The 111,323-nt window shown below is 70.9% G+C and carries 104 protein-coding genes (1 of these 104 cut by a window edge); 59 read left to right on the top strand and 45 right to left on the bottom strand.

Translation table 11 applies throughout. The features are described 5' to 3' along the window. Positions 1–314, top strand: partial view of an MFS transporter gene (locus GON04_RS19215; RefSeq protein ID WP_157399622.1) — the end only. Its footprint begins 907 nt before the window's first position; only the last 314 of its 1,221 coding nucleotides appear in the window; the start codon falls outside the window, past its left edge; its stop codon occupies positions 312–314. Between the two features lie 424 nt (positions 315–738). On the opposite strand, the gene GON04_RS19210 is transcribed toward GON04_RS19215, so the two are convergent. After that, a complete protein-coding gene (locus GON04_RS19210) occupies positions 739–1,767 on the bottom strand; it encodes an NUDIX domain-containing protein (RefSeq protein WP_157399621.1) in 1,029 nt (342 codons plus the stop codon). 127 nt (positions 1,768–1,894) lie between these two features. On the opposite strand from GON04_RS19210, the gene GON04_RS19205 reads away from it, so the two are divergent. Further along, positions 1,895–3,334 (top strand): NAD-dependent succinate-semialdehyde dehydrogenase, encoded by a 1,440-nt coding sequence (locus tag GON04_RS19205; RefSeq protein ID WP_157399620.1) that lies wholly within the window; start codon positions 1,895–1,897, stop codon positions 3,332–3,334. Positions 3,335–3,415: 81 nt separating this feature from the next. Here the strand turns inward: GON04_RS19205 and GON04_RS19200 are convergent, their stop codons facing one another. Beyond that, positions 3,416–4,333 (bottom strand): WD40/YVTN/BNR-like repeat-containing protein, encoded by a 918-nt coding sequence (locus GON04_RS19200; protein ID WP_157399619.1) that lies wholly within the window; start codon positions 4,331–4,333, stop codon positions 3,416–3,418. A gap of 691 nt (positions 4,334–5,024) precedes the next feature. Between GON04_RS19200 and GON04_RS19195 the strand changes: the two genes are divergently transcribed. After that, on the top strand, positions 5,025–5,948 hold the full coding sequence (locus tag GON04_RS19195; protein ID WP_157399618.1) for a hypothetical protein: 924 nt from the start codon (positions 5,025–5,027) through the stop codon (positions 5,946–5,948). A gap of 40 nt (positions 5,949–5,988) precedes the next feature. On the opposite strand, the gene GON04_RS19190 is transcribed toward GON04_RS19195, so the two are convergent. The 9 genes from GON04_RS19190 to GON04_RS19150 all read right to left on the bottom strand — a co-directional run bounded on the left by GON04_RS19190 (position 5,989) and on the right by GON04_RS19150 (position 15,426). Continuing rightward, positions 5,989–6,768 (bottom strand): SDR family NAD(P)-dependent oxidoreductase, encoded by a 780-nt coding sequence (locus tag GON04_RS19190; RefSeq protein ID WP_157399617.1) that lies wholly within the window; start codon positions 6,766–6,768, stop codon positions 5,989–5,991. Further along, the gene (locus tag GON04_RS19185; protein ID WP_157399616.1) at positions 6,765–7,406 is read right to left on the bottom strand and encodes a 2-dehydro-3-deoxy-6-phosphogalactonate aldolase; all 642 of its coding nucleotides are present in this window, start codon (positions 7,404–7,406) and stop codon (positions 6,765–6,767) included. Before GON04_RS19185 ends, GON04_RS19190 begins: the two co-directional genes overlap by 4 nt. Then, positions 7,403–8,311 (bottom strand): 2-dehydro-3-deoxygalactonokinase, encoded by a 909-nt coding sequence (locus GON04_RS19180; protein WP_181653664.1) that lies wholly within the window; start codon positions 8,309–8,311, stop codon positions 7,403–7,405. Before GON04_RS19180 ends, GON04_RS19185 begins: the two co-directional genes overlap by 4 nt. Then, positions 8,308–9,228 (bottom strand): sugar kinase, encoded by a 921-nt coding sequence (locus GON04_RS19175; RefSeq protein WP_157399615.1) that lies wholly within the window; start codon positions 9,226–9,228, stop codon positions 8,308–8,310. The genes GON04_RS19180 and GON04_RS19175 overlap by 4 nt, the downstream gene beginning before the upstream one ends. A 132-nt stretch (positions 9,229–9,360) precedes the next feature. Continuing rightward, complete coding sequence (locus GON04_RS19170; RefSeq protein WP_157399614.1) at positions 9,361–11,103, bottom strand: IlvD/Edd family dehydratase; 1,743 nt, start codon at positions 11,101–11,103, stop codon at positions 9,361–9,363. Positions 11,104–11,170: 67 nt separating this feature from the next. After that, positions 11,171–12,049: a carbohydrate ABC transporter permease gene (locus GON04_RS19165; RefSeq protein WP_157399613.1), complete on the bottom strand. Its 879-nt coding sequence runs from the start codon at positions 12,047–12,049 to the stop codon at positions 11,171–11,173. Further along, complete coding sequence (locus tag GON04_RS19160) at positions 12,046–12,900, bottom strand: carbohydrate ABC transporter permease (protein WP_157400774.1); 855 nt, start codon at positions 12,898–12,900, stop codon at positions 12,046–12,048. Before GON04_RS19160 ends, GON04_RS19165 begins: the two co-directional genes overlap by 4 nt. Before the next feature lie 82 nt (positions 12,901–12,982). Further along, complete coding sequence (locus tag GON04_RS19155; protein ID WP_157399612.1) at positions 12,983–14,299, bottom strand: ABC transporter substrate-binding protein; 1,317 nt, start codon at positions 14,297–14,299, stop codon at positions 12,983–12,985. A 47-nt stretch (positions 14,300–14,346) separates the two neighbouring features. Further along, a complete protein-coding gene (locus tag GON04_RS19150) occupies positions 14,347–15,426 on the bottom strand; it encodes an ABC transporter ATP-binding protein (RefSeq protein ID WP_157399611.1) in 1,080 nt (359 codons plus the stop codon). Positions 15,427–15,699: 273 nt separating this feature from the next. Between GON04_RS19150 and GON04_RS19145 the strand changes: the two genes are divergently transcribed. The 3 genes from GON04_RS19145 (at position 15,700) to GON04_RS19135 (ending at position 17,772) form a co-directional block, all read left to right on the top strand. Beyond that, complete coding sequence (locus GON04_RS19145; RefSeq protein ID WP_157399610.1) at positions 15,700–16,083, top strand: cupin domain-containing protein; 384 nt, start codon at positions 15,700–15,702, stop codon at positions 16,081–16,083. A 9-nt stretch (positions 16,084–16,092) separates the two neighbouring features. Further along, positions 16,093–16,836 (top strand): FCD domain-containing protein, encoded by a 744-nt coding sequence (locus tag GON04_RS19140; RefSeq protein ID WP_181653663.1) that lies wholly within the window; start codon positions 16,093–16,095, stop codon positions 16,834–16,836. Positions 16,837–16,971: 135 nt separating this feature from the next. Further along, complete coding sequence (locus tag GON04_RS19135) at positions 16,972–17,772, top strand: transglutaminase-like domain-containing protein (RefSeq protein ID WP_157399609.1); 801 nt, start codon at positions 16,972–16,974, stop codon at positions 17,770–17,772. Here the strand turns inward: GON04_RS19135 and GON04_RS19130 are convergent. Next, positions 17,755–18,660 carry a nucleotidyltransferase gene (locus GON04_RS19130; RefSeq protein ID WP_157399608.1) on the bottom strand — a complete coding sequence of 302 codons (906 nt, stop codon included), beginning with the start codon at positions 18,658–18,660 and terminating at the stop codon, positions 17,755–17,757. The two genes, GON04_RS19135 and GON04_RS19130, sit on opposite strands and share 18 nt — an antisense overlap. A 150-nt stretch (positions 18,661–18,810) precedes the next feature. On the opposite strand from GON04_RS19130, the gene GON04_RS19125 reads away from it, so the two are divergent. Further along, positions 18,811–19,563 (top strand): metallophosphoesterase family protein, encoded by a 753-nt coding sequence (locus tag GON04_RS19125; RefSeq protein ID WP_157399607.1) that lies wholly within the window; start codon positions 18,811–18,813, stop codon positions 19,561–19,563. Positions 19,564–19,573: 10 nt separating this feature from the next. Here GON04_RS19125 and GON04_RS19120 read toward each other — a convergent pair whose 3' ends face one another. Together GON04_RS19120 and GON04_RS19115 are read right to left on the bottom strand one after the other, a co-directional pair. Beyond that, positions 19,574–20,242 carry a Rossmann-fold NAD(P)-binding domain-containing protein gene (locus GON04_RS19120; RefSeq protein WP_181653662.1) on the bottom strand — a complete coding sequence of 223 codons (669 nt, stop codon included), beginning with the start codon at positions 20,240–20,242 and terminating at the stop codon, positions 19,574–19,576. Between the two features lie 62 nt (positions 20,243–20,304). Further along, positions 20,305–22,104 (bottom strand): DEAD/DEAH box helicase, encoded by a 1,800-nt coding sequence (locus tag GON04_RS19115; RefSeq protein WP_157399606.1) that lies wholly within the window; start codon positions 22,102–22,104, stop codon positions 20,305–20,307. Between the two features lie 223 nt (positions 22,105–22,327). Here GON04_RS19115 and GON04_RS19110 point away from each other — a divergent pair, with 223 nt between their 5' ends. The 3 genes from GON04_RS19110 to GON04_RS19100 all read left to right on the top strand — a co-directional run bounded on the left by GON04_RS19110 (position 22,328) and on the right by GON04_RS19100 (position 28,714). Further along, a complete protein-coding gene (locus tag GON04_RS19110) occupies positions 22,328–24,523 on the top strand; it encodes a DUF1631 family protein (protein WP_157399605.1) in 2,196 nt (731 codons plus the stop codon). Between the two features lie 101 nt (positions 24,524–24,624). Beyond that, positions 24,625–26,292 (top strand): energy-dependent translational throttle protein EttA, encoded by a 1,668-nt coding sequence (ettA, locus tag GON04_RS19105; protein WP_157399604.1) that lies wholly within the window; start codon positions 24,625–24,627, stop codon positions 26,290–26,292. A gap of 184 nt (positions 26,293–26,476) precedes the next feature. Next, positions 26,477–28,714, top strand: a complete 2,238-nt coding sequence (locus tag GON04_RS19100) for a DUF1631 family protein (RefSeq protein ID WP_157399603.1) — start codon at positions 26,477–26,479, stop codon at positions 28,712–28,714. Positions 28,715–28,720: 6 nt separating this feature from the next. Here the strand turns inward: GON04_RS19100 and GON04_RS19095 are convergent, their stop codons facing one another. Next, complete coding sequence (locus tag GON04_RS19095) at positions 28,721–30,061, bottom strand: TAXI family TRAP transporter solute-binding subunit (protein ID WP_157399602.1); 1,341 nt, start codon at positions 30,059–30,061, stop codon at positions 28,721–28,723. A 5-nt stretch (positions 30,062–30,066) separates the two neighbouring features. Beyond that, positions 30,067–31,062: a P1 family peptidase gene (locus GON04_RS19090; protein ID WP_157399601.1), complete on the bottom strand. Its 996-nt coding sequence runs from the start codon at positions 31,060–31,062 to the stop codon at positions 30,067–30,069. Between the two features lie 169 nt (positions 31,063–31,231). Here GON04_RS19090 and GON04_RS19085 point away from each other — a divergent pair, with 169 nt between their 5' ends. Further along, a complete protein-coding gene (locus tag GON04_RS19085) occupies positions 31,232–31,510 on the top strand; it encodes a hypothetical protein (protein WP_157399600.1) in 279 nt (92 codons plus the stop codon). A gap of 94 nt (positions 31,511–31,604) precedes the next feature. On the opposite strand, the gene GON04_RS19080 is transcribed toward GON04_RS19085, so the two are convergent. The 5 genes from GON04_RS19080 to GON04_RS19060 all read right to left on the bottom strand — a co-directional run bounded on the left by GON04_RS19080 (position 31,605) and on the right by GON04_RS19060 (position 34,872). Further along, positions 31,605–31,817 (bottom strand): hypothetical protein, encoded by a 213-nt coding sequence (locus GON04_RS19080; protein ID WP_157399599.1) that lies wholly within the window; start codon positions 31,815–31,817, stop codon positions 31,605–31,607. A 199-nt stretch (positions 31,818–32,016) separates the two neighbouring features. Further along, positions 32,017–32,793 (bottom strand): FecR family protein, encoded by a 777-nt coding sequence (locus GON04_RS19075; protein WP_157399598.1) that lies wholly within the window; start codon positions 32,791–32,793, stop codon positions 32,017–32,019. Beyond that, on the bottom strand, positions 32,790–33,578 hold the full coding sequence (locus GON04_RS19070) for a BPSS1780 family membrane protein (RefSeq protein ID WP_157399597.1): 789 nt from the start codon (positions 33,576–33,578) through the stop codon (positions 32,790–32,792). The genes GON04_RS19075 and GON04_RS19070 overlap by 4 nt, the downstream gene beginning before the upstream one ends. A gap of 10 nt (positions 33,579–33,588) precedes the next feature. Beyond that, a complete protein-coding gene (locus GON04_RS19065; protein WP_157399596.1) occupies positions 33,589–34,551 on the bottom strand; it encodes a homoserine kinase in 963 nt (320 codons plus the stop codon). 9 nt (positions 34,552–34,560) lie between these two features. Continuing rightward, entirely contained in the window at positions 34,561–34,872 is a 312-nt protein-coding gene (locus GON04_RS19060; protein ID WP_157399595.1) for a hypothetical protein, read from the bottom strand. A gap of 170 nt (positions 34,873–35,042) precedes the next feature. Between GON04_RS19060 and polA the strand changes: the two genes are divergently transcribed. Both polA and GON04_RS19050 read left to right on the top strand, forming a co-directional pair. Next, complete coding sequence (gene polA, locus GON04_RS19055; RefSeq protein WP_157399594.1) at positions 35,043–37,853, top strand: DNA polymerase I; 2,811 nt, start codon at positions 35,043–35,045, stop codon at positions 37,851–37,853. 97 nt (positions 37,854–37,950) lie between these two features. Continuing rightward, a complete protein-coding gene (locus GON04_RS19050) occupies positions 37,951–38,505 on the top strand; it encodes a hypothetical protein (RefSeq protein ID WP_157399593.1) in 555 nt (184 codons plus the stop codon). A 431-nt stretch (positions 38,506–38,936) separates the two neighbouring features. On the opposite strand, the gene GON04_RS27205 is transcribed toward GON04_RS19050, so the two are convergent. Beyond that, positions 38,937–39,572 (bottom strand): HAD-IA family hydrolase, encoded by a 636-nt coding sequence (locus tag GON04_RS27205; RefSeq protein WP_157399592.1) that lies wholly within the window; start codon positions 39,570–39,572, stop codon positions 38,937–38,939. Further along, positions 39,554–39,742 (bottom strand): 4-oxalocrotonate tautomerase, encoded by a 189-nt coding sequence (locus tag GON04_RS19040; RefSeq protein ID WP_157399591.1) that lies wholly within the window; start codon positions 39,740–39,742, stop codon positions 39,554–39,556. Before GON04_RS19040 ends, GON04_RS27205 begins: the two co-directional genes overlap by 19 nt. Before the next feature lie 162 nt (positions 39,743–39,904). On the opposite strand from GON04_RS19040, the gene GON04_RS19035 reads away from it, so the two are divergent. The 4 genes from GON04_RS19035 to GON04_RS27105 all read left to right on the top strand — a co-directional run bounded on the left by GON04_RS19035 (position 39,905) and on the right by GON04_RS27105 (position 43,885). After that, positions 39,905–40,792: a ZIP family metal transporter gene (locus GON04_RS19035; protein WP_157399590.1), complete on the top strand. Its 888-nt coding sequence runs from the start codon at positions 39,905–39,907 to the stop codon at positions 40,790–40,792. Positions 40,793–40,957: 165 nt separating this feature from the next. Continuing rightward, positions 40,958–42,169 (top strand): hypothetical protein, encoded by a 1,212-nt coding sequence (locus tag GON04_RS19030; protein ID WP_157399589.1) that lies wholly within the window; start codon positions 40,958–40,960, stop codon positions 42,167–42,169. 52 nt (positions 42,170–42,221) lie between these two features. Further along, positions 42,222–42,989 carry a DUF4142 domain-containing protein gene (locus GON04_RS19025; protein WP_157399588.1) on the top strand — a complete coding sequence of 256 codons (768 nt, stop codon included), beginning with the start codon at positions 42,222–42,224 and terminating at the stop codon, positions 42,987–42,989. A 110-nt stretch (positions 42,990–43,099) separates the two neighbouring features. After that, a complete protein-coding gene (locus tag GON04_RS27105) occupies positions 43,100–43,885 on the top strand; it encodes a DUF4142 domain-containing protein (protein WP_157399587.1) in 786 nt (261 codons plus the stop codon). Here GON04_RS27105 and GON04_RS19015 read toward each other — a convergent pair whose 3' ends face one another. The 3 genes from GON04_RS19015 to GON04_RS27320 all read right to left on the bottom strand — a co-directional run bounded on the left by GON04_RS19015 (position 43,886) and on the right by GON04_RS27320 (position 48,493). Next, positions 43,886–47,527 (bottom strand): hydantoinase B/oxoprolinase family protein, encoded by a 3,642-nt coding sequence (locus GON04_RS19015; protein WP_157399586.1) that lies wholly within the window; start codon positions 47,525–47,527, stop codon positions 43,886–43,888. A 120-nt stretch (positions 47,528–47,647) separates the two neighbouring features. After that, complete coding sequence (locus GON04_RS27325) at positions 47,648–47,950, bottom strand: alpha/beta fold hydrolase (RefSeq protein ID WP_198349345.1); 303 nt, start codon at positions 47,948–47,950, stop codon at positions 47,648–47,650. Between the two features lie 102 nt (positions 47,951–48,052). Then, entirely contained in the window at positions 48,053–48,493 is a 441-nt protein-coding gene (locus tag GON04_RS27320) for an alpha/beta fold hydrolase (protein WP_198349343.1), read from the bottom strand. Positions 48,494–48,592: 99 nt separating this feature from the next. Here GON04_RS27320 and GON04_RS19005 point away from each other — a divergent pair, with 99 nt between their 5' ends. Next, complete coding sequence (locus GON04_RS19005; RefSeq protein WP_157399585.1) at positions 48,593–49,468, top strand: N-formylglutamate amidohydrolase; 876 nt, start codon at positions 48,593–48,595, stop codon at positions 49,466–49,468. 29 nt (positions 49,469–49,497) lie between these two features. Here the strand turns inward: GON04_RS19005 and GON04_RS19000 are convergent, their stop codons facing one another. Then, the gene (locus tag GON04_RS19000) at positions 49,498–50,070 is read right to left on the bottom strand and encodes a peroxidase-related enzyme (RefSeq protein ID WP_181653661.1); all 573 of its coding nucleotides are present in this window, start codon (positions 50,068–50,070) and stop codon (positions 49,498–49,500) included. Between the two features lie 228 nt (positions 50,071–50,298). On the opposite strand from GON04_RS19000, the gene GON04_RS18995 reads away from it, so the two are divergent. Continuing rightward, positions 50,299–51,789 carry a catalase gene (locus GON04_RS18995; RefSeq protein WP_157399584.1) on the top strand — a complete coding sequence of 497 codons (1,491 nt, stop codon included), beginning with the start codon at positions 50,299–50,301 and terminating at the stop codon, positions 51,787–51,789. A gap of 20 nt (positions 51,790–51,809) precedes the next feature. Here the strand turns inward: GON04_RS18995 and GON04_RS18990 are convergent, their stop codons facing one another. The 4 genes from GON04_RS18990 to GON04_RS18975 form a co-directional block, all read right to left on the bottom strand. Next, on the bottom strand, positions 51,810–53,954 hold the full coding sequence (locus GON04_RS18990) for a glycoside hydrolase family 3 N-terminal domain-containing protein (protein WP_157399583.1): 2,145 nt from the start codon (positions 53,952–53,954) through the stop codon (positions 51,810–51,812). Positions 53,955–54,183: 229 nt separating this feature from the next. Continuing rightward, positions 54,184–54,726 (bottom strand): MarR family winged helix-turn-helix transcriptional regulator, encoded by a 543-nt coding sequence (locus GON04_RS18985; protein ID WP_370530012.1) that lies wholly within the window; start codon positions 54,724–54,726, stop codon positions 54,184–54,186. Position 54,727: 1 nt separating this feature from the next. Beyond that, complete coding sequence (locus tag GON04_RS18980; RefSeq protein WP_157399582.1) at positions 54,728–56,644, bottom strand: feruloyl-CoA synthase; 1,917 nt, start codon at positions 56,642–56,644, stop codon at positions 54,728–54,730. A 6-nt stretch (positions 56,645–56,650) separates the two neighbouring features. Further along, positions 56,651–57,427, bottom strand: a complete 777-nt coding sequence (locus GON04_RS18975; protein ID WP_157399581.1) for a crotonase/enoyl-CoA hydratase family protein — start codon at positions 57,425–57,427, stop codon at positions 56,651–56,653. Positions 57,428–57,522: 95 nt separating this feature from the next. Between GON04_RS18975 and GON04_RS18970 the strand changes: the two genes are divergently transcribed. The 4 genes from GON04_RS18970 (at position 57,523) to GON04_RS18955 (ending at position 63,540) form a co-directional block, all read left to right on the top strand. Then, positions 57,523–58,386 (top strand): amidohydrolase family protein, encoded by an 864-nt coding sequence (locus GON04_RS18970; RefSeq protein WP_157399580.1) that lies wholly within the window; start codon positions 57,523–57,525, stop codon positions 58,384–58,386. A 338-nt stretch (positions 58,387–58,724) separates the two neighbouring features. Further along, entirely contained in the window at positions 58,725–60,647 is a 1,923-nt protein-coding gene (locus GON04_RS18965; RefSeq protein ID WP_157399579.1) for a PrkA family serine protein kinase, read from the top strand. A gap of 36 nt (positions 60,648–60,683) precedes the next feature. Continuing rightward, the gene (locus GON04_RS18960; RefSeq protein WP_181653660.1) at positions 60,684–61,994 is read left to right on the top strand and encodes a DUF444 family protein; all 1,311 of its coding nucleotides are present in this window, start codon (positions 60,684–60,686) and stop codon (positions 61,992–61,994) included. 10 nt (positions 61,995–62,004) lie between these two features. After that, entirely contained in the window at positions 62,005–63,540 is a 1,536-nt protein-coding gene (locus GON04_RS18955; RefSeq protein WP_157399578.1) for a SpoVR family protein, read from the top strand. 87 nt (positions 63,541–63,627) lie between these two features. Here the strand turns inward: GON04_RS18955 and GON04_RS18950 are convergent, their stop codons facing one another. From GON04_RS18950 to GON04_RS18940, 3 genes are all read right to left on the bottom strand, one after another. Next, positions 63,628–63,921, bottom strand: coding sequence for a GYD domain-containing protein (locus GON04_RS18950; protein WP_157399577.1), 294 nt, complete (start codon positions 63,919–63,921; stop codon positions 63,628–63,630). Between the two features lie 131 nt (positions 63,922–64,052). Then, positions 64,053–66,029: an aconitase family protein gene (locus GON04_RS18945; RefSeq protein WP_157399576.1), complete on the bottom strand. Its 1,977-nt coding sequence runs from the start codon at positions 66,027–66,029 to the stop codon at positions 64,053–64,055. Then, entirely contained in the window at positions 66,026–66,931 is a 906-nt protein-coding gene (locus GON04_RS18940; RefSeq protein ID WP_181653659.1) for a LysR substrate-binding domain-containing protein, read from the bottom strand. Before GON04_RS18940 ends, GON04_RS18945 begins: the two co-directional genes overlap by 4 nt. 84 nt (positions 66,932–67,015) lie before the next feature. Between GON04_RS18940 and GON04_RS18935 the strand changes: the two genes are divergently transcribed. The 3 genes from GON04_RS18935 to GON04_RS18925 are packed head-to-tail and all read left to right on the top strand — an operon-like array spanning position 67,016 to position 70,216. After that, the gene (locus GON04_RS18935; protein WP_157399574.1) at positions 67,016–67,978 is read left to right on the top strand and encodes a hydroxymethylglutaryl-CoA lyase; all 963 of its coding nucleotides are present in this window, start codon (positions 67,016–67,018) and stop codon (positions 67,976–67,978) included. Beyond that, a complete protein-coding gene (locus tag GON04_RS18930; RefSeq protein ID WP_157399573.1) occupies positions 67,975–69,186 on the top strand; it encodes a CaiB/BaiF CoA transferase family protein in 1,212 nt (403 codons plus the stop codon). The genes GON04_RS18935 and GON04_RS18930 overlap by 4 nt, the downstream gene beginning before the upstream one ends. 43 nt (positions 69,187–69,229) lie before the next feature. Continuing rightward, on the top strand, positions 69,230–70,216 hold the full coding sequence (locus GON04_RS18925; protein WP_157399572.1) for a Bug family tripartite tricarboxylate transporter substrate binding protein: 987 nt from the start codon (positions 69,230–69,232) through the stop codon (positions 70,214–70,216). A 679-nt stretch (positions 70,217–70,895) separates the two neighbouring features. On the opposite strand, the gene GON04_RS18920 is transcribed toward GON04_RS18925, so the two are convergent. Then, on the bottom strand, positions 70,896–71,876 hold the full coding sequence (locus GON04_RS18920) for a Vgb family protein (RefSeq protein WP_157399571.1): 981 nt from the start codon (positions 71,874–71,876) through the stop codon (positions 70,896–70,898). Between the two features lie 96 nt (positions 71,877–71,972). On the opposite strand from GON04_RS18920, the gene GON04_RS18915 reads away from it, so the two are divergent. Genes GON04_RS18915 through GON04_RS18905 form a run of 3 tightly spaced genes read left to right on the top strand, consistent with a single transcriptional unit; the run spans position 71,973 to position 74,846 of the window. After that, on the top strand, positions 71,973–72,959 hold the full coding sequence (locus tag GON04_RS18915; protein ID WP_157399570.1) for a Bug family tripartite tricarboxylate transporter substrate binding protein: 987 nt from the start codon (positions 71,973–71,975) through the stop codon (positions 72,957–72,959). A gap of 5 nt (positions 72,960–72,964) precedes the next feature. After that, positions 72,965–73,873 (top strand): NAD(P)-dependent oxidoreductase, encoded by a 909-nt coding sequence (locus GON04_RS18910; RefSeq protein ID WP_157399569.1) that lies wholly within the window; start codon positions 72,965–72,967, stop codon positions 73,871–73,873. A gap of 4 nt (positions 73,874–73,877) precedes the next feature. After that, on the top strand, positions 73,878–74,846 hold the full coding sequence (locus tag GON04_RS18905; protein ID WP_157399568.1) for an AEC family transporter: 969 nt from the start codon (positions 73,878–73,880) through the stop codon (positions 74,844–74,846). On the opposite strand, the gene GON04_RS18900 is transcribed toward GON04_RS18905, so the two are convergent. The 4 genes from GON04_RS18900 to GON04_RS18885 all read right to left on the bottom strand — a co-directional run bounded on the left by GON04_RS18900 (position 74,837) and on the right by GON04_RS18885 (position 78,694). Continuing rightward, positions 74,837–75,424 (bottom strand): DUF6064 family protein, encoded by a 588-nt coding sequence (locus GON04_RS18900; RefSeq protein ID WP_157399567.1) that lies wholly within the window; start codon positions 75,422–75,424, stop codon positions 74,837–74,839. The two genes, GON04_RS18905 and GON04_RS18900, sit on opposite strands and share 10 nt — an antisense overlap. Beyond that, positions 75,421–76,320 (bottom strand): aldo/keto reductase, encoded by a 900-nt coding sequence (locus GON04_RS18895; RefSeq protein WP_157399566.1) that lies wholly within the window; start codon positions 76,318–76,320, stop codon positions 75,421–75,423. The genes GON04_RS18900 and GON04_RS18895 overlap by 4 nt, the downstream gene beginning before the upstream one ends. Before the next feature lie 512 nt (positions 76,321–76,832). Further along, positions 76,833–77,657 (bottom strand): metal-dependent hydrolase, encoded by an 825-nt coding sequence (locus tag GON04_RS18890; RefSeq protein ID WP_157399565.1) that lies wholly within the window; start codon positions 77,655–77,657, stop codon positions 76,833–76,835. 32 nt (positions 77,658–77,689) lie between these two features. Continuing rightward, entirely contained in the window at positions 77,690–78,694 is a 1,005-nt protein-coding gene (locus GON04_RS18885; protein WP_157399564.1) for a Bug family tripartite tricarboxylate transporter substrate binding protein, read from the bottom strand. A 189-nt stretch (positions 78,695–78,883) separates the two neighbouring features. On the opposite strand from GON04_RS18885, the gene GON04_RS18880 reads away from it, so the two are divergent. Both GON04_RS18880 and GON04_RS18875 read left to right on the top strand, forming a co-directional pair. Then, on the top strand, positions 78,884–79,483 hold the full coding sequence (locus GON04_RS18880; RefSeq protein ID WP_157399563.1) for a hypothetical protein: 600 nt from the start codon (positions 78,884–78,886) through the stop codon (positions 79,481–79,483). Then, entirely contained in the window at positions 79,480–80,025 is a 546-nt protein-coding gene (locus GON04_RS18875) for a hypothetical protein (RefSeq protein WP_157399562.1), read from the top strand. The genes GON04_RS18880 and GON04_RS18875 overlap by 4 nt, the downstream gene beginning before the upstream one ends. An 11-nt stretch (positions 80,026–80,036) precedes the next feature. Here the strand turns inward: GON04_RS18875 and GON04_RS18870 are convergent, their stop codons facing one another. After that, a complete protein-coding gene (locus tag GON04_RS18870) occupies positions 80,037–80,948 on the bottom strand; it encodes a LysR substrate-binding domain-containing protein (RefSeq protein ID WP_157399561.1) in 912 nt (303 codons plus the stop codon). 102 nt (positions 80,949–81,050) lie between these two features. Between GON04_RS18870 and GON04_RS18865 the strand changes: the two genes are divergently transcribed. From GON04_RS18865 to GON04_RS18825, 9 genes are all read left to right on the top strand, one after another. Further along, positions 81,051–81,740: a substrate-binding domain-containing protein gene (locus GON04_RS18865; RefSeq protein WP_181653658.1), complete on the top strand. Its 690-nt coding sequence runs from the start codon at positions 81,051–81,053 to the stop codon at positions 81,738–81,740. A gap of 50 nt (positions 81,741–81,790) precedes the next feature. Then, the gene (locus GON04_RS18860; protein ID WP_157399560.1) at positions 81,791–82,819 is read left to right on the top strand and encodes an amidohydrolase family protein; all 1,029 of its coding nucleotides are present in this window, start codon (positions 81,791–81,793) and stop codon (positions 82,817–82,819) included. A gap of 2 nt (positions 82,820–82,821) precedes the next feature. Then, the gene (ligK, locus tag GON04_RS18855; RefSeq protein WP_157399559.1) at positions 82,822–83,505 is read left to right on the top strand and encodes a 4-carboxy-4-hydroxy-2-oxoadipate aldolase/oxaloacetate decarboxylase; all 684 of its coding nucleotides are present in this window, start codon (positions 82,822–82,824) and stop codon (positions 83,503–83,505) included. 44 nt (positions 83,506–83,549) lie between these two features. Beyond that, positions 83,550–84,536, top strand: coding sequence for a Bug family tripartite tricarboxylate transporter substrate binding protein (locus tag GON04_RS18850; protein WP_157399558.1), 987 nt, complete (start codon positions 83,550–83,552; stop codon positions 84,534–84,536). Between the two features lie 5 nt (positions 84,537–84,541). Continuing rightward, entirely contained in the window at positions 84,542–85,354 is an 813-nt protein-coding gene (locus GON04_RS18845) for a transporter substrate-binding domain-containing protein (protein ID WP_157399557.1), read from the top strand. A 16-nt stretch (positions 85,355–85,370) separates the two neighbouring features. Then, complete coding sequence (locus tag GON04_RS18840) at positions 85,371–86,348, top strand: Bug family tripartite tricarboxylate transporter substrate binding protein (RefSeq protein WP_157399556.1); 978 nt, start codon at positions 85,371–85,373, stop codon at positions 86,346–86,348. A gap of 7 nt (positions 86,349–86,355) precedes the next feature. Further along, complete coding sequence (locus tag GON04_RS18835; protein WP_157399555.1) at positions 86,356–87,288, top strand: amidohydrolase family protein; 933 nt, start codon at positions 86,356–86,358, stop codon at positions 87,286–87,288. 123 nt (positions 87,289–87,411) lie between these two features. Beyond that, entirely contained in the window at positions 87,412–87,798 is a 387-nt protein-coding gene (ligA, locus tag GON04_RS18830; protein ID WP_157399554.1) for a protocatechuate 4,5-dioxygenase subunit alpha, read from the top strand. Then, positions 87,799–88,656 (top strand): class III extradiol dioxygenase subunit beta, encoded by an 858-nt coding sequence (locus GON04_RS18825; RefSeq protein WP_157399553.1) that lies wholly within the window; start codon positions 87,799–87,801, stop codon positions 88,654–88,656. A gap of 36 nt (positions 88,657–88,692) precedes the next feature. Here GON04_RS18825 and GON04_RS18820 read toward each other — a convergent pair whose 3' ends face one another. Next, positions 88,693–89,115 (bottom strand): universal stress protein, encoded by a 423-nt coding sequence (locus GON04_RS18820; protein ID WP_157399552.1) that lies wholly within the window; start codon positions 89,113–89,115, stop codon positions 88,693–88,695. Between the two features lie 24 nt (positions 89,116–89,139). Next, entirely contained in the window at positions 89,140–89,583 is a 444-nt protein-coding gene (locus GON04_RS18815) for a universal stress protein (RefSeq protein ID WP_157399551.1), read from the bottom strand. Between the two features lie 99 nt (positions 89,584–89,682). Between GON04_RS18815 and GON04_RS18810 the strand changes: the two genes are divergently transcribed. From GON04_RS18810 to GON04_RS18730, 17 genes are all read left to right on the top strand, one after another. Beyond that, positions 89,683–91,977 (top strand): heavy metal translocating P-type ATPase, encoded by a 2,295-nt coding sequence (locus tag GON04_RS18810; RefSeq protein ID WP_157399550.1) that lies wholly within the window; start codon positions 89,683–89,685, stop codon positions 91,975–91,977. 15 nt (positions 91,978–91,992) lie between these two features. Next, positions 91,993–92,130 (top strand): cbb3-type cytochrome oxidase assembly protein CcoS, encoded by a 138-nt coding sequence (gene ccoS, locus GON04_RS18805; RefSeq protein ID WP_157399549.1) that lies wholly within the window; start codon positions 91,993–91,995, stop codon positions 92,128–92,130. Between the two features lie 64 nt (positions 92,131–92,194). Then, the gene (ccoN, locus tag GON04_RS18800; protein WP_157399548.1) at positions 92,195–93,634 is read left to right on the top strand and encodes a cytochrome-c oxidase, cbb3-type subunit I; all 1,440 of its coding nucleotides are present in this window, start codon (positions 92,195–92,197) and stop codon (positions 93,632–93,634) included. A gap of 19 nt (positions 93,635–93,653) precedes the next feature. Continuing rightward, a complete protein-coding gene (gene ccoO / locus GON04_RS18795; protein WP_157399547.1) occupies positions 93,654–94,283 on the top strand; it encodes a cytochrome-c oxidase, cbb3-type subunit II in 630 nt (209 codons plus the stop codon). 60 nt (positions 94,284–94,343) lie between these two features. Then, positions 94,344–94,484 carry a cbb3-type cytochrome oxidase subunit 3 gene (locus GON04_RS18790; protein ID WP_157399546.1) on the top strand — a complete coding sequence of 47 codons (141 nt, stop codon included), beginning with the start codon at positions 94,344–94,346 and terminating at the stop codon, positions 94,482–94,484. Between the two features lie 4 nt (positions 94,485–94,488). Continuing rightward, positions 94,489–95,406, top strand: coding sequence for a cytochrome-c oxidase, cbb3-type subunit III (gene ccoP / locus GON04_RS18785; RefSeq protein ID WP_157399545.1), 918 nt, complete (start codon positions 94,489–94,491; stop codon positions 95,404–95,406). 346 nt (positions 95,407–95,752) lie between these two features. Continuing rightward, complete coding sequence (ccoG, locus tag GON04_RS18780; RefSeq protein ID WP_157399544.1) at positions 95,753–97,177, top strand: cytochrome c oxidase accessory protein CcoG; 1,425 nt, start codon at positions 95,753–95,755, stop codon at positions 97,175–97,177. Positions 97,178–97,194: 17 nt separating this feature from the next. After that, positions 97,195–97,461: a FixH family protein gene (locus GON04_RS18775; RefSeq protein WP_157399543.1), complete on the top strand. Its 267-nt coding sequence runs from the start codon at positions 97,195–97,197 to the stop codon at positions 97,459–97,461. Beyond that, the gene (locus GON04_RS18770) at positions 97,433–97,705 is read left to right on the top strand and encodes a hypothetical protein (RefSeq protein WP_157399542.1); all 273 of its coding nucleotides are present in this window, start codon (positions 97,433–97,435) and stop codon (positions 97,703–97,705) included. Before GON04_RS18775 ends, GON04_RS18770 begins: the two co-directional genes overlap by 29 nt. A gap of 30 nt (positions 97,706–97,735) precedes the next feature. Beyond that, a complete protein-coding gene (locus GON04_RS18765) occupies positions 97,736–98,797 on the top strand; it encodes a PAS domain-containing sensor histidine kinase (protein WP_157399541.1) in 1,062 nt (353 codons plus the stop codon). Beyond that, a complete protein-coding gene (locus GON04_RS18760; protein ID WP_157399540.1) occupies positions 98,794–99,435 on the top strand; it encodes a response regulator in 642 nt (213 codons plus the stop codon). Before GON04_RS18765 ends, GON04_RS18760 begins: the two co-directional genes overlap by 4 nt. Before the next feature lie 140 nt (positions 99,436–99,575). Beyond that, on the top strand, positions 99,576–99,977 hold the full coding sequence (locus GON04_RS18755; RefSeq protein ID WP_157399539.1) for a response regulator: 402 nt from the start codon (positions 99,576–99,578) through the stop codon (positions 99,975–99,977). A 21-nt stretch (positions 99,978–99,998) separates the two neighbouring features. Then, entirely contained in the window at positions 99,999–100,784 is a 786-nt protein-coding gene (locus tag GON04_RS18750; RefSeq protein ID WP_157399538.1) for a helix-turn-helix domain-containing protein, read from the top strand. A 62-nt stretch (positions 100,785–100,846) separates the two neighbouring features. Further along, the gene (gene hemN / locus GON04_RS18745; protein WP_181653774.1) at positions 100,847–102,244 is read left to right on the top strand and encodes an oxygen-independent coproporphyrinogen III oxidase; all 1,398 of its coding nucleotides are present in this window, start codon (positions 100,847–100,849) and stop codon (positions 102,242–102,244) included. Between the two features lie 13 nt (positions 102,245–102,257). After that, positions 102,258–102,941: a sulfite exporter TauE/SafE family protein gene (locus GON04_RS18740; RefSeq protein WP_157399537.1), complete on the top strand. Its 684-nt coding sequence runs from the start codon at positions 102,258–102,260 to the stop codon at positions 102,939–102,941. Between the two features lie 112 nt (positions 102,942–103,053). Then, positions 103,054–104,007, top strand: a complete 954-nt coding sequence (locus GON04_RS18735) for a Gfo/Idh/MocA family oxidoreductase (protein ID WP_157399536.1) — start codon at positions 103,054–103,056, stop codon at positions 104,005–104,007. A 610-nt stretch (positions 104,008–104,617) separates the two neighbouring features. After that, entirely contained in the window at positions 104,618–105,634 is a 1,017-nt protein-coding gene (locus GON04_RS18730; RefSeq protein ID WP_157399535.1) for an aldo/keto reductase, read from the top strand. Here the strand turns inward: GON04_RS18730 and GON04_RS18725 are convergent. Both GON04_RS18725 and GON04_RS18720 read right to left on the bottom strand, forming a co-directional pair. Further along, a complete protein-coding gene (locus GON04_RS18725) occupies positions 105,631–106,494 on the bottom strand; it encodes a DMT family transporter (RefSeq protein ID WP_338051011.1) in 864 nt (287 codons plus the stop codon). The genes GON04_RS18730 and GON04_RS18725 overlap by 4 nt on opposite strands. A gap of 47 nt (positions 106,495–106,541) precedes the next feature. Continuing rightward, on the bottom strand, positions 106,542–107,156 hold the full coding sequence (locus GON04_RS18720; RefSeq protein ID WP_157399533.1) for a YqhA family protein: 615 nt from the start codon (positions 107,154–107,156) through the stop codon (positions 106,542–106,544). Between the two features lie 157 nt (positions 107,157–107,313). On the opposite strand from GON04_RS18720, the gene acs reads away from it, so the two are divergent. Continuing rightward, positions 107,314–109,299 (top strand): acetate--CoA ligase, encoded by a 1,986-nt coding sequence (gene acs, locus GON04_RS18715; protein ID WP_157399532.1) that lies wholly within the window; start codon positions 107,314–107,316, stop codon positions 109,297–109,299. 232 nt (positions 109,300–109,531) lie between these two features. Continuing rightward, positions 109,532–110,851, top strand: coding sequence for a hypothetical protein (locus tag GON04_RS18710; RefSeq protein ID WP_157399531.1), 1,320 nt, complete (start codon positions 109,532–109,534; stop codon positions 110,849–110,851). Between the two features lie 137 nt (positions 110,852–110,988). Here the strand turns inward: GON04_RS18710 and GON04_RS18705 are convergent, their stop codons facing one another. Continuing rightward, entirely contained in the window at positions 110,989–111,294 is a 306-nt protein-coding gene (locus GON04_RS18705) for a c-type cytochrome (protein ID WP_157399530.1), read from the bottom strand. Positions 111,295–111,323 lie beyond the last annotated feature (29 nt).

Below are 111,323 nucleotides of genomic sequence, written 5' to 3'. Positions count from 1 at the left end.
CGCCCAAGACCGGCCCCGTGGTGCTGGTGTTCGCCGCGGTCATGGGCCTGACGTTCCTGTCGACCGTGCCGCCGACGGCGGGCCTGGTCGCCAAGTTCTTCGGCCCCGCCAACATGGCCACGCTGTTCGGCGTGGTGATGCTCACCCACCAGATCGGCGGCTTCCTGGGCGCCTGGCTGGGCGGCACGGTGTTCCAGGCCACCGGCAGCTACGACTGGGTCTGGTACATCGACATCGTGCTGGCCGCCGGCGCGGCGCTGGTGCACCTGCCCATCCCCGAGGCGCCGCTGGCGCCGAAGATGGCGACGGCCTGACGGGGGCGGGGGCCGGGGAACCGCGCCGCAGCGATCCCTGATGTTCGTCATGCCGGGCTCGACCCGGCATCCCATCTCCAGGTCCAGGCCGCACCCGATCCGTGTTCCGGAGATGGATTGCGGGTCGAGCCCGCAATGACGGGGGAGGGGCCGGGCCGGAGGACCGCGCCGCAGCGATCCCTGATTTCGTCATGCCGGGCTCGACCCGGCATCCATCTCCAGGTCCAGGCTGCTCCCGAGCCGCGTTCCGGAGATGGATTGCGGGTCGGGTCCGCAATGACGGGGGAACGGGTCGGGGAACCGCGCCGCATCGATTCCTGATGCTTGTCATGCCGGCCTCGACCCGGCATCCATCCCCAGGTCCAGGCCGCTCCCGATCCGTGTTCCGGAGATGGATTGCGGGTCGGGCCCGCAACGACGGGGATCACGGATCGCGGGTCAGCCCCAGGAACACGTCGAGCATGTGGAAGTGGTCGTCGTGCAGCTGCGTCTCGAGCGCGTGCAGCGCCTCGATCGGCAGCCACTGCGCCGCCGCCGCGTCGTCGGCGCCGTGCACCGGCGGGGGCGCGATCTCGCCCAGGTCGAAATGGAAACTCTGGGTGATGATGCGGCCGCGCTGGCTGCGCTCCGGATGGTCGAAGACGCGCCGGCCGCGCAGGGCCTGGCGCATGGTGCGCGGCGGCACCGGCAGGCCGGTCTCCTCCACCAGCTCGCGCAGGGCGGCGTGCAGCATGTCCTCGGTCGTCTCCAGGAAGCCGCCGGGCAGGGCCCACAGGCCCTTGCCGGGCGAGCGGCCGCGGCGGATCAGCAGCACGTGGCCGCCGGCCTGCACCACCGCGTCGACGGTGGCCAGCACCACCGGGTAGGGCGCCACCGACCATTGGCGGCGTTCGTGCGCGATCTGGCGCCAGTCGTCGCGCACGGTCGCGAAGGCCGGCTGTGCGATCCACGTGCGCAGGTCGTCGACCGCGGCCGGGGGCAGGGCGGACGGCGGCGTCGCGAGCAGCGGCGCCGGATCGTCCGCCTCGTACAGCGCATGCAGCCAGGGCACCAGCGCGGCGTCGGGGTCGCCCGCCGGCGCCGCGGAAAACGACCAGCCCGCCGGCAGGTCCTGCGCGTCCACCGGCGGCGCATCGGTGATCCAAGCCACGCGGTCGCCGGCCGTCGCGGCGACGGCGGCCTGCAGCTGGCGCACCAGGCGTTCGTCGTCCCAGTGCTCGCGCAGCGGGACGATGGCCACGCGGGCGCGCTCGTCGGCCGTGAGCGCGGCCTGCAGCCAGCGCACGCGCTGCTCCCAGGGATGGGGGTTGGCCGGCGAGGGCGCCAGGAAGGCGCGCCGCACGGCCACCGTGCAGCGCGGGGCGCACGCCAGCGCCGCGCGCATTAGGGCCAGGTGGCCGGCCGAGGGCAGCAGGAAACGGGCGGCGCAGACCGCGTGGACGACCGGGGTCATCGTGCCGATTCTGCGGCCACCTTCGCTCAGCGTGGCCCCCACCGCCCCGGCCATGGCCGCGCAGCAGGCCCGCCTTTCCGAATCCGCCACAATGCCGGTTTTCCTCCGACAGCGAACAAGGCAGCGCATGACCTACCCCAACACGCAGCTCTTCATCAATGGCCAGTGGCTGGATGCCGCCGATGGCCGGACCCTGGCCGTGTTCAACCCGGCGACCGGCAAGGAAATCGGCCGTGTCGCCCACGCCGGCAAGGCCGACCTGGACAAGGCACTCGAGGCCGCGCAGAAGGGCTTCGAGACCTGGCGCGACATGACCGCCGCCGAGCGCAGCAAGATCATGCGCAAGGCCGCCGGCTTGATGCGCGAGCGCGCCGAAGCGATCGGCAAGCTGCTCACGCAGGAGCAGGGCAAGCCGCTGGTGGAAGCCAAGGGCGAGGCCATGGCCGCCGCCGACATCATCGAATGGTTCGCCGAAGAGGGCTTCCGCGTCTACGGCCGCATCGTGCCCTCGCGCTTCAACCTGAATGTGCGCCAGATGGTGATCAAGGACCCGGTGGGCCCGGTCGCCGCGTTCACGCCCTGGAACTTCCCGATCAACCAGGTGGTGCGCAAGGTCGGCGCCGCACTGGCGGCCGGCTGCTCCATGCTGGTGAAGGCCCCGGAAGAGACCCCGGCCGGCCCCGCCGAACTGATCCGCGCCTTCCAGGACGCCGGCCTGCCCCCCGGCGTGCTGGGCCTGGTCTACGGCAACCCGGCCGAGATCTCCAGCTACCTGATTCCGCATCCGGTGATCCGCAAGATCACCTTCACCGGCTCCACGCCGGTGGGCAAGCAGCTGGCCGCCATGGCCGGCCAGCACATGAAGCGCGTGACGATGGAGCTGGGCGGCCACGCCCCGGTCATCGTTTGCGAGGACGCCGACATTGCCCTGGCCGTCAAGTCGGCCGGCGCGGCCAAGTTCCGCAATGCCGGCCAGGTCTGCATCTCGCCCACCCGCTTCCTGGTGCACGAGAGCATCCGCAAGGACTTCGCCACGGCGATGGCCAAGTACGCACAGGGCCTGAAGGTCGGTGACGGCCTGGCCGAGGGCACGCAGATGGGCCCGCTGGCCAACCCGCGCCGCCTCACCGCGATGGCCGAGATCACCAAGGACGCGGTCGAGAAGGGCGCCAAGGTGCTGGTGGGCGGCGAACGCATCGGCGATGCCGGCAACTTCTGGCAGCCGACCATCCTGGACGAGGTGCCGCTGCAGGCCAAAGTGTTCAACGACGAGCCGTTCGGTCCCATGGCCGCCATCCGCGCGTTCAACACGCTGGACGAGGCCATCGCCGAGGCCAACCGGCTGTCGTTCGGCCTGGCCGGCTATGCCTTCACCAAGTCGCTGAAGAACGCCGACCAGCTGGCGCGCCGTGTCGAAGTCGGCATGCTGTGGATGAACATGCCCGCGCTGCCCTCGGCCGAGATGCCCTTCGGCGGCGTCAAGGACTCGGGCTACGGCTCGGAAGGCGGCCCCGAGGCCGTCGACGCCTACCTCAACGCACGCGCGGTCGCGATCGCGAACGTCTGACCCCTGCGGCCGGTCCGTGAAAAGGCCCCGCCGGCTTGCGCCGGCGGGGCTTTTTTTCAGGGTGCCGATTGGCCGACGCGATCAGGGCCCGACCAGCCCGCTGCCCGACACGTAGACGTTGCCGTTGCGCGTGGCGAAGGTGCCCGATGCCAGCACCGCGCGGTTGGCGGTGCCGCTGATGGCGATGGCGCGCCAGTTGGTCTCGCCCGCCGGCGTCGTGGCCGGCGCGAACGAGAGGCCGCCGTTGGTGGACACCAGCACCTGGCCGGGCCCGCCGGCCCCGTCGTCCGAGACCGTGACCCCGATCACGTCGCCGTTGGCCGACAGGCTGATCGAGCTGTGCGTGCGGCCACCTGTGCTGCCGCGCGTCCAGGTGGCGCCGCGGTCACGCGAGACGTAGATGCCGGTGCTGGTGGTCGTGTAGACGAAGTTGCCGGCCAGCGCGATGGTGTTGCCGTCCTGCGAGACCGCGACGCGGTACCAGCCGTCGGCGACCGGCGAGCCGGCCACCGCCACGCTGCGCAGCGTGAACGTCGCGCCGCCGTCGGTCGACACGTACAGGCGCCCGTTCTGCGTCGCCGCCGCCACGACCAGGCCGTCGGCCGAACTGTCGATGGCGCGGAACTGGTCGACCAGCGCGGCGCCGCCGGCCGGGGTGCCCGCCGCTCGCGCGGCCGTCCAGGTGGCGCCGCCGTCGGACGAGACCTGGATCTCGCCGTTCATGATGGCGGCGGCGATGCGGAGGCCATCGGTCGACGTCGTGATGGACTCGTACTCGCGGTTCGTGGTGGCCAGTGCGCCGCCGGAGACCGGCGACCAGGTGGCCCCGCTGTCCGTCGACCGGTACATGCCGCCCAGGTACTGCACCGCGACCATGCGGCTGCCGGTGAGCGACATGTCGATCGAGATCCAGTTGCCGCTGGGCGCGCCGCTGATCGACCAGGTGCTGCCCCCGTCGACGGAGACGCCGATCGGCCCGGGGATTGCACCGGCGGCCATCACCGTGCCGCCCGCATTGGTGGCGACCCAGTGCCACGGCGTCGCGGGCAGGGAGGTCTGCGTCCAGCCCGGCGCGGGCGCCGGAGCGGGGGCTGGTGAGGGCGCCGGTGCGGGCGCAGGTCCTGGTGCTGGAGCGGGCGCCGGTCCCGGTGCGGGCGATGGCGCCGGGGAAGGAGATGGCGCCGGCGCGGGCGAGTCGGCCGGCGTCGAGGGGGCCTGCGCCACCGTGCCCAGTCCTGATGGCGGCGTCGGCGCGGCGGCCGGCGTGTCGCTCCCGCCTCCACCACAGGCGGACAACCACAACACCGCCAGCGCCAGCGGGATGTGGCGCGCTCCTCCTCGTACTCCAACGACCATGCAAAACCTCCCGACATTCGACGACCGATCGCGTCGGCGTGGATCGTCGGCGGCGACGGCCCGCTGCCAAGTGCTGACTCAGCGCATCGTGGCGTAGGACGAAGACGCGGCTACCTCCGTGTCGCGTGCACGAGACGCACACGCATGGCCCTTGCGGACCATTGACCTCGCATCGACCGCATCGGGAGCGGTTCCGTTTCCCTCTGGAGGCCTCGCTGCACGCGGTCGCGCTCGTCACGTTTGTGCACGAGTGCGGCAACTTTGACCAACCTGCACGCGACAGCACATCCCAAGAATGGATCGACGGCGACGTTGCCGCGCAAGGGAGTAGTCCATGGCAAGAGCAATCGTGCGGAGGGCGGGCGCGCTGCTGATTCCGGCACTGCTGGCGGCGGGATGTGGTGGTGGCGGAGGTGGCGGGACGACGGCAGGCAGCGCCAGCGCTCCGTTGTCGCAGGCCGCCGGTGCGGGGGGCGCGTCCCCGGTATCCGCCGGTGCCAGCACCACGCCGCCGGCATCGACCGCCGCTGGTGGATCGCCCGCGCCGGTCGCCGGGTCCGGCACCGCCACCGATGTCCAGGTGCCCGCTGGAGCCGTGCGACTGGCCGGCGGCGGCTGGGTGACGGCCGCGGCGGTCGATGAATTCGCGCCCGGGACCAGCATCCTCGTGCAACGCTACGACGCGGCGGGGGCGGCGCAGGGTGCGCCGGCGGCCGCCAACGCGACCGGTGCGGCGGTCGGCCTGGTGCGCGTGGTGGCGCTGGCGGATGGCGGCTTCGCAGTGACCTGGATGGAACAGGACGGCTCGTTCGCCACCGGCTACGGCTACGACCTGCCGCTGCTCTACGTGCAGGCCCGGCACTTCGATGCGGCCGGCCAGCCCCGCGGGGCGCCGGTGCGGGTGAGCACTTCTCCGAGCTACAGCTACACCACCAGCATTCCCACCGCGCTGGCCGGCGGTGGCTACGTCGTGCTGTGGTCGGTCGACACGAGCTTCCCCAACCTCCCGGGGTTCCGCGTGCCCTCGGTCTTCCTGCGCCGCATGGCCAGCGACGGCACCCCGACCGTCGCCGAGTCCTTCGTGTTCGACACCTACGCGACGCCGGTGTTCAGCGTCACGCCGCGCACCGACGGTGGCTTCACCGTCGCCTGGCGGCGCACGACGCCGGGCGGCACCACCGCCTTCACGCGCGAGTACGACGCGCAGGGTGCGCCGCTGGCACCGGCACAGGAGGGCGCGTTCACGCCGCCGGGTTGAGTGCTGGTCTCGTGGCGCGCCGAACGCGGCGCCGCGCGCATCACACCGGGACGGTGTAGTTCAGCGTCATGCGGCCGCCGTCGACCACCACGATCTCGCCGGTGACGTAGCTGGCGGCGTCGCTGGCGAGCCAGGCGACCACGTCGGCGATCTCGGCCGGCTCGCCCAGGCGCTTCATGGGCGTGCGGCTCAGGATGCGGGCGCGCGCCTCGTCGCTGGTGAGCACGGCCTTGGCCGCGAGCTCGGTGGCGATGGTGCCGGGCGCCACTGCGTTGACGCGGATGCCCTGATCGGCCAGGGCCAGCGCCATCACCCGCGTGAGCTGGTTGATGCCGCCCTTGCTCACGTTGTAGCTGGCGATGCTGGGAATGGCCAGCACGCCGTTGACCGAGCTCATGTTGACGATGGCGCCGCGTCCGGCCTTGGCCATCTCGCGCGCCACCGCCTGGCCGACCAGGAACGAGCCCTTGAGGTTGACCCGCAGCACGGCGTCGAAGTCGGCTTCGCTGATGGCCAGGAAGTCGCAGGCCTTGAAGATGCCGGCGTTGTTCACCAGCACGTCGATGCGGCCGTGGCGCTGCAGCGTGGCGGCGACCAGCGCATCGACCTGCGCCTTGTCGCCGACGTCGCAGGCGACGAAGCTGCCACCCAGCTCGGCGGCCAGCGCCTGGCCGCGGCTGGCGTCGATGTCGGCGATGACGGGGACGGCACCGTCGCGCGCGAAGCGGCGCGCGCAGGCCTCGCCGATGCCCTGCGAGCCGCCGGTGACGATGCACACGCGGCCCTGCAGGCCGAACGACACGGTGGAGGAGGCGGTCATGCGCGCACCGTCCCCGCGGCCGCGTCGACGAAGGCGCGCGCTTGGCGCGCCACCTCCTCGACGGACATGCCGGGCTTGTAGAGCGCCGAGCCGATGCCGAAGCCGTTGGCGCCGGCGGACCGGTAGGCGGCCATGTTGGCGGGCGTGATGCCACCGACGGGCAGCAGCAGCGCGTCGGCGGGCAGCACCGCGCGCATTGCCTTGACGGCGGCCGGCACCACCAGTTCGGCCGGGAAGAGCTTGATGCCGCTGGCACCGGCGGCCAGCGCGGCGAACGCCTCGGTCGGGGTGACCACGCCCGGCAGGCAGACCATGTCGAGGTCGACCGCTTCCTGCACCACGGCGGCATCGAAGTTGGGCGCCACCACCAGGCGGCCGCCTGCGGACTGCACCGGGCCGACCTCGGCGCGGCGCAGCACCGTACCGGCACCGACGACGACCTGCGGGAACGCATGGGCCAGGGCCGAGATGCTGATCAGGGGATCGGGCGAATTGAGCGGCACCTCGATCAGGCGGAAGCCCGCGTCGACCAGCACCCGGCCGACCGGCACGGCCTCGGCCGGCGTGATGCCGCGCAGGATGGCGACCAGCGGGCAGGCGGCCAGCGCGGTGTGGAGGAGGCTGTCGGTGGTGGTCATGGCGGGGGAGGAAGGGTGCGTGCCAGTGCGCCCAGGCCACGCCAGGTGGCCTCGGCGCCGAGGCGGTGGGAGGGAACGCCGAGCGCCTGCAGGGCCAGCGCGTAGCGGGTGGTGAGCGCCTCGGCGCCGATCAGGACGACCGGCGCACCGGCCGGCAGCTGCTGCGCGCGCAGTTCCTCGCCGACCAGCAGGCCCGACAGGTAGCTGGGCTGCGCGGCCGGGGGGAGGGCGTCGAACAGCGCCAGCGTGCGCGCACTGAAGGCTGCCTGCAGCAGGCTGCCGCTCGCTCGGGCGTGGGCGGCGCCGCGCAGGAAGGCCTCGTCGTCCAGCGGGCCGTCCTCGGGCGGGAGGGTGCGGGCCAGGATGGAGTGCTTGCGCAGCAGGGCATAGACCTCGCCGGTCATGAAGGTGGCGAAGTCGACGATGCGGCCGGCCGCCACGCGCACCCACTTGCTGTGGGTGCCCGGCAGCACGAAGACGCCGTCGCGGCGATCGAGCAGGGCGAGGGCGCCCATCACCTGGATCTCCTCGCCGCGCATCACGTCGGGGACGCCGCCGCGGGTGGACGACAGGCCGGGCACGATGCCCAGCCGCACGCCGCCGGGGGCGTCCGGCACCCAGGCAAGGTGGCGCGCCAGGTCGTCGAAGCCGGCCGGGCAGGGGCAGTAGGGCGCCTCGCGCCAGCCCTGCCGGCTGCCCACCATGCCGCTGGCCAGGCAGAGCTGGCCCGGCGCCGGCCGCCAGCGTTCGATGGCCTGCGCGAAGACGGCGGGGAAGCCGCCCGGCGCCACGGCCAGGATGCCCTGGCTGCCGCCGTGTTCCTCGACCACCGTGCCGTCGGCGCGCAGCAGCGCGACGCGCAGCGACGAAGTGCCCCAGTCCAGCGCGATCAGGTTGCCCGTCACAGCAGCGCCTTCACCTGGGGGGCCGTCGGCAATGGCGCCACGGCGCCCCAGCCCTGCACGGCCAGTGCGGCGGCGGCATTGGCGTAGCGGGCCGCCGTGAACAGGTCGTCGCCCTGCGCCAGGCGGGCCAGCAGGTTGCCCGAGTAGCAGTCGCCCGCGCCGGTGGCATCGACGGCCTGCACGCGGTGCGCCGCGATGCGTTCGCGCCGGCCGCCCGTGCTGACGAGGCAGCCTTCGGCCCCCAGCTTGAGCACGACCTGCGTGGCGCCGGCGGCGTGGCCCCAGTCGACCACGGCATCCGGCTCGCGCAGGCCGTTCAGGGCCGTCACGTCGTCCAGGCTGGGCAGGAAGATGTCGCAGGCGGCCATGGCCTGCGCGATGCCGGCCCGGGCCTCCTCCAGCGTCCAGAGCTTGAGCCGCAGGTTGGCGTCGAACGCGACGCGGCCGCCGGCCGCCCGCAGCTGGCGCATGGCCTGCAGGGCCGTCTCGCGCGCCGACGGCGACAGGGCCAGCGAGATGCCGGACACGTGCAGGATGCGGGTGGCGCGCAGCACCGCCTGCGGCGCCGCGCCCTGCAGCCAGGCCGGCGTCATGCGCGCCGCGCCCGAGCCGGCCCGGCGGTAGCTGAACTCGTGGCCGGCCGGCCCGTGGGTGACGAAATACAGGCCGGTGGGGCCGGCCGGGTCGGCATCGACGGCACTGGTGTCGACGCCTTCGCGCCGCCACAGCTCGAGCAGCGAACGGCCGAAGCCGTCATCGCCGACGCGGGACAGGTAGGCCGTGCGCACGCCCGCGCGCGCCGCCGCGATCACCGCATTGCTGGTATCGCCGCCGAAGCCCTGGAGGTAGTTGGGCTCGCCGGGGCTGGTCTGGTTGAACTCGACCATGCCCTCGCCGAGTGCTGTGACATCGAACATGGCCGGTATCGTACCCACCGTCGGTTCGCACGACCGCAGGTCGATCCGTTCGCGCGGAATCACATGCAGCGCGAACACCCGTTGTCTGGCAAGGCCGCTTCGACATCGCGCAGCGATGTCGAAGTGAAGCTCCTAGTGGTTGTCGCGTGGCACGAACGCGCCGCGCTTGCCGACGAGGAAGTCGAGGTCGACGCCCTGGTCGGCCTGCAGCACGTGGTCGACGTACAGCTTCCAGTAGCCGGACTCCAGCGGCGGCTTGGGCGGGGTCCAGGCCTGCAGGCGGCGCTGCAGTTCCTCGTCGCTGATGTGCAGCTGGATCTTCCGGTTCGGCACGTCGAGTTCGATGATGTCGCCGTTGCGCACGATGGCCAGCGGTCCGCCGGCGGCCGCCTCGGGCGCGGTGTGCAGCACCACGGTGCCGTAGGCCGTGCCGCTCATGCGGGCGTCGCTGATGCGGACCATGTCGGTGATGCCCTTGCGCAGCACCTTGGGCGGCAGCGGCATGTTGCCCACCTCGGCCATGCCGGGGTAGCCCTTGGGCCCGCAGTTCTTCAGCACCATGACGCAGGTCTCGTCGATGTCGAGGTCCTCGTCGTCGATGCGGGCGTGGAAGTCCTCGATGTCCTCGAAGACGACGGCACGGCCCTTGTGCACCATGAGCTCGGGCGTGGCCGCGCTGGGCTTGATCACGGCGCCGCGCGGTGCGAGGTTGCCGCGCAGCACGGCGATGCCGGCCTTGTCCTTGAACGGGGTGGCCAGCGGCTGGATCACGTCGGGGTTGTAGTTGGCGGCGTCGGCGATGTTCTCGCCCACGGTGAGGCCGTTGGCGGTGCGGGCGTCCAGGTGCAGCACGCCCTGGATCTCCTTCATGACGGCGGGCAGGCCGCCGGCGTAGCAGAAGTCCTCCATCAGGAACTTGCCCGAGGGCTGCAGGTTCACCAGGCAGGGCATCTCGCTGCCAAGCTTGTCGAAGTCCTCGATGGCGAGCTCGACGCCGATGCGGCGCGCGATGGCCACCAGGTGGATGACGGCGTTGGTCGAGCCGCCGATGGCGGCCAGGGTGCGGATGGCGTTCTCGAAGGCCTGCCGGGTCAGGATGGTGGACAGCTTCTGGTCCTCGTGCACCATGTCCACGATGCGGCGTCCGGCCATGCGGGCCAGCACGTTGCGGCGGCCGTCGACGGCGGGGTAGGCGGCATTGCCGGGCAGGCCCAGGCCCAGCGCCTCGACCATGCTGGCCATCGTGGAGGCCGTGCCCATGGTCATGCAGTGGCCGTGGCTGCGGTGCATGCACGACTCGGCCTCGAAGAAGTCCTGCAGCTTGAGCGTGCCGGCGCGCACCTGCTCGCTCATGCTCCACACGCCGGTGCCCGAGCCCAGCTCCTGGCCGCGCCACTTGCCCGACAGCATGGGGCCGCCCGACACGCCGATGGTGGGCAGGTCGACGCTGGACGCGCCCATCACCAGCGAGGGCGTGGTCTTGTCGCAGCCCATGAGCAGCACGACGCCGTCGACCGGATTGCCGCGGATCGATTCCTCCACGTCCATGCTGGCCAGGTTGCGGTACAGCATGGCGGTGGGCCGCAGCAGCGTCTCGCCGAGCGACATCACCGGGAACTCGAGCGGGAAGCCGCCGGCCTCGTAGACGCCGATCTTCACCTGCTCGGCGAGGGTGCGGAAGTGCGAGTTGCAGGGCGTGAGCTCGCTGAAGGTGTTGCAGATGCCGATGACGGGGCGGCCGTCGAACTGGTCGTGGGGCACGCCCTTGCCCTTGACCCAGCTGCGGTAGGCGAAGCCGTCGCGGTCCTGGCGGCCGAACCATTGCTGGCTGCGCAGTTCGGACGCTTGCTTCTTCTTGCGGGGGATGTCGCTCATGGGGAGGTCTTGGTGGGAAATGGAGGATGCCGCTGCCGAGGCAGCGGCGCCGGCGCTGAAGCGCGGATTATTCCTTCACCGCGCCGGTGAGGCCGGAGACGTAGTACTCGACGAAGAACGAGTAGATGACGGCGACCGGAAGCGATCCGAACAGGGCTCCCGCCATCAGTGCGCCCCAGTGGTAGACGTCGCCCTCGACCAGTTCGGTGACGACGCCGACGGGGACGGTCTTGACCTCGGACGAGGAGATGAAGGTCAGCGCGTAGATGAACTCGTTCCAGGACAGCGTGAAGGCAAAGATGCCGGCCGAGATGAGGCCCGGCACCGACAGCGGCAGCACGATCTTCCAGAGGATCTCCAGGCGCGTGGCGCCGTCGATGAGGGCGCATTCCTCCAGCTCGAACGGGATCGAGCGGAAGTACCCCATGAGCAGCCAGGTCGAGAACGGGATCAGGAAGGTGGGGTAGGTGAGGATCAGCGCCCACCGGGTGTCGAACAGCCCGAGCTGGAACACGATGCTGGCCAGCGGGATGAACAGGATGGACGGCGGCACCAGGTAGGCCAGGAAGATCGACAGGCCGATCTGGCGTGCGCCGCGAAAGCGCAGCCGCTCGATGGCATACGCCGCGAGCACCGAGCACAGCAGCGACACGAACGTGGCCACGACGGTGACGATGACGGTGTTCCACAGCCACGCGGGGTACGAGGTGTGGAACAGCAGCTTGTTGAAGTGCGCCAGCGTGGGGTGGATCACCCAGAACGGGTTGCCGTCGCGGGACAGCAGCTCGTTGTCGGGCTTGAGCGACGTGATCACCATCCAGTAGAACGGGAACAGCAGCACGAACACGAAGATGGCCAGCGGCACGTAGACCGTCACCACGCGGCGCGGCAGCGAGGTGAGGTAGGAAATGCCCTGGGTGTCGGTGTCGTCGTTCTTGGAGCTCATTTGTCGCTGCCGCCCTGCTGCCATGCCCGACGCTGCAGGCCGAAATAGCTGAAGAGGATGGCCGCCAGCAGGAACGGCACCATCGCCACCGCGATCGCCGCGCCCTCGCCGAGCGCGCCGCCGGAGATGGCGCGCTGGAACGACAGAGTGGCCATCAGGTGCGTGGCATTGAGCGGACCGCCGCGCGTCAGCACGTAGATCAGCTGGAAGTCGGTGAACGTGAACAGCACCGAGAACGTCATGACGACGGCGATGATCGGCGTCAGCAGGGGCAGCGTGATGAAGCGGAAGCGCTGCCAGCCGCTGGCGCCGTCGATGGCGCCGGCCTCGTACAGCGACGGCGAGATCGTCTGCAGGCCCGCCAGCAGCGTGATGGCCACGAACGGCACGCCGCGCCAGATGTTGGCGACGATGGTGGAGATCCGGGCGTTCCACGGATCGCCCAGGAAGTCGATGTAGTGGTCGATCAGGCCCATCTTCACCAGCGCCCAGCTGATGATGGAGAACTGCGAGTCGTAGATCCACCAGAACGCGATGGCCGACAGCGCGGTGGGCACGATGTAGGGCAGCAGGATGACGCTGCGGAAGAAGGTCTTGAGCGGCAGCCGCTCGTTGAGCAGGATGGCCAGCCACAGGCCCAGCACGAACTTCACGACACTGGCGATGAAGGTGTAGAAGAGCGTGTTGAACAGGGCCAGCCGGGTGACGCTGTCGCTCCAGAGGAACTGGTAGTTCTCCAGCCCGATCCAGGCGCCGCCGCGGCCGATCTTGGTGTCGGTGAAGCCCAGCCAGATGCCCAGGCCTAGCGGATAGGTGAGGAACAGCAGCAGCAGCACCCCGGCGGGCAGCATGAATGCCAGCCCGAGGAGGTTGCGGCTGTTCTGCAGGCGCTGCAGCGCGCCGTGCCGGGGGGCCGGCACGGCGACCGGGGCCTCAGACCTTGTAATAGCGTTCGGCACGCTGCTGGGCCCGTTGCATGGCTTCCTTGGGGGTCTTGGAGCCGCTGACGGCTTCGGCGACCATGTTCACGATGATGAAGTCGGCGCCGGCGCCGGCGGACGCGTAGCCCAGCTTGCCGGCGTAGCCCGCGGGACGCATGTTCTTGACGGCGTCGCGGTACGGCGTGTTCTTCGGATCCGCGGTCCAGATGGCGCTCTTGGCGTACGTGTCCAGCGGCGGGGCGACGTAGCCGCCCGCACCGGTGAGCCAGGGGTCGAACTGCTCCTGCTCCATCATGAAGCGCAGGAACTCCTTGGCCGCCTTCGGGTACTTGGAGTACTTGAAGATCATCTGGTTGAAGAACAGGTGCGACTCGGTGGGCTGGCCCACCGGCCCGACCGGGAACGCGGCGTGCTGGATGTCCGCGGCCATCTCCTTGACCTTGGGATCGGTGGCGTTCTTGGCGGCGTAGTAGATCGAGATGCCGTTGTTGGTGACCGAGACCTGGCCGTCGAGGAAGGCCTTGTTGTTGTTCGGGTCCAGCCAGGACAGCGTGCCGGGGACGAAGGTGGCGTACAGCTCCTTGCCGTACTCGAGCGCCTTGGCCGTCTCGGGGCTGTCGATGATGACCTTGTTGTTCTTGTCGACCAGCATGCCGCCGAAGGCCCACACCAGCCAGTTGCACCACAGGCCGTCGCCGGTGGCGTTGCCCAGCGCCATGCCGCCCGGCGTGCCCTTCTCCTTGAGGGCCTTGAACATCTTCAGGAAGTCGTCGGTGTTCTTCGGGAAGGCGTCGAAGCCGGCGGCCTTCACCTGGCTGCCGCGGTAGACGATCATCGAGCCGGCGCAGCCCAGGGGCACGGCGATCCACTTCTTGCCGTCCGGACGGCAGTAGGCCTGCGCGCCCGGGTACCAGCCGCCGTACTTCTTGCCGAGGTAGTCGGACAGGTCGGTGACGTCGAGCAGCTTGTCCGGATAGAGGTTGGCGTCGTCGTTGGTCGACAGGATGATGTCCGGGCCGCCGCCGGTGTTGGCCGCCACGGCGGCCTTGGGACGCACGTCTTCCCAGCCCTCGTTGTCCACCCGCACGGCGATGCCGTACTTCTCGGTGAACTTCTTGACGTTGGCCATGTAGGCATCCTCGTCGCCCTGCACGAAGCGCTTCCAGCGCAGCACGCGCAGCGTGGCGCCCTTCTCGGGCTGGTTGTTCCACTGCTGTGCGGACGCGGAGGCGGGCCACAGCATCGGCACCGACACTGCGGCGGCGCCGGCGGAGGCCTTCTTCAGGAACTTGCGACGGTTGTCGGACATGGGCTTTGTCTCCTTGGTGGTAAGTAAGCGCGAGAGGTGGGGACGGGTCAGGCGGCCAGGCGCACGCCGGTGGCCGCGTCGAACAGGTGCGCACGCAGCGGATCGGGACGCAGCCGGATGACCTCGCCCGGCTGGAAGGCATGGCGATCGCGGAACACGGTGGTCATGTCGACGCCGGCCAGCTTGGTGAAGACCTGGGTGTCGGCACCCGTGGGCTCGACGACGACGACCTCGGTGGGCACGCCGTCGCCGCCGTTGGCCAGCTCCATGTGCTCGGGTCGCGTGCCATAGACGACGCTGCGCCCGTCCTCGGCCGAGGCGGCATTGGCCGGCACGGGCAACGACACGCCGCCCGAGAACTCGACGCGGGCGGCGCCGCCCGAGCGCCGGACGATGCCGGGCAGGAAGTTCATCGCGGGCGAGCCGATGAAGCCGGCCACGAACTGGTTGGCAGGGTGGTCGTACACCTCCAGCGGCGAGCCGGTCTGCTCGACCAGGCCGTCGCGCATGACCACGATGGTGTCGGCCATGGTCATGGCCTCGATCTGGTCGTGGGTGACGTAGACCGAGGTGGTCTTCAGGCGCTGGTGCAGTTCCTTGATCTCGGTGCGCATCTGCACGCGCAGCTTGGCGTCGAGGTTGGAGAGCGGCTCGTCGAACAGGAACACCTGCGGATCGCGCACGATGCAGCGGCCCATGGCCACGCGCTGGCGCTGGCCCCCGGACAACTGGCGCGGATAGCGATCGAGCAGCGACTCCAGCCCCAGGATGCCGGCGGCCTTGTTCACCCGCTCGTCGATCATGGCGCGCGGCTGCCGGGCCAGCAGCAGGCTGAACGCCATGTTGTCGCGCACCGTCATGTGCGGATAGAGCGCGTAGTTCTGGAACACCATGGCGATGTCCCGCTCCTTGGGCAGCATGCGGTTGACCACCCGGCCGCCGATCAGCACCTCGCCGGCGCTGATCTCCTCCAGGCCGGCGATCATGCGCAGCAGGGTGGACTTGCCGCAGCCGGACGGGCCGACGAGCACCGTGAACTGGCCGTCGGCGATGTCGATGTCCACGCCGCGGATGATGTGGGCGGCGCCGAAGAACTTCTCCACGCCGCGAATCTGCACTGTCGCCATCGTGTCCCGTCGGATGATCTGAGTGGCGGACCTTGTAGCACGAAGAATCGGGCTCGTCATCAGCATTGCACCTGCGGCGCACACGAATGGCCTCGTGTGGGGCGCGTTTCGAGGGTTTACCAGCACGCCGCCGCCAAGCTCAATGGTCATATCATAGAAACGGACCGGCCCGAGCCGTCCTCCTGCGCACACCAGGAGGAGACGACAGGACATGCATCCCGGCTCGAGGCGCAGCACCGGCACCTGCGCACAGCCACCCTTCACGTGGTTCCGATGACGACATTCACCAAGGTGGTCCTGTACACCGGCGCCGACGGCCGGGCGGCTTTTCGCGACGAGCAGGTCCCGCTCGACCAGGGCACGCCGCAGTCCATGCTGTCGGCGCTCCTGCCCAGTGGTGGCTTCCAGCTGCGGCGCAGCCCGGTGGGTTTCCGCAGCCAGTTCCACTGCTCACCCCATCCGCAATGGGTGTTCATCCTCGGCGGCGCGATGGAGATCGGCCTGCAGGACGGCAGTTCGCGCGTGTTCCGGCCGGGCCAGCACTTCCACTCGGCCGACCTGCTGCCGCACGGCGCCACGTTCGATCCCGGCGTGCACGGCCACTGGAGCGCGCAGTCCGGCGACCAGCCGCTGGTCACGCTGTTCGTGCGGGGCTGAGGGCGCCCGGTGATCAAGAACGTCCACGGCAACACCGTCGACCACCTGGGGGTGGCCATCTTGGCGGGACGCTACCCGCCCGGCGCCACCATCCCGCCGGAGCCGGCGCTGTGCGACGAGCTCGGCGTCAGCCGCACCGTGGTGCGCGAGGCGGTCAAGTCGCTGGTGGCCAAGGGCCTGGTCAGCACCGGTCCCAAGGTCGGCACCCGCGTGCTGCCCGCCGACCAGTGGAACTGGTTCGACCCGGACGTCGTCGCATGGCAGAGCAAGGCCGGCCTCACGCGCGAGTTCCTGCGCGACCTGCAGGAGCTGCGCCGCGTGGTCGAGCCCGCGGCCGTGCGCATGGCCGCCGAGCGTGCCACGGCCGCCGACATCGCCGGGCTCGAGGCCGCCTTCCAGGGCATGCGCCGGGCGGTCGAGGAGGGCGGCGACTACGTGTCGCACGACCTGCAGTTCCACCAGGGCCTGCTCAAGGCCTGCCACAACCGCATGCTCGTCCAGATGAGCCACGCCCTGGGGCCCTTGCTGCGCACCAGCTTCGAGATCTCCACCAGCCGCAGCGACGGTCCGCGCCAATCGCTGCCGCTGCACCGGGCCGTGCTCGATGCGGTCATCGCGCGCAACCCGGCCAAGGCCGAGAAGGCCAGCCTGGTGCTGATCGCCGGCGCCCGCGAGGACATCGAGGTGGTGCTGGCCACCCGCCGCCGGCTGCCCAAGGTGGACCTGCCGGCCTCGCACCTGCGGGCCGCCTGACGACCCGTCAGGACTGCCAGGGCACGGCGGCGAGCCCGACCGTGGGCCCTAGAATGGGTCCAAGAAGATTCGCGGCCATGGTGGCACGCGGGCAACGGAGGGAACGCTCCCTTCGCCCCAGCTGAAAGTGCCTTCTTGCCTGCCGTCCTGACTGCCTCCCCCGACCGCCCCGACGATCGCCCCCAGGATCGCGGCGACGACCCGCGTGCCTGGACGGGTGCGACGGCTCTGCTCGACCTCGAGGATCCCCGGCTGCGCCTGCGCGCGCAGGCCCTCACCCAGCTGTGCAAGTCCGAACGCGAGAAGGCGCTCGCCTGCTACGCGTTCGTCAAGCGCCTGCCGTACACCCGGCCGCTGAAGATGCGGTTGCGCTCGGCGCGCGAGGTGCTGGATGCCACCCGAGGCGATGCGCCCGACAAGGCCACGCTGCTGGTCGCGCTGCTGCGGCTGGCCGGCATCCCGGCGCGGCTGCACTACGTGGAGCTGCGCGGAGAGATCGCGCGGGGCCTCACCTCGTCGCTGGCCAGCGCGTCACGGCCCATCGTCGAGGCCTGGCTGCAGGGGCGCTGGGTGCCGACCGACACCTATATCCATGACGCCGCCTACATGGCCGGCGCCCGCCAGCGGCTGCGCGAGCTGGGCTGGGAGCACGGCTTCGGCATCCACCGCGACGGCGACGCGATCTGGAACGGGATCGACGGCGCCTGGGTCGGCGGCATGCCCACCGAACGCGACCCCATGGTGCTGGAGGACCTGGGCTACTGGCACGACCCGCAGGCCTACATCGAGTCGGCCCTGTTCCGCGACCGCCATCCGCGCGTCACGCGCGCCATGCACTGGAACGCGATCGCGCTGGGCATGGAGCGGGTGATCCGGGAACTGCGCAAGCCCGGCACCAGGGCCGCCGAGCGGCGGCCCTCAGTTCCGCGCGGCTGAGGCAACCAGCACGTCCGGGGCGGCAGCCGCGGGCGGCAACGGGCAGGCGTCCGGGCAGGCCGGCTTGCCTTCGCGGCCCGGGATCGCCTCCGTCCAGGTCGCCACGTCCTGCGGCGTCATCGTGCTGGCCGGGGTGAGCCGGCCGTCCACGTAGCCCAGCCGTTCCACGTCGTGCAGGTACTGCTCGCGCGACAGCAGCGTGCCGGCGCAGACATGCGGGTCGTCGGCCGGCGGATGGCGGTTCTCGTCGTCCAGGCGCGCCATCAGGTGATCCAGCACCCAGGTGGGAACGTGGTGGCGTTCGCCGGGGTAGATGAAGCCGAACAGTGTCAGGTGCGCCAGCAGCACGCGCCAGTGCGGGCCGAAGCGATCGAGCAGCCCGCGCCAGTCGATGTGCTCGGCGTTGGCCTGGATCAGGTGGGCGACGTCCGCACCGTCGTAGCGCTCGCGTTCCATGATGAAGGCCTTGGACAAGAGGCTGTCCTCGAGGTTGGCCACGCGCACCGGCACGCCCAGCACCTCGGCTTCCAGGTTGTCGTGGAACCAGCGCTGGTCCACCGGGGCGACGCCGTTGCCGGAGTTGAAGATCAGGTCGATGAACTCGTCGCCGGCATAGACCTTGGCCAGCCAGTGGGGGTAGGTGAGGTCGTTGCGCCAGCCTTCGGCCTGCATGAGCGCGGCCACGCGTTCGTAGTCGGCGCGGCAGATGAAGAGGTCCAGGTCCTTGGTCGAGCGCCGGATGCCGGTGAAGCAGGCGTGCGAGAAGGCGCCGCCGACCAGGAACGGGATGCCGGCATCCGCCAGCACCTGCAGGGCACGGCGGTAGAACGCGGCGGTGGCCGGTGCGACTTCGTCCTCGAGGGACGGGGCGAGAGGGGCGCTGGCCATGCGGAGCCTCGTGGTGGTGGTGGTTCAGAGTAGCGCAGCGCGCGAAGAAGCAGCACGGCCGGATGCCCCTCAGGCCGTCGGTGCCCGCCTACAGGTTGCGGCGGCGGATGCACACGGCAGCCCCGCTCGACAGGATGCAGCATGCGTGGCATGGGCAAATCCGCCAGTTCCATCCGGTTCGCCGCCGTCGGCGACATCCACGTCACCAAGGACTCCGCCGGCAGCCTGCGCGGATTCTTCGCCCAGGCCAGCGAGGCGGCCGACGTGCTGCTGCTGTGCGGCGACCTCACCGACTACGGCACCGAGCAGGAGGCCCGCATCCTGGCCGACGAACTGCACCCCGTGTCGGTGCCCATCGTCGCCGTGCTCGGCAACCACGATCACGAGTCCGGACTGGCGGACCGGGTGACCGCCATCCTCAAGGAAGCGGGCGTGCGGGTGCTGGACGGCGAAGCCTGCGAGATCGAGGGCGTCGGCATCGCCGGCACCAAGGGCTTCGCCGGCGGCTTCGGCCGCGGCTCGCTGGGCGCCTGGGGCGAGTCGGCCGTCAAGCTGTTCGTCAAGGAGGCGCAGCAGGAGGCGATGAAGCTGGAGGCGGCCCTGGCCAAGCTGCGCACGCCGCGCCGCATCGCCCTGCTGCACTACTCGCCGATCGCCGGCACGATCGACGGCGAGCCGGCGGAGATCTTTCCCTTCCTGGGCAGCAGCCGGCTGGAAGAGCCGCTGCTGCGCTACCCGGTCGACGCCGTCTTCCACGGCCATGCGCACCGCGGCACGCCCGAGGGGCGCACCATCAACGGGGTGCCGGTGTTCAACGTCGCCAAGCCGCTGCTGCAGCGCAAGCGGCCGGACGTGCCGCCCTTCCGCCTCTTCGAGTTGCCGCGCGACCAGCCCGACAGCTGAGCCGGTGCCGTCAACCGGCGTTGCGCTGCATCGCCCCCGACAGCAGGACCTGGCCGCCCTTGGCGGTGGGGACGGTGCGCAACAGGGCCGCGGCCACGTCGCTGGCCGCGATCGACCGGTAATTGGCCGGGATGAGGGGCCGCAGCACGGTGCTGACCTTGAGCGCGAGGCCTTCGCCGCTGCGCTCGGGCTGGCCGAGCGCGGCGCGGTTGCCGGTCAGGAACGACGGCCGGGCGATCACCCGGCCTTCATAGTCCAGCGTCGCCAGCACGGTCTCCAGCTCGCCCTTGACCCGGTTGTAGAACAGGCTGGAAGCGGCATCGGCGCCCATCGCACTCACCAGCCCGAGCCGGCGGGCGCCCGCGGCCCGCGCGGCGCGCGCGACGGCCAGGTTGGCGTCGTAGTCGACCGCACGGAAGGCGGCCTGGCTGCCGGCCACCTTGATGGTGGTGCCGAGCGCGAGGTAGGCCTCGTCGACCGGTGGCAGCGAGGGGAGGGCGGCGAAGTCGACCTTGTGCTGCGCGAGCTTGGGATGGCGCAGCGGCAACTCGCGGCGCGAGAGCGTGTGGACCTCGCGCACGGCATTGTCGGCCAGCAGGCCGTCGAGCAGTTCGCGGCCGACCAGGCCTGTGGCGCCGGCCAGCAGGACGGAGCGGCTTCCCAAGGGATCGCGGACCATCGTGCGATTGTGCGACGGGCCCCGCGGACGGTCACCAGAGGTGCGGTGACCGAACGTTTCGTTCAGCGGTTGCCGTAGCGGCGCGTGCCGTCGTTGCGGGAGCCGAAACCACCGCCGCCGCCGCCGCCGCCACCACCGCGATTGCGGTTGCCACCGCCGCCGCCGCGCCGCGCCCCGGCACCCATGGAGTCGATGCTGGTGCGCATCGGGTCGGGCTGGCCGCCGTTGTTGTTGGCCGGCCGCTTCACGCCGATGGTGTCGCGCCGGCTCGGCAGGTTGGTGCGCAGCGGATCGACGTTGCGCGGCATGCGGTCGTCGCGGTCGTCCTGCTCGTCGAAGTCGCGCTCGACGCGCGGCTGGCGCGGCACCTCGTGCAGCGGCGGGCGTTGCTGCGGCGCGCCGTTGCCGCCGTTGTAGCCGCCGTTGGCGCCCTGCGCCGGCCGCGGGCCGTTCGGGCGCTGGCGCCCGCCCTGGCCGTTGCCTCGGCTCGCGCCGTTGCCGTTGCCAGCATTGCCGCCGGCGCCGTTGCCACCGCGGCCACCACGCGCGCCGCGTCCGCCCGCGCTGCCGGACTCGCCCTTGTTCTCGCGCATGCGCTGCATCATTTCCTGGCGCGCCGCCTTGGCGGCCGCCGCCATCACGTCACGGCTCGGCGGTTTGCCGGCGCCGCCCCACAGGGTCTGGCGGCCCATGGCGATGGGCTCGGCACGCTCGCCGGCTTCGGGGCCGAAGCCCTCGATGGGCGCGGCCGGGATCTGCTGCTTGGTGAAGCGCTCGATCTCCTGCATGAAGCCTTCCTCGTCCAGGCAGACGAGGCTGACGGCGGCGCCCTCGCGACCGGCGCGGCCGGTGCGGCCGATGCGGTGGACGTAGTCCTCCGGCACGTTCGGGATCTCGTAGTTCACCACGTGCGGCAGGTCATCGATGTCGATGCCGCGCGCCGCGATGTCGGTGGCCACCAGCGCCCGGATCTCGCCGCTCTTGAAGCCGCCCAGCGCCTGCGTGCGGGCGCCCTGGCTCTTGTTGCCGTGCAGCGCCATGGCGGTGATGCCGTTCTTGTTCAGGAACTCGGCGACATGGTTGGCGCCGAACTTGGTGCGGGTGAACACCAGCACCTGGCTCCAGTCGTGCTCCTGGATGATGTGGGCCAGCAGTTGCTTCTTCTTCGCCCGGCCGACCGGATGCACCACCTGGGTGATGCGCTGGACGGTGGTGTTGCGGGGTGTGACCTGGATGCTACGGGGATCTCGCAACAAGTTGTTAGCAAGGTCACGAATCTCATCCGAGAACGTGGCCGAGAACAGCAGGCTCTGCTTTTCCTTGGGCACCAGGGCCAGGATCTTCTTCACGTCGGGCAGGAAGCCCATGTCCAGCATGCGATCGGCCTCGTCCAGCACCAGGATCTCGACCGTGGACAGGTCCATGAAGCCCTGCTGCTGCAGGTCGAGCAGGCGCCCCGGCGTGGCCACCAGGATGTCGACGCCCTTCTTCATGCGCTCGATCTGCGGGTTCATGCCGACCCCGCCGAAGATCACGGTCGAGGCCAGCTGCAGGTACTTGCCGTAGGTGCGCACCGACTCCTCGACCTGCGCGGCCAGCTCGCGCGTGGGCGTCAGCACGAGGGCGCGCACGCCGTAGCCGCCCCACTTGTTGCGGGCGCTGCGGGCCATGGTGAGCTTGTGCAGCAGGGGCAGCGTGAACGCTGCGGTCTTGCCGGTGCCGGTCTGGGCACCGCCGAGAAGGTCATGGCCTTCCAGGACGGCCGGGATGGCCTGGGCCTGGATCGGGGTCGGGTTCTCGTAACCCTGCTCGCGCACCGCCTTGAGGATCGCGGGGGCCAGTTTCAGTTCGTCAAAAGTCATCAGCTGTGGAAGCGCCAACCTGGCGCATGGCATCGGCCCGACGGCGCGCAAGGCGCCGAATCAGTCAGGAAGGCAGATGAGTTGGAATCGGGAGCGCAGGGCACCGGTTGGGCCGGCGGCTCCCCAGCAGATTGCTGAGCTTGCGGATCGACTGCTGCCCGCAAGAGCCTGCATTGTCGCACGCTTCGCAAAGCCCTGCCCGACCGCGATAATGAACGCGACCATGGCGAAGATGCTCAAGCTCCGGCTCGGAGTGGCCGACGACCCCTCGGCCCTGCAGCCGTCGCTCAACGACTGCCTGGGCGCGGTGCTGCAGCAGGCCGAGCCGTTGATGGCCGACGTCCTCCAGTCGCTGGTCAAGGGTCTCGCACCCGTCGGCCCGCAAAGCGTGGCCGCCTTCCAGGCGCCGGCGGTCAAGGCCGCCATCCTCCATCTCGACAAGCAGGCGGCGCCGGTGCGTGCCACCTACAAGGCCGAGCTCAGCCGCCTGGTCTACGAAGGCGGCGGCAAGGACCAGGTCGCCACCGAAGTCCTGCGCTACGAGGACCTGCAGCTGTTCGAGGACGACCAGCTCGACCAGAGCATCGAGGTCGCCCGCGCCCTGCAGGAGGTCTCGCTGGCCGTCGACGACGTGCTGCCGTCGCTCGACGCACTGGTCAGCACCCTGCTGGGCTGGCGCACCATCCAGCCCGGCCTCAATCCGCTGCGGCCGGACGTGTTCGTGCGGTCCCTGCAGAGCACGCTGGCGCGCCACATGCCCGACGGTGCGGCCCGCGAGATGCTCATCGCTCCGGCCGCCGGTCTGCTGGGCGTGCAGTTGCGCCGCGTCTACCGCGAACTGGCCGACTGGCTGCGGTCGTCCGGCGTCGAGCCGGCCGTGCCGCTCGGCGGACCCAAGCCCGGCCCCGGCGGCAAGCCGGCGCCGGTGGGCACCATCGCCAAGACCCTGCTGAACCTCGACCGCCTGCGCAAGCTGCTGGCCGGCGACTTCGACCAGCCCCAGGGCAGGCCCGAGTTCGGGCACACCGTTCCGGCCTCCCTGGCGATGTTGCAGGAGCTCAAGCAGGTCGATGCGCTGGTCAAGCGGCTGGAGCAGCGGCCCAAGGCCGCCCCTGCGCCTGCACCCGCGGAGCCGGTCGACATGCTCAAGGCTGCCCCCCGGCAGGAGCCCGCACCCGGCCCGCGGCTCGGGCGGCAGCTGGGCGACGAAGTGCTGCGCCTCATGTTCGACACGCTGGCCCAGGACGACCGCCTGCTGCCCGGCTACAAGGAGCAGTTGCGGTCCTTCGAGCCGGCCGTGCGCCGGCTGGCCGAACAGGATTCGCGCTTCTTCGGCGATCGCACCCATCCCGCACGCCAGTTCCTGGACCGCATCACCCAGCGCAGCCTGGCGTTCAAGAGCGAGTCCGACGACGGCTGGCGCCGGTTCCTCGACACCGTGAAGGACGCCGGCCGCTCGCTGCGCGACGGCAAGGTGGTCGACGCCGACGGCTTCGGCGAACTGCTGGACCAGCTGCAGGGCGTCTGGGCCGAGCACGACCAGGTGGTGCGCCAGCGCCGCGAGGAGGGCGCCCGCGCGCTGCTGCATGCGGAGCAGCGCAACCTGCTGGCCCAGAAGCTCGCCGTCCAGTTCGAGCAGGCGACCGAGGGTGTCGAGGTGGCCCCCTTCGTCATCGACTTCCTCAAGGGCTCCTGGGCCCAGGTGGTGGCGGAGGCCCAGCTGTCCTGCACCGACGGGTCGGACGACCCGTTCGGCTACCGCGCCGCCGTCGAGGACCTGATCTGGAGCGTGCAGAAAACGACCGCCCAGCGCGGCCGAGCCCGCCGCCTGGCCCAGCTGGTGCCGCCGCTGCTCGCCAAGCTGCGCGAGGGCCTCGCCGGCATGGAGTACCCGGTCGAGCTCAGCCAGCGCTTCTTCGACAACCTGGTGACGCTGCATGCCGCCGCGCTCAAGGGCGCGCAGGATGCGGCGGCCCAGGAAGCGGCGCAGGCGGTGGAGAACGAACCGGCCGCGCCGCCGGCCGACGCCGGCCCCTGGCTGGCCGAGGACGAGGCCGAGGAATCGGGCTGGATCGACGAGGAGTCGCTGCCCGCGCAGGAACTGCTGTCCGCCGGCGTGCCGGCCGAGCCGGCCGACGAGGCCCGCCCCGCGGTGGTGGCCGAACTGCGCACCGGCACCTGGGCCGAGCTGGTGGTCGACGGGCAATGGACCCGCGTGCAGCTCACCTGGGCCAGCCCGCACGGCACCCTGTTCATGTTCACCTCGCTGGCCGGCATGGCGCATTCGATGTCGCGCCGCACGCTCGACCGGCTGCGGTCGCAAGGCCTGCTGCGGGTGGTGGCCGAGCGCAACGTGGTCGACGACGCCTTCGACCAGGTGGCCAAGGCGGCGCTCAAGAACAGCCTGAAGGAAGGCTGAGCGCGCGCCGTCGTGCGTCGGATGGATGCCCGACCCACGACCTGCGGGCCGGGGCGAGGGGCGGGGCGGGGATAATCGCGGGTTTCGCGCAAGAGAACCCGATGGCCCAGTACGTCTACACCATGAACCGCGTCAGCAAGATCGTGCCGCCCAAGCGGCAGATCTTGAAGGACATCTCCCTGTCGTTTTTCCCGGGCGCCAAGATCGGCGTGCTGGGCCTGAACGGCTCAGGCAAGTCGACGCTGCTGAAGATCATGGCCGGCATCGACAACGAGATCGAGGGCGAGGCCACCCCCATGCCGGGGCTGAAGATCGGTTACCTGCCGCAGGAGCCGCAGCTCCAGCCCGAGCAGACGGTGCGCGAGGCGGTCGAGGGCGGCATGGGCGAGGTCAATGCCGCCAAGCAGCGCCTGGAAGAGGTCTACGCCGCCTACGGCGAGCCCGACGCCGACTTCGACAAGCTGGCCGCCGAGCAGGCCCAGCTGGAGGCCGTCATCGCCGCCGCCGGCGCCGAGAGCGGCGGTGAGCACCAGCTGGAGATCGCCGCCGACGCGCTGCGCCTGCCGCCCTGGGACGCCGTCATCAAGCACCTGTCCGGCGGCGAGAAGCGCCGGGTCGCGCTGTGCCAGCTGCTGCTGTCCAAGCCCGACATGCTGCTGCTGGACGAGCCCACCAACCACCTGGACGCCGAGTCGGTCGAATGGCTCGAGCAGTTCCTTGCGCGCTTCCCGGGCACCGTGGTGGGCATCACCCACGATCGCTACTTCCTGGACAACGCCGCCGAGTGGATCCTGGAGCTGGACCGCGGCCGCGGCATCCCCTGGAAGGGCAACTACAGCACCTGGCTGGAGCAGAAGGAAGCCCGCCTGGAGGCCGAGCAGAAGGGCGAGGAAGCCCATGCCAAGGCGATGAAGAAGGAACTGGAGTGGGTGCGCCAGAACGCCAAGGGCCGCCAGTCCAAGAGCAAGGCGCGCCTGGCCCGCTTCGAGGAACTGTCCGACTACGAATACCAGAAGCGCAACGAGACCAACGAGATCTTCATCCCGGTCGGCGATCGCCTGGGGCACGAGGTCATCGAGTTCGTCAACGTCAGCAAGTCCTTCGGTGACCGCCTGCTGATCGACAACCTGAGCTTCAAGGTGCCGGCCGGTGCCATCGTCGGCATCATCGGCCCCAACGGCGCGGGCAAGTCCACGCTGTTCAAGCTGATCTCCGGCAAGGAGAAGCCCGACAGCGGCGAGGTCAAGCTCGGCAAGACGGTGCAGATGGCCTTCGTCGACCAGCACCGTGACGAGCTGGCCAACAACAAGACCGTGTGGGAGGACGTCTCGGGCGGCCTCGACATGATCAACATCGGCAAGTTCACGATGGCCAGCCGCGCCTACTGCGGCCGCTTCAACTTCAACGGCGCCGACCAGCAGAAGAAGGTCGGCATGCTGTCCGGCGGCGAGCGGGGCCGGCTGCACCTGGCCAAGACGCTGCTGCAGGGCGGCAACGTGCTGCTGCTGGACGAGCCGTCGAACGACCTCGACGTCGAGACGCTGCGCGCCCTGGAAGACGCCCTGCTCGAGTTCGCCGGCAGCGTGCTGGTGATCAGCCACGACCGCTGGTTCCTCGACCGCATCGCCACCCACATCCTGGCCGCCGAGGGCGACAGCCAGTGGGTCTTCTTCGACGGCAACTACCAGGAATACGAGGCCGACAAGAGGAAGCGCCTGGGCGAGGAAGGCGCCAAGCCCAAGCGCGTGCGCTTCAAGGCCCTGAAGTAGTCACTCTGGGATCGCTGCGCGATTCCAGAGTGGTGATCTGCTAGTTGACCGGGGACCGGCGCAGCCGGATCCCCGGTCAAGGTGTGTTCGCGCTGCAATTCATTCCGCGCGAACGCAGTGCCCGCTGCGCGGGCTGGCGATTCCTGGCCGCGGTGGGTATAAATCCGCCAAACCCATCCGTGCCGTGACTTCTGCACCTTCCCTCCTGCCCGTCTATCGCGCCTGCATCAAGGAGGCGGCGGCGCAGGGGCGCGACCTGATGCAGCGCGCCATCCTGCGCGCCCAGGGCACGACGGCCGGCCGGCTCGCGCGGGCGGCCGATCCGCTCGAGCGCCAGCTGGTGCACGACGCGCTGCAACTGCTGGCGCGGCATGAGGGGGCGCTGTCGGTCGCCTACCCGCAGGCCCTGCTGGCCGAGTTCTCGCTGGCCATCGCCGGCAACGGGACGCCGCGGCCGGCCGGGACCCTGAGCTTTGCCGAACTGGAGCTGGTCGATGACGACCAGGTGCAGGAAGGGGTCGAGGTGCTGCGCACCCAGCAGGCCGTGGCCAGCGCGGTCGAGGGCGAGCTGGTGCAGCTCAATGCGCTGGTCTGCGCCGCCCAGGGCCTGCGCAACGTGCAGAGCGACCGCAATCCGCTGCGGCCCGACGCCTACGTGCGCAGCCTGCGCACGGTGGTCCAGCAAAGCCCGGTGCCGGCGCGCGTGCGCACGCGCTGGCTGCAGTTCCTGGGCGAGGCGCTGGGCCCCGAACTGGCGCACGACTACGGCCGGCTGAGCGCGTCGCTGCGCGCGCAGGGCGTCAGCGGGGCCGGCTTCCAGATCGTGGCCAGCGCGCCGGCGCGGGCACCCGGTGCGGCCGACGCCGCCGCGGCGCCGCAGCCCAGCACGCTGCTGACCATCCGCTCGCTGCAGCGCCTGCTGTCCGGCGAACTGGAGCCGGATGCGCCCGGCGGCGCCCGGGGCGGCGCCCATGCTCCGGCCCCGGCCGGCGCCAACGGCGCGCCGGCGACCGCCTTCGCCGAAACCCTGCCCGCCGCCTTCGAGGTGCTGCAGGAGATCCGCCATGTCGACGCGGTCATGCGGCGCCTGCGCCAGCGCGAGCGCGAGGCCGGCCAGGGCACGGCCGGCCTGCGCGAGGCCCTGAAGTCCGAAGTCCACCGGCCGGGCCAGGCCCTGGCGCTGGAGGTGGTGAGCCTGATGGTGGAGAACCTGGCCGGCGACGAGCGCCTGCTGCAACCGGTGCGCCAGGCGCTGCTGGCGCTGGAGCCGGCCCTGTTGCGGCTGGCCCTGGCCGACCCGCGCTTCTTCAGCGACCGCCTCCATCCGGCGCGCCGCTTCCTCGACGAGATGACCACGCGCAGCCTGGCCTGGCAGTCCGAGCGCGAGCCCGGCTTCGACGCCTTCATCACGCCGCTGCGCGAGGCGGTCGACGCCCTCGTGGCCACCCACGTCACGGGGTCGGAGCCGTACGGCTTCGCGCTGCACACGCTGGAGGACACCTGGACCCGCACCCAGTCGCGCGAGCGGCGCCAGCGCGAGAAGGCGGTGCGCGCGCTGCTCAAGGCGGAGCAGCGCAACCTGCTGGCCTCGCGCCTGGCCACCGAGATGCAGGGCCGCAACGACCTCGCGCTGGCACCGCCCGAGGTCGCCGCCTTCCTGCTCGGTCCCTGGCCGCAGGTCATGGCGCAGGCGCAGCTGGGCGACACCGAGGGGCGGCAGGATCCCGGTGGCTTCCGCGCGGCCGTCCCCGAGCTGCTCTGGAGCGTGCTGCCGCACACCACGCCGGCCGCGGCGGCTCGCCTCGGCCGGCGCCTGCCGGCGCTGGTCGAGACGATCCGCCAGGGGCTGCAGCTGGTGGGCTACGGACAGGTGCAGGTGCGCCACTTCCTCGACCGGCTGGCCGACCTGCACCAGCGCGCGCTCAAGGGCACGCCGGCGCAGCCGCATGACGCCGACAGTCTCGCGCGCGGCCGGCAGGAGCTGGAAGGGCTGCTCGGTCCGGCGCTCGAAGGCGGCAGCTGGCTGGCACCCGACGAGGCGCAGCAGACCGGCTTCATGGATTCGGCGCTGGCGACCGGGCAGCCGCTGTTCCAGGCCACCGAGGGGCCCGGCAGCCTGGTCTCCGGTGCCGACGGTTCGCCCCCGGAGCTGCCGGCCGCCCTGCAGGCGGGCAGCTGGGTCGACCTGCAGCTGGAAGGCGGCGCCTCGCGCTGGCAGCTCAGCTGGATCAGCCCGCACGGCACGCTGCTGATGTTCACCGGCGCGAGCGGCCGGACCCAATCCATGACGCCGCGGCTGGCCGCCACCATGGTGCAGGCCGGCACCCTGCGGCTGGTGTCCGGGGCGGCGGTGGTCGACGGCGCGCTCGATGCCGTCGCGCAGGCGGCCTTGCGCAACAGCGCGGAAAGGCCTGGCAGCTAGGCCGGCCTACGCCGTGGCGCGCGCCGTCGACAGGCGCGAGCGCACCAGGTTGATGTTGGAGCGCAGCGCATACAGCTCGTCGGCATAGGACAGCGGCACGGTCACCTGGGCCACGCGGTGCTCCAGCGCGTCGAGCTCGCGCACCAGTTCCGGCGTGCTGCCCGGCTCCTCGGCGCCGCGTTCCTCGATCGCCCGCAGCTGCGCGTACCAGCGGAACACGCGCGAGCGGATGCGGAACGCATACAGCGGCGGCACGATGCGCGAGAGCGGCAGCAGCACCGCGATGATGATGCCCAGTGCCAGCCACATGCGCTCGACCGTGTTGGCCAGCCAGAACGGCAGGTAGCGCTGCAGGAACGGCATGCCGCCCTGGATGGCCCGCTCGGCCTCGCGCGAGATCGGGTACTCGCTCTGCTCGATGCTAGGGAAGGCACGTGCCCGGTTGAACCAGCCGGCGGGGCTGTGGATGGTGCGCGCGGCCTGCGCGAACAGCTGCACCAGCGCCGGGTGGGTCTCCTCGCGCGTGAGCAGTGCGGTGGTGGTCGCGACCAGCCGCACCGGCTGCGCCGGCAGGTCCTGCGACAGGTCGACGATGCCGCGCGGCAGCACCACCGGGGTGAGGAAGCCGAAGCGGCTCGAGTAGGCGTCGGCCTGCGCGAAGTCCATCAGCTTGACCCCGGGCGTCTGCAGCAGCATCTGCACCATCAGCGATTCGGGCGCCGAGGCGAACACCAGGGCGTCGATGCTGCCGTCGAGGAAGGCGGTCACCGCCGGCGTCTGTTCAAGTTGCGACAGCGTCATGCTGGCCGGGTCGATGCGGTTGGCCTCGAACAGGCGCCGCATCATGCGCGGCACGCCGCTGCCGCGCGAGCCGGCGTTCAGCCGCAGCCCTTCGAGCTGGGGCAGGGCGGTGAGGGTGCCGTCGGGCACCTTCTTCTTCGCCGCGTCCTCGCGGTAGAACAGCCAGACCGGCTCGAGGAACAGGCTGCCGAGCGACTGCAGGCCCTCGACCAGCGGCCGGTTGGTGTCGCCGCCGGAGGTGCCGCCCTGCACGAACGCCAGGTCGGCCTTGCCGTCGCGCAGCAGCCGCTCGTTGGCCGTCGAGCCGCCGCTGGGCACCAGCACCACCTCGATGCCGTTGCGCGCCAGTTCCGCCTTGTAGCGCTTGCCGAATTCGTCGTAGGCGCTCTGCGCCGGTCCGGTGGCCAGCCGCACGGTGCGCGGCGGGGCGGGGTCCAGCCACAGGTAGGCCAGCACCAGCAGCCCGATCGCCAGCGCCGCGACGGGCCCGGCCGAGATCAGCAGGTCCCGCACCGAGACCACGGTGTAGCGGATCGCCTTCGTCATCGACGCTACAGGTCGCATGCCGCGGGCAGGTGAAGGGCGCCCAGCGTGACGCCGCGCGCGGCCTGGACCGCGCGCAAGGTGGCCAGCGCCACCGCCTCGGCGGCCATCGTGGCCAGCAGCATCATCTCGGCGGCGATGCCGCTGGCGCCGGTGCCCAGCGCGAACAGGGTGTCTCCGTCGAGCATGGTGTGGGCCGGGTTGATGGTGCGCGCCAGGCCGTCGTGGCCCACGGTGGCCAGCCGGCTCGCCTGCGCCTTGGACAGCACGGCGTCGGTGGCGATGACGCCGATGGTGGTGTTCGCGGCCGGCACCAGGCGGCGCGGCGGCTGGCCGGCCAGCAGGGCCCGGCGCGTGTCGAGCAGGCCGGTGCCGTCGGGCCGGCGGGAGCCGGCGATGACGCGGCCGGTGGCGGGATCGACCACGTCGCCCAGCGCATTGCAGGCGACCAGCGCGCCCACCGTCACGCCGTTCACGCGCACCGACGCGCTGCCGATGCCGCCCTTCATCGCCTGCTCGATGCCGAAGATCTTGCCGACGATGGCGCCGGCGCCGGCGCCGACGTTGCCCTCGGCCGGCGCCTGCCGGCTGGCGGCGACGCAGGCCGCGTGGCCGGCCGCCGCGTCGGGCCGGACCGCCGTGTCGCCGAGGTAGAGGTCGAACAGCACGGCCGCCGGCACGATGGGGATGCGACCCGGCCCGACCGCCAGCCCGATGCCCTGTTGCTCCAGCCAGCGCATGGCACCGCTGGCCGCGTCCAGGCCCCAGGCACTGCCGCCGGCCAGCACGACGGCGTGCACGCACTCGACCAGGTTGGACGGCTCCAGCAGGTCGGTCTCGCGCGTGCCCGGCGCGGCGCCGCGCACGTCCACGCCGGCGACGGCGCCCTCGCGCGCCAACACGACCGTGCAGCCGGTGGGCCGGCGCGTGTCGGTCCAGTGGCCGACCTCGATGCCGGCGACGTCGGTGATGGCGCCGGACGGCGCGCTGGTGGCGGAAGACATCCAGCCCATCATATAAGGGCGGCCCCCGGGCCTGCAGGAAAGTGCAGGACGCCTCCTACGGTGGCAGCCCGGGTTGGACGACAGGTGGCCAACGCTGGGCTTCCTACAGTGAACCGGTTGCCGGCTTCCCCGCCGGCCGTCCCATGAACGACCACGGAGTAACCACCGCATGAACACAGAGACGTCCCAGACCCCCTTCCCCACGAGCGCCGGCATGGACGACACCGCCGGCGGTGCCGATTCGGGCACGGTGCGCCGCGTCGCCCAGAAGGCGCACGAGTCCGTCGACCGCCTCGAGCAGATGCTGGGTTCGAGCACCGAGAAGATGATGGGCATGCAGCAGGAATACGGCGACATGGCGCGCGAGCAGGTTCGCAACAACCCGCTGGCTGCCCTCGGCGTGGCCTTCGCCGTCGGCATCGTGTTCTCCAAGCTCTTCATGCGCTGAGCCGCGGGCCGGCGCACGAAACGAAGCCGGGCATTGCCCGGCTTCGTTCATGGCGGAGCGTCGCGCGGCGGCCGCCCCGGTTGCCCGCAGGCCGTCAGCCGATCGTGCGGATCTTGCCTTCGCTCACGTAGCGCTCGTACTCGTCGCGCGGGATGGCGGCCGAACCCGGGTTCGGCCCGTCGACCCAGCCCAGCGTCACGCTGTCTTCGCTGATCTCGATGTCGACCGGGCCGTCGGGGATCGGCACCAGCACGCCGTCGCCGGCACGGAAGTTCACCTCGCCTCGGATGAGGGCTTGTTGGGACATGGCGGGCTCCTTTCGTCTGTCCGTTGCCGACCATTTCAGCGGTGCCGCTGCCGGGTTTCTGTCAGCGAACTCCGACATGGGATGCCGGAGTTCGCGCGCAGCACATTCAGCAACAGGTGCTGTGCGTCGGGACGTTCCCCGTGCGACCGGCACGGGGCGAGGGCAGGGGCCGCTGCGACCGCGCGCCGGCGTGCGGGACTTACCGCTGGCCGGGAGCCGGAGCGGGCACGGGCGCCGCAGGGTGTGCCGACGGCGGGCGCTGCTCCATGTAGCCCTGGCCGTCCTTGACGCCCCGGCGCCCCAGTTCCTCCCAGGCGGTGCGCTGGTCGACCAGGCGGGCGAGGAACTCCATTTCCTCGTCGGTGTGGTTGATCGCCTGGGCGGGCGTGAGCATGCGGCCGTTGCGCGGCTGGACCTCGCCCCAGAACGACTGGTGGTAGCTCGAACGCGAGACGACGCGGTCGGCACCGGCGCTCACGTCGATCACGCCGTAGCAGTTGCACAGGTAGCTGCGCAAGTCCTGCTGCGGGAACACCTCGGTGTAGACCCCGGTGCCGCGGATGCCGCCGGTGAGGGCCGGCATGACGATCTGCCGGCTGGTGCCCTTGCCCCAGACGCTGGCCACCCCGCCGGTGAACAGCCGCAGCACGCTGACGACGTTGAGCATGGTGCCGCGCTCGACGACCAGGCGCGTGTTCTCGCGGACCTGGAAGGCCGAATTGCCGATGACGAACACCAGGTTGGCGCCGGGGCCGGTCTCGATGGTGTCGCCCGTCTGCACGGTCGACTGCAGGGTGAGGGCACGGCCGTTGGCCTGCGCGTCGCCGAGCAGTTCCACGATGTTGCCGCGCTGCTGCGCCTGCGCCGCGGCAAACCCGCCCAGGGCGGTCCAGGCGGCGGCTGCCTGCAGCACGCTGCGGCGGCGGAACCAGAGCAGTTCGCCTTCGCTGCGGCCCAGGAGCACGTGGCGGGTCATCGCAGGTCTTCGTCGGTGGCTGGGGAGGCCGGGCCGGGCGCGGCGTCGGGCTGGGGATCGGCGCTGAAGCTGTCGCGGAAGGTGAACCAGATCGAGGTGGAGAACATGGCCGCCATCAGCAGCGCCGCCGGCATCATCACCGCGCGCGCCGCGCTGGCGCCGCCGGCCAGGCCGCCGATCAGCGTGATCACGATGCCGGCCAGCAGGAACACGCCCATCCACACCAGGCTGTAGACGGTCAGCGCGCCCATGTTGCGCCAGCAGGCGACCGTGCTGAAGAACAGGCTCTTGGCGGGCGTGACGCCGTGCCAGTGCACCAGCGCCGGTGCGTGCCAGAACATCAGGAACAGCGGCGTGTGCAGCACCAGGGTGACCAGCGTGGAGACGTCGACCCGCGGATCGGTGGCGGCGCTCAGGGGCGCCGGGTCGGCGAACTGGGAGCCGAGCCAGGTGGCCAGCAGGGACCCGCTGGCGTAGACCAGGCCCAGCACCAGCATCGAGCGCGCGCGCTGGCGGCCGGCGCGGAAGGCGCTGACCAGGACCGTGGGCATGGGGAACTTGCCGGCCGATGCTTCGGCGGTGGCCGCCATCAGGCCGAGGGTGGCCGCCGGCACCAGCATGCCGCCGACCAGGGGGCCGATGACCGGCACGAACGAGATCACCAGCACCACCGCCATGTACATGAAGAACAGGCCGGCCAGGGCCAGCGGCTGCCGCAGGAAGGTGCGGATGCCCAGTTTGACCCAGGAAATGCCGGTGCGGGCCGGGACGACGTTGAGTTTCATGGATGCGGGATCACGCGGACACCGGGTGCGCGATGCGCCCGCGCAGCACGCGCTCGAAATGGGCCGGGTCGTGCGGCTTGAGCAGCGCCGCCTCGCGTGGCAGGTGGAAGTCCCACAGGCGCGACACCCAGAAGCGCAGGGCGCCGGCGCGCAGCATCGCGGGCAGCAGCTGGCGCTCGGCCGAGGCCAGCGGGCGCACGCGGGCGTAGGCGCGCACGAAGGCATCGAAGCGCACCGGGTCGTGCGCGCCGCTGGCCAGGTCGATGCACCAGTCGTTCAGGCACACGGCCAGGTCGAACAGCCAGCTGTCGACGCCGGCGAAGTAGAAGTCGAAGAAGCCGGTGAGCGCACCGTCCTCGAACATCACGTTGTCGCGGAACAGGTCGGCGTGCACCGGGCCGCGCGGCAGCGCTGCCCAGGCCGAGGAGGCCGCCACGTGGTTCTGGAACGCCAGCTCGGCGCGCAGCAGGGCCGCCTGCGCCGGCTCCACGAAGGGGAGCACCACCGGAACGGTCTCGTTCCACCAGGCCAGGCCGCGCAGGTTGGGCTGGCTGCGGTCGAAGCCGCGCGCGGCCAGGTGCATGCGCGCCAGCATCTCGCCGACGCTGGCGCAGTGGGCGGCGGTGGGCGCCAGCTCGCTGTGCCCGGGCAGGCGGTTCACCACCGCGGCCGGCTTGCCGCAGACGGTGTGCAGGATGTCGCCGGCCCGGTCGGCCTGCGGGTCGGGCACCGGGATGCCGCGGCTGGCCAGGTGCTTCATCAGGTGCAGGTAGAACGGCAGCTGGTCGTGCCCCAGGCGCTCGAACAGGGTCAGCACCCAGTGCGACGGCCGGCCGTCGTGCTCGGTGGTGGCGAAGTAGTTCGTGTTCTCGATCCCGCCCTGGATGCCGCGCAGCTCGCGCAGTTCGCCCAAGCCCAGCCGTGCCAGCAGCTCGCGCGCAATATCCTCCGGGACCTCGGTGAAAACTGCCATCGGTGACGGTCAGAACCGCAGGACGCTCCAGGACGGCTGGCCGCCGGCGCTGGATAGCCCGTTGCGCTGGTCGCCGGGGCGGCTGCGCTTGAGGTTGGCCGGATCGACCGTGTAGGAGGGGGCGCCGCCCTTGGGCTGCACCGTGATGCTCTCCGTCTGCCCGCCCATGCGCACTTCGTCGACACGGGAACCGGCGTCCTCATGCGTCATCCGCTCGATGCGCTGGTCGGACCGGCCCGGCAGGGGCGGTTCGGTCCGCTGCTGCTGCGCCTGGGCGGCGCCGGCGAGCAGCAGGAGGAGCAACGGGACGAGGCGGGACATGGCTGGATTGTAGGTGCGCCAGCAGCACGGATCGCCGCCGTCAAGCGCATCAAGGTTTCGCAAACGGTGCGAACGCAACCATTTTCGGATGGCGCCTTGGGTGGCCCGACCGATTGTTTCGCAGCTGTTCGGTCGGATGGACGCATCGCCGGTTCGGCACAATCGCCGCCATGAGCGAACCCGAGCATCCGAAGACCCTGTTGCTGGTGGACGGATCCAGCTACCTGTACCGCGCCTTCCATGCCATGCCCGACCTGCGCGCGGTGCCCGGGGACCCCGCCAGCCCGGCCACCGGCGCGATCCGCGGGATGATCAACATGATGCAGAAGCTGCGCAAGGACGTGCGGGCCGACTACGCGGCCTGCGTGTTCGACGCGCCGGGCAAGACCTTCCGCGACGACCTGTACCCGGACTACAAGGCCAACCGCTCGCCCATGCCCGACGACCTGCGGGCGCAGATCGAGCCCATCCACGAGGTCGTGCGGCTGCTCGGCTGGAAGGTGCTGAACGTGCCCGGCGTGGAGGCCGACGACGTCATCGGCACGCTGTCCTGCCTGGCCAGCGACCGCGGCGTGCGCACCGTCATCTCCTCGGGCGACAAGGACCTGAGCCAGCTGGTCAACGAGCAGGTGACCGTCATCGACACCATGAACGACAAGGTGCGCGACCTGGCCGGCGTGGAGGCCGAGTTCGGCGTGCCGCCGCGGCTGATGGTCGACTACCAGGCGCTGGTGGGCGACTCGGTCGACAACGTGCCCGGCGTCGACAAGGTCGGCCCCAAGACGGCGGTCAAGCTGCTGCAGGAGTACGGCTCGCTGGACGCCCTGATCGAGCGGGCCGCCGAGGTGAAGGGCGCGGTGGGCGAGAACCTGCGGCGCGCCCTCGAGTGGCTGCCCAAGGGGCGCGCGCTGCTCACCATCCGCAAGGACTGCGACCTGGCCGGGCACATCCCCGGGCTGCCCGGGCTGGACGACATCGTGATCGGCGGCCAGGACGTCGAGCGCCTGAAGGTGTTCTACGACCAGTACGGCTTCAAGGGCCTGGTCAAGCAGCTGGAGCAGCACGAGGTGCCGCCGGAGCTGATCGAGGAGCAGCGCTCGAAGAAGAAGGTGGGCCCGGGGCCCGGCACGGGAGGGCTGTTCGACGAGCCCGACCTGTCGGGGCTGTCGAAGGTCACCAACCTGCAGTACGAGACCCTGCTCACCTGGGAGCAGTTCGACGCCTGGCTGCCCCGCATCGAGGCGGCGCCGCTGGTGGCGCTGGACACCGAGACCAGCTCGCTGGACGAGATGCGGGCCGAGATCGTCGGCCTGTCGTTCTCGATCGAGCCCGGCGTGGCGGCCTACGTTCCGCTCGCGCACAGCTACGCCGGTGCGCCCGAGCAGCTGCCGCGCGAGCCGGTGCTGGCCCGGCTCAAGCCCTGGCTGGAGGACGCCGGCCGTCCCAAGCTGGGCCAGCACGTCAAGTACGACCGCCACGTGTTCGCCAACCACGGCATCGAGGCGCGCGGCTACGCCCACGACACCATGCTGCAGAGCTACGTGCTCGAGGTCCACAAGCCGCACGGCCTGGCCAGCCTGGCCGAGCGCCACCTGGGGCGCAGCGGCATCGACTTCGAGACCATCGCCGGCAAGGGCGCGCACCAGATCCCGTTCCAGCAGGTGCCGATCGACAAGGCGGCCGAGTACTCCTGCGAGGATTCCGACCAGACCCTGGACGTGCACCTGGCGCTGTGGCCCAAGCTGGAGCGCGACGCGCGCCTGCGCTACATCTACGACCTGGAGATGCGCAGCAGCGAGGCGCTGTACCGCATCGAGCGCAACGGCGTGCTCATCGACGCCGGGCAGCTGTCCCGCCAGAGCCACGAGCTGGGGCAGCGCATCATGCAGCTGGAACAGGAGGCGCACGAGCTGGCCGGCCAGCCGTTCAACCTGGGCAGCCCCAAGCAGATCGGCGAGATCTTCTTCGGCAAGCTCGGCCTGCCGGTCGTGAAGAAGACCGCCAGCGGGGCGCCCAGCACCGACGAGGAGGTGCTGGAGAAGCTGGCCGAGGACTACCCGCTGCCGGCCAAGATCCTGGAGCACCGCGGCCTGTCCAAGCTCAAGGGCACCTACACCGACAAGCTGGCGCAGCTGGCCCACCCCCGCACCGGCCGCGTGCATACCCACTACGCCCAGGCGGTGGCGGTCACCGGGCGGCTGTCGTCCAACGACCCCAACCTGCAGAACATCCCCGTCAAGACCGCCGAGGGCCGGCGCATCCGCGAGGCCTTCGTCGCGCCGCCCGGCCATGCCATCGCCAGCGCCGACTACAGCCAGATCGAGCTGCGCATCATGGCCCACCTGTCGGAGGACCCGGCGCTGCTGCGGGCCTTCACCGAGGGCCTGGACGTGCACCGGGCCACGGCGTCGGAGGTGTTCGGCGTCGCGCCCGACCAGGTGACCAGCGAGCAGCGCCGCTACGCCAAGGTGATCAACTTCGGCCTGATCTACGGCATGAGCAGCTTCGGGCTGGCGCGCAACCTGGGCATCGAGACCAAGGCCGCGGCAGCCTACATCGACCGCTATTTCCAGCGCTATCCCGGCGTCAAGCACTACATGGACGAGACCCGCGCCTCGGCCAAGGAGCGCGGCTTCGTCGAGACGGTGTTCGGGCGCCGGCTGTACCTGCCGGAGATCAACTCGCCCAACGGGCCGCGGCGTGGCGGCGCCGAGCGGGCGGCGATCAACGCGCCCATGCAGGGCACGGCGGCCGACCTGATCAAGCTGTCGATGGTGAGGATCCAGGACCTGCTGGACGCCCAGGGGCGTGGCACCCGGATGATCATGCAGGTGCACGACGAACTGGTGTTCGAGGTGCCCGAGGCCGAGGTCGAGTGGGTGCGCACCGAGATCCCGCGCGTGATGGCGGGCGTGGCCGAACTGCGGGTGCCGCTGCTGGCCGAGATCGGCGTCGGGCCGAACTGGGAACAGGCCCACTAGCCCGCCGTGCCGCCGCGGGCCGGTCGGCAACGGTGAGCGGGCCAATTCCGCGTGCGGGGCCACGCCGGGTCGACGCGGCCCTGATAATGGGTGTCCCATGGCCGCCGACAGTCCCAAGCCCACGCCCACCCCCGTGCCGTTCGCCTTCCCCGGCGACCGCGCCACTGCTCCCATGGCGCTGGAGGAGAACAGCCCGTCCGCCTGGCAACGCTTCGAGGACCTCCTGAGCCACCAGGAGATGCAGTTCGACCGCACCAAGCAGCTGACGCAACCGCCGCAGGGCGATGCCTTCGCGCCCACGCAGCCGATGGATGCCAGCGCGCTGCCCGGCGTCAGCCGCGACCGGCAGCCGCAGCGCCCCATCACCCAAGACGAGGTGATGGTGCTGGCGCGCCGCAACAACCGCGCCTGCCCGCGGCCGCAGCCGTGGATGGCCTTTCACCAGTTGCTCCCCAGCCGCGTGCAGCAGGGCCGCACCGTCGACGCGCCGCTGCCCCTGATCGCCGGCGCCTGGAACGCGGCCTCGCCCATGCAGAAGCGCCTGCGCCTGCGCGACCAGATCGAATGGGCCGAGCGTGCCGGCGCTTTGATCGCGGTCTATGACTTCCTGCTCGCGTTGCCGGAGGAGGAGTGGTTTCATTTCGATGACTGACTTGGCGGGCTAGCCGCCGCGTCCGTCATCACTGAAACCAGGCAGGGAACCCCCTCACCCCAGCCCTCTCCCCCGGGGGGGGGGAGGGGGCGGGGCTTGAAGGTGCCGTGGCCGCGTCCGGTGTGAGGCGTCGTGCGGGCGGCCTCCATCCCCGGAATCCCGCATTGCGGGCTTGCCCGCGATCCATCGCCGACCCCGTCATCGCGGCCTTGAGCCGCAATCCATCCCCGGTTCTCGCCATTGCGGCCTGAGCCGCATCCATCCCCCGACCTCGTCATTGCGGGCTTGACCCGCAATCCATCTCCTGAACGCGGGTCGGGTGCGGCATGGATTCCGGGGATGGATGCCGGGTCGAGCCCGGCATGACGACAGGGGTGAGATGGTGGCCCTCAGCGACCGGTGGCCGTCAGCGCCCCCGACTCCCCCGGCGCCTACAACAGCCCCCGCGCCTCCAGCGCCTCGCGCACGTCGGCGGGCTGCCTGACCAGGACGGCCTGCAGGCCCAGCGCCTGCGCCGCTTCGCAGTTCTCCGGCAGGTCGTCGAAGAACAGGACCTCATGGGCCGGCAGGTCCAGGGACTGCAGGACGTGCGCGAACGCCTCCGGCGCCGGCTTGCGGTGGCCGATCTCGTGCGAGACGAAGACGCGCGCGAAGCGGGGCAGCAGGCCGGGGAAGCGCTCCTCGATCGCGGCGACGTGCGTCACGTTGGTGTTCGACAGTGCGTGGCAGGGCACGGCCGTCCGGACGCGGTCGATCAGTGTCGTGGTTTCGGCGATCTCGGCCAGCAGCAGGGCGTTCCAGCCGTCGCGGATGCGGGCGTCGTCGCCTTCCAGTTCCAGGTGGCCGCGCAGGTACTCGAACCAGCCGGCGGCGTCGAGCGCGCCGGTCTCGTGGCGGCAGTACGCCGCATCGACGGCAAAGCGCGCCTGCAGCGCCGCGGCCGGCAGCCGGCTGTGGGCGGCCCAGGCCTGCAGGGAGCGGCCGACGTCGACGTCGACCACCACGTTGCCCAGGTCGAACAGCAGGGCCCGGGGACGGGCCGGTGGGGCTACTGCTTCTCCGACCACAGCACTCCGCCGGTGGCCCAGTCGCTGCGCTTGATGTCGTACAGCAGGATGTCGACCGCTTCGGGCTTGCTGCCCAGGGTCTCGACCACGGCCTTGGTGAGGGCCTGGACCAGGTTCTTCTTCTGTTCGGGCGTGCGGCCCTCCATCAGTTCGACGCGCAGCGTGGGCATGGTTGCTCCTAGTGGAAAGGCGCCGATTCTAGGTTTGCCGGATGGACCACCGGCCCGCGCCTGCTGCCGAGGTTGGTAAGATCGATCCAGCAGGTCTGCCGAGCCGCCACCCGGGCGGCTTCTTCGTTTCCGGGCCTGCCGCCCCGCATCCGCGACCACCGAATGACCGTCCTCGCGATCTTCTGCGCCACCCTGGCCGCCGGCATCGGCAGCGTGTGGCTGGCCGCCGGCCTCATGCGCCTGGGCCTGCTCGGCCCGGCGGACAGCAGCCGGCCCGGGGCCCAGCATCTCCTGAGCCTGGCGGCCGGCGCGCTGCTGGCCACCGCCTTCATGCACCTGCTGCCCGAGGCGTTCGAGAGCGGCGCCAGCGCGCGTGCCCTGTTCGTCACGCTGCTGGTCAGCGTGGTGTTCTTCTTCCTGCTGGACAAGGCCGAACTCTGGCACCACGGCCATGAACACAGCCACGACCTCGGACATGCAGAACAGCACGACCAGGGCGCCGGCCACCGCTATGTCGACGCGCACGGCCACGCGCATGCGCATGTGCACGGCCATGCGCATGGCCACGCGCACATCCATCTGCACGGCCCGGCGCACGGCCGCACGTCGGGCGGCTGGGCCGTGCTGGCCGGCGACAGCGTGCACTGCTTCGGCGACGGCGTGCTCATCGCTTCGGCCTTCGTCGCCGACCTGCGGCTGGGTGCCGTGGCGGCGCTGGCCGTGCTGGCCCATGAGGTGCCCCACCACATCGGCGACCTGGCCGTGCTGCGCGAGACCAGCGGCAGCCGTCGCGCCGCGCTGGTGAAGGTGTCGCTGGCGGGGGCGGTCACGCCGCTGGGCGGCCTGGTCGGCTGGGTGCTGGTCGACCGGCTGGAGTCGCTGCTGCCCTACCTGCTGGTGGTCGCCAGCAGCAGCTTCGTCTACGTCGCGCTGGCCGACCTCATCCCGCAACTGCAGAAGCGGCTGTCTGCGCGCGAGACGGCGGCCCAGGTGTCCTGGCTCGCCGCCGGCATCGCGCTGGTGGCGCTGGTCGGCCAGTTCGCGCACTGAGCGGGCGCGGCCGCGCGCCGTGCCGAAACTGGCTGTTGCAGACCGCCCGCGCAGTCCTACACCGATTCATCCTTGTCCGACAGGGTGCCCTGTGCCCTCGTCCTAACGTCATCTCGTGCGGCGGGCGCGGGCTCCGCCGTGATCGACGACAGCAAGGAGCAGCACATGCCATCACGGGATTGGGACGACCGCGACCGTCAGCAGGGCGGGCAGGGTCGCTGGCAGCAGGACCAGGGACGCGAGGCGCAAGGCCGCGATCCGCAGGGCCGCGACATGCGCAGCCAGCAGGGCGCGCAGCAGCGTGGCAGCGCGGGGGAGGCTTCGCGCGGTTACGGTGACATGGGATCCCAGCAATCGGGCGGCTATGGCGGCTACGGCGGCGAACGCCATGCCGAAGGCCGCGGCGGCCAGGAGTCGCGCTGGCGCGGCGACGAGTACGGCGGTGAATCGCGGGCGCAGGAAGGCTGGGGCCGCGGCGGCTACGGCCAGGGTTCGCAGGACCAGAGCGGCTACGGCGGCCAGGGCAGCTACGGCGGCCAGTCGGGCTACGGGGACCAGGGCGGCTATGCCGGCGGCCGGTCCGGCGCCGGAGGCTGGGGCCGGGCCGACGAACGCAATCGCGGCCACGACATGGGCTACGGCCAGCAGCAGGGCCAGCCGTACGGCGGCATGGGCACGCAGTACGGGCAGGGCGGCTACGGCAGCCAGGGCGGGGCCTGGGGCGGCCAGCAGGGGCAGTACGGCGAACCGGGCCATGGCCAGCAGGGCTACGGCCAAAGTGGCACCTGGGGCAGCCAGCACGAGCAGCACGGCCAGCAAGGCTACGGTGGCAGGGGTGGCCAGCACGAGCAACAGGGCTACGGCGCGCAGGGCGGCCATGGCCAGCCGCAATATGGCGGCGGCCTGCAGGGCGGCTATGGCGGGCAGGGCGCCGGGCACCACCACCATGACCCGGACTACCACCAGTGGCGTGAAGAGCAGATCCGCAACCTGGACCAGGACTACGAGCACTGGCGCCAGGACCGCTACCGCAAGTTCTCCGACGAATTCAACAGCTGGCGCGCCAGCCGCAGCGGCGGCCAGGGCCAGAACACCGGCGTGCCGCCGCAGACCACCGGCGGCAATTTTGGGCCCACCGGCGGCGCCACCGGCTCGCACCAGGGCAGCGGCGCCAGCGGCGCCGGCGGTTCGGGCGGCGGGTCCGCGACCGACCTGCGCGGCTCCAGCGGCATGGGCTCGGTCGGCAGCAGCATGAGCGGCGCGGCGGGTGCCCAGGCCGCGCGCGCCGGCGAGGCCGCGCAGGGCTCGGGAACGGGCAGCGGCTCGACCACGTCCGGCAGTGGCGGCAGCACCGGGTCATCCGGTTCCCGCAAATAAGAGGGATCAAATGCGGCGCGGGGAGCGCCGCTTGTCATGCAGGAGCAGTTCGATGCAACGACCCCAGCTTTCCGCCATCGCGATGGCCATGCTGTTGTCGGCCGGTGGCGCCCTGGCGCAGGCGAGCGGCGCGACCCAGCCGGCGGGCGCCGGCGGCACCGGCACGTCCGCCACCGGCGGCCGTTCGGCGCCGGCCGCGCAACCCGGCGAGGGCACGCGCCAGACGGAGTCCAGGAAGGATGACAAGGTGTCGGCGGACGACCGCAAGTTCATCCAGAGGGCTGCCGGCAGCGGCATGTACGAGGTGCAGGTGGCCCAGCTGGCCACGACGCGCGCGAAGGACCCCGACGTCAAGGCCTTTGCCGACATGCTGGTGGACCAGCACACCAAGGCCAACGACGAGCTCACCATGCTGGCCAACGCCAAGGGCGTCGAGCTGCCGGCCGCACCGCCGCACGCCATGCGGCGCGACGTCGAGCAGATGGGCAAGAAGAAGGCCGACGAGTTCGACAAGGACTTCATCCGGACGGTGGGCATCCAGGACCACGAGAAGGACATCAAGGACTTCGAGAAGGCCAGCAAGGACGTGAAGGACCCGGAGCTCAAGGCCTGGGTCACCAGGACCCTGCCGACCCTCAAGGAGCACCTCGCGCAGGCGCGCAAGCTGCAGGACGGCGGCAAGGGCACGGACGCGCAGAAGATGGGCGCCGGCGCCAGCAAGCCGGGCGCGGCAACCGGCGCGAACAAGGATGCGGCCGACCATGGCGGCGCCAGCACCCAGACCGGTGGCGGGAGTGGCGCCAACAAGACAGGCAGCTAGCGCCACGAGACGTCCTACACGGCTGTCGGCCGGTTCTGACATCGCGGGGCCGATCGCGGCCCAACAATAGCGAGAGCGCTCCGCGGGGGCGCGCGATGGAGGCGGTGGTGGTGGTCGGTCGGCGATGGGTCTGGGGTGCATTGGCGGCGGCCGGGTTGTTGTTGATCGCGCGCGGCGTACGGGCACAGGACCCCGCCCAGGCCGAAGGTCCGCTGCTGATCGAGCCGAACGCGCCGTCTTCCCAGGAGGAGAGCGCCGTCCCGGTCCTGCCCCGCAAACCCGCGGAGTCGCCGCGCAAGGCACCGCCCGCTCCCGCTGCCGCAGTCAAGGCCGAGCCCGCACGGCGTTGGGACGGTTATGCCGCCGAGTCGGCGCGCACGGCGACGCGCCTGCCGCCCGACGAGCGCGAAGCCCGCGGCTTCCTGCGTGCCGCCGCCATGCATGGGCGGCTCGAGGCCGAAGCCAGCCGGCTGGCGCGCGCCCGCGGCCGCACGCCTGGCGTGCTGGCGTTCTCCGACAGCGTCCTGGAATACCGGGAAACCGCCGACGCCGAACTGCAGCACCTGCTGCACGCCCGCGGCATGGCGCTTCCCATGATGGACAACGCCCAGCGCAAGGCGCTCAACCGCCTGGGTCGGTCGCAGGGCGCGAAGTTCGATCGCCAGTACGTCGAGCTGGTCGGGCCGGAGCAGCAGCGTGTGGCGGTCCAGAACTACGAACGGGCGCTGGCCGCCGCGACCGACCCGGCGCTCAAGGCCTGGATCGAGCGCCAGCTGCCGCTCCTGCGCCAGCAGGAGGAGGCCGCACGGCAACTGGCCGGCGGCGAATCGCGCCGCGGCCGCGCGGACGGCGTGCGGCCGGCCTCCTGGCCCACCGAACGCCCGGCCCTGCGCTGATCAGGGAGCCCCGTAGCCGCCGCCGCCCGGCGTGTGGATCTCGAACACGTCGCCGGGGCCCATCGCCACCGAGCCGATGTGGTCGAGCGGCTCCACGCGGCCGTCGGCGCGCACCACGCGGTTGACGCCCACCTGGCCGGGCTGGCCCCCGGCCATGCCGAAGGCGCCGTGCCGGCGCCCGTTGGACAGGATGCTGGCCGTCATGGCTTCCAGGAAGCGCACCCGGCGGATGCCGCCGTGGCCGCCCGACCAGCGCCCGGCGCCGCCGGAGCCGTGCCGGATCTCGTAGCTGTCGAGCCGCACCGGGAAGCGGAACTCCAGGATCTCGGGGTCGGTCAGGCGCGAGTTGGTCATGTGGGCCTGGACCACGCTGGTGCCGTCGAAGCCGCCGCACGGCCGGCCGGCCGCGTCGAACAGGCCGCCGGCGCCCGAGCCGCCCGAGATGGTCTCGTAGTACTGGTGGCGCTCGTTGCCGAAGGTGAAGTTGTTCATGGTGCACTGGCCCGCCGCCATCACGCCCAGCGCGCCGTAGAGCGCGTTGGTGATGCAGGTGGAGGTCTCGACGTTGCCGGCCACCACGGAGGCGGGTGGGTTCGGGTTGAGCATCGAGCCCGGCGGGATGAGCACCTGGAGCGGCTTGAGGCAGCCGGCGTTGAGCGGGATGTCGTCGTCGACCAGGGTGCGGAACACGTACAGCACCGCGGCCATGCAGACGGCCGTCGGCGCATTGAAGTTGTTCTCCTGCTGTGGCGAGGTGCCGGTGAAGTCGATCTCGGCACTGCGGGCCGCGGCATCGACGCGGATCGCCACCCGGATCTGCGCGCCGTTGTCCAGCGGCAGCGTGAACTGCCCGTCCTTCAGCCGGGTGATCACGCGCCGCACCGACTCCTCGGCGTTGTCCTGCACGTGCCGCATGTAGGCCTGCACCACGTCGAGGCCGAACTGCCCGACCATCTTGCGCAGTTCCTGCACGCCCTTCTCGTTGGCGGCGATCTGCGCTTTCAAATCCGCCATGTTCTGCTCGGGGTTCCGGCTGGGGTGTTGACCGCTCCTGAGCAAGGCCAGCATCTCCGCCTCCCGCAGCACGCCGCGGTCGACCAGCTTGACGTTGTCGATCTGCACCCCTTCCTCCTCGATGCGGGTCGAGAACGGGGGCATGGAGCCGGGCGTGGTGCCGCCGATGTCGGCGTGGTGGCCGCGCGAGCCGACGTAGAACAGGGGCCGGGCGTCCGGCGCGGCATCGTCGCCGTACACCGGCGTGATCACGGTGACGTCGGGCAGGTGGGTGCCGCCGTGGTAGGGGTCGTTCAGCACGTAGACGTCGCCGGGCGCCATGGTGGCGCGGTTCTCGCGGATGACGGTCTTGATGCTCTCGCCCATGGAGCCCAGGTGCACCGGCATGTGCGGTGCGTTGGCGATGAGGTTGCCCTCGGCGTCGAACAGCGCGCAGGAGAAGTCCAGCCGCTCCTTGATGTTCACCGAGTAGGCGGTGTTCTGCAGCTGCAGGCCCATCTGCTCGGCGATGTTCATGAACAGGTTGTTGAACACCTCCAGCAGCACCGGGTCGACCTGCGTCCCGGCGGCGTAGGTCAGCGCGCGCGGCACGCGGCGGTCGAGCACCAGGTGGTCGAGGTCGGTGAGGGCGGCCTGCCAGCCCGGCTCGACGACGGTGGTGGCGTTCTTCTCCGCGATGATGGCCGGGCCGGCGATGGTGTCGCCCGGGCGCAGGTCCTCGCGCACTACCAGCGCAGCCTGGTGCCACTGGCCGCCGGAGTACATGCGCACCGTCTCGCGGCGCGGCACCTCGCGCGGCGGATGGACCGGCTGGCGCTGCTCGGCCGGCGCGTCGCCGGCCACCACCGCCTCCACCGACACCGCCTCGACCACCAGCGCCTTGCCCTGCATCAGGAACGAGAAGCGCTGCCGGTAGGCGGCCTCGAAGCCGGCCTGGATGGACGCCAGGTCGCCGAACGGCACCACCAGCGCCGAGTCGCTGCCCTGGTAGCGCACGTGCACCCGGCGCGCCACCCGCAGCGCGCCCGCACTGACCTGCTGCCGCTCGAGGTCGGCACTGGCGGCCGCGGCCAGGGCGTCGAGCCGCCGCCCGACCTCGGCCAGCGCCGCCGCTTCCAGGGGCAGTTCCACCGCCTGCTCGCGGATCACGTTCTGGTCGGCCAGGCCCATGCCGTAGGCCGACAGCACGCCGGCCAGCGGGTGCACGAAGACCCGCGTCATGCCCAGCGCATCGGCCACCAGGCAGGCGTGCTGGCCGCCGGCGCCGCCGAAGCACTGCAGCGTGTAGCGGGTGACGTCGTAGCCGCGCGCCACCGAGATCTTCTTGATCGCGTTGGCCATCTGCTGCACGGCGATGGCGATGAAGCCCTCGGCCACCTCCTCGGGCGAGCGGCCGGTGCGTTGCGCGAGGGCGCCGAACTTCTCCTCGGCGGCCCGGGCGCTCAGCGGCTCGTCGGCGCCGGGGCCGAACACCTGCGGGAAGTGGCGCGGCTGGATCTTGCCGACCATGACGTTGGCATCCGTCACTGCCAGCGGGCCGCCGCGGCGGTAGCAGGCCGGGCCGGGGTTGGCGCCGGCGCTCTGCGGGCCGACGCGGAAGCGCGCGCCGTCGAACTCCAGGATGGAGCCGCCGCCGGCCGCCACCGTGTGGATGCTCATCATGGGCGCTCGCATGCGCACGCCCGCCACCTGGGTCTCGAACTCGCGCTCGAACTCGCCCGCGAAGTGCGACACGTCGGTCGAGGTGCCGCCCATGTCGAAGCCGATCACCCGCGCGTGGCCGCCGAGCGCCGCCGTCCGCGCCATGCCGACGATGCCGCCGGCGGGGCCGGAGAGGATGGCGTCCTTGCCCTGGAAGGCGTGGGCGTCGGTCAGTCCGCCGGAGGACTGCATGAAGAACAGCCGCACGCCCGGCATCTCGGCCGCGACCTGCTCGACGTAGCGGCGCAGGATGGGCGACAGGTAGGCATCGACCACGGTGGTGTCGCCGCGGCTGACGAACTTCATCATCGGGCTGGTGCCGTGCGAAGTGCTCACCTGCGTGAAGCCGGCATCGCGCGCGATGCGGGCCGCGGCGGCCTCGTGCGCGGTGTAGCGGTAGCCGTGCAGGAACACCACCGCGCAGCTGCGCAGGCCCGCGGCGTGGGCCGCGGCCAGCTGCTCCCTCAGGTGCGCCTCGTCCAGGGCCTCGATCAGCTCGCCCTGCGCTGCCACGCGCTCGCGGGCCTCGATCACGCGCGCGTACAGCAGCTCGGGCAGCACGATGTGGCGGTCGAACAGGCGCGGGCGGTTCTGGTAGGCGATGCGCAGCGCGTCGCGGAAGCCCCGGGTCGTGACCAGCACGGTGGGCTCGCCCTTGCGCTCGAGCAGGGCGTTGGTCGCCACCGTCGTGCCCATCTTCACGCACTCGACCTGGTCGGGCCGGATCGGCTCGCCCGGCTGCAACTCCAGCAGGTGGCGGATGCCGGCCACGGCGGCGTCGCGGTACTGCTCGGGGTTCTCGGACAGGAGCTTGTGCGTGACCAGGGTGCCGTCGGGCCGCCGGCCGACGACGTCGGTGAAGGTGCCGCCACGGTCGATCCAGAACTGCCAGCGGGCGGACGGTGTGGAAGTGGATTGGTCGCTCATCGGAAGGAAGGTCGGGTCGGCTTCCGGGGGCCGGAAGCGGGCAGAGGCAGCGGACCATGGTACCGCCTGGCCTTCGACCACCGTGGCCCGGTGGCCCGCTGCGCACGGGGTGCCGGTCGGCTAGGCCGCCAGCGCCTGCAGCAGCTCGCGCGTCACCGCCTGCGGCTCCTCGTGGTGCAGCCAGTGCGTGGCCCGCGGGAACGGCACCAGCGTGCCGCGGTCGCACAGGGCCAGGGCGGCATCGGCCAGCGTGCGGTCGAGCAGGGGGTCCTGTTCGCCCCAGAGGATGGAGACTGGCAGCGCCAGCCGGCGTGCCGGCGTGGGCGGGTCCAGCGCCAGGGCGCGGTACCAGTTGAGCATCGCCGTCAGTGCGCCGGGCTGCCCCCATTGTGCGCGGTAGCGATCGACCAGGTCGGGCGGCACCGAGCCGGGCCGGCCGGCGGCCGCCAGGGCGCGGCGCAGGCCGGCGTAGTCGTGGGCGCGCAGCAGCAGTTCGGGCGCCAGCGGCAGCTGGAACGCGCCGACTTACCAGCTGCGCACCACCTGCGTCGGGTGGCGCAGGGCGTGCGTCGCGACAGTGCCGGTATGGGCCCCGTTCAGCACGACCAGGCGCTGCACGCGCTCGGGGTAGACGGTGGCCAGGTGCCAGCCGATTGCCGCGCCCCAGTCGTGGCCCACGACCGAGAAGCGGCCCGCGCCGGCCGCGTCGGCCAGCCCGACCACGTCGCGCGCCAGCATGCTCAGGCGGTAGTCGGCCAGGGCGGACGGCTTGGACGAGCCGGCATAGCCGCGCTGGTGGGGGGCCAGCACCCGCAGCCCGGCGCCGGCGAGCGCCGGCACCTGCTGCTGCCAGGCATCGGCCGACTCGGGAAAGCCATGCAGCAGGATCACCAGCTCGCCGCGCGCCGGCCCGGCCGAGGCGACCTCGAGCCGGATGCCGTTGGTGGCCAGCTGCTGCAGCTCCATCCGGCCATTGTCGGCGCGGCGCGCGGCGGGGGCGTCACAGTCGGTTGCCGATGGGTTCGCCGCCCGCCCGGCGCGCGCCGGCGGGCGTAGAGTCCGGGCATGGCTGATGACTCCCGTGCCGGCACTGACGCGGCGCCCCTGCGCGCGCTCCCCGGCAGCACCCCCCTAGTGTTCGACTCGCCGCACAGCGGCACCTGGTATCCCCCCGATTTCGACCATGCGTGCGACCGGGCGCTGCTGCGGCGCGCCGAGGACACGCACGTCGAGAAGCTGTACGCGTTCGCGCCCGACCTGGGCATCGCCTGGATCGAGGCGCTGTTCCCGCGCAGCTACCTCGACGCCAACCGCAGCGAGCGCGAGATCGACAGCGAGATGCTGGACGGCGCCTGGCCGGGGGCGCTGGAGACCGACCCCGTCATCCTGTCCAAGGTGCGGCTGGGCAAGGGCCTGATCTGGCGCAACCTGGACGACGGCGAGGCGGTCTATGCGCGCCGGCTGCGGCCGCAGGAAGTGCAGGAGCGGATCGAGAGCTACTGGCGCCCCTACCATGCCGCGGTGGCGCAGGCGATCGAGGCGGCGCATGCGCGCCATGGCTACAGCATCCACCTCAACTGCCATTCGATGCCGGCGATCGCGGCCACCTTCGCGACCGACTACCCCGGGCTGGCCCACGCCGACTTCGTGGTCGGCGACCGCGACGGCACCACCGCCGACCCGCGCCTGACGGCCCGGCTCGCCGACTTCCTGCGCGGGCGCGGTTACGACGTCGAGGTCAACTTCCCCTACAAGGGCGTGGAACTGGTGCGCCGCTACGGCGACCCGGCCCGCCAGCGCCACAGCATCCAGCTGGAAGTCAACCGCAAGCTCTACATGGACGAGGACACGCTCGAACTGCACGCCGGCAGCGAGCGCCTGCAGGCCGACCTGCGCGCGATGGCCGAGATGCTGCTGGGGCTCGATCCGCGGGGACTCTGAAGGCCTGCTCCCGCTCTCGCGTTCGCCTGCTACTTCGCCTTCGGCACCCGCCCCATCAGGTAGAACTCCGGGTTCGGCTGCATGTCGGAGAAGCTGGCCATCCGGTTCGACAGGCCGAAGAAGGCCGTGATGGCGGCGATGTCCCAGATGTCCTCGTCGGAGAAGCCGTGCGCATGCAGCGGCGGGAAGTCGGCCTCCTCGATCTCGTTCGAGCGCAGGCACACCTTCATCGCGAAGTCGAGCATGGCGCGCTGGCGCGGCGTGATGTCGGCCTTGCGATGGTTGACGGCCACCTGGTCGGCCACCAGGGGCTTCTTCTCGTAGATGCGCAGCAGGGCGCCGTGCGCCACCACGCAGTACAGGCAGCTGTTGGCCGCGCTGGTGGCGGTGACGATCATCTCCCGGTCGCCCTTGGTGAGCGAGCCTTCCTCCTTGAGCATCAGCGCATCGTGGTAGGCGAAGAACGCGCGCCATTCGGCCGGCCGGCGGGCCAGTGCGAGGAACACGTTGGGCACGAAGCCGGCCTTGTCCTGCACCTCGAGGATGCGGGCGCGGATGTCCTCGGGCACCTGCTCGAGGGTGGGGGCGGGGTAGCGGTTCACGGGCGGTCTCCTGGGTGCGGCGGGATGATAAGCGGCGCTCCTGCCGGGCTATCCCGGGGACCGCAACGGCACAGCCGCTTGTCGGAGAGGGCGCGGCTCGCCGGCCCGAGGCGCTGGTGTTCTCCCTGTTGAATAGAAAAATTCGATGGCTGGAATGATGTCAATTGTCTTTTCACATCCAGCAGCGAAAAACACAATGGCGCCTCTCCAGCAGAAAGGACCCGCCCCATGCAGCAGACCCGCCTCACCACCGCATCCGGTATCCCCGTCGCCGACAACCAGAACAGCCTGACAGCCGGGCCGCGCGGCCCCCTCCTGCTGCAGGACTTCCACCTGATCGAGAAGCTGCAGCACTTCAACCGCGAGCGCATCCCCGAGCGCGTCGTCCATGCCAAGGGCTCGGGCGCCTTCGGCAGCTTCACCGTCACGCACGACATCACGCGCTACACCCGGGCGAAGCTGTTCGACGCGGTGGGCAAGACCACCGATGTCTTCCTGCGCTTTTCCACCGTCGGCGGCGAGCGCGGCTCGGCCGACACCGAGCGAGACCCGCGCGGCTTCGCCGTGCGCTTCTACACCGAGGACGGCAACTGGGACCTGGCGGGCAACAACACGCCGATGTTCTTCATCAAGGACCCGATCAAGTTCCCCGACTTCGTGCACACCCAGAAGCGCGACCCGCGCACCAACCTGAAGTCGGCCGACATGATGTGGGACTTCTGGAGCCACGCGCCGGAATCCCTGCACCAGGTGACCATGCTGTTCTCCGACCGGGGCACGCCGGACGGCTACCGCCACATGGACGGTTTCGGCAGCCACACCTTCAGCCTGGTCAACGCCGCCGGCGAGCGCGTCTGGGTCAAGTGGCACTTCAAGACCCGGCAGGGCATCCGCAACCTGTCGGCGCAGGAGGCGGTGCGGCTGGCCGGCACCGACCCGGACTACGCCCAGCGCGACCTGTACGACGCCATCCGCGCCGGCGACTACCCGCGCTGGGACGTCTTCCTCCAGGTGATGACGGACGCCGAGCGCCAGGCCTGGGAGCAGCGCACCGGCTGGAACGCCTTCGACCTCACCAAGGTGTGGCCGCACAAGGACTTTCCGCGCATCCCGGTGGGCGTGCTGGAGCTGAACCGGAATCCGGACAACTACCACGCCGACGTGGAGCAGGCGGCGTTTTCGCCGGCCAACGTGGTGCCGGGCCTGGGCTACAGCCCCGACAAGATGCTGCAGGGCCGCCTGTTCGCCTACCACGACGCGCAGCTGTACCGGGTGGGCACCAACCACCAGAACCTGCCGGTGAACCGGCCCCGCTGCCCGTTCCACAACCAGCAGCGCGATGGCGCGATGGCCGTCTCCAACGGCGGCGCGGCGCCCAACTACGCCGTGGTGCAGGCCAACGGCACCGACGCGCGCGGCTTCGGCCACGGCGACGACGGTTGGGCGCTGGAGGGTGCGGCCGGCCGCTACGACGCCCGCGGCACCGAGGACGACTACACCCAGGCCGGCAACCTGTTCCGCCTGTTGCCGGCCGACGAGCAGGACCGCCTGACCACCAACCTGGCGAACGCGCTGTCCGCCGTGACGGTGCCGGCGACGATCGAGCGCCAGCTGGCGCACTTCACGCGTGCCGATCCCCGCTACGGCGCGGAGGTGGCCCGGAAGCTGCACGTCCAGCGGGGCGGCGCCCCCGTCTCGGTGGTCAAGGGCGCCGCGTAGCGAGTTTCTGGCGCCCGCTGTCAATCCAGCTCGATGGACGTGCGCAGCAAGCCTGCCGGATCGGCGCTCGGCCCGACCAGGATCTCGACCTCGCCCGCATCGGACACCGGCTGCAGGTCCGGCCCGAGGTAGCACAGGTCGGACACGGGCAGGTCCAGCTTCACCACGCCGGTGTCGCCGGACGGCAGTCGCAGCTTGGCGTAGCCCTTGAGCTCCAGCACGGGCCGGGTGACGCGGCTGAGCCTGGCGCGGACGAACAGGAAGAGGGTCTCTTCGGCCTCGCGCGGGCCTTCGTTGCGAACCCGGACGCGGATCTCCAGCGTGTCGTGCCGGCGCGCGCGACGCGGCGTGACCTGGAGGTCGTCGTGGCGGAAGCGGCCGTAGGTCAGGCCGTGGCCGAACGCGTACAGCGGGCTGTTGTCGACGTCCTGGTACCGGCTCGTGTAGGCGACATCGGCGCTCATCGGCCGGCCGGTGGGCCGCTCGCCGAAGCAGACCGGCACCTGGCCGACCGCGCGTGGCCAGCTCATGGGCGTGCGGCCGCTGGGGGAGGCCAGGCCCGTGAGCACGTCGGCCAGCGCGTGGCCGGCCTCGACGCCGAGGAACCATGCGGCCAGCACTGCATCGGCATGCTCGGCCAGCCAGGGAATGACCAGGGGACGGCCCGAAAACACGACCGCGACGACCGGGATGCCGGTTGCGTGCGCACGGGCGATCACTGCTTCGGCCAGGGCCGTCTGGCGGCCGGGAAGTGCCGGCGTGGCGCGGCTCGCCGCTTCGCCGCTCATCGTCACGCTCTCGCCCAGGCACAGCACGACCGCGGCGACGCCCACGCACAGCGCGGCGGCGGCGTCGATGCCACTGTCGTCGCCGCCCTCGATGGCGACGCCCGCCGCGTGGCGGATCGAGGCCTGCGGCAGCGCGGCGCGCAGTCCGGCCAGCACGCTCGTGGCCGGCTCGTGTTCGCCGGCGCCCCACCATGGGCCTTTCATCTCGGAGCTGGCGTCGGCCAGCGGGCCGATCACGCACAGCGCCGCCGGCGCCGCGGGCAAGGGCAGGGTGGCGCGCTCGTTCTTCAGCATCACGATGGCCCGGCGCGCCACGTCGCGCGCCAGGGCGCGTCGGCCGGCCAGGACCGACGCGGGTTCCGCGGACGCGCCGCGGCGGTAGGGATCGTCGAACAGGCCCAGCCGTTCCTTCAGCCGCAACACGCGGCGCACGCAGGCGTCGATCTCGTCGATCGTCACGCGGCCCTGCGCCAGTGCGACCGGCAGTCCCCGGCGGTAGGCGCCGGCCATCATGTCGATGTCGACGCCCGCCTTCAGCGCCAGCGTCGCGGCATCGACCAGATCGACGGCGACCCCGTGCTCGACCAGCTCCGCGATCGCGTTGTAGTCGCTGACGACCACGCCGTCGAAGCCCATCTCGTCGCGCAGCCAGCCGCGCAGCAAGGGGATGTGCGCCGTCATCGGAACGCCGTTGAGGCTGGTGAAGGCTGGCATGAGCGTCGCCACGCCGGCGCGCAGCGCCGCCGCGAACCCTGGCAGGTGCACCTCGTGCAAGGCTCGCTCGGAGATGTCCACCGCGGCGTAGTCCCGGCCGGCGGTGACGGGGCCGTAGGCGACGAAGTGCTTGGCGCAGGCGCCGAGCGCGTCTGCCGACGCCAGGTCGGGGCCCTGGAAGCCGCGCACCCTGGCCCGGGCGATGCGCGCGTTGAGCCAGGGGTCCTCGCCCGGCCCTTCGGCCGTGCGGCCCCAGCGGGGATCGCGCGACACATCGAGCATCGGCGCGAACGTCATCGCCAGGCCGTCGGCGGCGGCTTCACGGGCGGCCTCGCGCGCCGTGCGCTCCCAGAGGGTGTCGTCGAAGATGCCCGCCTCGGCGAGCGGGATCGGGAACAGGGTCCGGTGGCCGTGGAGGACGTCCAGGCCGATCAGCAGCGGAATGCCCAGCCGCGACTCCTCGACGGCCAGCCGCTGCACCTCGTGCACGGGGCCGGCCCCGAACAGGTTCAGCAGGTTCCCGATCGTGCCGTCGACGATCGATTGCGTGGAATCCCCCGCGATCACCGGCCCGGTCACCGCATGGCCAGCGGCCGACATCGTCAACTGGCCGAGCTTCTCGGCCAGCGTCATCCGGGCCATCAGCGCGTCGATGCGACTCATCAGGGAGCCCCCCGTGCAAAGAGGCATCCATGATGCAGGCAGCCGGGCATGATCGGCCGCGTGGACTGAGATCCGGGGTTGGCACGGAAGCTGCGAGTCAAGCGGGGCGGCGCCCCAGGCTCGGTGGCCAAGGGCACCGCGTAGCGAGTTTCTTCATGGTTCGCGGGACGGACAACCGCTTGGGCACCCGGACGACGCCACCCGTTGTCCGGGTGTTTTTTCGCCTGCCTCAGTCGCCGGCGTACAGCTTGCGCAGCAGCCGCAGCAGGGTCGCCACCTCGCCGGGCGCCAGCCGCGCGGCCACGTCGGCTTCGAGGTCGGCGGCGGTGCGTTCGGCCTTCTGCATCAGCTTCGTGGCGGCGGCCGTGGGGTGCAGGCCGGTCGCGCGGCCGTCGCGCGGGTGCGGCAGGCGGTCGATGAGGCCGCGCTCCTGCAGGCTCGCCACCAGGTTCACCAGGTTGGGGGGCAGGATGCCCAGCGTGGTGCACAGCTGGCGCGAGGTGATGCCGGGGTTGTGGACCACCAGCGAGAGCACCGAGAAGTCGACCGGCCGCAGCCCGTAGGCGGCCATCCGCTGCAGGAACACGTCGATGACCGCCAGCGCGGCGCGCCGGGCGTTGTAGCCGAGCAGGCTCTCCAGGAAGCTGGCGTCGACGGCCTGGACGAACGGCACCCCGCCGGCCGGCGCGGCTGCCGGTCGTGCGCGGGGCCGGGGCGTGGCCTTGCGGGGTGTCGGCGTCGCGTCGGCCTGACGGGGGCGGGCGGCCGGCACCTCAGTGCGCTCCCGAACCCGCGGCGCCGTCGGTCCGGCCCGGCCCGCGGCCGGCGTCCCGGGGCACGATGGTGTGCGGCAGCCGGCCGTCGTCGAAGGCCTGCACCAGGGCGTCGCGGTGCTTGAGGACCGCGCGCTGGTTGATCGAGCCCTTGTCGGTGACCTCGCCCTGGTCGATGGACGGCGGCTCGCGCAGCAGGTGCAGCCGCGCCACCCGGTTGGCGCTGCCCGTGCCCTGTGCCGCCAGGGTGTCGGCGAGCTGCTGGAAGTGCGCCACCACCGGCGCGCTGGCCAGGACGGCGTCGATCGCGGCCCCGTCCGGCAGGCCGGCGAGCCGGCGGATGGCGGGCGCGGGCACCAGCAGGGCGCCCACCTCGTGCCGGTTCAGTCCGGTGATGACGGCGTCCTGCACGTAGGGCGCACCGGCCGCGACGATGCGCGCGCGCAGGGGCCCGACGCTGACGAAGGTGCCGGTGGCCAGCTTGAAGTCCTCGGCGATGCGGCCATCGAAGCGCAGCCCGCGGTGCGGGTCGGCGTCGTCGATCCAGCAGACGGCGTCGCCGGTGCGAAAGAACCCTTCCTCGTCGAAGGCCTCGGCGGTGGCTTCCGGTGCGCGCCAGTAGCCGGGCGTGATGTTGGGGCCGCGGTAGCGGATCTCCAGCTTGCCGTCGGTGGGCACGAGCTTGAGCTCCAGGCCGGGCGTGGGCAGCCCCACGTGGCCAGACTGCACGTCGTGGCTGGTGACGAACAGGCCGAACGGCGACGACTCGGTCATGCCCAGGCCGCACGTCATCACGATGCGCTCGCCGATCTCGGCCTCCTGCACCGCGTGCAGCAGGTCCCAGATGGGCTGGGCGAGGGCGGCGCCCGCGTAGAAGAACATGCGCACCCGCGACAGCAGGTTGCGGCGCAGCACGGCGTCGGCCTGCATCGCGTGCGCCAGCGCCTCGAAGCCGGTCGGCACGTTGAAGTAGACGGTCGGGGCGATCTCGCGCAGGTTGCGCAGGGTCTCGGGCATCTGCGCCGGTGTCGGCTTGCCGTCGTCGATGTGCAGCGTGCCGCCGTTGACCAGCACCAGGCCGAAATTGTGGTTGCCGCCGAAGGTGTGGTTCCAGGGCAGCCAGTCCACCAGCACCGGCGGCGCCTCCAGCAGCACCGGCATCGACTGGCGCATCTGCTGCTGGTTGGCGCACCACATGCGGTGGGTGTTGACCACGGCCTTGGGTAGCTTGGTCGAGCCCGAGGTGAACAGGAACTTGGTGATGGTGTCCGGCCCGGTCCCCCGCATCGCGGCGTCCACCGCGTCGGTGGGCGGCGTGTCCAGCAGGGCGGCCCAGCGCGTGGCGGGGCGGCCCGGCAGCTCGCCGCCGCCCAGCACCACCTCGACGTCGGTCGGCACGGCGGCGGCGATCGCCCGGCCGTAGCGCGCGCCGTCGGCCGCGAACACCAGGCCGGGCGTGAGCGTGCCCAGCACGTGGCGCAGCTTCTCGTGGTCCTGGCTGAGGGTGGAATAGGCCGGCGACACCGGGCAGTACGGGACGCCGGCGTACAGGCAGCCCAGCGCCAGCAGCGCGTGCTCGAGCGAGTTCTCGCTCAGGATGGCGACCGGCCGCTCGGCCGACAGCCCACGGTCGAGCAGGGCCTGGCCGATGCTGCGCGCCGCCTGCAGCGCCCGCGCATACGAGATGCGGCGCCAGTCGCCGGTGCTGCCGTCGGCCAGCCGTTCGCGCCGGGCGATGAAGGTGCGCTCGGGGGCGGTGGCGGCCCAGTGCAGCAGGTGGTCGGTCATGCGCGCCGCGCACGGCTGCAGGGGCTGCTCGGCGCGCAGGTAGCGCACCCCGCCGGCACCTTCGCGCACCTCGACACGGGTGACGCCGAAGGCGAGCGGACGGTAGCGGGGGGACGTGGCGGCGGCCATGCGCGCTCAGCCCTTGGCGACCTTGGCGGCGCGGCCTTCGAGGAAGGCGCGCACCCGCTCCTTGGCCTCCGGCGCGCTCTGGACGATGGCCGACATCAGCGCCTCGGTCAGGTAGCCCTGGTCGGCCGGCTGTTCGGCGATGCGGGGCAGGGCATGCATCAGGGCGTAGTTGGTGAGCGGCGCGTTCTGCGCGACCCGCCCGGCGATCTCCAGCGCCCTGGCCAGCGCCTGGCCGGCCGGCACCAGGTACTGGGCGAAGCCGGCGCGCTCGCCGTCCTGCGCGTTGTAGACGCGGCCGGTGAGCATCATGTCGGTCATGCGCGCCACGCCGATCAGGCGCGGGATGCGCACCGAGCCGCCGCCGCCGACGAAGATGCCGCGCGAGCCCTCGGGCAGGGCGTAGAAGGTGGTGTCGTCGGCCACCCGGATGTGGCAGGCCGCCGCCAGCTCCAGCCCGCCGCCCACCACCGCGCCGTGCAGCGCCGCGACCACCGGCACCGGGCCGAACTGCACCTGCGCCAGCGCCTCGTGCCACAGGCGCGAGTGCCGCATGCCGGCGCCGGCGTCCCGCTCCTGCAGCTCCGACAGGTCGAGGCCGGCACAGAAGTGGTCGCCCTCGCCGTCGACGACGGCGGCGCCGATGGTGGAAGGCAGCGACTGGAAGGCGTCGCGGATGGCCAGCACCAGGCCGTCGTTGAGCGCGTTGCGCTTGGCCGGCCGGGTGAGCCGGATGACGGCCACGGCGCCGTGGTGCTCGATGTGGAGATCGGGGGTGGAGGTCATTGCGGTCCCTGCGGAGTGCAGGCATTATTGGTTATTGGTCATAACCAAAACAAGCCCGCCGCACTGGTACTAACCCTGAGAGGATCGCCGCCGCCATGGACCACGCCAACCTCGTCGCCATCGACGTCCACACCCACGCCGAAGTCAGCTGCTGGAACCCGTTCGACAACTACGGCGAGGAATACGACCGCGCCGCCGACAAGTACTTCCGCAACAGCCGCCGGCCGACCATCGCCGAGACGGTCGCCTACTACCGGGAGAAGAAGATCGGGCTGGTGATGTTCACGGTCGACAGCGAGTCGCAGCTGGGCCGGCGCCGCATCCCGAACGAGGAGATCGCGCAGGCGGCGCGCGAGAACGCCGACATGATGATCTGCTTCGCCAGCATCGACCCGCACAAGGGGAAGATGGGAGCGCGCGAGGCCGAGCGCCTGATCGCCGAACACGGCGTCAAGGGCTTCAAGTTCCATCCCACCGTGCAGGGTTTCCATCCCTACGACCGGATGGCCTGGCCGCTGTACGAGGTGATCAACGCGCACAAGATGCCAGTGATCTTCCACACCGGCCACAGCGGCATCGGCTCGGGCATGCGCTGCGGCGGCGGCCTGCGGCTGGAGTACAGCAACCCCATGCACCTGGACGACGTGGCCATCGACTTCCCCGACATGCAGATCGTCATGGCCCACCCGAGCTTCCCGTGGCAGGACGAGGCGCTGTCGGTGGCCACGCACAAGCCCAACGTCTGGATCGACCTGTCGGGCTGGAGCCCGAAGTACTTCCCCCGGCAGCTGGTGCAGTACGCCAACACACTGCTGAAGGACCGGGTGCTGTTCGGCAGCGACTACCCGCTCATCACGCCGGAGCGCTGGATGAAGGATTTCGAGGACGCGGGGTTCAAGCCCGAGGTGATGCCGGGCATCCTGAAGGGCAACGCGGTGCGGCTGCTCGGGCTGGCCTGAACCAGGGTGGCGCATCGGCCGCCGCGCCGGCACCGGCGCGGTGCATCTGCGTGCGGACGGGCCTGCGGTCAACCTTCGAGTTGTGCCGCAAACCGGGGCCATGCGCAAGCGCTTTTCGCGACCTTGCACGAGCTGTTGCGCGTCTGCACGCACAGGGCGTAAAGAGTGGGCTCAAGACGAACTTTGGCGCTTCATTTTTCTCTATGGTTCACCTACAGTGAAGTCACGCATCGTCCTACACGCAGGTACTACCTCGACAAGGGGCCTGCGCTAAAGTGGTTCCGAACATCACTGGCGCGGTCCATCCCGCGCCGGTACCCGCCGCAGAAGGAGTTCTCATGGATGTGGTTCGCAATTTCCTCGCACGCTACGAGCAGACTCGCGAGGAAGAGATGTCGCTCGAGGACTACCTCGAACTGTGCAGGAAGGACCCCCTCGTCTACGCCACCGCCTCCGAGCGCATGCTCGCCGCCATCGGCGAGCCGGAGATGGTCGATACGCGCCACGACTCGCGTCTGTCGCGCATCTTCGGCAACAAGGTCATCCGCATCTACCCGGCCTTCAAGGACTTCTACGGCCTCGAGGAGCCGATCGAGCAGGTCGTCTCGCACTTCCGCCATGCCGCCCAGGGCCTGGAGGAGAAGAAGCAGATCCTGTATCTGCTCGGCCCGGTGGGCGGCGGCAAGTCGTCGATCGCCGAGCGCCTGAAGCAGCTGATGGAGCAGGTGCCGTTCTACGCGCTCAAGGGCTCCCCGGTGAACGAGTCGCCTCTGGGCCTTTTCAGCAACGAGGAGGACGGCCCGCTGCTCGAGCAGCAGTTCGGCATCGCGCGCCGCTACACGCAGAAGATCATGTCGCCGTGGGCCGTCAAGCGGCTCGAGGAGTTCGGCGGCGACATCCGCAAGTTCAAGGTCGTCAAGCGCTACCCGTCGGTCCTCAAGCAGATCGGCATCGCCAAGACCGAGCCGGGCGACGAGAACAACCAGGACATCTCGTCGCTGGTCGGCAAGGTCGACATCCGCAAGCTCGAGACCTACGCGCAGGACGACCCCGACGCCTACAGCTACTCCGGTGGCCTGTGCCTGGCCAACCAGGGCCTGCTCGAATTCGTCGAGATGTTCAAGGCGCCGATCAAGGTGCTGCACCCGCTGCTCACGGCCACCCAGGAAGGCAACTTCAAGGGCACCGAGGGCTTCGGCGCCATCCCGTTCGACGGCATCGTCATGGCCCACTCGAACGAGAGCGAGTGGAAGGCGTTCAAGAACAACAAGAACAACGAGGCCTTCCTCGACCGCATCTACATCGTGAAGGTGCCGTACTGCCTGCGCCTGACCGAGGAGGTCAAGATCTACGACAAGTTGCTGCGCAACTCCTCGCTCAAGGACGCGGTGTGCGCGCCCGGGACGCTGAAGATGATGGCCCAGTTCTCGGTGCTCACCCGCCTGAAGGAGCCGGAGAACAGCAGCATCTTCTCCAAGATGCAGATCTACGACGGCGAGAACCTCAAGGACACCGACCCCAAGGCCAAGAGCTACCAGGAGTACCGCGACTACGCCGGCGTCGACGAGGGCATGACCGGCATCTCCACGCGCTTCGCGTTCAAGATCCTGTCCAAGGTCTTCAACTTCGACTCCAACGAGATCGCCGCCAACCCGGTGCACCTGATGTACGTGCTCGAGCAGCAGATCGAGCGCGAGCAGTTCCCGCCCGAGACCGAGCAGAAGTACCTGTCGTACATCAAGGAGCACCTGTCGGCCCGCTATGCGGAGTTCATCGGCAAGGAGATCCAGACCGCCTACCTCGAGTCGTACTCGGAGTACGGGCAGAACATCTTCGACCGCTACGTCACCTACGCCGACTTCTGGATCCAGGACCAGGAGTTCCGCGACACCGACACCGGCGAGATCTTCGACCGCTCGGCCCTGAACGGCGAGCTCGAGAAGATCGAGAAGCCGGCCGGCCTGTCCAACCCGAAGGACTTCCGCAACGAGATCGTCAACTTCGTGCTGCGCGCGCGGGCCAACAACGCCGGCAAGAACCCGGTCTGGACCAGCTACGAGAAGCTGCGCACCGTCATCGAGAAGAAGATGTTCTCCAACACCGAGGACCTCCTGCCGGTGATCAGCTTCAACGCCAAGGCCAGCGCCGATGAGCAGAAGAAGCACGAGGACTTCGTCAACCGCATGGTGGAGAAGGGATACACCCACCGCCAGGTGCGGTTGCTGTGCGAGTGGTACCTGCGCGTTCGCAAGAGCTCGTAACCTTTCGGCCTGACAACAGACGGAGCGGCGCCCCCAGTGGCATCCAGCAACCGATCGGAGCGCTCCGCGCTCCACCAAGTCATCGACCGGCGCCTGTCGGGCAAGAACAAGTCGATCGGCAACCGGGAGAGGTTCCTGCGCCGCTACCGCGAGCAGATCCGCGACGCGGTGCGCAAGGCCGTGGGCGACCGCAGCATCCACAACATCGAGGACGGCGCCGACATCAGCCTTCCCAAGCGCGACGTGTCCGAGCCGGTGTTCAGCCACGGCCCGGGCGGCTCGCGCGAGATGGTGCACCCGGGCAACCAGGAATACCTGCGCGGCGACCGCATCCCGCGCCCGCGCGGCGGGCAGGGCGGCGGGGGCGGCAGCGGCGCCTCGCCCGACGGCCAGAGCGAAGACGACTTCACCTTCCGCATCACGCGGGAGGAGTTCATGAACTACTTCTTCGACGACCTGGCGCTGCCGCGGCTCATCCGCACGCAGCTGCTGGCCGATGCGCCGGAGTGGAAGACCCGTCGCGCCGGTTTCGTCTCCGAGGGCAACCCCACCAGCCTGCACGTGGTCCGCTCGATGCGGGTGGGCCTGGCGCGGCGCATCGCCATGGGCGGCGACGCCCGGCGCCAGTTGCGCCGTGCCGAAGAGCACCTGGCCCTCGTCGAGGCGCGCGGCGACACCCCGGCGCCCGAGATCGCGGCGCTCAAGGTCGAGATCGAGGCGCTGCGCGCGCGCTTGAAGCGCGTCCCCTTCCTCGACCCGTTCGACCTGCGCTACCGCAACCGCATCCGCGAGCCGCTGCCCACCAGCAAGGCCGTGATGTTCTGCCTGATGGACGTCTCGGGCTCCATGGACGAGTCGCGCAAGGACCTGGCCAAACGCTTCTTCATCCTGCTGTACCTCTTCCTCACCCGGCACTACAAGCAGACCGACGTCGTCTTCATCCGCCACCACACCCAGGCGGCCGAGGTGCCCGAGGACGAGTTCTTCCATGCCACCGAATCCGGCGGCACGGTCGTGTCGAGCGCGCTGACGCTCATGCACGAGATCATCCGCGAGCGCTACATGGGCAGCGAATGGAACATCTACGGCGCCCAGGCGTCCGACGGCGACAACTGGCAGCAGGATTCGTCCAAGTGCCGCGAGCTGCTCGACGGCAAGCTGCTGCCGCTGTGCCGCTACTTCGCCTACGTGCAGGTGGCCGACGAGGACCAGAACCTGTGGGAGGAGTACACCCGGGTGCGCGACTCCAACGTCAACTTCGCGATGCAGAAGATCGTCACGCCGGCGCAGATCTTCCCGGTGTTCCGGGACCTGTTCAAGAAGAACCCCATCGGGGTACCCGCCTGAGGAACCGCTGATGTCCGCTGTCGTCAACGAGGCGCCCGTGCGGGGCGCCAACCGGCTGCCGAATGCGTCCGACTGGACCTTCGAGCTCATCGACGAGTACTTCAACGCGATCCGCAAGACGGCCGATCGCTTCAAGCTCGACACCTACCCGGTGCAGCTGGAGGTCATCTCGGCCGAGCAGATGCTCGACGCCTACGCCTCGGTCGGCATGCCGGTCAACTACCGGCACTGGTCGTTCGGCAAGCAGTTCATCTCCAGCGAGAAGAACTACCGCCGCGGCCACATGGGGCTGGCCTACGAGATCGTCATCAATTCGGACCCCTGCATCGCCTACCTGATGGAGGAGAACACGCTGCCCATGCAGGCGCTGGTGATGGCGCATGCGTGCTTCGGCCACAACTCGTTCTTCAAGGGCAACTACCTGTTCCGGATGTGGACGGACGCCTCGTCCATCGTCGACTACCTGGTCTACGCCAAGGGCTACATCGCCGAGTGCGAGGAGCGCCACGGCCTGGAAGCCGTCGAGGAGGTGCTGGACGCCTGCCATGCGCTGATGAACTACGGCGTCGACCGCTACCGCCGGCCGCAGAAGATCAGCATGGTCGAGGAGGAAATGCGCCGCAAGGACCGCGAGGCCTACCTGCAGCAGCAGATCAACGACCTGTGGCGCACGCTGCCGCGCCAGCCGGGCAAGGAGGCCAAGAAGGAACGCCGCCGCTTCCCCGAGGAGCCGCAGGAGAACCTGCTGTACTTCATCGAGAAGAACGCGCCGCTGCTGGAACCCTGGCAGCGCGAGGTGGTGCGCATCGTGCGCAAGGTGGCGCAGTATTTCTACCCGCAGCGCCAGACCCAGGTGATGAACGAGGGCTGGGCCACGTTCTGGCACTACACCCTGCTCAACACCATGTACGACGACGGCCTGCTGGCCGACGGGTTCATGCTGGAGTGCCTGTCCTCGCACACCAACGTGGTGTTCCAGCCGCCGGTCACCGACCCGCGCTATTCGGGCATCAACCCCTATGCGCTGGGCTTCGCGATGTTCACCGACCTCAAGCGCATCTGCGTCGCCCCGACGCAGGAGGACCGCGAGTGGTTCCCCGACATCGCCGGCAGCGACTGGGTCAAGACGCTCGACTACGCGATGCGGCACTTCAAGGACGAGAGTTTCATCGGCCAGTACCTGTCGCCACGCCTGATGCGTGACTTCCGGCTGTTCTCCATCGTCGACGACGCCTCCCAGCGCGAGCTGGAGGTGGCCGCCATCCACGACGACATGGGGTACCGGCGCGTGCGCGAGGCGCTGTCCAAGCAGTACGACCTGAACTGGCGCGAGCCCAACATCCAGGTCTGGAACGTCAACCTGCGCGGCGACCGCTCGCTCACGCTGCGCCACGTGCGCCACCACGACCGCCCGCTCGACAACGGCGCCGAGGAAGTGGTCAAGCATGTCGCCCGGCTGTGGGGCTTCCGGGTGCGGCTCGAGAGCGTGGACGCGCACGAGCGCGTGCTGCAGCACTGGGAAGTGACCCCGGCTTCAACCCACTGAGCTCCCCTCGACGGGATCGCGCCGGGATTCGGAAGAGTCATGCCGGGCCCAGCCCGGCAAGCAGGTTTCTTCTGGGGACGCGCCGCCTCAGGGCATCTTCTCGATGACCTTGGCCATCTCGTCGCGGCTGAGCGCGCGCAGGGTCTGGACGCGCACATTGCCGGCCGAGGTGATGGCCAGGGTGTAGGCCACCATCGAGGCCTCGTCCTTGGCCTCGCACTGGAGCACCAGGTCGTACTTGCCGAGCGTCCAGGAGATGTCCTTGACCTGCACCCCGAAGCGGGTCGCCAGTTCGCGCGCGGCGTCGGCACGCTTGACCGTGTCCTTCACGGTGCGCATGCCCTGGTCGGTGAAGGTCGCCAGACCGATGAAATTGGCCATGGTCATCTCCTGGAGGTTCGAAGGGGGCGTGACAGTAGGTCGCGCGGCCGGCCGTTGCAAGTGCGGCCGACGCACGGTCCCTGCGGCCGGGCAGGCAGCGCCCGGCGCCCCGCTTCAGCAACCCGAGGTGCTCAACCGCCGACCTGGCGGCGCAAGCTGTCCCAGGAGCACAGCCGGCCGGCGAGCGCGCTGGCCATCACGGTCGGGGGGCTCGCCAGCCAGACCTGGCCGGGCCCCGAGCGGCCGGGGAAGTTGCGGTTGATGGCACTGACGGTCACCTGCGCCGCATCGGTCGACGACCCGGGGCCGCAGTTGGCGCAGGCGCCGCACGAGGGCTGCAGGATGCGCGCACCGGCGGCGGCGAACACGCGGTCGTAGCCACGCTCGCGGCAATAGTCGCGCACGGCGGTCGTGCCGTACTGCAGGAAGAGCTGCACATGGCCGGGCACGGCCAGGCCGTGTTCCAGGCCCCAGGCCAGCACGGCGTGGTAGTGGTCGAAGTCCTCGCGCTTGCCCGCCGTGCAAGAGCCGCCGTAGGCGATGTCGATCGCCACCGGCCCGGGCAGGTCGTCGAGGGCGGTGCCATTGCCGGGGTCGCCGGGCGCGGCCACCATGGGCGACAGCGCGCCGCAGTCGACGCGGATCACGCCGGCGTAGGCGGCACCGGCATCGCTGTGCATCCACGGCTCCAGCGCGACCTCGACCCCGCGGCGCTCGCGCAGGAAGCGCACGGTCCGGGCGTCGGGCGCGACGATGCCGGTCAGCCCGCCCAGCTCGGCCGTCATGTTGGTGAGCGTGGCGCGCTCGTCGACGGAGAAAGCCTCCACCACCGGGCCGCGGAACTCGAACACCTTGCCGACCCCGCCGCCGGTGCGGATGTCCGGGTGCGCCAGGAGGTGCAGCAGCACGTCCTTGGCCGTCAGCCCGGCCGGCAGGCGGCCCTCGAGGTCGATGCGCAGCACCGGCGCCAGCGTGGTGCGCACCGCGCCGGTGGTGAATGCGTTGGCCATGTCGGTGGTGCCGACGCCGAACGCCACGCAGCCCAGCGCGCCGCTGTGCGGGGCGTGCGAGTCGGTGCCCACGACCACCTGGCTGGGCAGGGCGTAGTGCTCGGCCACCATCGCGTGCGAGATGCCGGCGACGTTGCTGCCGTCGTCGCGTGCCGCCTCCTCGTCGGTGAGCGTGCGGTGCGAGCGCAGGCCGTGGCGGGCGACGAAGGCCCGCTGCGCCTCGCACATGGCCCGCATGTTGGGGACGAGCCCCGCCTTCAGGTGCGCGGGGCTTTCGGCCACGTACGAGGTGTGGTCCTCGAACACCACGATGCTCTCGCGCGCCTGCAGTGCCAGGTCGGCGCCGAAGGTGGTGTCCAGCAGGTGCGCCGCCATGCCGGTGTAGTACTCGTGGATGAAGCGCCAGTCGGCCCGCACGAAGCAGCCGTCGCCCTCGCGCGGGTCGCTGGGCGTGACCGGCGTGGCCAGCAGGTGGCGCCGCATGATCTTCTCGTACAGCGTCATCGGCCGCGTGCCGTCGGTGAACGGCACCGGCCGCGCCTGGCGCAGGTGGGCCTGGCCGAACCGCAGCAGGCCGCCGCTGCGCAGGATCGCGGCCGCCAGCGGCTCGCGGCCGGCCAGCAGTTCGTCGATGGTCACCGGTTCGCCGCGCGCCAGCCGCCCGGCCAGGCCCGGGTTGGTCGACGTGAACAGGCCGATGTTGTCGGCGTTCTGGCGGTAGATGCGCTCGAAGCTCTCGGCGATCACCAGCCGGATGCCGGCCGCCCGCTCGGCCGCCGGGCTGTGCTCGCGCGACGAGCCCTTGCCGTAGCGCCGCCCTGCCACCGTCACCTGGACGCCTGCGGCCTGCACCGCACCGGCTTCCACCGGCGCCTGGCCGCCGCACTGCAGGCCGGTGTAGGCAAAGCGGGCCAGCCGGGCGTCGTAGTACGACAGGATGGCCACCGGCGTGATCTCGTCGGTGGAGACGTCGTGCCGCAGCGGGCCGGCGTCGGCGGGCGCCAGGGCCTCGCCCGCGAGCTGCCGGCGCACCAGCGCGGGATCGTCGGCAAGGAACAGCAGGCGCGCAGGGGCGCCGGAATCGAACAGCGATGTCATGAACGTCCCTTGTCGGTGGCGAGATGGTCCACCAGCAGCTGCGCGGCCGGTGTCAGCGACTGCGCGTCCCGGAAACACAGGATGAAGCGCCGCTCGGCCCAGGGCTCGGCCAGGCGGATGACGCGCAGGCCGAAGGCGTCGGCGTGGTGCGCCGCCACCTCGTGCGGGACCAGGCTGATGGCCAGCCCGGCGCGCACGACGCGCAGCGACGCCTCGAAGTTGGTCACGACCACGCGCCGCCGCAGCGGCCGGCCCAGCCGCGCGGCCTGCCGCTGCAGCATCACCTGCACCGCGCTGTTGACCGGCAGGCTCACGTGCTCGAAGTCCAGCGTCTGCTCGAAGGTCACCTGCTCGTACCGGCCGAGCGGATGGCCGGCCGGCACCACGATGCCCAGCCGGTCGCTGCGGTAGGGGCGCGACTGCAGGCTGCCGACATCGGCGGCGTCCCAGCACACACCCAGCGACGCGTGCCCTTCGCGCACGCCGCGCACGATCTCGGGGCTGACGCGTTCCTCCATGTCGACCTGGATCGCGCGGTGCGCCGGCTGCTGCAGGAAGTTGGCGACGTCGTCGGCCAGCGACTCGGTCATCGCCGACACGCTGGCCAGGATGCGCACCTGGCCGCGCGCGCCGCCGGCGTAGTTCTGCATGTCGGCCTCGATGCGTGCCGCGCTGTCGAGCATGGCGCGCGCGTGCTCGAGCAGCGTCTGCCCGGCGGCGGTGGGTTCCACCCCGTGCCGCTTGCGCACCAGCAGAGCGGTGCCGACCTGGTCTTCCAGCTGGGCCAGCCGCTTGCTGATGGCCGAGCCGACGATGTTGGCCCGCTCGCCGGCACGCGCGATGTTCCCGGTCTCGCAGACGGAGACGTACAGGCGCAGGGTGGTCAGGTCGAGGTCGCGCACGGCCGGGGTAGATGTTCCAATTTGGAACGGTGGACTTCTCATAATGAGATGTCGTGTCGTTTCGGAAATTCTAAACTCGGGGGCATGACCTCCTCGATCGCCTCCAACCCCCTGCCGCGTCGCGTCGTCGTGCGCGAAGTCGGCCTGCGCGACGGGCTGCAGATCCTGCAGCGCGTGGTGCCCACCGCCACCAAGCTCGAATGGATCCGCGCCGCCTACGAGGCCGGCCAGCGCGAGCTGGAAGTCGGCTCCTTCGTGCCGGCGCGCCTGATGCCGCAGCTGGCCGACACGGCCGAAGTGCTCGCCTACGCCAGGACCCTGCCGGGGCTGGTCGCCTCGGTGCTGGTGCCCAACCTGAAGGGCGCCGAGCGCGCCATCGCGGAGGAGGCCCACGCGCTGCTGGTGCCCCTGTCCGCCAGCCATGCCCACAGCCTGGCGAACCTGCGCAAGACGCCGGACGACGTGGTGGCCGAGATCGGCCGCATCCGCGCCGCGCGCGATGCCGCCGGATCGCACACCCGCATCGAGGTCGGCATCAGCACCGCCTTCGGCTGCACCATCCAGGGCCGGGTCGAGGAGGACGAGGTCGTGCGCCTGGCGCAGGCCGTCCTGGATGCCGGCGCCGAGGCGGTGAGCCTGGCCGACACGGTGGGCTACGCCGACCCGGCGCAGGTCAGCCGTCTCATCGGCAAGGTGCTGCGCGCCGTCGGCGACAAGCTGGAGACCGCGCACTTCCACGACACGCGCGGGCTCGGCCTGGCCAACTCGTATGCCGCGCTGCAGATGGGCATTTCCCGCCTCGATGCCTGCCTGGGCGGCATCGGCGGCTGTCCGCACGCGCCCGGCGCCAGCGGCAACGTCGCGACCGAGGACCTGGTGTACCTGCTGGCCAGCATGGGCATCGAGAGCGGCCAGGACTTCGACGCCCTGGTCGCCCTGCGCGGGCGGCTCGCGACCTGGCTCGATGGCGAGCAGCTGCACGGCACGCTCTGGCGCGCCGGCCTGCCCCGCACGATGCGGCCCCAGGCCGAGGCGGTGGCGGCATGAGCACCGGACAAGCGACGCGGCAGGCGCCGCAACCGCTGGCCGGCCTGCGGGTGGTCGAGTTCACCCACATGGTCATGGGCCCCACCTGCGGCATGGTGCTGGCCGACATGGGCGCCGAGGTCGTCAAGGTCGAGCCGATCGACGGCGACCGCACCCGCCACCTGCTGGGCGCGGGGGCCGGCTTCTTCCCCATGTTCAACCGCAACAAGAAGAGCATCGCGCTCGACCTGCGCAGCCCCGACGGCGCCCGGGTGGCGCGCGACCTGTGCGCGCAGGCCGACGTGGTGGCCGAGAACTTCAAGCCCGGCACCATGGCCAAGTACGGCCTCGACTACGCCAGCCTGTCGCGCACCAACGAGAAGCTGATCTACGTCAGCCTCAAGGGCTTCCTGCCCGGGCCCTACGAGCACCGCACGGCACTGGACGAGGTGGTGCAGATGATGGGCGGGCTGGCCTACATGACGGGGCGCCCGGGCGACCCGCTGCGCGCCGGCACCAGCGTCAACGACATCATGGGCGGCATGTTCGGGGCCATCGGCGCCCTGGGCGCGCTGGTGCAGCGCGGCATCACCGGCCGCGGCATGGAGGTGCAGAGCGCCCTGTTCGAGAACAACGTGTTCCTGGTCGGGCAGCACATGCTGCAGTACGCCATCACCGGCACGCCGGCCGACCCCATGCCCAACCGCATCTCGGCCTGGGCGGTGTACGACGTCTTCACCGTCAAGGGCGGCGAGCAGATCTTCCTGGCGGCCGTGAGCGACGGGCAGTGGAAGACCTTCTGCGACGCGCTCGGCTTCGCCGATCTGCTGGCCGACGCCGCCTTCGCCACCAACAACGACCGCGTGCGCCAGCGCGCGCGCCTGTTGCCGATCCTGCGCGAGCGGCTGGCCACCCGGACCGCCGCCGAACTGGCCGCCCTGTTCGAGCAGAACGGCCTGCCGTTCGCGCCGATCCGCAAGCCCGAGGAACTGTTCGACGACCCGCACCTGCTGGCCACCGGTGGCCTGGCCGACGTGCGCATCCCCGACGGCCCCAAGGCCGGCGAGAGCGCCAAGACGACGCTGCTGCCGATCACCCTGGCCGACAGCCGGCTGGGCGTGCGGCTGGACCCGCCGCGCATGGGCGAGCACACGGCCGACCTGCTGCGCGGCCTCGGCTACACCGACGCCGACATCGCCACGCTGCGCGAGCGCCGCGCGGTCGCCTGAGCCGGCGAATCTGCGATCATCACGCCCCCAAGGAGACTCCCGCATGACTTCTCGTCCTTCCGCCGGCCGTCGCGCGCTGCTGGGCGCTTCGGCCGCGGCGCTCGCCGCCGGTGCCTGGCCCTTCGCCGTGCAGGCCCAGTCCGGCACCGTCAAGTTCATCCTGCCCAACGCCACGGGCTCGGGCGTGGACGCCATCACCCGCTCGGCGTCGACGGCGCTGGGCAAGGCCCTCAATGCTTCCGTCGTGGTCGACAACCAGCCCGGCGCGGGCGGCGTGGTCGGCCTGCAGGCGCTGGCGCGCTCGGCGCCCGACGGCAACACGCTGTCGATGGTCTCGAACAACGTGGTGATCTTCCCCAGCGTGCTGAAGTCGCTGCCGTTCGACATGCCGGGCGACTTCACGCCGATCGCGGTCGTCGGTGCCACGCCGATGGTGCTGGTGGTCAACCCGACCAAGCTGCCGGTGAGCAACCACAAGGAGTTCCAGGCGGCGCTCAAGGCCAAGCCGGGCCAGTACAACTTCGCCTCCGGCGGCAACGGCACCATCCTGCACCTGGCCAGCGAGCTGTACCTCGAGGAAGCCGGGGTCACCGCCAAGCACATCCCCTACAAGGGCGTGGGCCCCATGGTCACCGACCTGATCGGCGGCCAGGTCGACTTCGGCACCGCCGCCCTGCCCAGCGTGCAGGCCCACATCAAGAGCGGGGCGCTGCGCCCGATCGGCATGCTCTCGCCGCAGCGCACGCAGGCCGCGCCCGAGATCCCGACCTTCGCCGAGCAGGGCCTGACCAATTTCGCGGTCGAAGCCTGGTTCGCCGTCATCGGCCCCAAGGGCCTGCCGGCCGCCCAGGTCAAGAAGGTCCACGACGCCGTCGTCAGCGCCTTCGCCGACCCGGCCGTCAAGGAGGCGATGGCCAAGCAGGGCAACAGCATCAACATCAGCACCCCGGAACAGGCGCAGGCCGCGTTCAGGAAGGAGCTGGCGAAGTACGCGGCGCTGGTGAAGAAGGTGGGGTTGGAGCCGCAATAGCGGCTCGAACCACGGCACCAGGCAGGGAACCCCCTCACCCCAACCCTCTCCCCGAAGTCCCCAGGCAGGGAACCCCCACTCCCCAACCCTCTCCCCGAAGTCCCCAGGCAGGGAACCCCCACTCCCCAACCCTCTCCCCGAAGTCCCCAGGCAGGGAACCCCCTCACCCCATCCCTCTCCCCCGAGGGGGAGAGGGGGCGGGGCTTGAAGGTGCAGTGGCCGCGCTGCCTTACGGGATTGTGCTGGCGGCCGAGGCCGCGATGGGGGTCAATCCTCACGTGGGAATGAAGGTCAAGGCTGGAGCCGCAACGGCCCTCCGGCCAGGCACGTCATGCCGGGCTCGACCTGAGGAGACGTCATGCCGGGCTTGACCCGGCATCCATCTCCGGTACACGGACGCGCCTAGGCCTGGCGCGGGAGCTGGATTGCGGGTCAAGCCCGCAATGACGAGACCTTTCGAAGAGCCCATCTCGCGACCCGGACCAGCGCCTCCCTCAAGACTTCGGGGATGCCTTCCTCGACGCTTGAACAGCGCCATCCAGCTGCGCAGGCCGCATGCATGTCGCACGCAACCTGGAGCGGCGATGGCACCTTGAAGCTCCGCCCCCTCTCCCCCTCGGGGGAGAGGGTTGGGGTGAGGGGGCTCGCTGCTTGGGAATTCGGGGCTTGGGGTCCGGGGTTATCCCGTCTTGATCACCGTGATGTGCTCCGTGCCGCTCTCCGGCAACCACACCTCCCCCTTGCGTCCCAGGATCTGCCGCACGTTGGCCGATTCCCTCGGGAGGGGGTGCGACTCGAACTTTTCCGTCTTCGGGTCGAAGGCGACGATGGCGTTGGCGCCCCATTCGCTCAGCCAGACGATGTCGCGCTCGTCCACGTACACGGCGTAGGCGCGCGGGCTGGCGCCGGGCAGCTTCCAGGTGCGCCAGCTGCGCGCGGCGGGGTCGTGCATGGAGACGTTGCCGCTGTTCCATTCGCTGACCCAGATGCGGCCACGGCTGTCGCTCCAGACGCGGCGCGCGCCCTGGTCCTTGGTGGGCGGCTCGGCGACCGTCGATTCGCCGGTGGCGCGGTCGATCCGGGCGATGAACGATCCGGCCAGCGAGCACCACCAGACGTCGCCGGCCGGCGTGCTGCAGATGCCATAGGGCCCGCGGCCGCGCGGTGCCTGCTTCGCGGTGACCTCGCCGGTCTTCACCGCCACCTTGCCCAGCCAGCCGCTCTGGCCGGTGAACCACAGGTCGCCGGCGCCGTCGAAGGCCGCGGTGTTCAGGTTGGCGTAGGGCGTGCCCGGGGGCAGCGGGAACACCTGGACCTTCCGGTCGGGCCAGCCGACCCGCACGATGGCGTTCTGGCCGCCGTCGGTGAGCCAGGCCGCGCCGTCCGGGCCCTGGATCACGCCGTGCGGGCTGGAGCCCCCGCCCAGCGAGACGAGGTCGGTGCGGCCGGTGGACGGCTCGAACCAGCCGAGGTGGCCGCTGGCCTGGGCCGAGAACCAGACGCCGCCGTCCGGCGCGGGCGCGACGTCGTGGATGCCGGTGCGGCGGTTGGTGGCGAGCTTCCAGCCCTGCAGGGTCGCGGCGGCCCGGGCGGGCAGGGCGGCCGCCAGGGGCAGCAGGGCGCTGGCTTGGAGCAGGGCACGGCGGGTCGGGTCGGACATGCGGAGCCTCCGGGGTCAAGTTCGTGTCGGCGATTCTGTTCCTGCGCGGCGCGCTAAGCTTGCGGGTTGGACCCAACCCCAGCACAACCACAATCAATGACCAGCAGACGTCATCTCCTCCTGGGCGCCGCCGCCGGCGTCGCCGCCCCGCTATGGCCGAGCCTGGCCCGCGCGCAGGCCAAGTTCCCGACCAAGCCCCTGCGCATCGTGGTGCCGAACGCGCCCGGTGGCGCCGCCGACATCACCGCCCGCACCGTCGGGCAGATCATCTCGACGGCGCTGGGCCAGCCGGTGGTCATCGACAACAAGCCGGGCGCCGGCGGCGTCAGCGCGGGGGAACAGGTGCACCGTGCCGAGCCCGACGGCCACACGCTGCTGCTGGTGTCCAGCGGCACGGCGGTCAGCGAATCGCTCTTCAAGACGCTGCCGTTCGACACCGAGAAGGATTTCGCGCCGGTTTCGCTGATGGCCACCTTCGACCTGGTCATCGTCGCGGCCGAGGGCGGCAAGTTCAAGACGCTGGCCGACGTGCTCAGCTACGCCAAGGCCAACCCGGGCAAGCTCAACGTGGGCACGCCCCAGATCGGTACCACCCAGAACCTCGCGGCCGAGCTGTTCAAGGGCTCGGCCGGCATCGACGCCCAGGTCGTCCCCTTCAACGGCACGCCGCCCGTCATCACCGCGCTGCGCGGCGGACAGATCGACATCGCGCTCGACATCCTGGGTCCGCTGCAGGGCCAGATCGGCTCCAAGGCGCTGCGCCCGCTGGCCGTGCTGGGCGAGAAGCGTGCCCCGACCCTGCCCGACGTGCCCACCGCGCGCGAGACCGGCGGGTCGCTCGCCACCTTCAACACCACCTCCTGGAACGGCCTGTCCGTGCCCGCCGGCACGCCGGCGGCGGCGGTCGAGCGGCTGAACAAGGAAGTGAACGCCGCGCTCGCGCGCCCCGAGGTCAAGCAGAAGCTGGCCGAACTGGGCCTGTACGCGCAGGGCAGCACGCCGGCGCAGCTGCAGCAGGTGCTGCTGGCCGACATCAAGAAATGGGGTGGCGTGATCGAGCGCGCCAAGATCCCGAAGCAGTGAGCACCATGCAGTTCGACAGCATCGGCTTCATCGGCTACGGCGAGGTCGGCAAGACCTTCGCCGCGGGCCTGAAGGACAAGCCCGGCGTGCGGCAGGCGTCGGCCTGGGACCTGAAGTTCGCCCAGCCCGCCACGCGCGCCGCCGAACTGGCGCACGCCCAGGCCGCGGGCGTGGCGCCGCAGCCGTCCCTGCAGGCGCTGTGCGAGGCGAGCGACCTGGTGATCTCCGCCGTCACGGCCTCCAACACCCTGGCGGTGGCCGGCGAGGCGGCGCCGTTCCTGCGGCCGGGCAGCGTGTTTCTCGACCTCAACTCGGCGTCGCCCGGCACCAAGCAGGCAGCGGCGGCGCTGGTCGAGGCGCGCGGGGCGCACTACGTCGAGGCCGGCGTGATGACGTCGGTGCCGCCGTACGGCATCCGCGTGCCCATGCTCCTGGGCGGCACGCAGGCGGCCGGGCTGGCCAGGCTGCTGGCCGGCTGGGGCCTGGACACCAAGGCGGTGAGCGAGAAGCTGGGCGTGGCCAGCGCCATCAAGATGTGCCGCAGCGTGATGATCAAGGGCATGGAGGCGCTGGTCATCGAGAGCTACGCCACGGCGCGCCACTACGGCGTCGAGGACCACGTGCTGCCCACGCTGGAGGAGACCTTCCCCTCCATGGACTGGGAGCGCCAGGGCAACTATCTCTTCGGCCGGGTGGTGCAGCACGGCCAGCGCCGCGCCGAGGAGATGCGCGAAGCGGCCAGCACGGTGCGCGAGGCCGGCTTCGAGCCGCTGATGACCGAAGCCATCGCCGACAAGCAGCAGTGGATGGCCGACCTGGCCAGGGCCGGTGTCTTCGCCGGCCTGGACAGGCACGCCCGCTGGCAGGAGTACGCCGACCGCCTGCTCCAAGAGGCACGCAAGTTGCAAACCTGACGGCATGTTGTCCGTCCTCGCGATCACCGGCCCGATCTACCTGGTGGTCGCCCTCGGTTTCCTGGCCACGCGCACCGGCCTGTTCCAGCGCACCGAGATGCGCACCTTCGGCAAGTACGTGATCAACCTGGGCCTGCCGCCCATGCTGTTCAACGCGCTGTCGCAACGCCGGCTGACGGAGATCGTCGAGCCGGTGTTCGTCCTCGCCTACGGCGGCGGCTCGCTGCTGGCCCTGGCGGCGGGCATGTACTGGGCACGCCGGGTGGCGGGCAAGCCGCTGTCGGCATCGGCCTTCGCCGGCATGGGCATGTCGTGCTCGAACAGCGGCTTCATCGGCTTTCCGGTCGTCGCCCAGGTGTTCGGCGCCCCGACGGCCGGCGTGGGCATCGCGCTGGCCATGGTGGTCGAGAACTTCCTCATGCTGCCGCTGGTGCTGGCGCTGGCCGAGAGCGACGTCGCCGGCGCCGACGACGGCCGCACGCGCGGCCAGCGCCTGCGCGCGGCGCTGGCCCAGTCGCTGCTGGCGCTGCTGCGCAACCCGATGATCCACGGCATCGCGCTGGGCGTGCTGTTCTCCGTCATGGAATGGTCGCTGCCCGAGCCGCTGGGGCGCGCCGTCAACCTGCTGGCCGCGTCGTCGGCGCCGATCTCGCTGCTGGTCATCGGCGGCTCGCTGGTCGGCATCCGCGCGCGCGGCATGCTGCACGACGTGGGCATCATCGGCGCCGGCAAGCTGCTGATGCACCCGCTGGCGGTGCTGCTGATGGTGGTGCTGCTGCCGCCGATGGACGTCAAGCTGCAGACCGCGGCGGTCCTGATGGCCGCGGTGCCCATGCTGGGCATCTACCCCATCCTGGCGCAGAAGCACGGCCATGACAGCATGGCGGCGGCCGCGCAGCTGGGCACGACGGTGCTGTCGTTCTTCACCCTCAGCAGCCTGGTCTGGCTGCTGCAGCAGGTGCCTCACCCATAGAGCAGCCAGGCGGTCGTCCAGCCGACCACCAGCCACAGCACGGGCAGCACCAGCAGCCAGGCGCGCTGGCGCACGGGCAGGGCGAGCAGCAGGCCGGCCGTGAACAGCGCCGTCGCGTCGGGCGTCAGGCCGGCCAGCTCCGCCTGCCACCACGGCCGCCCCGTCAGCGGCGCCAGCAGCGGATAGGCCACCACGGCCGCCAGCGCGACCGCCAGGCCGGCCGCGCGCAGGGCCGGTTCAGCGGCCGCCGCCGGGCCGCGCCAGGCCCAGGCCAGCAGCAGCGCGGCTTCCAGCGCCCAGGCGGCCGCGAACCAGGGGGCGGCGGTGTTGATGGCGGCGAAGCGGGTCCAGTGGAAGCTCCAGCCCACGCCGCACCAGCCCAGTGCCAGCAGCGCCAGACACGCGCGCGTCGCGGCGGCGGGCCGCGTCCAGGCGCCCGCCAGCAGGGCCAGCACCAGGGCGGCCAGCAGCAGCTGCAACGGCCACGCGTCCCGGTGCGCGCCCTCCAGCAGGCGCGCCCAGTTGCGGGCCGAGAACATCAGGAAGTCGGACGGCCGGTAGGTCCACCACTCCGTCATGCGAGTCGGGCCACGTCGGCGGCGATGCGGCGGCGCAGGGCTTCGTCGGGCATGGGGCCGGCAGCGGCGGCCAGGTTCTCGCGCACGTGCGCCACGCTGGTGGTGGCGGGGATGGCGCAGGTCACGGCCGGATGGCTGACGATGAACTTGAGCACGGCCTGGGCCCAGCTCGTGCAGCCGATCTCCGCCGCCCATCCCGGCAGGGGCTTGCCGCGCAGGGCCTGCGTGAGCTCGCCTTCGCGGAACGGCCGGTTGGCCAGCACCCCCGTGCCGCGCTCGCGGGCCAGCGGCAGCAGGCGCTCCTCGGCCTCGCGGTCGACCGGGTTGTAGGTGAACTGCACGGTGTCCAGCGGATGCCGGCGCATCAGCTGCTCGAACTCACGGTGCCGCCGGCCTTCGGAGGTGGTGATGCCGACGTGCCGCACGCGCCCGGCCTCTTTCATCGCGAACAGCAGCGGCAGCTGCTTCTCCCAGGCCAGCAGGTTGTGCACCTGCAGCAGGTCGAAGCGCGGCACGCCCCACAGGCGCCGCGAGGCCTCGGCCTGGGCCGCGCCGTCGGCGGAGGTCCAGACCTTGTCGGCCGAGAACAGCTGGCCGGGCCGTCCCAGCCTGTCCAGCCCCTCGCCGACGACGCCCTGCGACGAGCCGTACATCGGCGACGAATCGACCAGGCGCCCGCCGGCGTCGAAGAAGGCGCGCAGGACCTCGGTGGACTCCTGCCGCCCGCGCCGGTCGTTGCCGACGTTGAAGGTGATCCAGGTGCCCAGGCCCACCAGCGGCAGCGGCTCGCCGGAGGACGGGATGGGGCGGGTGAGCGGCGCTGCGGCCTGCACGCCCGGCGCCAGCCCGACCGCGGCGGCGCAGCCCAGCAGGCGCAGGACGGTGCGGCGTTCCATGCGGGCAGCGTAGCAGCGACTGTCCGTTTCGTGCGCGTGGCACGCACGCTGCCCCTGCCCCCTCTCCGCCCGGGGGAGAGGGGGCAGGGCTTGACGGTGCCGTGGCCGCGCTGCCTGGCGGGGCCGTGCTGGCGGCCGAGGCCGCCATGGGGGTAACTCCTCGTCGGGCGTGAAGGTCATGGCTTCCGACCGAGGACGTCATGCCGGGCTCGACCCGGCATCCATCTCCCGAACGCGGGCGCGCCCAGGCCTCGCGCGGGAGATGGGTTGCGGGTCAAGCCCGCAATGACGAAACCAAAGAGGTGCTGCCTTCCCCAAGACCTGAAGAAGCACGCCTCCTGCTGCGCAGGCCGCATGCATGTCGCACGCAACCGGGATCGGCCATGGCACCTTCAAGCTCCGCCCCCTCTCCCCCCCGGGGGAGAGGGTTGGGGTGAGGGGGTGCCCTGCCTGGGGACTTCAGGTTCCCTGCCCGGGACAGCGATCCGCTAGCGAGGCGCAGCCGAGCCCCGCTAGAAAATCACCTTCTCCCCAGGCTTGAGCGGTAACACCCTGGTCGACGTGCTGCCCAGCGCCTGGCTGAACTCGGCCGGCGTGCCCTTGCCGAGGGGATTGGCGCCGTAGTGCATCGGGATCACCGCCTTGGCCTTGATCCACTCGCGCGTGGCGTAGGCCGCGTCCCTGGGGTCCATGGTGAAGTGGCCGCCGATGGGCATCAGCACCAGGTCGGGCTTGTAGTACTCGGCGATGAACTTCATGTCGCTGAACAGGCCCGTATCGCCCATGTGCCAGATCCGGAAGCCGTTCTCCAGCTCGATGATGAAGCCCACCGGCTCGCCGGCGTAGTGCGCCTCGTCCTTGCCCGTCGCGGCGTTCCTGTGCACCAGGATCGAAGAGTGCTCGGCCCGCACCATGGTCACCTTGATGCCGGGCACGGGCGTGACCGTGCCGCTCTTGTTGAAGCGCGGCACCAGGTTGGCCGGCAGGATGCCCAGCAGGCCCACCGCCTGGTTCATGTCGCCCGGCGCGTACATCGGCACGTTGTTCAGCTTCGCGATCTCGGGCGCATCGGCGAAGTGGTCGCCGTGGCCGTGAGTGACCAGCAGCACGTCGACCTTGCCCAGGGCCTCGAGGTTCTTGTACTCGGGCGGGGTCAGCGGATTGGGTTTGAGCCAGGGATCGGTGACGATCACCTTGCCGCCCGGCGTGGTGATCCGGAAGGCCGACTGGCCCAGCCACAGCACCTCGGTCTTGCCGTCGCCCTGGGCCTGCGCGCCCGGCAGCAGGCCCGCCGCGACCAGCACGAACGCGGCGCAGCGCCGCCACAGCTTGTCCATCGTCTTCTCCTCGTCGTGTCGAATGCTTCGGGTCACTCGGGCTTGATGCCGCCGGCCTTGATGACGGGCGCCCAGCGCTGGAGCTCCGCCGCGATCAGCGCGCCGAAGGCCTGCGGGGTGGTGGGCGTTGGCTCGGCGCCCTCGCCGGCCAGGCGCGCCGCCACGTCCGGCAGGGCCAGCGCCTTGTTCACCTGCTCGTTCAGCGTGCGCACGATGTCCGGCGGCGTGCCGGCCGGGGCCACGATGCCGTACCACTGGTCGGCCTCGAACCCCTTGGTGCCGGGCACGCCGCTCTCGGCCACCGTGGGCACCTCGGGCAGCGAGCGGATGCGCCGCGGGCTGGACACGGCCAGGGCGCGCATGCGGCCGGCCTTGATGTGGGGCAGCAGCGCCGGCGCGCCGGTGAACAGCGCCTGCACCTGGCCGGCCAGCAGGTCGGTGACCGAGGGCGCGGTGCCGCGGTAGGGGATGTGCAGCAGCGACGCCTTCGTCACCAGCTTCAGGTATTCCATCGTAGTGTGCGCCGCGCTGCCGTTGCCGCCCGAGCCGTAGGCGATGCGGCCAGGCTGCGCGCGGGCCAGCGCCACGAAGTCGGCCAGGGTGTTGGCCTGCACCGACGGATGCACCACCAGCACGTTGGGCACGCGGGCCACCCAGGCCACCGGGGCGAAGTCCTTCACCGGGTCGTAGGCCAGCTTCGGATAGAGCGACGGGTTCACCGCCAGCGTGCCGATGTGGCCCATGAGCAGCGTGTAGCCGTCGGCCGGCGCCTTGGCGCCGCGTTCGGCGCCGATCGAGCCGCCGGCACCGGGCACGTTGTCGATCACCACCGGCTGGCCCATGGACTTCGTGAGTTCCTGGCCGACGGCCCGCGCCAGGATGTCGGACGAGCCGCCCGGCGTGAACGGCACGATCAGCCGGATCGGCTTGGCCGGGTATGCCTGCGCCCGCGCGGTTCCGCCGGCGGCGGCCAGGGCGAGCAGGCCGAGCGAGCGGCGGGACAGCGGGGTGGTGAGGGGCAGGGTGGAGAAGGTCATCGGCCGCGCAGTCTAGCTGGGCGTCGTCGTGAACTCCAGGCTGGCGCTGCCATCGGTGCAGCGGTTCCTGCTGCCGACCCACCCCGTCCTACTTGCGCATCAGCCGCTGGCCCCGTCGCAGGCGGCGAGCGCCTATAGGAGCCCCGGGCCGCACTGGTAGGTTTGGATTTTGGCAAACGGGAGAGTCCCATGACCATGGACACCAACCTCGTGATCGCCGTCATCGTCATCCTGGCGATCGCCGCGATCCTCGTCTGGCTCTATAGCCGCCGCCGCGATTCCGACCGGCTCGAACGCCGGTTCGGGCCCGAATACCAGCGCGCCGTCGATGAGATGGGCGATCGCGACAAGGCCGAGGCCGAACTGAAGGCGCGGCAGAAGCGGGTCGAGAAGCTGGACATCGTGCCGCTGTCCCCGGCCGACGCGCAGCGCTTCGGCCAGCAATGGCGCACCCTGCAGGCGCGCTTCGTCGACAACCCCCAGGGCTCGCTGGCTGAGGCCGACCGGCTGGTGCGCGAGGTGATGGAGCGGCGCGGCTACCCCATGGGCGACTTCGAGCGGCGCGCCGCCGACATCTCGGTGCACCACGCCGGCGTGGTCGAGCATTACCGCGCCGCGCACGACATCTCCGAGCTCGACCGGCGTGGCGCTGTCGACACCGAAGGCATGCGCCAGGCCGTCATCCATTACCGGGAGCTGTTCGCCGAGCTGCTGCAGGTCGAGCCGCCGAGGGACGAGCCCCGCCACCGCAACCCGCACGACCACCATGCCATGGAGACCCAATCATGAGCCGCGAAGACCTTGACCATGAACGCCTGAGCACCGCCGACCTCGTGGCCGGCACGGAACACCGCGAGATGCAGCACCGGGGGCCGGATGGCGTGCCGCTGGGCGCACCGGTGATGGAGGAAAGGCCGCAGCGCGATGACCGCATGCACGGCGGCATGGCCGAGCCCAGGGCCGAGATGCGTCCCCCGCAGCAGCAGCGGCCCGGGCTGGAGGCCGACGGCGGCATGGACCGGGACGCCGGCCGGCCGGCCGAGGGCCTGCACGAGGAGCTGGCAGCGTTGTTCCCGCCCCAGGTGGCGCAGGACTTCCGCGGCCGCTGGGACGCCCTGCAGATCGGCTTCGTCGACGACCCGCGGCGGGCCGTGCAGCAGGCCGACGAACTGGTGGCGCAGGTGATGAAGCACCTGGCCGGCAGCTTCGCCGAACAGCGCTCCGCGCTGGAACGCGGACTGGGGCAGGGCAACGACGCCAACAGCACCGAACACATGCGGATGGCGCTGCGCAGCTACCGCTCGTTCTTCCAGCGCCTGCTGTCGCTCTAGCGGCCTGCCGCTCAGGCGTGCGGCACCACCTCCGGTGCCGTGGCGCGGATCAGCGCCAGCGTCGCCTCCTGCACCGGCGTTGCCGGCCGCTGCAGGCTGGTGGCCAGCGACAGCCGGATGCGCAGCGGCGGATCGCCGATCGGCTGGGCCGTGAAGGCCGACGGCCGCGGCGAGTGCAGCAACGCGTTGCGCGACAGGATGGCGCAGCCGGCGCCGTCGCGCACGAGGTCGAGGATGGCCGGTACGCCGTCGATCTCCAGCGCCACGTTGGGCCGCGCGCCCACCGCGGCCAGCGCCGATTCCACGTGCATGCGGATGGCGTTCGGCCGGGTCGGGATCACCAGGGGCAGGGTGGCCACCTCGCGCAGGTCGACCGGGCCGGGCGGCGGATCCTCTTGCAGCCCGGGCGGCCGGGCGCGCACCAGCAGCAGGTCCTCGTCCAGCAGCGGGGTGGCATCGACCTCGCGCGAGGGCTGCGCGTTGTACAGCACGGCGATGTCGAGCCGGCCGCTGACGAGGCCGGCCTCGAGACCGCTCGACAGCCCCTCGCTGATCGACAGCCTGGCATCCGGCATGGCCGCGCGGAAGGCGCGGGTCAGGGGGACGGTGAGCACGCGCGCCACGCTGCTCGGCAGCCCGACCGCCACCCGCCCCGAGACGCCGCCGCGCAGCCGCCCCAGGTCCTCGCGTGCCCGCTGCACCTGGTGCAGGATGCCGCGCCCGTGGTCCAGCAGCACCTTGCCGGCCTCGGTCGGCACGGCACCGCGGCCGTTGCGCACCAGCAGCGACTGGCGCAGCTCGACCTCCAGCAGGCGGACCTGGCGGCTCAGGGCCGGCTGGGCCACGCCGAGTTCGGCGGCGGCACGGGTGAAGCTGCCCAGCTCGGCAACACGAACGAAGTACTCCAGCTGGCGCAGATCCATGCGCGAAGTGTAGTGTGGCCGGGCAAGATATTCCGGTTTGTTCTAGCTGCTAGCGGGAAGGCGCGGTTTGCGGCGCCCTCGCGGGCGACCAGAATGCGCGCCATGACTTCTGCACTGCGCGGTATCTCGTCCATGGCCACGCGGCAGGTGCTCGCCGACCTCGTCGCGGCCTGGCAGGGGCAGGGCGGCGGCGCGGTGGACATCGAATCGGTCGGCGGGGTCGACGCCGCCCGGCGCGTCGCCGCCGGCGAGGCCTTCGACCTCGTGTTCCTCGCTTCCGACGCGATCGACAAGCTGGCCGCCGGCAACCACGTGCTGGCCGGCAGCCGGGTCGACCTGGTGCGCTCCGGCGTGGCCGTGGCCGTCCGGGCCGGCGCGCCGCGACCGGACATCGCATCGGAGGACGCTGTGCGCGCCGCGGTGCTGGCCGCGCCGTCGATCGGCTATTCCACCGGCCCCAGCGGCACCGCGGTGCTGCAGCTGTTCGAACGCTGGGGCATCGCGCCCCAGGTGCGCGACCGCTGCGTGCAGGCGCGACCGGGCGTGCCGGTCGGCTCCCTGGTCGCCAGCGGCGAGGTCGCGCTCGGGTTCCAGCAGTTCAGCGAGCTGAAGGACCTGGCCGGCATCGACGTCGTCGGGCCGCTGCCGGCCGCCATCCAGATCACCACCACCTTCTCGGGTGCCGTCGGCGCCGCTTGCGCGCAGGCACCGGCCGCGCGCGAGCTGCTCGCCTTCATGGCCTCGCCCGCCACGGCCGACGCCAAGCGCCGCAACGGCATGGATCCCGCCTGAGGCGCCCGCGCCCCGTTCTTCCGATTCCCCGTTTTCCAGGAGACCTTCGCATGATCATCGACTGCCACGGCCACTACACCACCGCACCCAAGGCGCTGGAGGCGTGGCGCAACCAGCAGATCGCCGGCATCCAGGACCCCGCGAAGAAGCCGCGCGTGGCCGACCTGACGATCAGCGACGACGACATCCGCGAGACCATCGTCAACAACCAGCTGCGCCTGATGAAGGAGCGCGGCAACGACATGACGCTGTTCTCGCCGCGCGCCAGCTTCATGGCCCACCACATCGGCGACTTCGAGGTCTCCAGCACCTGGGCCGCCATCTGCAACGAGCTGTGCTTCCGCGTCTCGCAGCTCTTCCCCGAGCACTTCGTGCCGGTGGCCATGCTGCCGCAGTCGCCGGGCGTCGCCCCCGAGACCTGCATCCCGGAGCTGGTCAAGTGCGTCGAGCAGTACGGCTGCGTGGGCATCAACCTGAACCCCGACCCGTCGGGTGGCCACTGGAAGGAGCCGCCCCTCACCGACCGCCACTGGTATCCCATCTACGAGAAGATGGTCGAGTACGACATCCCGGCGATGATCCACGTGTCGACCAGCTGCAACCCGGCCTTCCACACCACCGGCGCGCACTACCTGAACGCCGACACCACCGCCTTCATGCAGTGCCTGCAGGGGGACCTGTTCAAGGACTTCCCGACCCTGCGCTTCCTGATCCCGCACGGCGGCGGCGCGGTGCCCTACCACTGGGGGCGCTTCCGCGGCCTGGCGCAGGAGATGAAGAAGCCGCTGCTGACCGAGCACGTGCTGAACAACATCTTCTTCGACACCTGCGTCTACCACCAGCCCGGCATCGACCTGCTCAACACCGTGATCCCGGTGAAGAACGTGCTGTTCGCCAGCGAGATGATCGGCGCGGTGCGCGGCATCGACCCGACCACGGGTCACTACTACGACGACACCAAGCGCTACATCGACGCCAGCACCATCCTGTCGGTGCAGGACAAGCAGGCCATCTTCGAGGGCAACACGCGCCGCGTGTTCCCGCGTCTCGACCAACTTCTCACCTCCAGGGGGCTCTGACCATGTACGAACTCGGCGTCGTCTACCGCAACATCCAGCGTGCCGACCGCGAGGTGGCCGACAAGCTGGCGCAATTCGGCTCGGCCACCGTCCACGAGGCCATGGGCCGGGTCGGCCTGATGAAGCCCTACATGCGGCCGATCTACCCCGGCGTGCAGGTGTCGGGCACGGCCGTCACGGTGCTCGTGCATCCTGGTGACAACTGGATGATGCATGTCGTGGCCGAGCAGATCCAGCCGGGCGACATCGTCGTGTGTGCCTGCACCTCGGAGAACACCGACGGCTTCTTCGGTGACCTGCTGGCCACCTCGTTCAAGGCCCGCGGCGCGCGCGCCCTGGTCATCGACGCCGGCTGCCGCGACGTCAGGACGCTGCAGGAGATGGGCTTCCCGGTGTGGAGCCGCGCGATCAGCTCCAAGGGGACCATCAAGTCGACGCTGGGCTCGGTCAACATTTCCGTGGTGTGCGCCGGTGCGCTGGTCACCCCGGGTGACGTGATCGTCGCCGACGACGACGGCGTGGTCTGCGTGCCGCGTGCCGTGGCCGCCAAGACACTCGAAGCAGCCACCGCGCGCGAGGCCAACGAGGGCGAGAAGCGCGCCAAGCTGGCCTCCGGCGTGCTCGGCCTCGACATGTACAGCATGCGCGAGCCGCTGGCCAAGGCCGGCCTCAAGTACATCGACTGATTCCCGTCCCGACCCATCGCAAGAACCACCAAGTGAGACACCCCATGGCTTCCACCATCACCCGCCGCGCCGCGACCGCCTCCCTCTTGCTATCCACCCTCGTTGCCTGTGGCCTCGCCCAGGCGCAGGAGTTCCCGACCAAGCCGGTGCGCATCATCACGCCGTTCCCGGTCGGCAGCGGCCCGGAAGGCGTGGTGCGCCTTGTCGCCGACAAGCTGTCGCGCCAGTGGGGCAAGCCGGTGACGGTGGAGAACCGCCCGGGCGGCAACGGCTTCATCGCGATCGACGCCTTCAAGCGCGGCGCCACCGACGGCCACGACCTGATCCAGCTGGACAACGTGCACCTGTCGGCCTACCCGCACCTGTTCAAGAAGCTGCCGTACGACGCCAACAAGGACTTCGACACGCTGCTGCCGCTGTTCAAGACCTACTTCTTCGTCACCACCGCGGTGAACAGCAAGTACAAGAACGTGGGCGACCTGATCGCCGACGCCAAGGCCAACCCCGGCAAGCTGAACTACGGCTCGTGGTCGGTCGGCAACCCGGTGCACCTGGGCTCGGCCCTCTTCGACACCGTCACCGGCACGAAGATGGAGCACGTCATCTACAAGGAGACGACCCAGCTGTACACCAGCGTCGCCAACGGTGACCTGGCCTACGCCCTGGGCACCAGCGCCACCGCGGGCCCGCTGTACCGCGCCGGCAAGCTGAAGTTCCTGGCCATCGCCGCGCCGCGCCGCCTGGCCGCGTTCAAGGACGTGCCCACCGTGGCCGAAGCCGGCGGCCCGGCCAACTTCGAGGTGAGCGGCTGGACCGCCATCGCCGCGCCCAAGGGCCTGCCCAAGCCCGTGGCGGACAAGATCCGCGCTGACATCGAGAAGGCGCTGGCCGAGCCGGACGTGCGCGAGAAGTTCGTCTCGTTCGGCTACGAGCCGTTCACGCCCTCGCGCGAGGAGTTCAACCAGTACATCCAGTCGGAATCGACCCGCTTCGCCGGCATCATCAAGCAGACCGGCGCGTCGCTCGACTGATCCCGATGACCGCCACCCGCCGCGCCTTTTCCCGCCGCCTCGCCGGCCTGGCCCTCGCACTGCCGCTGTGGCTGGCGGGCTGCGCTTCCGCCCCGCCGGCCGTCGACCCGGCGGCGCGAGCGGCGCTCGCACCCACCGGCACGCTGCGCGTCGCGCTGTATCCCGGCAGCCCCAGTTCGCTGGTGGTGGGCCGCAACGGCGAGCGCGCCGGCGTCACCTACGAGCTGGGCCTGCTGGCGGGCAAGCGGCTGGCCGTGCCGGTGCAGTTCGTCGAACTGGCCCGCGCCGCCGAGGTGTTCGAGGCGGTCAAGGCCGGCAGGGCCGACCTGACGTTCACCAACGCCAGCGAGGCCCGCATGCGCGAGGCCGACTTCACGCCCGCGCTCGTGCGCGTGGAATCCGGCTACCTGGTGTCGGCGGCCTCGGGCATCGGCGAGATGGCCCGCATCGACCAGGCCGGCGTGCGCGTCGGCGTGGCCGAGGGCGGCAGCTCGCACGCGACGCTCACGCGCGAACTGAAGCAGGCCCGGGTGGTGCCGCTGAAGTCGCTGGACGCCGCCGCGCAGATGCTCAAGTCCGGCGAGCTCCAGGCCTTCGCCAGCAACAAGGCCATCCTGTACGAGCTGGGCGACCAGGTGCCGGGCTCGGCGGTGCTGCCGGGCCGCTGGAGCTTCGAGAACATCTCGCTGGCCATCCCCAGGGGCCGGCCGCCGGCCGCGCTCGAATGGACCCGTTCCTTCGCCGCCAGCCTCAAGGGCAGCCCCGAGCTGCAGGCCATGATCAGCCGCGCCGGCCTGCGCGGCACGGCCACCGATTGATTCACCAGGACACACCATGACCATCTCCCGCCGCCAGACCCTGCAGGCGCTCGCCGCTGCGGCCCTGGTCCCCTCGTTCGGCGCGCGCGCCCAGGCCGGCTACCCGGACCGGCCGGTGTCGCTCGTCGTCGGTTACTCCGCCGGCGGCGCCGTCGACGCCGTCGCCCGGACGCTCGGCCAGTCGCTGTCGTCCTCGCTGGGCCAGCCCTTCGTCATCGACAACAAGCCGGGCGCGGGCACCAACATCGCGGTCAAGTACGTCATCGACGCCAAGCCCGACGGCCACACGCTGCTGCTGGCCGCCAACGCGCTGGCGGCCAACATGGCGCTGTACAAGCCGCAACCGTTCGACGCCGAGAAGGACCTCGTCGCCGTGTCGCTGGTCGGCCGCGTGCCGGTGGTGATCGCCGCCAATGCTGCCGCCCCCTACGGCAGCATCAAGGACCTGGTCGCCGCAGCCAAGGCCAAGCCCAATTCCGTGGCCTACGCCTCGCCCGGCAACGGTTCCACCCCGCACATGGCGGCCGAACTGTTCGCGCGCGCCGCCGGCATCGACCTGATGCATGTGCCGTACCGCGGCGGCGCCCAGGCCATCACGGACGTCATCGGCGGACAGGTGCCGGTGCTGGCGATGAATGCGCTGGAGGTCAAGCCCCAGGTCGCCAGCGGCAAGCTCAAGGTGCTGGCGGTGCTGAGTCCGCAACGCTCGCCGATCTTCCCCGACGTGCCGACCATCGCCGAGTCGGGCTTCAGCGGCTTCGAGGCCTCGGTCTGGTATGCGGTGATGGCGCCGGCCAGGACGCCGATGCCCATCGTCGAGAAGCTGCACGCCGAAGTGCAGAAGGCGCTGGCCACCCCGCAGGTGCGCGAGCGCATGACCGCCGTGGGCGGCGAAGTCATTCCCGGCAACCGCGACATGGTGGTGGCGCTGCTGCGCTCCGAACGCCAGCGCTACGACAAGCTCGTGCGCGAAGCCAACATCAAACCCGATTGACACTTCCATGGCCACTCCCAAGCCCACCTCCGGCGACTTCACCAAGACCCCCGGCTGGCTCGACTGGTACACCGGCCCCAGCAAGCCGCAGTTCCAGCTGCCGCCCGGCAGCGTGGATGCGCACTGCCACGTGTTCGGCCCCGGCGCGCAGTTCCCGTACGCGCCCGAGCGCAAGTACACCCCCTGCGACGCCAGCGCCGACCAGCTGTTCGCGCTGCGCGACCACCTGGGCTTCGACAAGAACGTGATCGTGCAGGCCACCTGCCATGGTGCCGACAACCGCGCGCTGGTCGATGCCCTGCAGCGCGCCAACGGCAAGGCGCGCGGCGTCGCCACGGTGCGGCGCAGCGTCACCGACCAGGAACTGCAGGCCATGCACGCGGCCGGCGTGCGCGGGGTGCGCTTCAACTTCGTCAAGCGGCTGGTGGATTTCACGCCCAAGGACGAACTGCTGGAGATCGCCGGCCGCATCGCCCCGCTGGGCTGGCACGTGGTCATCTATTTCGAGGCGGTCGACCTGCCCGAGCTGTGGGACTTCTTCACCGCGCTGCCCACCACCGTGGTGGTCGACCACATGGGCCGGCCCGACGTGAGCAAGCCGATCGACGGCCCCGAGTTCGAACTGTTCCTGAAGTTCATGCGCGAGCACCCGAACGTGTGGAGCAAGGTGAGCTGCCCCGAGCGCCTGTCGGTGACCGGCCCGCGCGCGCTGGACGGCGAGCGCAACGCCTACCGCGACGTGGTGCCGTTCGCGCGCAAGGTCGTCGAATCGTTTCCCGACCGCGTGCTCTGGGGCACCGACTGGCCGCACCCGAACCTGAAGGACCACATGCCCGACGACGGCCTGCTGGTCGACTTCATCCCGCACATCGCCACCACGCCGGATCTGCAGCGCAAGCTGCTGGTGGAGAACCCCACGCGCCTGTACTGGAATGCGTGACGCATGACCTATGACAAACGGCCCCCCGCGGCGCCGGCCGATGATGGCCCGGTGCACGAGCGCGCCCGGCGGTCGCCGGCGCCTGCGGTGCAGCCACTCGTCACCTGAAGCGGAGCGAACACCATGCCTCTCGACAAACCCTACCAGGGCGTGCCCGGCACGACCATCTTCGACGCCGACATGAGCCGCAAGGGCTATTGGCTCAACCAGTTCTGCATGTCGCTGATGAAGGCGGCCAACCGGGAGCGCTTCAAGGCCGACGAGCGCGCCTACCTCGACGAGTGGGCGATGACCGAGGAGCAGAAGCAGGCGGTGCTGGCGCGCGACCTGAACCGCTGCATCGCGCTGGGCGGCAACATCTATTTCCTGGCCAAGATCGGCGCCACCGACGGCAAGAGCTTCCAGCAGATGGCCGGCTCGATGACCGGCATGAGCGAGGACGCCTACCGGGACATGATGGTCAGCGGCGGACGGTCGGCGGCCTGGACCGGCAAGGAAGGGAGCAAGTAAATGGCACGCATCACCGCAACCGTCTTCACCTCGCACGTGCCCGCCATCGGCGCGGCGATGGACCTGGGCAAGACGCAGGAGCCGTACTGGCAGAAGGTCTTCGCCGGCTACGAGTACTCGCGCCAGTGGCTCAAGGAGAACAAGCCCGACGTGGTGTTCCTGGTCTTCAACGACCACGCCACGGCCTTCAGCCTGGAGATGATCCCCACCTTCGCCATCGGCACCGCGGCCGAGTACGCGGTGGCCGACGAGGGCTGGGGCCCGCGGCCGGTGCCCAAGGTGCAGGGGCACCCGGAACTGGCGGCGCACATCGCGCAGTCGGTCATCCAGCAGGACTTCGACCTCACCCTGGTCAACCGGATGGACGTCGACCACGGCCTCACCGTGCCGCTGTCGCTGCTGTGCGGACAGCCCAAGGAGTGGCCGTTCCCGGTCATCCCGTTCGCGGTCAACGTGGTGCAGTACCCGGTGCCCAGCGGCATGCGCTGCTTCCGCCTGGGCCAGGCGATCCGCAAGGCGGTCGAGAGCTTCGACGAGGACCTGAACGTGCAGATCTGGGGCACGGGCGGCATGAGCCACCAGCTGCAGGGCCCGCGCGCCGGCCTGATCAACAAGGAGTTCGACAACGCCTTCCTGGACCGCCTGATCGCCGACCCGGAAGGCCTGGCCCGCGTGCCGCACATCGACTACGTGCGCGACGCCGGCAGCGAGGGGATCGAGCTGGTGATGTGGCTGATCGCGCGTGGCGCCATGGCCGACATGGCCGGCGGCGCCAAGCCGTCGCTGCGCCACCGCTTCTACCATGTGCCCGCGTCCAACACGGCGGTCGGGCACCTGATCCTCGAAGACAACGGCTGAGGCGCGGCGCCGGGGCGGGCGCTGCCCCCGGCCGCGCTACTGCACCAGCAGGACCGGCACGCTGGCGTCGGCCAGCACCCGTTGGGCGACGCTGCCCATCAGGGCACGGCCGAGCAGGCCGTAGCCGTGCGTGCCCATCACCACGAGATGGGCCTTGCTGCGATCGGCGGCCGCGAGGATCTGCGCCGCCGGCTCGCCCGCCTTCCACTCGGCGCGGTAGCGGATGTCCTTGCGATCCAGGAACTTGCGGATGGGATCGAGGACCTTGGCCGCTTCCTCCTGGTGGTAGGCCGTCACGGCCTCCGCTCCCATCATCGTTCGCACCCTCGGCGGCATCACCGGCTGGACGTTGAGCACCAGCAGCTCGCCGTCGGCACCGGCAAGGGCTTCGTGGTTGGCCAGGAAGGCCAGGGCCTTCTTGGTGTACTTGCTGCCGTCGGCGGCCAGGACGATGCGCATCGCGCCAACCCTGCGGGCCGGCGGTCAGCGCAGCACCAGCACCGGCGTGCTGGAGTGCGTGAGCACGTGCTGGGTCTCGCTGCCCAGCAGCACGCGCTGCATGCCGCGGCGGCCGTGCGAGGCCATCACGATCAGGTCGCACTCCTGCTTGCGGGCGGCGGCGATGACGGCCTCGGCCACGGCGTCCGAATGGACGAGCAGGCTCTTGGCCGTGACGCCGGCGGCCTGCGCCTCGCGCGTGATGCCGTCCACCAGTTGCTGGCCGGCCTCGGACCACTGCTTCTCGACCCGCGCGACGTCGTCCGGCGCCAGCACGACCGCGCCCTCGAAGTAGGCCGTCGGGTAGCGCGGCACCACGTGCAGCACGTACAGCTCGGCCTTGTGGGTGGACGCCAGCCCGATCGCGGCCTGGATGGCCTTGCGGGACAGTTCGGAATCGTCGGTGGCGACGAGGATGCGCTGGAACATGGTGGGGACCTCCTAAGCTTTCAGCCTAGGCGCGCGGCCGCCTTCCGTGGTTGATCCACGTCAACCCGGCCTTTGGAGCGGCGCCGTACCCTCGGCGCCATGGGTCCCGCTTCCGTTTCCCTGCCGTTGCCGGGCAGTCCCGCTGCCGACTGGTCGGCGCTCGACGAGCAGCCGGCCTGGGAGGAGTTCAGCCGCCCGGTCCGCGGCCGCGACGGCGTGTGGGAGTCGTACCTGGCGGTCGAGGGCATGCACTGCGCCGCCTGCACGCTCGCCGTCGAGCGGGCGCTGGGGTCGCTGCCGGGCGTCGATGCGGTCCAGGTGAACGGCAGCGCGGCCACGGCGCGGGTGGTCTGGTCGCCGCAGCTCGGCCGTCCCTCCAGCTGGTGGCAGGCGCTGGAGCGGGCCGGCTACCGCGGCCTGCCGGCCGGCGACCAGCTCGCGGCCGGCGTCCGGCGTCGCGAGCAGCGGGTGCTGCTGTGGCGCTGGCTGGTGGCCGGCTTCTGCATGATGCAGGTGATGATGTACGCCTACCCGTCGTACATCGCCGGGCCGGGCGACATCACGCCGGACATCCAGGCGCTGCTGCGCTGGGCCTGCTGGATGCTCACGCTGCCGGTGGTGCTGTTCTCCTGCCGGCCGTTCTTCGCCTCGGCGCTGCGCGACCTGGCCCATGCGCGCATCGGCATGGACGTGCCGGTGGCCATCGGCATCCTGATCGCCTTTGGCGCCAGCACGGTCGCCACGCTCGATCCGGGCGGCCCCCTGGGCGCCGAGGTCTGGTACGACTCGGTGACCATGTTCGTGTTCTTCCTGCTGTCGGGCCGGCTGCTGGAGCGCCGGCTGCGCGACCGCACCGCGGGCTCGCTGGAGGCGCTGATGCGGCGGCTGCCGGCGCGGGTCGAGCGGCGCCGCGACGACGGCAGCTTCGAGCCGGTCGCGGTGCGGCGGCTGCGGCCCGGCGACGTCATCCGGGTACTGCCCGGCGAGGCGTTCCCGGCCGACGGCGAGGTGCTGGAGGGCCGCGGGCAGGTCGACGAGGCGCTGCTCACGGGCGAGTCGCACCCGCTGCCGCGCGGGCCCGGCGACGCCGTCATCGCAGGCAGCCACAACCTGGCCTCTTCCCTGCTGGTGCGGGTGCAGCGGGTCGGCGACGACACGCGGTACGCAGCCATCGTCGCCCTGATGGAGCGCGCCGCGGTCGACAAGCCGCGGCTGGCGCAGCTGGCCGACCGCATCGCCGGCCCCTTCCTGGTGGCCGTGCTGGCGGCCGCCGCCCTGGCCGGCTGGTGGTGGTGGCCGTCCGGCGCCGGCCACGCCCTGGGCATCGCCGTCGCGGTCCTGATCGTCACCTGCCCCTGTGCGCTGTCGCTGGCCACGCCGGCGGCCACGCTCGCCGCCGCCGGGGCCCTGGCGCGGCGCGGCATCGTGCTGCGCCGCCTGGAGGCGCTGGAGACCGCCGCCACGGTCGACACCGTGGTGTTCGACAAGACCGGCACGCTGACGCAGGACCGCATCGTGGTCGCCGCTGTCCACGCGCGGCCCCCGCTCGACCGCGACTCCGCTGTGCAGGCGGCCGCCGCGCTGGCCCGGCACTCGCTGCACCCGGCCTCGCGTGCACTGGTGGCCGCCGCGGGCGCCGGCGGCCGGGCGGCGCTGGACGTGCAAGAGACGGCCGGGCAGGGCCTGGAGGGCACCGTGTCCCTGGGGGGGCGCGCCAAGCGGCTGCGCCTGGGGTCCGCCGCCTGGTTCGGCGTGCCCGACAACGGGGCCGAGGGGTCGCATGTGGTGCTGGCCGACGAGCACGGCTGGCTGGCTGCGTTCACGCTCGCCGAGCAGCTGCGCGACGATGCTGCCGGGTCGATCCAGGCCCTGCAGCGGTGCGGGCTGCGCGTGCAGCTGCTGTCGGGCGACAAGCCGGCGGCGGTCGACCGGCTGGCGGCCCGCGCCGGCATCGCCTGGAGCCGCGGCGGCCAGTCGCCCGCCGACAAGCTCGAGGTCCTGGCCCTGCGCCAGCAGCAGGGACATCGGGTGGCCATGGTCGGTGACGGGCTGAACGACGGCCCGGTGCTGGCCCGGGCCGACCTGTCGTTCGCGATGGGCAGTGGCGCCCCGCTGGCGCAGGCCAAGGCCGACGTCATCGTGGCGGGCGGCCAGCTCACCGCCGTGCCGCAGGTGCTGGCCCTGGCGCGCCGCACGCAGCGCATCGTGCGCCAGAACCTGGCCTGGGCCGCGGGCTACAACGCGGTCTGCGTGCCGCTGGCACTGGTCGGCTGGATGCCGCCCTGGGCGGCTGGCCTGGGCATGGCGTGCAGCTCGCTGCTGGTGGTCGCCAACGCCGCGCGGCTGGCGACCATGCCCGATCCGGCGCCCGGCGTCGTCCGCGCGTCCACCTGAACACCCCGTCGCGCCATGGACATCCTCTTCCTCCTCATCCCGCTGTCGGTCGGCCTCGGCCTGCTCATCCTGGGCGCGCTCGGCTGGGCCGTGTGGCGTGGCCAGTTCGACGGCATCGAGGCCGAAGGGCAGCGCATTCTCGACACGGATTGATGTTCATCAAGCCCGCTGTCGCGCAGCGGCTGGAAACTGCGCGCGTCACCTCAAGGCAATCCCGATGAACGAGCAAACTCCTCCAGTCCCCTACCACGACACCGTGGTGCGGCAGTTCACGCTGATGGCCGTCGTCTGGGGCGTGGTGGGCATGCTGGTCGGCGTGTTCATCGCGGCCCAGCTGGCCTGGCCGGAACTGAACTTCGGCATCCCCTGGCTCAGCTATGGCCGCCTGCGACCGCTGCACACCAATGCGGTGATCTTCGCATTCGGCGGCTGCGCGCTGTTCGCCACCAGCTACTGGTGCGTGCAGCGCACCTCCCAGGTCCCGCTGTTCATGCCGAAGCTGGCCTCGTTCACATTCTGGGGCTGGCAGGCGGTGATCGTCGCCGCTGCCATCAGCCTGCCGCTGGGCTACACCTCGGGCAAGGAGTACGCCGAACTCGAGTGGCCGATCGACATCCTGATCGCGGCGGTGTGGGTGTCGTACGCGGTCGTGTTCTTCGGCACGGTGGGCACGCGCAAGGTGCGGCACATCTACGTGGCCAACTGGTTCTACGGCTCGTTCATCCTCACCGTGGCCATCCTGCACATCGTCCAGAGCGCCGAGATTCCGGCCGGCTGGATGAAGTCGTACTCGGCGTACGCCGGCGTCCAGGACGCGATGGTCCAGTGGTGGTACGGCCACAACGCGGTCGGCTTCTTCCTCACCGCCGGCTTCCTGGGGATGATGTACTACTTCATCCCGAAGCAGGCCGAGCGGCCGGTCTACAGCTACCGGCTGTCGATCGTGCATTTCTGGGCCCTGATCTTCACCTACATGTGGGCGGGCCCCCACCACCTGCACTACACCGCGCTGCCGGACTGGACCCAGTCGGTCGGCATGCTGTTCTCGCTGATCCTGCTGGCGCCCAGCTGGGGCGGGATGATCAACGGCGTGATGACCCTGTCGGGCGCCTGGCACAAGCTGCGCGACGACCCCGTGCTGCGCTTCATGATCGTCGCGCTGTCGTTCTACGGCATGGCCACTTTCGAGGGGCCGATGATGTCGATCAAGACCGTCAATGCGCTGTCGCACTACACCGACTGGACGGTGGGCCACGTGCATGCCGGCGCGCTCGGCTGGGTCGGCCTGATCTCCATGGGCTGCCTGTATTTCCTGATCCCGCGCCTGTTCGGCCGCAAGGCCATGCATTCGGTGCCGGCCATCGAGCTGCACTTCTGGATCTCCACCATCGGCATCGTGCTGTACATCGCCGCCATGTGGATCGCCGGCGTGATGCAGGGCCTGATGTGGCGCGCCGTCAATGCCGACGGCACGCTGACCTACACCTTCGTCGAGGCGGTCAAGGCCACGTATCCCTTCTACGTGGTGCGCTTCCTGGGCGGCCTGCTGTACCTGGCCGGCATGGTGGTGATGGCCTGGAACACCTGGATGACCGTCGCCAACGGCCGCGCCGTCCGCTTCCACGTGCCGGCTGCCACCACTGGCGCCGCCGCCTGATCCGAAAGCTGCAAGCCCCATGAGCCACAACGCCACACCCGCCGCCGGTTTCACCCACGAGAAGGTCGAGACCAGCAATTTCCTCATGATCGTGCTGATCCTGCTGGTCGTCGCCGTCGGCGGCCTGGTGGAGATCGTGCCGCTGTTCTTCCAGAAGTCGACCACCGAGCCGGTGAACGGCGTCAAGCCCTACACCGCGCTGCAGCTGGCCGGCCGCGACATCTACGTGCGCGAGGGCTGCTTCACCTGCCACTCGCAGATGATCCGGCCGTTCCGCGCCGAGACGCTGCGCTACGGCCACTACTCGGTGGCCGGCGAATTTGTCTACGACCACCCGTTCCAGTGGGGCAGCAAACGCACCGGCCCCGACCTGCACCGCGTGGGCGGCAAGTACAGCGACGAGTGGCACCGCATCCACCTGAACAACCCGCGTGACGTGGTGCCCGAGTCCAACATGCCGGCCTACCCGTGGCTGGAGAAGACCCCGGCCGACGCCGCATCCATCGGCACCCACATGAAGGCCCTGCGGGCCGTGGGCGTGCCCTACACCGACCAGGAGATCGCCGACGGCGCCGCCCAGCTCAAGGGCAAGACCGAGGCCGATGCCCTCATCGCCTTCCTGCAGGCCCTGGGCCTGGCGCTCAAGTGACACCGGGACCGGCCGGGTGCGCAGCACCTGCCGCGTCCCCCGCTGAACAGGGACCCCACCATGGACATCACCACCCTGCGCATCGTGGCCACGCTGGCCTCGTTCGCCACCTTCATCGGCATCTTCGGCTGGGCCTGGATGCGCCGCAACCGGGACCGCTTCGAGGAGGCGGCCCGCCTTCCGTTCCAGGACGCGGAGTAGCGCCATGAGCGACTTCATCACTCCGTCCTGGTCGCTCTACGTGGCCGGCATGACCGTGGCGAGCATCCTCGCCTGCCTCATTCTGCTGTGGCTCACGGCGCGCAAGAAGATCGTCGGCGCCGACGACAACACCACCGGCCACGTCTTCGACGAGGACATCCGCGAGGGGAACAACCCGATGCCGCGCTGGTGGATGTGGCTGTTCGTCGCCACCATCGTCTTCTCCTTCGGGTACCTGGTGGCCTACCCGGGCCTGGGCTCCTACCAGGGCGAGCTGGGCTGGAGCTCCCGGGCCGAATACGAGGCGGAAGTCGACCGCAGCAACCGCGAGCTGGCGCCGCTGTACGCGCAGTTCACCGCCCGCAAGCCGGAAGAGGTGGCCGGCGACCCCCAGGCGATGGCCATCGGCGAGCGCCTGTTCATGAACAACTGCGCCCAGTGCCACGGCTCGGACGCGCGCGGCAGCAAGGGCTTCCCCAACCTGGCCGACGGCGACTGGCTGCACGGCGGCTCGCCGCAGAAGATCGCCGAGACCATCAAGGGCGGCCGCCAGGGCGCCATGCCCCCGATGGCGGCGGCAGTCGGTTCGGCCGACGACGTGCGGAACGTCGCCCACTACGTGCTGTCGCTGTCCAACAGCCCGCACGACTCGGTGCGGGCCCAGCTCGGCAAGTCGAAATTCACGGCCTGCGCCGCCTGCCACGGCATGGACGGCAAGGGCAACGCGGCCCTGGGCGCGCCCAACCTCACCGACGACGTCTGGCTGCACGGCTGGGGCGAGCAGGCCATCGTGGCCATGATCAACAACGGCAAAACCAACGTCATGCCGGCCCAGGCCGGCAAGCTGACCGACGCCCAGATCCACGTGCTGGCGTCGTACGTCTGGGGGCTGTCGAACAGGCCGCCGGGGACCAAGCCCTGAGCGGGGGGCGTCGCGGCGGCCATCGCCGTCACGGGGGGCCTGACCCGGATGCGCGTCATGGCGGGATCGACCCAGATGCTCGTCATTGCGGGCTCGACCCGCAATCCATCCCCGGGCCCTCGCGCACCGCCGGCGGTGGTCCGGGCGCCGGGCATGGATGCCGGGTCAAGCCCGGCATGACGACTTCCGGTGGGCCAGGCCCCGGCCAGACAGCTCAGCCTGGCTCGGCCAGACAGCTTAGCCAGTCCTGGACGACGCCCCGGCCAAGCCCGGCCGGCACCGGATTGGCCCGCATCTGATCTAGCGCAAGACCACGCGGCCGTTGCAGCGGCACCATGGGGGTGTCATGAGCCACAAGGTCATACCCATCGTCCCGGTTCCGGACGACACGCAGTCGCTGTACGAAGCGCAGAAGAAGATCCATCCGCGGGCCGTCACCGGCCGCTTCGCCAACTGGCGCTGGCTGTTCGTCTGGGCCACCCAGCTGGTCTTCTACGGCCTGCCCTGGATCCCCTGGGCCACCGAGCAGGGCACCCGGCAGGCCGTGCTGTTCGACCTGGCGTCGCGCCGGTTCTACCTCTTCGGGTACGTGCTGTACCCGCAGGACTTCATCTACCTCACCGGCCTGCTGGTGATCAGCGCGCTGTCGCTGTTCCTTTTCACGGCCGTGGCCGGGCGGCTGTGGTGCGGGTTCGCCTGTCCGCAGACGGTCTACACCGAGATCTTCCTGTGGATCGAGCGCAAGGTGGAGGGCGACCGCCCGCACCGGATCAAGCTCGACGCCGGCTCGCTCACCACCGAGAAGCTGGTCAAGAAGACCTTCAAGCACGTCCTGTGGGGCGGCTTCGCGATGTGGACCGGCTTCACCTTCGTCGGCTACTTCACGCCGATCACCGAGCTGGGGTTGGCGTTCCTGCAGACGCGGATGGGCTCCTGGGAAGTGTTCTGGGTGTTCTTCTACGCCCTGGCCACCTACGGCAACGCGGGCTTCCTGCGCGAGCAGGTGTGCAAGTACATGTGCCCGTACGCCCGTTTCCAGAGCGCGATGTTCGACGCCGACACCCTGATCGTCAGCTACGACACGGTGCGCGGCGAGCCGCGCGGCACCCGTGGCCGCAAGGACGACCTGGTCGCCAAGGGCCTGGGCTCGTGCATCGACTGCGGCCTGTGCGTGCAGGTCTGCCCGACCGGCATCGACATCCGCCAGGGCCTGCAGTACGAGTGCATCGGCTGCGCCGCCTGCGTGGACGTCTGCGACAGTGTCATGGACAAGATGGAGTACCCGCGCGGCCTGATCCGGTTCACCACCCAGAACGCGCTGGAGAAGGGCTGGACCGAGCACCGCATCGTGCAGCAGGTGCTGCGCCCGCGCATCCTGGTCTATGCCGCCGTGCTGGCCGCCCTGACCATCGGCCTGGCCACCAGCCTGATGCTGCGCACGCCGCTCAAGGTCGACGTGGTGCGCGACCGCGCGGCCCTGTCGCGCATCGTCGCCGGCGGCCGGCTGGAGAACGTCTACCGGCTGCAGGTGATGAACGCCACCGAGGAATCGCAGCGCTACCGCATCACCGCCGAGGGCCTGCCCGGCCTGGAAGTCGCTTCCGAGCCGCTGGTGGCGATCGGCCCCGCCGAGTCGCGCTGGGTGCCGGTGCGGGTGCAGATCCCGTACGGCGCGGCGACGCCCGGTTCGCACCCGATCCACTTCCGCATCGAGGCGATGGGCGCCGACGTGCACGTGAACGAGAAGTCCGTCTTCCTCGTGCCCCGCTGAAGAAGGAGAAGCCATCCATGAACGATCGTCCCGAGTTCCAGGGCCCGCCGCCGCGGCCGTGGTGGCGCCACGGCTATCTCTGGCTGGTGCTGGCCGGGCCGGCGGTGGTGGTGGTGGCGTCGTTCGTCACCTTCGGCATCGCCGTCCGCGGCGCCGACCCGGTGGTGGCGGAGGACTACTACCGGCGCGGCGTCGAGATCAACCGTCAACTCGCCCAGGAGCGGGCCCTCATGCCGGCCGCCCAGGCTCGCAACCATGCCGCCACGCCGACCGCGCAACCCTGAGGCCGCCCGCCCGGGCCGCCAGCTGATGGCCATCGCCTGGCCGTCGTTCCTGGCCGCCTGCCTGCTGCAGGCGGCGGTGTTCGCGGTGGTCGACCCGCTCGAGCTGCAATGGTTCGGGCAGCAGCTTGGCTGGTCGCGGCAGGCGGTGCATGCCGCGGCCTTCTTCCTGTTCTGGGCCGCCGCCATGCTGTCGAGCGCGGTGACGGCGCTGCTGGAGCTGTCCAAGGCCGAACTCGACGGCTGACGAAGGCGCGTGTGCTGTAATTTCCAGCACATGCCGAACCGGTTCACCTTCCAGAGCGACGACACCGTCGCCGCCCACCTCGCCGGCCTGCTCGACTCCGCCATGGACGCCATCCTCTCGGTGGATGAGCAGCAGCACATCGTCCTGTACAACCGCGCCGCCGAGAAGATCTTCGGCTGGACCGCCGCCGAGGCCATGGGCCAGCCGCTCGAGATCCTGCTGCCCACGCGCTTCCGGGCCGGCCACGCCGGATTCGTGCGCCGGTTCGGCCAGACCGGCGTCACCTCGCGCCGCATGGGCGACGGCACCGTGATCCTGGGCCAGCGCAAGGACGGCCGCGAGTTCCCGATGGACGCCTCGATCTCGCACCTGGACACGCCTACCGGCAAGCTCTACACCGTGATCCTGCGCGACGTCACCGAACGGGTGCGCAGCCGCGAGGAGCTGGCCCTGTTCGCCGCCGAGGCCAGCGCCGTGCGCGAGCAGGAGAAGACCCGCATCGCGCGCGAGCTGCACGACGAACTGGCGCAGTCGCTCACCGCGCTGAAGATGGACACCATCTGGGTGCGCGAGCAGCTGCGCAGCGACCCGGACGGCGCCACCGCCAAGCTGTCGCAGATGCTCGCCCTGCTGGACGCCAGCGTCGCCGCCACCCGCCGCATCGCCGCCGACCTGCGGCCGCTGCTGCTGGACGACCTGGGGCTGGCGCCGGCCGTCGAGTGGCTGGTGCAGAACTTCAGCCAGCGCACCGGTGTGGCGTGCCAGCTGGACATCGACGAATCGCTCGAACTCGACGAGCCATATGCCACCGCCGTGTTCCGCATCGTGCAGGAGTCACTGGCCAACGTCGGCAAGCACGCGCAGGCCACGCAGGTGCGCGTGCGCGTCGCCCCCGAGGGCCGCGAGATGGTGCTGGTGGTCGAGGACGACGGCGTCGGCTTCGCCGCCGACGGGCCGCGCAAGCCCAACTCGCTCGGCCTGGTGGGCCTGCGCGAACGGGCCCACCTGCTGCAGGGGCGGGTGGAGGTGCGCAGCGTGCCGGGGCAGGGCACGCGGGTCGAGGCCCGCATTCCCGTGCGGGAGGCCGCATGATCCGCATCGTCATCGCCGACGACCACGCCATCGTGCGCGAAGGCCTCAAGCGCATCGTGTCGGACGCGCCGCAGCTGCAGGTGGTGGGCGAGGCCGCCGACGGCACCGAGGTCATGCAGCGGGTGCGCGAGCTCGACTTCGACGTGCTGGTGCTGGACCTGTCCATGCCCGGGCGCAGCGGCATGGAGCTGATCAAGCTGGCCAAGGCCGAAAAGCCGCGGTTGCGCATCCTGGTGCTGTCGATGCACCAGGAGACGCAGTACGCGGTGCGCGCCATCCGCTCCGGCGCCAGCGGCTACCTCACCAAGGAGAGCGCGCCGGCGCAGCTGGTGCAGGCGCTGGCCAAGATCGCGGGCGGCGGCGCCTACATCAGCGCCGAGGTGGCCGAGCAGCTGGCCCTGGGCGCCATGCCCGGTGCCGCCGCCGCGGCGCCGCACGAATCGCTGTCGCACCGCGAGTTCGAGGTCATGCGCCGGCTGGCCGCCGGCGAGAGCGTCACCGACATCGCGACCGGGCTCAGCCTGTCGGTCAAGACCGTCAGCACCCACAAGGCCAACGGCATGGCCAAGCTGGGACTGCAGAACCAGACCGACCTGGTTCGCTACGCCCTGCGGCACGGCCTGATCGACGCCGGCTGAACGGAGGCCGGGGGGCAGGGCGCCTAGGACGATTCCTAGGGTCCCTCGGACTGCAGGCCGGCCAGCACCGGAGTCCTCCGAGCCGCGCATTCAGCGCGCGCCGATGGTGGCGAGGCCCTGCGCCGGGCACAGTGGATTCCATGCCCGCCGCCCCTTTGCACGTCGCCCCGCCGCCCCGGATCTTCCTGGCCGACGACTCGCCCGCCATCCGCGAGCGGGTCGCCGACCTGCTGGTGCGCCGCGCGATGCATGTGGTGGGCGAGGCCGCCACGCCCCAGGCGTCCATCGAGGGCATCCTGGCCGCGCGCCCCGACGTCGTCGTGCTCGACGTCCATCTCGAGGGCGGCACCGGCCTGCAGGTGCTGCGGGCGGTGCGCGAGGCGCAGCCCGGCATCGCCTTCGTCGTCTTCTCCAACAACGCCAGCGCGCCGTATCGCAAGCGCTACCTCGGCGAGGGCGCGCTGCGATTCCTCGACAAGAGCAGCGAGTTCGACCAGCTCGCCGGCGCCGTGGCCGAAGCCTCGGCCGCCGCCCTCCACTGAATGTCGCGCCAGGAGTCCATCATGTCCACCGCCACCCTCGAAGCGCGCACCGCGCCGCTGCACTACATCTCGCCCGCCGAGTTCCGCGCCAGGCCGGCGGCGACGCTGACGACCCTGTGCTCGAGCTGCCACCTGAAGGACCTATGCCTGCCGTGCGGCATGAGCGCACCCACCGTGGAGCGCCTGGACGGCCTGCACTTCGGCCGCCGGCGCGTGAAGGCCGGCCAGGCGCTGTACCGTGCCGGTGAACCCTTCCAGACCATCTACGCGGTGCGCAGCGGCACCTTCAAGTCCAGCCTGACGGTCGCCGACGGCCGCGAGCAGGTGAGCGGCTTCTCCATGGCCGGCGAGCTGATGGGCCTGGACGGCCTGGCCCAGGGCCGCCACGCCAGCACCGCCACCGCGCTGGAAGACGCCGAGATCTGCGCCATCCCCTACGACCACCTGATGGAGCTGTCGGCCGGCAGTTCGGAACTGCAGCGCGTGGTGGCCCAGCTGATGAGCCGCGAGATCGTGCGCGAGCACAGCCTGATGCTGCTGCTGGGCAGCATGAACGCCGAGGAGCGCCTGGCGTCCTTCCTGCTGAACATCTCGCAGCGCATGAAGGCGCGCGGCTGGTCGCCCAGCGAGTTCCACCTGCGCATGTCGCGCGCCGAGATCGGCAGCTACCTGGGCATGAAGCTGGAGACGGTGAGCCGCACCTTCTCGGCCTTCGTGCAGCAGGGGCTGCTGGCCGTCGACAAGCGGCATATCCGCATCCTCGACCTGGAGGCGCTGACCCGGACCTTCGAGGCGCGGTTGCAGTGAGCGGGGACCGCACGTTGACCTCCGTCAAGACCCCCGGCGCGCCGGGCGGGCACAGTGGCGACGTGACCACCGAGACCCCTGCCGTCCTGACGTCCGACCTGCTGCGCCGCTTCGACGTCACCGGGCCGCGCTACACCTCCTACCCCACCGCCGACCGCTTCGTCGAGGCCTGGGGGCCCGACGACCAGGCCCGCGCGCTGCGGGAGCGCCGCGGCGGCCCGGCGGCCGTCACGCTGCCGCTGTCGCTGTACGTGCACATCCCGTTCTGCGAGTCGGTCTGCTACTACTGCGCCTGCAACAAGATCGTCACCCGCCAGCACGGCCGCGCCGAGCCCTACCTGCGCGCGCTGGAGCGCGAGGCGTCGCTGCACACGGCGCTGATCGGCACCGGCCAGGCCGTGAGCCAGCTGCACCTGGGCGGCGGCACGCCCACCTTCCTGTCCGACGCCGAACTCGAGGGGCTGATGCGCATGCTGTCGCGCCACTTCCGGCTGGTGCCGGGCGGCGAGTTCTCGGTCGAGGTCGATCCGCGCACCGTCACGCGCGAGCGGCTCGCGCACCTGGCCAGGCTGGGCTTCAACCGCCTGAGCTTCGGCGTGCAGGACTTCGACCCCCAGGTACAGAAGGCCGTGCACCGCGTGCAGCCGGTGGAGCAGGTCGCGGCGCTGGTGCGCGATGCGCGCGAGCTGGGCTTCGAATCGCTCAACCTCGACCTGATCTACGGCCTGCCGCTGCAGACGCCGGCATCGTTCGCGCGCACCCTGGAACAGGTGCGCGAGCTGCGGCCCGACCGCATCGCGCTGTACGGGTACGCCCACCTGCCGGAGCGGTTCAAGCCGCAGCGGCGCATCGTGTCGGCCGACCTGCCGGACGCCGGCGCCAAGCTGGCCATGCTGGCGCAGTCGCTCGACACCCTGGGCGAGGCCGGCTACGTCTACATCGGCATGGACCATTTCGCGCTGCCGACCGATGCGCTGGCCGTGGCCAAGCGCCAGGGGCGGCTGCACCGCAACTTCCAGGGCTACAGCACCCAGCCCGACTGCGACCTGATCGGGCTGGGCGTGTCGGCCATCAGCCGCATCGGCCCGACCTACAGCCAGAACGCCAAGACGCTCGACGAGTACCAGGACCACCTGCAGCAGGGCCGCCTGCCGACCGCGCGCGGGCTGGCGATGGACCGTGACGACCTCGCGCGGCGGGCCGTGATCATGGCGCTGATGTGCCAGGGCGAGGTGCTGTTCGAGACCATCGAGGCGGCCTGCCTGCTCGATTTCGCCAGCTACTTCGGACCCGAGCTGCAGCGCCTGCGTGAGCTCGAGGACCAGGGCCTGGTGCGGGTCGACGCCACCGGCATCCGCGTGACGCCGGCCGGCTGGTACGTGGTGCGGGCGGTCGCCATGGTGTTCGACCGCTACCTGCAGGCCGACCGCCAGCGCGCGCGCTTCTCGCGCATCCTCTGAGCCGGAGCCGCGCATGGCCACCACCCTGGTCGCGACCGCCTTCCTGATGGGGCTGGCCGGGGGCCCTCATTGCGCCGCCATGTGCGGCGCCGCCTGCGCCGGCATCGCGCGGGCCGGCGCCGGTTCGCCCGCGGGCCGGGCCTGGACCTTCCAGGCCGGCCGGCTGCTGGGCTATTCCGCCGCGGGCGCCACGGTCGCGCTGGCGGCCCAGAGCCTGTCCTGGATGGCGCAACAGACGGCGGCGCTGCGGCCGGCCTGGACCCTGCTGCACCTGGCGGTGTTCGGCTGGGGGCTGGCGCTGCTGGTGCTGGCGCGGCAGCCGGCGTGGATGGACAGTGCCGGGCGCTCGGTCTGGTCGCGCGTGCGGCCCTGGGTGGGAGGGCGCGGCGGCGTGTTCGGCGCCGGCCTGCTGTGGACATTCATGCCGTGCGGTCTGCTGTACTCGGCCCTGCTGGTCGCGTCGCTGGCCGGCGGGCCGCTCGACGGCGCGCTGGCGATGGCCCTGTTCGCGAGTGGCAGCGCGCTGTCGCTGTGGGCCGCGCCTCGGCTGTTCGCGGTGCTGCGCGAGCGTGGCGACCGCTGGCGTCGCGACGGCGGCACCCGCCTCGCCGGGGCGGCCCTGGCCGGCGTGTCGGCCTGGGCCCTGTGGGCGGACACGGCCCACCGCATCGCCGAGTGGTGCGCCACCGCCTTGTGAGGGCGCCGGCGGGCGCCTAGCTATACAGCCTTGTTCTAGCTGTTAGCCCCGGCCGCCCATTCCGGTCGAGGCGGGGCGCCGCGCACAATGGCGGCCATCCAAGGAGACCCGCATGACGCAACCCGTCCGTATCGCCCTCGCCGGTCCCGGCGCCTTCGGCATCAAGCACCTCGACGGCCTGAAGCTCATCGACGGCGTGGAGATCACGTCCATCATCGGCCGCGAGCTGCCCAAGGCGCAGGAAGTGGCCGCCAAGTACGGCGCCCGGCATGTCACCACCAACCTCGACGAGGCGCTGGCCCGCCCCGACGTCGACGCCGTCATCCTGTGCACGCCGACGCAGTTGCACGCGCAGCAGTCGATCGCCGCGATGAAGGCGGGCAAGCACGTGCAGGTCGAGATCCCGCTGTGCGACAAGCTGGCCGACGGTCGGCAGGTGGTGGAGATGCAGAAGAAGACCGGCCTGGTGGCCATGGTCGGCCACACCCGCCGCTTCAATCCCAGCCACCAGTACGTGCACCAGAAGATCCAGTCCGGCGCGTTCAACATCCAGCAGATGGACGTGCAGACCTACTTCTTCCGCCGCACCAACACCAACGCGCTGGGCCAGGCGCGCAGCTGGACCGACCACCTGCTGTGGCACCACGCCGCCCACACGGTGGACCTGTTCCAGTACCAGACCGGCAGCAAGGTCGTGAAGGCCAACGCGGTGCAGGGCCCCGTCCATCCCACGCTGGGCATCGCCATGGACATGAGCATCCAGCTCAAGACCGAGAGCGGCGCCATCTGCACGCTGTCGCTGTCGTTCAACAACGACGGCCCGCTGGGCACGTTCTTCCGCTACATCGGCGACACCGCCACCTACCTCGCGCGCTACGACGACCTGTACAACGGCAAGGAGGAGAAGATCGACGTCTCCAAGGTCGACGTCTCCATGAACGGCATCGAGCTGCAGGACCGCGAGTTCATTGCCGCCATCCGCGAGAAGCGCGAGCCGAATTCGTCGGTGGGCAAGGTCTTTCCCTGCTACGACGTGCTGGATCAGCTGGAGCGGCAACTGGCGTAAGGTTGACCAGGGCAGGGCGCTAGTCCAGGGCAATGCGCCTGTCCAGGGCGGGGCGCGGCAGGTGGTGCCTGGCAGGGCCTCATGGTGTGCCGGTCGCGGCTTTTCTTCGCTCGCCGCGACTGCGCTGCGCCTAGCACCGGGCCGGGCTTGCCGGCTCAAACTCACTGCGCGCTACGCGCTCCGTTCAAACAATGAGCCGGAGCCAGTTCACGATGCGCGCTGGCGCGCGCTCCGCCCGGCCCAGTCCGTCTCCGCCGTCCCACAAATCGACCCTGCCAGGCACCACCTGCCGCGTGGACACGCTCTGCTCGATCGAGGAAGGGCGCGTCATGAGCTCGGCCTCGCAGTTCCCGCTTTGGCAAGACAACATCAAGGTAGCTGCTGTGGCGAAGACTCTGCGGCATCTCCGCAACCCCGACGCCAGCAATCCGGCGCGGCCGCTGCACCTTGAAGCTCCGCCCCCTCTCCCCCTCGGGGGAGAGGGTTGGGGTGAGGGGGCTCCCTGCTTGGGTCCCCGGTACCCAGTGCCGGATGAGGGGGTTCGCTGCTCGGGAATGGGCCTTTCCAACGGGCGCTAAGCTTCCTCCCCCCACGACCTCGATCAAGACACATGCGTAGTATCAACCTCGGCCCTTTCAAAGTCTCCGCGATCAGTCTCGGGTGCATGAACCTCAGCCATGCCTATGGCAAGCCGCCGTCGGCGCAGCAGGGCGAGCGGGTCCTGCTGGCCGCCCTCGATGCCGGTGTGACGCTGTTCGACACCGCCGCGCTGTACGGGTTCGGCGCCAACGAGACGCTGGTCGGCCGGGTGCTCAAGGCGCACCGCAGCCGGTTCACCCTGGCCAGCAAGGGCGGGATGGGGGGCGTGGCGGGGGACGACGGGGTGGTGCGCCGGGTCATCGATGGCCGGCCCGAGGCGATCCGGCGCAACTGCGAGGACAGCCTGCGGCGGCTGCAGACCGACGTCATCGACCTGTACTACCTGCACCGCTGGGACAAGAAGGTGCCGGTGGAGGAGAGCGTCGGCGCGCTGGCCCGGCTGGTGGAGCAGGGCAAGGTGCGCACCATCGGCCTGTCGGAAGTGTCGGCGGCCACCATCCGCAAGGCGCATGCCGTGCACCCGGTCACGGCGGTGCAGACCGAGTACTCGCTGTGGACGCGCAATCCCGAGATCGCCGTGCTGGATGCCTGCGAGGAACTGGGCGCGACCTTCGTGGCCTTCAGCCCGGTGGCGCGCGGCTTCCTGTGCGATGCGCTGCACGACGTGACGACGCTGGACGCCAAGGACATCCGGCGCGCCATGCCGCGCTTCGAGCCGGCCCACTACGCGAGGAACCTGGCGCTGCTCCCGGGCTACAAGGCGCTGGCGCAGGAGGCCGGCTGCACGCCCGCGCAGCTGGCGCTGGCCTGGCTGCTGCACAAGCGGCCGTTCATCCTGCCGATTCCCGGGACGACCAGCGTCGACCACCTGCACGAGGACCTGGCCGCCGCCGACGTGCGGCTCGCGCCGGACCTGCTGCAGCGGCTGGAGGCCCACATCAACCAGGACACAGTCAGCGGCCACCGCTACAGCGCGCAGGCACGCACCGAGGTCGACACCGAGGACTACCCGGACCAGGCCGGCTAGTCGGCCGCTGCATCCGCCGGCGTGCGGGCCGGCACGCGCGGCCGGTGCAGCACGGCGATGCCGGCGCCGACCAGCAGCACGATCCCGAGCGACGCCAGCACGTTCGGCACGTCGCCCCACACGAGGTAGCCCAGCACAAGCGCGACCAGCAGCCCGCTGTAGCGGAACGGGGCGACCACGCTCATCTCGCCGGCGCGCATGCTCACCGTCAGCAGGAAGTAGCCGATGCTCAGCAGCACGCCGGCCGCGGCCAGCAGGCCGAGCTGCGCGGCGTTGACCGCCTGCCACGTGTGCCCCAGCCCCCAGGCGCCGGCCAGCAGCGTGACCGCGACCGCCGTGCTTAGCGTGATCAGGATCGAGGGCACGCGGACGTCGATCAGCCGGGTGGTGAAGTCGCGGGCCGCGTGCAGCAGCGTGCCGGCCAGGCACAGCACGGCCCAGCCGTTGAAGGCCGCGCCGCTCGGCTGCACGACCAGCAGCACGCCGGAGAAGCCGGCCGCGATGGCCAGCCAGCGGCCCGGGCTGACGCGTTCGCGCAGGGCGACCACCGCGACCAGCGTGAGGATCAGCGGCGTGGCCATGTTGATCGCCGTGGCGTTGGCGATCGGCAGGTGGAACAGCGAGCTCAGATAGACCAGGGTGGCGAACGCGTCGAAGCCCGCGCGCAGCACCACCTTGCGTTCGGCCAGTTGCGGCAGCTGGCGCAGCGCGCCCATCGCGCCCGCCACCGCCGTGAGCAGCACGATGGAGAACACGCCGCGCAGGAAGATCAGCTCGGAGGCCGGCAGCGTCTGGCTGACGTACTTGACCAGGGTGTCGTTGGCGATGAACGCCGCCATGGCGCCCGCCATCGCGAGCACGCCGCGCGAGTTGGCGGCCCGCAGGGCGTCGGACGAAGTCGGCGGGGTCAGTGCTTGCCGCCCTGCGGCCCGGCGCTGGCCATGATCTTGTCGGTGTAGGCGATGGCCATGGCCGACAGCAGGAAGGTGATGTGGATCACGGTCTGCGCGACCAGCACGCGGTCGCTGTAGTTGTCGGCGTTGATGAAGGTCTTGAGCAGGTGGATCGAGCTGATGCCGATGATGGCCGTGGCCAGCTTGACCTTGAGCACCGAGGCGTTCACGTGGCTCAGCCATTCGGGCTGGTCGGGGTGCCCTTCCAGGTTCATGCGGCTGACGAAGGTCTCGAACCCGCCCACGATCACCATGATCAGCAGGTTGGAGATCATCACCACGTCGATGAGTGCCAGCACCACCAGCATGATCACGGTCTCGTTGAGCGAGCCGATCGGTGCGGTGGTCTTGTAGCCGATGCTGTTCACCAGCTGCTGCAGCGCCGCCTGGCTGCCGGCGGCGGCCTCGACCAGGTGCCACAGCTCCAGCAGGAAGTGCACCACGTACACGGCCTGCGCCACGATGAGGCCCAGGTACAGGGGCAGCTGCAGCCAGCGGCTGGCGAAGATCAGGCCGGGCAGGGGGCGCAGCGGCGAGCTGCTGCCTCGCAGGGGAGTGGGGTCTTGCATCAGGGGTTCGTCGTGGGGGGCGCGCGGATTGTAGTTTTGCCGCATGACAGTCCCGCCGGGTTCGCGGTAACTTGTCGATCCGGCGCCAGTCAGGGGCTTGTAAGAGCTTGGCCGGACAGTACGCCGCGAGTTCCAAAACCCAGTCGGAGACAGCAGCATGAGTGCCATCGAGTCGGTCCTGGTCGAAAACCGCGTGTTCCCGCCGCCCGAGGCGGCCGTCCGGGGCGCCCGCATCGCCGGCATGGCCGCCTACGAGGCCCTGTGCCAGGAGGCCGAGCGCGACTTCGAGGGCTTCTGGGCCCGCCTCGCACGCGAGAACGTGCAGTGGACCAAGCCCTTCACCCGGACGCTGGATGAGTCGAACGCGCCGTTCTACAAGTGGTTCGACGACGGCGAGCTCAACGCGTCGGCCAACTGCCTGGACCGCCACGTCGGCACGCCGGTGGAGAACAAGACGGCCATCGTCTTCGAGGCCGACGACGGCGCCGTCACCAGGGTCACCTACAAGGAATTGCTGGCCCGCGTGGGCCGCTTCGCCAATGCGCTGAAGGCCCAGGGCATCCGCAAGGGCGACCGCGTCATCATCTACATGCCCATGACCATCGAGGGCGTGGTGGCCATGCAGGCCTGCGCCCGCATCGGCGCCACCCACAGCGTGGTGTTCGGCGGCTTCTCGGCCAAGGCGCTGAACGAACGCATCATCGACGCCGGCGCGGTGGCGGTCATCACGGCCAACTACCAGATGCGCGGCGGCAAGGAGCTGCCGCTCAAGGCCATCGTCGACGAGGGCGTGGCCATGGGCGGCTGCGACTCGCTCAAGTCGGTGCTGGTCTACATGCGCACGCCCACGGCCTGCAACATGGTGGCCGGCCGCGACCGGACCTTCGACGAGGTGCTGCAGGGCCAGCCGGACGCCTGCGCGCCGGAGGCCGTCAACGCCGAGCACCCGCTGTTCATCCTCTACACCTCGGGGTCGACCGGCAAGCCCAAGGGCGTGCAGCACTCCACCGGCGGCTACCTGCTGTGGGCCAAGCTCACCATGGACTGGACGTTCGACCTGCGTCCGGACGACGTGTTCTGGTGCACCGCCGACATCGGCTGGATCACCGGCCACACCTACGTCGCTTACGGGCCGCTGGCGGCCGGCGCCACCCAGGTCATCTTCGAGGGCGTGCCGACCTACCCGAACGCGGGACGCTTCTGGCAGATGATCGAACGGCACAAGGTCACGATCTTCTACACCGCGCCCACCGCCATCCGCTCCCTGATCAAGGCCGCCGAGACCGATGCCGCGGTGCACCCGAAGCAGTCGGACCTGTCGTCGCTGCGCATCCTGGGCAGCGTGGGCGAGCCGATCAACCCGGAGGCCTGGATGTGGTACCACCGGAACGTCGGCGGCGAGCGCTGCCCCATCGTCGACACCTTCTGGCAGACCGAGACCGGCGGCCACATGATCACGCCGCTGCCGGGCGCCACGCCGCTGGTGCCGGGCTCGTGCACGCTGCCGCTGCCGGGCATCATGGCGGCCATCGTCGACGAGACCGGCAAGGACATCCCGAACGGCGCCGGCGGCATGCTGGTGGTCAAGCGGCCGTGGCCGTCCATGATCCGCACCATCTGGGGCGACCCGGACCGCTTCCGCAAGAGCTACTTCCCCGAGGAGATGGGCGGCAGGCTCTATCTGGCGGGCGACGGCGCGGTGCGCAGCGCCGACCGCGGCTACTTCCGCATCACCGGCCGCATCGACGACGTGCTCAACGTCTCGGGCCACCGGCTGGGCACGATGGAGATCGAATCGGCGCTGGTCGCCAAGACCGACCTGGTGGCCGAGGCCGCCGTGGTGGGCCGTCCCGACGACCTGACCGGCGAGGCGGTGTGCGCCTTTGTCGTGCTCAAGCGCCCGCGGCCCGTCGGCGACGAGGCCCGGCAGATCGCCAACGACCTGCGCAACTGGGTGGCCAAGGAGATCGGCCCGATCGCCAAGCCCAAGGACATCCGCTTCGGCGACAACCTGCCCAAGACGCGCAGCGGCAAGATCATGCGTCGCCTCCTGCGCAGCATCGCCAAGGGCGAAGCCATCACCCAGGACACCAGCACATTAGAGAATCCGGCGATCCTCGATCAGCTGGCGGAACGCCTCTGATTCAGGCCGGCTGAAGGCCGGGGCCGCGCAGCGGCCGGCGGGCCTATCGCGAGGCGATGTGACGTGCCGGCAAAACCCCGCGATCCTCGATCAGCTGGCGGACCGCCCCTGAACGAGGCAGCCCTCATGGGCGCCTTGACACAGACGTTACGGCAGCGGCCGCGCAACGCCGGCTGATCGCCGTCAGAGTCGTCCTGTTGCGCGCGCACTGGCAGCGCGCCAGGAGGATGCGATGCAGTCCACATCCCCATCCCGGCCGGAGGGACCGCTCGGCAGCCGATGCCGGCGGTGGCTGGTGGCCGGCGCGCTCGCCGCCGTCGTAGCCGCGTGCGGCGGCGGATCCGGCGACGATGCCGGGCGGCAGGTCACGGGCGCGAGCACCAGCACCGGCGCACCGGCAGCGCTGGGCACGGCGCCGGGCAACGGGACGGCCGTGCCGATCACCCCGTCGCCCACGCCCGCCCCCACGGCCACGACCACCTTCACCGTGCGCGTGCTCGACGCCGATGGCCAGGCCGGCCCGCTGGCGCTCAACGCGGCCGGCCAGGTGGCGTTCACCGTGGCACGCAACGACGGCCTGCGGGCCATGGTGTTCAACGGCACGTCGGTGGTCGAGGTCGCCGGGCCCACCTCGCGCGCCACGGCGCTCAATGCCAATGGCCAGGTGACCGGCGAGATCCGGTCGGCGTCGGGGGGCTCGCGCGCCTACCTGTGGACGGCGCCGGGTCCCGCGACCGACCTGGCGACGGCGTCGGGGAACACGTCGATCGGCGAGGCCGTGAACGCGGCCGGCCAGGTGACGGGCTCGCTGACGGTCGGGTCGCAGCGGGCCCGGGCGTTCCTCTGGTCGCCCACGACGCCCATGGCCCTGCTGGAGAACATCGGCGGCGCCACCAATCCCACCGGCTCGTCGGAGGCGGTGCAGATCAACGAGGGCGGTGCCGTGATCGGCAACGCGACCACGCCGACCGGCGCGGTGCACGCGGTGCAGTGGCGCACCGGCCAGCGCGTCCGCGACCTGGGGACGCTGGGCGGCCGCGACTCGTCGGCCCGCGCCACCAACACCGCCGGCGACGTCGTCGGCCATGCCGACACGGCGGTGCTGGGCCAGCGGCTGGCCTTCGTCGCCACCGTCGCGGGCACCATGCGCAGCCTGGGCGCGCTGGGCGGGAAGAACTCGTCGGCGGCCGCGATCAACGACCTGGGCCAGGTGGCCGGCGAGGCCGAGACCACGGCCAACGCGACGCGGGCCTTCTTGTGGGAGCCCACCGGCGGCGGGACGATGCGCAACCTCGGGACGCTGGGCGGCGCGAATTCGACTGCGGTGGCGATCGGCCCCACCGGGCAGGTCTGCGGCTCGTCCGAGACCGCCGACGGCCTGCCGCATGCGTTCCTGTGGAGCGTGGCCGAGGGCATGGTCGACCTGAACAACCGGCTCGCGTCGGCGTCCGCCGGGCTGGTGGTGCAGCACTGCATCGCGCTGGCGGGCCGTTCGGTGCTGGCGTTGTCGACAGCCGGGCTGGTGCTGCTCCAACCCACGCCGGCCCGCTGAGCCCCCACGTCGGCAGGGGTGCCGGCGCGTGACCTGCAGGGGTGTGGACAGGCGATGCGTCAGCACATCCGACGCCACCGCGCGCCAACGAAAAAGGCCCGCTTGCGCGGGCCTTGTTGCGGGGGAGCCGGTTCAGCTCACTTCTGGGTGAGCACCCAGGCTGCCAGCTTCTTGGCTTCGGCCTCGTTGACCTGCGGGTTGGCGGGCATGGGCACCGGGCCCCAGACGCCGGAGCCACCCTTCATGATCTTGGCTGCCAGCTTGTCGGCCGCATCCTTCTGGCCGGCGTACTTGGCCGCGACTTCCTTGTAGGCCGGACCGACGAGTTTCTTGTCCACCGCATGGCAGGTCATGCAGTTCTTGGCGGTGGCCAGGGCCTGGTCGGCCAGCACCGGGCCGGCCATGACGACGGCGGAGGCCAGGACGATCAGCGCACGCTTCATGGAAGAGATCCTCTGTGGTTGGGTTACAG

The sequence above is a fragment of the Ramlibacter pinisoli genome, from assembly GCF_009758015.1.
Lineage (GTDB): Bacteria > Pseudomonadota > Gammaproteobacteria > Burkholderiales > Burkholderiaceae_C > Ramlibacter > Ramlibacter pinisoli.
This window is presented reverse-complemented; position numbering and strand designations above follow the sequence as displayed.

Bases quoted from the DNA above. Each gene is read 5' to 3' on its own strand.
- ccoG (WP_157399544.1), top strand. From the start codon at position 95,753: ATGAGCCACAAGGTCATACCCATCGTCCCGGTTCCGGACGACACGCAG.
- GON04_RS19040 (WP_157399591.1), bottom strand. From the start codon at position 39,742: ATGCCCACGCTGCGCGTCGAACTGATGGAGGGCCGCACGCCCGAACAG.
- GON04_RS19095 (WP_157399602.1), bottom strand. From the start codon at position 30,061: ATGACGAAGGCGATCCGCTACACCGTGGTCTCGGTGCGGGACCTGCTG.
- GON04_RS18810 (WP_157399550.1), top strand. From the start codon at position 89,683: ATGGGTCCCGCTTCCGTTTCCCTGCCGTTGCCGGGCAGTCCCGCTGCC.
- ccoN (WP_157399548.1), top strand. From the start codon at position 92,195: ATGAACGAGCAAACTCCTCCAGTCCCCTACCACGACACCGTGGTGCGG.
- GON04_RS19150 (WP_157399611.1), bottom strand. From the start codon at position 15,426: ATGGCGACAGTGCAGATTCGCGGCGTGGAGAAGTTCTTCGGCGCCGCC.
- GON04_RS18750 (WP_157399538.1), top strand. From the start codon at position 99,999: ATGTCCACCGCCACCCTCGAAGCGCGCACCGCGCCGCTGCACTACATC.
- ccoP (WP_157399545.1), top strand. From the start codon at position 94,489: ATGAGCGACTTCATCACTCCGTCCTGGTCGCTCTACGTGGCCGGCATG.
- GON04_RS18815 (WP_157399551.1), bottom strand. From the start codon at position 89,583: ATGTTCCAGCGCATCCTCGTCGCCACCGACGATTCCGAACTGTCCCGC.
- GON04_RS19155 (WP_157399612.1), bottom strand. From the start codon at position 14,299: ATGTCCGACAACCGTCGCAAGTTCCTGAAGAAGGCCTCCGCCGGCGCC.
- GON04_RS18885 (WP_157399564.1), bottom strand. From the start codon at position 78,694: ATGACCTTCTCCACCCTGCCCCTCACCACCCCGCTGTCCCGCCGCTCG.
- GON04_RS19110 (WP_157399605.1), top strand. From the start codon at position 22,328: ATGGCGAAGATGCTCAAGCTCCGGCTCGGAGTGGCCGACGACCCCTCG.
- GON04_RS18950 (WP_157399577.1), bottom strand. From the start codon at position 63,921: ATGGCCAATTTCATCGGTCTGGCGACCTTCACCGACCAGGGCATGCGC.
- GON04_RS19025 (WP_157399588.1), top strand. From the start codon at position 42,222: ATGCAACGACCCCAGCTTTCCGCCATCGCGATGGCCATGCTGTTGTCG.
- GON04_RS18975 (WP_157399581.1), bottom strand. From the start codon at position 57,427: ATGACCTCCACCCCCGATCTCCACATCGAGCACCACGGCGCCGTGGCC.
- GON04_RS18720 (WP_157399533.1), bottom strand. From the start codon at position 107,156: ATGCAAGACCCCACTCCCCTGCGAGGCAGCAGCTCGCCGCTGCGCCCC.
- GON04_RS19005 (WP_157399585.1), top strand. From the start codon at position 48,593: ATGGCTGATGACTCCCGTGCCGGCACTGACGCGGCGCCCCTGCGCGCG.
- GON04_RS18965 (WP_157399579.1), top strand. From the start codon at position 58,725: ATGGATGTGGTTCGCAATTTCCTCGCACGCTACGAGCAGACTCGCGAG.
- GON04_RS18765 (WP_157399541.1), top strand. From the start codon at position 97,736: ATGCCGAACCGGTTCACCTTCCAGAGCGACGACACCGTCGCCGCCCAC.
- GON04_RS19170 (WP_157399614.1), bottom strand. From the start codon at position 11,103: ATGAGCGACATCCCCCGCAAGAAGAAGCAAGCGTCCGAACTGCGCAGC.
- GON04_RS19160 (WP_157400774.1), bottom strand. From the start codon at position 12,900: ATGCTGCCCGCCGGGGTGCTGCTGCTGCTGTTCCTCACCTATCCGCTA.
- GON04_RS18995 (WP_157399584.1), top strand. From the start codon at position 50,299: ATGCAGCAGACCCGCCTCACCACCGCATCCGGTATCCCCGTCGCCGAC.
- GON04_RS18930 (WP_157399573.1), top strand. From the start codon at position 67,975: ATGAGCACCGGACAAGCGACGCGGCAGGCGCCGCAACCGCTGGCCGGC.
- GON04_RS18910 (WP_157399569.1), top strand. From the start codon at position 72,965: ATGCAGTTCGACAGCATCGGCTTCATCGGCTACGGCGAGGTCGGCAAG.
- GON04_RS18920 (WP_157399571.1), bottom strand. From the start codon at position 71,876: ATGTCCGACCCGACCCGCCGTGCCCTGCTCCAAGCCAGCGCCCTGCTG.
- GON04_RS18835 (WP_157399555.1), top strand. From the start codon at position 86,356: ATGGCCACTCCCAAGCCCACCTCCGGCGACTTCACCAAGACCCCCGGC.
- GON04_RS18820 (WP_157399552.1), bottom strand. From the start codon at position 89,115: ATGCGCATCGTCCTGGCCGCCGACGGCAGCAAGTACACCAAGAAGGCC.
- GON04_RS19070 (WP_157399597.1), bottom strand. From the start codon at position 33,578: ATGAAACTCAACGTCGTCCCGGCCCGCACCGGCATTTCCTGGGTCAAA.
- GON04_RS18980 (WP_157399582.1), bottom strand. From the start codon at position 56,644: ATGGCCGCCGCCACGTCCCCCCGCTACCGTCCGCTCGCCTTCGGCGTC.
- acs (WP_157399532.1), top strand. From the start codon at position 107,314: ATGAGTGCCATCGAGTCGGTCCTGGTCGAAAACCGCGTGTTCCCGCCG.
- GON04_RS19065 (WP_157399596.1), bottom strand. From the start codon at position 34,551: ATGGCAGTTTTCACCGAGGTCCCGGAGGATATTGCGCGCGAGCTGCTG.
- GON04_RS18760 (WP_157399540.1), top strand. From the start codon at position 98,794: ATGATCCGCATCGTCATCGCCGACGACCACGCCATCGTGCGCGAAGGC.
- GON04_RS19190 (WP_157399617.1), bottom strand. From the start codon at position 6,768: ATGACCGCCTCCTCCACCGTGTCGTTCGGCCTGCAGGGCCGCGTGTGC.
- GON04_RS18875 (WP_157399562.1), top strand. From the start codon at position 79,480: ATGAGCCGCGAAGACCTTGACCATGAACGCCTGAGCACCGCCGACCTC.
- GON04_RS19060 (WP_157399595.1), bottom strand. From the start codon at position 34,872: ATGTCCCGCCTCGTCCCGTTGCTCCTCCTGCTGCTCGCCGGCGCCGCC.
- GON04_RS18755 (WP_157399539.1), top strand. From the start codon at position 99,576: ATGCCCGCCGCCCCTTTGCACGTCGCCCCGCCGCCCCGGATCTTCCTG.
- GON04_RS18935 (WP_157399574.1), top strand. From the start codon at position 67,016: ATGACCTCCTCGATCGCCTCCAACCCCCTGCCGCGTCGCGTCGTCGTG.
- GON04_RS19130 (WP_157399608.1), bottom strand. From the start codon at position 18,660: ATGGCCAGCGCCCCTCTCGCCCCGTCCCTCGAGGACGAAGTCGCACCG.
- GON04_RS19175 (WP_157399615.1), bottom strand. From the start codon at position 9,228: ATGTTCGATGTCACAGCACTCGGCGAGGGCATGGTCGAGTTCAACCAG.
- GON04_RS18735 (WP_157399536.1), top strand. From the start codon at position 103,054: ATGACGCAACCCGTCCGTATCGCCCTCGCCGGTCCCGGCGCCTTCGGC.
- GON04_RS18740 (WP_157399537.1), top strand. From the start codon at position 102,258: ATGGCCACCACCCTGGTCGCGACCGCCTTCCTGATGGGGCTGGCCGGG.
- GON04_RS19080 (WP_157399599.1), bottom strand. From the start codon at position 31,817: ATGTCCCAACAAGCCCTCATCCGAGGCGAGGTGAACTTCCGTGCCGGC.
- GON04_RS19205 (WP_157399620.1), top strand. From the start codon at position 1,895: ATGACCTACCCCAACACGCAGCTCTTCATCAATGGCCAGTGGCTGGAT.
- GON04_RS18790 (WP_157399546.1), top strand. From the start codon at position 94,344: ATGGACATCACCACCCTGCGCATCGTGGCCACGCTGGCCTCGTTCGCC.
- GON04_RS18925 (WP_157399572.1), top strand. From the start codon at position 69,230: ATGACTTCTCGTCCTTCCGCCGGCCGTCGCGCGCTGCTGGGCGCTTCG.
- GON04_RS18705 (WP_157399530.1), bottom strand. From the start codon at position 111,294: ATGAAGCGTGCGCTGATCGTCCTGGCCTCCGCCGTCGTCATGGCCGGC.
- GON04_RS19050 (WP_157399593.1), top strand. From the start codon at position 37,951: ATGGCCGCCGACAGTCCCAAGCCCACGCCCACCCCCGTGCCGTTCGCC.
- GON04_RS19200 (WP_157399619.1), bottom strand. From the start codon at position 4,333: ATGGCCGCCGGTGCAATCCCCGGGCCGATCGGCGTCTCCGTCGACGGG.
- GON04_RS18860 (WP_157399560.1), top strand. From the start codon at position 81,791: ATGATCATCGACTGCCACGGCCACTACACCACCGCACCCAAGGCGCTG.
- GON04_RS18775 (WP_157399543.1), top strand. From the start codon at position 97,195: ATGAACGATCGTCCCGAGTTCCAGGGCCCGCCGCCGCGGCCGTGGTGG.
- GON04_RS18890 (WP_157399565.1), bottom strand. From the start codon at position 77,657: ATGGACAAGCTGTGGCGGCGCTGCGCCGCGTTCGTGCTGGTCGCGGCG.
- GON04_RS19115 (WP_157399606.1), bottom strand. From the start codon at position 22,104: ATGACTTTTGACGAACTGAAACTGGCCCCCGCGATCCTCAAGGCGGTG.
- GON04_RS18990 (WP_157399583.1), bottom strand. From the start codon at position 53,954: ATGAGTCGCATCGACGCGCTGATGGCCCGGATGACGCTGGCCGAGAAG.
- GON04_RS19035 (WP_157399590.1), top strand. From the start codon at position 39,905: ATGACCGTCCTCGCGATCTTCTGCGCCACCCTGGCCGCCGGCATCGGC.
- GON04_RS18730 (WP_157399535.1), top strand. From the start codon at position 104,618: ATGCGTAGTATCAACCTCGGCCCTTTCAAAGTCTCCGCGATCAGTCTC.
- GON04_RS18915 (WP_157399570.1), top strand. From the start codon at position 71,973: ATGACCAGCAGACGTCATCTCCTCCTGGGCGCCGCCGCCGGCGTCGCC.
- ccoS (WP_157399549.1), top strand. From the start codon at position 91,993: ATGGACATCCTCTTCCTCCTCATCCCGCTGTCGGTCGGCCTCGGCCTG.
- GON04_RS19015 (WP_157399586.1), bottom strand. From the start codon at position 47,527: ATGAGCGACCAATCCACTTCCACACCGTCCGCCCGCTGGCAGTTCTGG.
- ligA (WP_157399554.1), top strand. From the start codon at position 87,412: ATGCCTCTCGACAAACCCTACCAGGGCGTGCCCGGCACGACCATCTTC.
- GON04_RS18970 (WP_157399580.1), top strand. From the start codon at position 57,523: ATGGACCACGCCAACCTCGTCGCCATCGACGTCCACACCCACGCCGAA.
- GON04_RS19195 (WP_157399618.1), top strand. From the start codon at position 5,025: ATGGCAAGAGCAATCGTGCGGAGGGCGGGCGCGCTGCTGATTCCGGCA.
- GON04_RS19030 (WP_157399589.1), top strand. From the start codon at position 40,958: ATGCCATCACGGGATTGGGACGACCGCGACCGTCAGCAGGGCGGGCAG.
- GON04_RS18865 (WP_181653658.1), top strand. From the start codon at position 81,051: ATGACTTCTGCACTGCGCGGTATCTCGTCCATGGCCACGCGGCAGGTG.
- GON04_RS27320 (WP_198349343.1), bottom strand. From the start codon at position 48,493: ATGGAGCTGCAGCAGCTGGCCACCAACGGCATCCGGCTCGAGGTCGCC.
- ettA (WP_157399604.1), top strand. From the start codon at position 24,625: ATGGCCCAGTACGTCTACACCATGAACCGCGTCAGCAAGATCGTGCCG.
- GON04_RS18895 (WP_157399566.1), bottom strand. From the start codon at position 76,320: ATGGAACGCCGCACCGTCCTGCGCCTGCTGGGCTGCGCCGCCGCGGTC.
- GON04_RS18945 (WP_157399576.1), bottom strand. From the start codon at position 66,029: ATGACATCGCTGTTCGATTCCGGCGCCCCTGCGCGCCTGCTGTTCCTT.
- GON04_RS19125 (WP_157399607.1), top strand. From the start codon at position 18,811: ATGGGCAAATCCGCCAGTTCCATCCGGTTCGCCGCCGTCGGCGACATC.
- GON04_RS18850 (WP_157399558.1), top strand. From the start codon at position 83,550: ATGGCTTCCACCATCACCCGCCGCGCCGCGACCGCCTCCCTCTTGCTA.
- GON04_RS18710 (WP_157399531.1), top strand. From the start codon at position 109,532: ATGCAGTCCACATCCCCATCCCGGCCGGAGGGACCGCTCGGCAGCCGA.
- GON04_RS18770 (WP_157399542.1), top strand. From the start codon at position 97,433: ATGCCGCCACGCCGACCGCGCAACCCTGAGGCCGCCCGCCCGGGCCGC.
- polA (WP_157399594.1), top strand. From the start codon at position 35,043: ATGAGCGAACCCGAGCATCCGAAGACCCTGTTGCTGGTGGACGGATCC.
- GON04_RS18840 (WP_157399556.1), top strand. From the start codon at position 85,371: ATGACCATCTCCCGCCGCCAGACCCTGCAGGCGCTCGCCGCTGCGGCC.
- GON04_RS18900 (WP_157399567.1), bottom strand. From the start codon at position 75,424: ATGACGGAGTGGTGGACCTACCGGCCGTCCGACTTCCTGATGTTCTCG.
- ccoO (WP_157399547.1), top strand. From the start codon at position 93,654: ATGAGCCACAACGCCACACCCGCCGCCGGTTTCACCCACGAGAAGGTC.
- GON04_RS18905 (WP_157399568.1), top strand. From the start codon at position 73,878: ATGTTGTCCGTCCTCGCGATCACCGGCCCGATCTACCTGGTGGTCGCC.
- GON04_RS19145 (WP_157399610.1), top strand. From the start codon at position 15,700: ATGACGACATTCACCAAGGTGGTCCTGTACACCGGCGCCGACGGCCGG.
- GON04_RS19075 (WP_157399598.1), bottom strand. From the start codon at position 32,793: ATGACCCGCCACGTGCTCCTGGGCCGCAGCGAAGGCGAACTGCTCTGG.
- GON04_RS19185 (WP_157399616.1), bottom strand. From the start codon at position 7,406: ATGACCACCACCGACAGCCTCCTCCACACCGCGCTGGCCGCCTGCCCG.
- GON04_RS19120 (WP_181653662.1), bottom strand. From the start codon at position 20,242: ATGGTCCGCGATCCCTTGGGAAGCCGCTCCGTCCTGCTGGCCGGCGCC.
- GON04_RS19085 (WP_157399600.1), top strand. From the start codon at position 31,232: ATGAACACAGAGACGTCCCAGACCCCCTTCCCCACGAGCGCCGGCATG.
- GON04_RS18870 (WP_157399561.1), bottom strand. From the start codon at position 80,948: ATGGATCTGCGCCAGCTGGAGTACTTCGTTCGTGTTGCCGAGCTGGGC.
- GON04_RS18955 (WP_157399578.1), top strand. From the start codon at position 62,005: ATGTCCGCTGTCGTCAACGAGGCGCCCGTGCGGGGCGCCAACCGGCTG.
- GON04_RS18880 (WP_157399563.1), top strand. From the start codon at position 78,884: ATGACCATGGACACCAACCTCGTGATCGCCGTCATCGTCATCCTGGCG.
- GON04_RS19090 (WP_157399601.1), bottom strand. From the start codon at position 31,062: ATGTCTTCCGCCACCAGCGCGCCGTCCGGCGCCATCACCGACGTCGCC.
- GON04_RS19165 (WP_157399613.1), bottom strand. From the start codon at position 12,049: ATGAGCTCCAAGAACGACGACACCGACACCCAGGGCATTTCCTACCTC.
- GON04_RS18845 (WP_157399557.1), top strand. From the start codon at position 84,542: ATGACCGCCACCCGCCGCGCCTTTTCCCGCCGCCTCGCCGGCCTGGCC.
- ligK (WP_157399559.1), top strand. From the start codon at position 82,822: ATGTACGAACTCGGCGTCGTCTACCGCAACATCCAGCGTGCCGACCGC.
- GON04_RS18825 (WP_157399553.1), top strand. From the start codon at position 87,799: ATGGCACGCATCACCGCAACCGTCTTCACCTCGCACGTGCCCGCCATC.
- GON04_RS19210 (WP_157399621.1), bottom strand. From the start codon at position 1,767: ATGACCCCGGTCGTCCACGCGGTCTGCGCCGCCCGTTTCCTGCTGCCC.